This window comes from Ideonella aquatica (assembly GCF_018069755.1).
GTDB lineage: Bacteria > Pseudomonadota > Gammaproteobacteria > Burkholderiales > Burkholderiaceae_C > Ideonella > Ideonella aquatica.
Genome location: NZ_JAGQDE010000012.1, coordinates 1 through 111380 on the forward strand (window position 1 = coordinate 1; position 111380 = coordinate 111380).

Genomic DNA, 111380 nt, shown 5'->3' on the forward strand with positions numbered 1-111380 from the left:
GGTCCGACGGGGCCGGGCGGGCGCGCTGCCGGCGCGGCCGCGGCGGGCGGGGCGCGGCGCGGGTCAAGGCGGCCGATGACCAGGCGGCCCGGCGCGGCCTCGGCGTCCAGGCCGAAGGGCTGCAGCCGGCTGCGCAGGCCGTCGATCTCGGCCGGCGTCCAGCCGGCGCTGGCCAGCGTCAGGCTGCCGGGTTCGAACTTGATCGAGTCGGCCGGGCCGCGCGACGGCGGCCAGGCGGCGTCCACCGCCTGCAGCATCGGCTCCAGGTCGGTCTCGCCGGGGCGGCCGGCGCTGGCGCGCAGCAGCTCGATTTCCTTTTGCATCTGCACGCCGGGATCGATCACGGCGCGCACATGCGGGAAGCTGCCCTGCAGCAGCGAGGCCATCGCGGCCTTCTGACGGGTCAGCGCCTGGCGCTGCTGCCAGGCCCAGGCGTTCAGACCCAGCAGTTGCACGGCGACCAGGGCCACCAGGCCCCAGCGCACCGGACGCCAGGCGCGCTCGCTGCGGAAACGCCGCCAACCATCGCGCAGCAGGCGGCTGCCGCGGTGCTGGGGCGCCAGGTCGAACTGGCGCAGATTGCCGTCCCAGGCGACGGCGGCCAGGGTCAGATCGGTGGCCGAGCGGGCGGCCACGGTTTCGGCGTCGAGGTGGGCCAGCGGCTGGGCACTGTCGCCCGCGGCGCTCCAGCGCACCGAGGCGCCGGCGCTGCGGCCGGCCACCCAGGCACGGGCGCCGCCGCCATGCAGCGGCAGGCAGGCCAGGCCGTCGGGGTCGCGCCAGGCCAGGGTCTGGCCGCCCGGCTGGGCCGGGGCGTAGGCGTGGCCGGCCGGCTCGCCGTTGGGCGCCCAGGCCGGCACCACGCGGTCTACGGTGGCGCCGCCGGTTTCCAGCGCCGCCAACTGGCCGCGCAGCCAGCCGCGGTGGGTGACCGCCACCCAGCCGGGCTCACCGGCCTTCCAGCCGGGCGCCAGCGCCAGGTGCAGGTCGGCCTCGTCCTCGAGCAGTGATTCTTCGAGCAGGCCGGCCAGCGCCGCGCGCAGGCGGGCCGCCGGGGCCTTGGGGATGGGCAGGCGGTGCCAGGACAGCGCTTCAGGCGGCAGCACCGCCACCACACTGCCGGCACGCGGCAGCCGGGCCACGGGATCGCGTCCCTGGCGGGTGAGCTGCCGGGCATCGCTGGCCAGCACCCAGTCCCACTCGGGGTCGGCGCCGTCGGTGGGCGCCGACGCAGGGGCCTGCACGGACAGCCGGGGCGGGGCCGGCAAGAGGACGATCAGAATGGACATGGAGGGAATTCGGGGCCGCGAGGCGCAGGGTACGTCGGAGCGCAGCCCCGGGCCGCACCCTGACCAGCTTTGTACCGCATTATGGTGTCGCCCCGGTGGGTGGCATCGCTCGCACGGGGGACGGTCATGATTCTGGGGGGAGGGTCTCGCGGCGCATCACGACCACATCCTGGCCGCGCCGCATCACCAGGCTGCGTTCGCGCAGCACGAAGCTGTCATAGCGCAGCTCGCCCAGCACCTCGAAGTACTGCGAGTTGACGCCCAGCAGCTTGTCGGAGAGTTGCATGCGCTCAGGCAGCAGCTTCTTGGCGTCGGCCAGGGAGGCGAAGCCGCCGCTCAGGCGGGCCCGCAGCAGGCGCTCGGCGGTGGCGCGGTCCAGGCCCTCGACGGCGGCCATCAGCACCTCGGGCGGGGCGGTGTTGAGGTTGATCCTGCTGGACGCGGGCAAGATCGCGACAAAGGGCTCCAGCCGGCGGATGGTCTCACTGTCCAGGCCCAGCCAGGCCAGTTGCTCCATGCGCATCGGCGTCAGCGGCGAGCCGGGGGCGACGCGCTCGGAATCGTCGATCTGGTCCTCGGCCAGCGAGGCACCGTTCATGCCGTCGGCGATGCGCGTGGCCACCTCGCGCGGCAGGCCCAGGGTGTCGCACAGGCGCTGCATCAGCTGCAGCTGCAGGTCGGCGTCCTCTTTTTCGTCCTGCACCAGGTTGCGCAGGTTGTAGCGCGACTGGGCGTCGGTGATGCGGCCGGTCAGGAAGGCGTCCAGGCCGCTGCTGTCTGCGCTGTTGTTGCGGTCGGCCGCCAGGAACTCGGACAGGCGCACGTCCTGCAGCGGTGTGGCCCAGACCTCGTCGAGCGAGTCGATGTTGCGGTGCTTGGTGTCCTGCAGGTCGGTGCGCAGGATCAGCCGCGCCCAGTCGACGGCGCCCTGCACCAGCCAGCTGGCCTGGCTGCGCGCGCGCTCGGCGCCCTCGACCTCGATGGCCTGCCACTGTTGCCAGACCATGCCGGCGGTCAGCGTGGCCACCAGCGTGACGATCAGCATGGCCAGCAGCAGCGCGGCGCCGCGCTGGGTGGAGCGCAGGAGGGCACGTGTCATGGACGCAGCACGATGTCGCGGGTGAGCGGGCCGGGCGGCATCTGCAGCAGCAGGCGCACGCCGCGGGGCAGCAGTTCGCGGTCGAAGTCGGGCGGCGGGTCGTTGTCGCCCTGCTTGACGGGCGGCACCGGCGCGGTGTCACCGGTGGATTGGGCGTTGGACCAGTTGTTGTCGGTCAGGCGCCAGTAGTAGACCTGCCAACTGTCGACATCGCCCAGCATGCGCAGCGCGTCGCCGCTGATCGCGCTCCACTGCTGGCCGCGGATCCACCAGTCCTGCATGTCGCGCACCCGCGTCACCGGCGGCGAGGCCCAGCGCCACAGCTGGCGGTCCTGCAGCGTCCAGACCACGAACTGCAGGCCCTCGGGCGTGCGGCGCGTCAGGCGCAGCGCGGCGCCGTCAAAGCGCAGCGAGGGCGCCGCGGCGCTGTCCTGGATCTGGTTCAGGTCCTGCTCCCACTGGGCCAGCACATTGCTCAGACGCAGCACCTGCGCACTGGCCTGCTGCGCGCCCTCGCGGCTGCGCGCCAGCGCGTCGATGCCCTGCCAGGCCATCCCGGCCAGCACCGCCATGACGAACAGCGCCACCAGCACCTCGACCAGCGTGAATCCGCGCGATGAGCTGGACGGTGCCACGTCAGTACCTCGGGATGATCACTGACAGCCGCACCAGCGGCTGGCCCTGGTCGTCGGCCACGCCCAGGTCGACGATGCGAAAACTCGGGTTGAACGAGGCCCGCACCTGCTGCTTGAGCTGGAAGCGCCGGCCCATCAGCGTGCACTCGTCGTCGACCTGGCCGACGTCGGGGAACAGCTTGGTCAGGCGCATCGTCGACAGGCGGTTCTCGGCGCACCACTGCGCCATCATCACGTCGCCCAGGCGCTGCGAGTTGTCGAGCAGGGCACCCCCGGCGCGGCTGCCAGCGGCCAGCGCGATGGCGACGATGGCCACCGCCACCAGCACCTCAACCAGCGTGAAGCCGCGACTGCGCATGGCCTCAGCGCGCCGCCAGGGCGCCGCTCTCGAGCACGGCGAAGGGTGCCAGGCCGTCGGTGGCCAGCACCACCTGCCGGTCCTCCAGGCGCAGTGCCACACGCTGCGCGCCGATCACCGGCTCGGGACCCAGGCGCAGCAGCGGCGCGCCGATCACCTCGGCGCGGGTGCGCGCATCCAGCCACTGGGTGGGCAGGCCGGCGCGCTCGCCCAGGCCGGTGAACGCAAAGCCGTCGCCTTCCTCGCGCACCGGCAGCCAGTTCACCGGCTGCCCGGTGGCGCGCGAGCGGGCGCGGGCGGCCTCGAACAGCGCCGACAGGCGGGCCGCCTCTTCCTCGAGGCGGCTGGCATTGGCGTCGCGCAGCGCCAGCACCGCCACGCCCGTGGCCACCGCGATCAGCGCGACGACGATCATCAGCTCCAGCAGCGTGAAGCCGCTGGTGCTGCGGCGCTGCAGCCGGGGCGGCTTACTGCCAGGAGCCAATATCGGCGTCCTTGCCTTCGCCGCCGGGCTGGCCGTCGGCGCCCAGCGTGAAGACATCGATCTCGCCCTTCACGCCGGGGTTGGCGTACTGGTAGGGGCGGCCCCAGGGATCGGCCGGCAACTTCTCGACGTACTTCTTCCAGTTGGCCGGCGCCGGGCCGGCGGTGGGCCGCGCCACCAGGGCCTCCAGGCCCTGCTCGGCGGTGGGGTAGCGCTGGTTGTCAAGCTTGTACAGCTTGAGCGCCTGCATGAGGTTGCCGACGTCGGTGCGTGCCGCGGTGACACGGGCGTCATCGGCGCGGTCGAGGATGTTGGGCACCACCAGCGCGGCGAGCACACCGATGATGACCAGCACCACCATCAGCTCGATCAGGGTGAAACCGCGCTGGACCAGGCGGCGGGCGTTGAACAGGGGGTGCTTCATGGGCGGAGGGCTCGTGCTGCGGGATCGCTGGATGATAATCGTCGGATGCGGACGCGATTGTTAAGCCTTGCCGTCTGGGCGCTGGTGGCCCTGGCCGCCACGTTCTGGGGATTGAAGCTGGGCGCCGGCGGACCGGCCCTGCCCGCGCACGCCCAGGCGCCGGTGCGCGGCCTGCCCGGTGGCGGCGATCTGCACCGCCTGCTGGGCAGCAGCGCGGTGGCGGCGGCTGACGAGGAAGAAGACGAGGTTTCCGGCGACGACTCCATGCAACTGCTGGGCGTGGTGGCGCCGCGCGGTGCCGAGCATTCGCCGCAGGGCGTGGCACTGATCTCGGTGGGCGGTCAGCCGGCCAAGGCCTTCCGCACCGGCGCCGCGGTCACCGAGGACCTGGTGCTGCTGGCCGTGGGGCGGCGCACGGCGTCGCTGGGGCCGCGCGGCGGCCCGGCCGACACCGAATTGCGCCTGCCCGAGCCGGTGCGCAGCAGCGCGCCGGCGGTGGCCGGCGGCTTCCAGCCGCGGCCCATGCCGGGGCAGCCGGGCGCCGTGCTGCAGCCCGGTGGCGTGGTCCAGCCCGGCGCGGCCATCCGACCGATGGGTCAGCCGGCCGAGCCCGGGCGCGTGGCGCAACCCGGCCGCGCCCCGGGGGCCAATGGCACGGACGACGACGAAGACGAGGAGTGAGCGCGCCTCGCGGCCGGCCGGCTCAGCGCGCGCAGCGCGACGGCAGCGGCGGCACCCAGTCCCAGCCGTAAGGCCCGTCGCGCAGCTGCAGCGCCAACGCCGGTGTGCCGCGGCAGCTCCATTGCAGACGGGCTGCGGCGCCGTCAGCGCGCCAGCCCACGAAGGCCAGGCGGCCGCCCGGCGAAGCCTCCTGCCGCAGCAGCACGCGCCAGCGTGATTCCACCCGTCCCAGCAGCACCACCACCGGCTGACCCTCGGCCAGCGTGCCGGTGCTGATCAAGAGCCGACCGCCAGGCGCAGGCCAGGCGGGGCCGGGCAGGGTCAGCGGTGGCGCGCCCTCGCCGGCCAGTCGGTAGGCCGGGGGCTGAGCCGGCGCAAACTCGACCAGCAGCTGCAGGCCGCTGTCGCCCAGCGGGCCCAGCCAGCGGGTGCCCGGCGAGCGTGCCACCTCGATCGGCGGACTCAGCTGGAGCTGGCCCGATTCGCGGCGGGCCAGCTCGGCATGGGCTTGCAGCGCGCGGTGTTCCAGGCGTTCGGCGCAGTCGGGGGTGAGGGGATCGGCGCAGCCCTCCAGCAGCGGATGGCCTGCGGCCTGCAGTGCGGTGCTGAGGCTGGCGCTGAACAGAACGATCGCCACCGCCCGGCCCACGGCCGACCGCCAGCGCGCGGGGCGGCGGGTTGAGGAGCGGGGCAGGCGCAGCGTGGCCACCACACCATGGTAGGCCCAGCCTGGGCCGCCCGCCAGCGCCTGTGGCGCAGCGGCCTCAGCCGCGGCGCGGGCGTGCCACGCCGCTGTCCAGGCGCTTGCGCAGCACCGGGATCAGCGGCTGGGCCGCCTCGTAGCCGGCCTGGATCATCTCGCGGCGGGCGCCGAAGTCGCTGCTGGCGAACTGGGCGGTGTCCGGGCGAACCACCAGGTCGGCCTGCAGCGCTTCCTGGTCGGCCAGTGCCCGGCCCATGATCTCGAAGGACTGCAGGATCACCTCGTAGAGGCCGCTGAGCTCCTGGCGCCGCGGGCGCGCCGCCACGTCCACCGCCAGCACCAGCTCGGCGCCCAGTTGGCGCGCGGCGCGCACCGGCAACGGCGAGACCAGGCCGCCGTCGACCAGCTCGCGCCCCTGCACCATCGGCGGCACGAAGACCCCGGGGATGCTGCACGAGGCGCGCACGGCGTCGGCCACCGGCCCCTGGCGCAGCAGCACCAGCTCGCCGCTGCGCAGGTCGGTGGTGACCGCGGCGAAGCGGGTGCGCAGCTGCTCGATCTGGGCGCCGCGCAGGCGCTCGGCAACGATGCGCGCCAGCGCTTCGCCGGCCAGCATGCCGCGCCGGCCGGCGCTGGCGAAATCCGCCACATCGGCCTCGCGCACCTGCAGGGCGAAGGCCTCCATTTGCGCTGCGCTCCAGCCGGCGGCCAGGAAGGCGCCGACCAGCGCACCGGCGCTGGTGCCGACGACCAGATCGGCGGCGATGCCCGCCTGCTCCAGCGCGCGCGCCACGCCGATGTGGGCCAAGCCGCGCGCCGAGCCGCCCCCCAGGGCCAGGGCCAGCCGGGGCCGCGGCTGAGCGCTTGCCGGCAGCGCCAGCGCCAGCGCGCCCGCGCCCAGCAGCGCGCGTCGCGACGGGCTCATCGCGGCGCGGCGGCGTCTGCCGCCTGCACGCGGCCCTGCTCGATCAGGCCGCGCAAGCGCGCCCAGGCCGACTCGAAGGCGCCCGCAGGCTCGTTGGCGGTGAGTGTGGCGAGCTGTTCGCCCAGCACCACCAGCTCCACGCGGCGGTTCAGGCGCTTGCCGTCCTCGGTGCTGTTCGACGCCACCGGCCGGCGGAAAGAGAAACCTGCGGTGTCCAGGCGCGCGGCGGGCACGCCACGGCTGCTCAGCGCGTCGGCCACGGCGCGCGCACGCGCCAGCGAGAGCTGCTCGTTGAGGGGGGCGCTGCCATCGGTGTCGGTGTGGCCTTCCACGGCCACCCGCTTGTCGGTCTTGGTGAGCAGCAGCTGCGCCACGCGGTCCAGGAAGGGAGCGGCTTCGGCGGCCTGGAAGCTGGCTTGGCCCGACTCGAACAGCACGCTGCCGGGCAGCACGATCTGCACGCCGCGCTCGGTCTGGTCGACGGCCAGCACCGCGCCGCGATAGGGCGTGTCGGGCGCTGGGGCCGGTGCGGCCGGTGGCGTGGACTGGCAGGCGGTCAGCAGCAGGCAGGCGCTGAGCGCGGACAGGGCAGGGCGAAGACGCGGCATTCGGCAGGCAGACGGCAGCAATGGACAGCCGCACTCTAGGCAGCCGCGTGCCCGCCCGCGCCACCCAGACGGGGCGGCGCGGGCAGCCTGTCACGCAGGCGGCGGCCAGCGTCGGGGCGGGCCGACGCCCGTGCCGATTTGTGCACGGGCGGCGCCGGGCCGCCCAGGCCTCACTGGATGTCCAGGAAGATCGCAGTCACCGGGCCGGTATCGCCCTTGACGTTGGTGCCTTCAACCCACACCAGGTGGCGGCCCGGCGTCAGAGCGCCGGTCGGCAGGCTGACGTTGACGTTCTCGGTCTTGCCGTCAAAGGCACCATCGGTGGCGGCCATGGGCAGTGCGGTGGCACCTGGCGCCCAGGGCGGCACGTCGACGTAGGCCTTGGCCGAGGCGATCTTGGGCATGGCCTGCTTGCCGTTGGCGGTGCTGAGCCGCTTGGCGTCGATCTTCGCGCGCAGCGTGACCGGCGTGCCCGGTGTCACGTTGTTGGCGCTCAGGCTCAGCGACAGCGCATCCGGGCCGGAGGGCAGGATGTAGGGCGCGCGCACCACCTTGGCGGCGTACATCAGCGCGGCCAGGTTGCCCGCCTTGATGGCCGGGTAGCTGGCGCAGCTCTGGAAGAAGTTGTTGCCCATCTCGAAGGTGTAGGCCGCCACGCCCAGCTCGCCGTAGCTGACGCCGTCGGTGGTGCCGTCGGTGGGGTACAGGCCGATCGACTGGTCGGGGAAATGCCCATTGAGGTAGGCGAAGCGCCGACCCAGGGTCTGCAGGTCGTCGGCATTGCCGGTCCTGGTGGCCGTCGAGCCCCAGGGCCACAACACCAATTGACCGTAGCTGTGGATGTCGATGTGGATGCCGCTGGTGTCGCGCGGTGCGGCATCGCCCACAGCGGTCCCGCGGCGGTCGGGCCACAACGAGCGCACATAGGCCTGCATGGCCTGGGTCTCGGGCTCGGAGCCGGCCGACGGGCCACGGTAGGTCTCAGCGCAGGCATTGCTGCTGGACCCCTGACCGTTGGTGATGTTCCAGTTGAACGTGAAATTGCGGTTCAGGTCGGCGCCGCGGTTGTTGCTGTTGACACCGCAGTAGTTGCGGTTGGTGTTCTTGCGCCACAGCAGCCCGGTCTCGGCCTTCTTGCGACCGTCGGGGTTGGTGTGCAGCAGCAGGTGGACCTCATGGTGGTCGAGGATCCAGGTGGCCTCGGGGTCGGTGCCGTGGCCGTTGACCAGCTGCTGCGCCAGCGCCAGCGCAGTGGGCGCGGTGACGTACTCGCGGGCATGGATGGCCGAGTTGACGAACAGCTTGGGCTTGTCGCCGCCGATGGCCGAATTGGTCAGCTTCAGCACCTTGAGGTCATAGCCACCCAGGCCATTGGCCTTCTCCCAGCTTGAGCCGATCGCGATGTAGCTGGCCAGCGTGGGTCGGGCGGTGACCAGGGCCTGGGCGGCGGTCTGGGTCTCCTCGACGGTCTCGTAGCAGCTGTAGCCGGGGATGGACTCGGTGCCCACCTCCTGCGCGGCGCTTGTGCCCAGGATGCGCGGGCTGGCCTGGCGCGACAGCGCGTCGAGCTGGCGCTGGCGCAGCGCGGCGAAGTCGTCCGCCGGTTCGATGCGGCGCGCATGCGGGCGCAGCTTGGCCAGTTCCTCGTCGTCGAGCTGCATCACCAGCACGGCCTGCTTCCAGTGGCCGTCGACCACCGCCTCGTGCAGGCTGATCATGGCCTTGCGTGCAGTGGCGCTGTCGGCGAAGCTGACGCGGTAGTAGCGGGCGGTGGCGCGCTCTGCATCGGCCTCGGACTGCCACTGCGCGCGGCTGTCGGCGGAAATCGGGTGGGCGCCGGCCAGCAGGGGCAGCAGCAGCGCGGCGATCGCGGTCAGGGTTTGGCGCGACATCGGCAGTCTCCTTGATGGGAAGTGCGCGATGCTACGACGCGGCCTGCGCCGCGCCAGCCCCTAGGAGCGGCTCAGGCGAACAGCCCGCGGTGCTGCTCGCGCAGCAGGTTCTTCTGCACCTTGCCCATGGTGTTGCGCGGCAGCTCGGGCACCACGAAGACCTGCTTGGGCACCTTGAAGTTGGCGATCTTCGACTTCAGTTCGGCGACGATGGCGACACCATCCAGGCTCATGCCTGCTTTGGGCACCACCACCGCCACCACGCCCTCGCCGAAGTCGGGGTGCGGCACACCGATCACCGCGCTCTCGGCCACGCCGGGCATGTCGTTGATGAAGCCCTCGACCTCGGCCGGGTAAACGTTGTAACCGCCGGTGATGATCAGGTCCTTGCTGCGGCCGACGATGGTCACGTAGCCATCCGCATCGCGCTGGCCGACGTCGCCGGTCTTGAACCAGCCGTCGTCGGTGAACTCTTCCTTCGTCTTCTCGGGCATGCGCCAATAGCCGGCGAAGACGTTGGGACCATGCACCTGGATGCCGCCGATCTCTCCGGCCGGCAGGTCCTGGCCGGCATCGTCGCGGATGCGCAGGCCCACGCCCGGCAGCGGGAAGCCCACGGTGCCGCCACGGCGCTCGCCATCGGCCGGGTCGCAAGGGTTGGAGGTCAGCATGATGGTCTCGCTCATGCCGTAGCGCTCGAGGATGGTGTGGCCGGTGCGCTGCTGCCAGTCGGTGAAGGTCTCGATCAGCAGCGGCGCCGAGCCGCTGATGAACAGGCGCATGTTCCGGCAGGCCGCGCGGTCCAGACCGTTCTCGGCCAGCAGGCGCACATACAGCGTGGGCACGCCCATGAAGACGGTTGCCTCGGGCAGGCGCGCCAGCACCGCCTTGGGGTCGTACTTCGCCAACCAGATCATCTTGCTGCCGTTGAGCAATGCACCGTGCGAGGCGACGAACAGGCCGTGCACATGGAAGATCGGCAGCGCATGGATCAGCACGTCGCCCGCTTGCCAGCGCCAGTAGTGCTTGAGCACCTGGGCATTGCTGGCCAGGTTGCGGTGCGACAGCATCGCCCCCTTGCTGCGGCCGGTGGTGCCGCTGGTGTAGAGGATGGCCGCCAGCTCGTCACTCTCCTTGAAGGCGGGCGTGTGCTCGTCGGCCTGGAAGGCGGCGCGATCGAGCAGCGTGCCCGTGCGGTCCTCGTTCAGCGTGAAGACATGGGTGGTGCCGGCCGCAAAGGCGATGCGGCTGACCCAGGTGAAGTTCTTCTGCGTGGTGACGAACACCGCCGGCTCGGCGTTGCCGATGAAGTACTCGATCTCGGCCGCCTGGTAGGCGGTGTTGAGCGGCAGGTAGACATGGCCGGCGCGCAGCACCGCCAGGTACAGGATCAGCGCTTCGACGCTTTTCTCGGTTTGCACCGCCACACGGCTGGCCGGCGGCAGGTCCAGCGACTCCAGCAGGTTGGCGATGCGGGCACTGGCGCGGTCCAGGTCGCGCCAGCTGTAGTACAGCGGTGCGCCGGGGCCGTCGGCGGTCTCGATCGCGCAGGCGTCCAGATCGGCCGGGAAGTGCTGGCGCAGCGTGACGAAGAGGTTGTGGTTGAGCATGGGTCGTTGTCCTGGTCCGTCAGCGGAAGACCGCCGGGCGCTTCTCGTTGAAAGCCGCCAGCCCCTCGCGGTGTTCGTCAGACGGGGCGTAGGCGTAATGGGGTTCGCGCTCGGCGCGGTGGCTGGCCTGCTCGCGGTGGGCGAACTGGCGCAGCGCGCGCTTGTTCAGGCGCATCGCCTGCGGCGACAGGCGGGCGATCTGGCGCGCGCTGGCCAGGGCCTCGGCGGCCACCTCGGCATCCGGCACCACGCGGGTGAGCAGGCCGCGGCGCAAGGCCTCGTCGGCACCCAGCACGCGGGCTTCCAGCAGCAGCTCGCGCAGCACGGTCTCACCCACCACGCGGGCGACGATCTCGATCTCGGCCGGCGCCATCGGAAAGCCCAGCTTGGCGATCGGCACGCCGAAGCGGCTGCCCTGGCCAGCGATGCGCAGGTCGCAGCAGCAGGCGATCTCCAGACCGCCGCCGATGCAGGCGCCGTCGATCTGCGCCACCAGCGGCACCTCCAACGCCAGCAGGGCCCACAGCGCGGGCGCGACGATCTCCTCGTGGAAATGCGCCAGCGTGTCGGCCTGGAAGCGGAAGGCGGGGAATTCCTCGATGTCGCCACCGGCGACGAAAGTGCCGCCCTCGCCCTGCACGATCACCGCGCGCGCCGCGCTGGCCTGCAGCGCCTCGGCGTGGGCGCGCAGTTCGCGCCACATGGTGGTGTCCAGCGCGTTGAGCTTGCCGGGGTGGGCAATCGTCAGGCGGGCGATGCCGTGGGCATCGGCCGCGTCAAGTCGAACATGTCCGGTCATGCCGGCAAGTATCAGTCGAGTTTGGCCCCCGAGAGCTTGACCACCGAGCCCCAGCGCTTGATCTCGTCATTCACGAACTTGCCGAAATCGTCGCCCCACAGCGTGGGCAGGGTGCTGCCCAGGCCAGTCCAGGTGGCTTTCAGCTCGTCGGAGCCCAGGGCTTTCTTCAGCTCGGACTGCATCTGCTCGACGATCTCGCGCGGCGTGCCCTTGGGCGCCCACAGGCCGTACCAGGTGGCGACCTGGTAGGTGGGCACCGAGCCTTCGGCCGCGGTGGGAATGTCCGGGAAGCCCGGCGCGCGCTGTGCCGAAGCCACTGCCAGGGCCTTGATGCGGCCCGACTTGATGTGCGCCGCCGAGCTGCCCAGGCCGTCGAACATCAGGTCGACCTGGCCCGCCATCAGGTCCTGCAGCGCCGGGCCGGCGCCGCGGTAGGGGATATGGGTGATGAAGGTCTTGGTCTGCAGCTTGAACAGCTCGCCCGCCAGATGGTGCGACGTGCCATTGCCGGCCGAGCCGTAGTTCAACCGGCCAGGGTTGCGACGCAGGTAGTCCAGCAGACCGGGCAGATCGCGGGCCGTGACCTTCTGCGGATTGACCACGATGACCTGCGGAACGCTGGAGATCAGGCCCACGGGCACGAAATCGCGCTCCAGGTCGTACTCCAGCTTCGGGTACATGGCCGGGGCGATCGCATGGTGCACCGCGCCCATGAAGAAGGTGTAGCCGTCGGGGGTGGCCTTGGACGCCAGCGTGGCGCCCAGCGTGCCACCGGCGCCGCCCTTGTTGTCGATGATGAACTGCTTGCCCAGCTTGTGGCTCAGGTGGGCGGTCAGCGGCCTGGCGAAGGCGTCGGTGCCGCCACCGGCCGGGAAGGGCACGACGATGGTCACCGGCCGGGCGGGCCAGCTGCCCTGGGCACGGGCAGTGCCCGGCAGGCCGGCCAGCAGGGTCGAGCCGGCGGCTGCCGCCAGCAGGGCACGGCGATCGGTGTCGATCGGGGGCATGGAGTCTCCTGTCGTGTGGTTCTGGTCTGGATCCTAACGGCAGCCCGGGTGCGGCTTGCCGAGGCGTTTCCCCGAGCCGGGGGTGACTGGATATCAAACACGAGGTGTCTGAAATCGATACACTGGCTCGATGAGCCTGCCCGCCAGTCACCTGCCGCGCTCCGCCGAAGCGGTACTGGAGCTGGCCGCGCGCACGATGTTTGACACCCTGGCCCAGGCCGCCCAGGGCATGCTGGTGGTGGACCGGCGCCACCGCATCGTCTGGATCAGCGAGGGCTACAAGCGCTTCCTGCCGGCGCTGGGCTTCGAGCGCGAAGACCAGTTCGTCGGCAAGCGGGTCGAGGACGTGGTGCCCAACACCCTGCTGGCCCAGGTGATCGACACCGGCCAGCCGCTCCTGCTGGACCTGCTGACCAACAAGGCCGGCACCTTCCTGGTCAGCCGCCTGCCGCTGCGCGACGAGCTGGGCCAGGTGATCGGCGCGCTGGGTCTGGTGCTGCTGGACCACCCTGAAACCACCATGCAGCCGCTGATGACCAAGTTCAGCCGGCTCACCGAGGAGTTGGCCGACGCGCGCCGCCAACTGGCCGCCGAACAGGGCCGCCGACGCCGTGCCAAGCACACCATCGCCAGCTATGTGGGCGCCAGCCCGGCGGTGCTCGAGCTCAAGCGCCTGGCGCGCCGCGCCGCCGCCAGCGATGCCACCGTGCTGCTGCTGGGTGAGACCGGCACCGGCAAGGAACTGCTGGCCCAGGCGATCCACAACGCTGGCCCGCGCGTCGCGCGGCCCTTTGTGGGCGTCAACATCGCCGCCGTGCCGGACACGCTGCTGGAGGCTGAGTTCTTTGGCGTCGCGCCTGGCGCGTACACCGGCGCCGAGCGCAAGGGCCGGCCCGGCAAGTTCCAGCTGGCCGAGGGCGGCACCTTGTTCCTCGACGAGATCGGTGACATGCCGCTGCCGCTGCAGGCCAAGCTGCTGCGCGTGCTGCAGGAGCAGGAGGTGGAACCGCTGGGCAGCAACACCGTGGTGCCGCTGGATGTGCGCGTGATCGCCGCCACCAGCCGCGACCTGCCGGCGATGGTGGCCGCCGGCCAGTTCCGCGCTGACCTGTATTACCGCCTGCATGTGCTGCCGATCCGCGTGCCGGCGCTGCGCGAGCGCCTGGACGACCTGGACGCGCTGGCCGAGCACCTGCTGGACGACATTGCCCGCCGCGACGGCTTGCCGCCGCGCAGCCTGGCCGCCGACGCGCTCGACTGGCTGGCCCGCCATGACTGGCCGGGCAACATCCGCGAGCTGCGCAATCTGCTCGAGCAGGCCAGCCTGGTCAGCGACGAGCGCCTGCTGGGCGCGCGCCACCTGCGCCCGCTGCTGGCGATCGACGAATCACGACCGCTGCCCACTGTCCGGCGTCCGGACACGGCGCCCGAGGGCCTGACCCTCCCGGCTGCGGTGGCGGCGCTGGAGCAGCGTCTGATCACCGAGGCCCTGCAGGCCACCGGCGGCAACAAGCTGGCCGCGGCGCGGCGCCTGGGCATTGCCCGCGCCACGCTGTACGAGAAACTCGCCCACCTGAACCTTCCCCCCACCCGGAGCCCTTCATGACCATGACCGCCGTTCACCTGGTTGCCATCGCGGCGCTGCTGCAGTACTTCGTCTTCAGCAGCATCGTCGGCTGGGCACGTGGCCGCTACCGTGTGGCGGCGCCGGCCGTCACCGGCCACGAGGTCTTCGAGCGCCACTACCGCGTGCAGATGAACACGCTGGAGATGCTGGTGATGCTGTTGCCGGCGCTGTGGCTGGCCGGCTCGTTCTGGTCGCCCACCGCTGCCGTCATCGGGGGCCTGGTCTACCTGGTGGGCCGCGGCGTCTATGCCCTGAGCTATGTGCGCAACCCGGCCAGCCGCAGCGCCGGCTTCGCACTGAGCATCGGCCCGACGCTGACGCTGTTGATCGGCGCTGTGGTCGGTCTGCTGCGCGCCTGACCCGGGTTTGTCCTGTGCCCGGCGGGCACGGGCGTTGCAATCCTGTCTCCATCTCTTTCGGACACTGGAGACACGATGACCCTGCGTCGCCTCACCCTGGCCGCCGCCGCGCTGATCGCGCTGGGCGCCACTGCCTTGCCCGCTGCCGCGGCCGGCGAGATCCGCATCGCCCACATCCACAGCAAGACCGGCCCGCTCGAGGCCTACGGCAAGCAGACCGCGCTGGGCTTCAAGATGGGCCTGGAGTACGCCACCAACGGCACGATGCAGGTGGCCGGCAAGACCCTGGTGCTGATCGAAAAGGACGACCAGGGCAAGCCCGACCTGGGCAAGAGCCTGCTGGCCGCCGCCTATGGCGACGACAAGGCCGACATCGCGGTGGGCCCGACCTCGTCGGGCGTGGCGCTGGCGATGCTGCCGGTGGCCGCCGAGTACAAGAAGATCCTGCTGGTCGAGCCCGCGGTGGCCGACTCGATCACCGGCGACAAGTGGAACAAGTACATCTTCCGCACCGGCCGCAACAGCAGCCAGGATGCGATCAGCAACGCGGTGGCGCTGGACAAGCCCGGCACCGTGATCGCCACGCTGGCCCAGGACTACGCCTTCGGCCGCGACGGCGTCAAGGCCTTCAAGGACGCGATCAAGACCGCCAAGGTGGTGCATGAGGAATACCTGCCCACCAACACCACCGACTTCACCGCTGGTGCGCAGCGCCTGATCGACAAGCTCAAGGACCAGCCCGGGCGTAAGCTGATCTTCATCATCTGGGCGGGTGCCGGCAACCCGTTCAAGATCGCCGACCTGGACCTCAAGCGCCACGGCATTGAGATCGCCACCGGCGGCAACATCCTGCCGGCCATGGCGGCCTACAAGAACTTCCCCGGCATGGAAGGCGCCAGCTACTACTACTTCGGCATCCCGAAGAATCCGGTCAACGAGGCGATGGTGGCGCAGCACTACAAGCAGTTCAAGCAGCCGCCCGACTTCTTCACCGCCGGTGGCTTCAGCGCCGCGATGGCGGTGGTCACCGCGCTGAAGAAGACCAACGGCGACACCGCCACGCCCAAGCTGATCAGCACCATGGAGGGCATGAGCTTCGACACCCCCAAGGGCACGATGACCTTCCGCAAGGAAGACCACCAGGCCATGCAGAGCATGTACCACTTCAAGATCAAGGTGGACCCGGCCTTTGCCTGGGGCGTGCCCGAGCTGGTGCGCGAGATCAAGGCGTCCGAGATGGACGTGCCCATCCGCAACAAGCGCTGAGTTGCCGGTGATCCCTCGCCTTGCTGCCTGGCTGCTGGCCGGCGTGGCGCCGATCGCCGGCGCCGCGCTGCCGCCGCTGCCCGCGGGCATCGTCGATCCGGCGCTGGGGGCGTCGGTGTCGGGCATCTCCTCGGGCGGCTACATGGCGGTGCAGCTGCACTTTGCCCATGCCCAGACCTTCACGCAGGGCGTGGGCGTGGTGGCCGGCGGCCCACTGGGCTGCGCCGAGGGCGAGGTGGCCAAGGCGCTGGGCCGCTGCATGGCGCACGAGCAGCCGATCCCCGTGGACACGCTGGTACAGCGCGCGCGCAGCGCGGCGCAGCGGGGTGAGCTGGCGCCCACCGCACAGGTGGGCGCGGGCCGCGTCTACCTGTTTGGCGGCACGCGCGACGAGACCGTTCGCCCGGGTGTGATGGACGACCTGCGCGCCTTCTACCGCGCTTTCGTGCCTGCCGATCGCCTGCGCGAGCGCCGCGATGTCGCGGCCGGCCACAGCTTCGTCACCGAGGATTTCGGCCCGACCTGCGCGGCCGACTCGGCCAACTTCATGAACGACTGCGATGTCGACCTGGCCGGCGAGCTGCTGGGCCATCTGGTGGCAGGCGGCCAGGCGCGCCTGCCACGGCCGCGGGTGGACGGCACGCCGGCCGCCCAGGCCTTCGACCAGCGCGCCTTCGTCACCGGCCATGGCCTGGCCGCCGAGGGCCGCATCTTTGTGCCGGCCGATTGCAGCCGCGAGCGACCCTGCGGCCTGCATGTGGCGCTGCACGGCTGCCGCCAATCGGTGGGCGCGATCGGCAGCGACTTTGTCGACCACGCCGGCTTCAACCGCTGGGCCGCCAGCAACCGGCTGGTGGTGCTGTACCCGCAGACCGATCCCAGTTCACCCAACAACCCGCGTGGTTGCTGGGACTGGTGGGGCCATGACGACGCCCGTTACGCCACCCGCCAGGGCCCGCAGGTGCGCGCGGTGATGGCCATGGTGCGCCGGCTGCAGGGCGCGCCGGCCGATGCGCCGGTGGCGGCCTGCACCACCGCCAGCAACTGGACCCATTACTGGGCCGACCGCGCCAGCACCGATGGTTTTGGTGGCGTGCGCGCCATCGGCAGCGGCGAAAACCTGGGCTGGTGGTGGCAGACCACCACGCTGCGCGAATGGCCTGCCGGCCAGTTCCGCCGCGGGAGCTGCGACTGATGCTGGAAACCCGCGGCCTGACCATCCGCTTCGGCGGCCATGTGGCGGTGGACCACGTCAGCTGCGCCTTCGCGCCCGGCACGCTGACCGCCATCGTCGGCCCCAACGGCGCCGGCAAGACCACCTACTTCAACCTGATCAGCGGCCAACTGCCGGCCAGCGAAGGCCAGGTCCTGCTCGACGACATGGACATCAGCGGCCTGTCGGCGCCGCAGCGCACCCGCCGCGGCCTGGGCCGCGCCTTCCAGCTGACCCAGCTGTTTCCGGGCCTGAGCGTGCAGGAGAACGTGCGCCTGGCGGTGCAGGCCCGCCACGGCGGCGGCATGAACCTCTGGCAGGTCTGGCGCGACCGCCGCGACTGGCTGGAAGAAACCCGCGAGCTGCTGACCACGGTGCGCCTGTTCGATCGCCGCGACGCGCTGGCCGCCAGCCTGTCGCACGGCGACCAGCGCAAGCTCGAGGTGGCGCTGCTGATGGCGCTGGACCCGCGCGTCTACATGTTCGACGAACCCACGGCCGGCATGAGCCTGGACGAGGCGCCGGTGGTGCTGGACCTGATCCGCGCGCTGAAGGCGCGGCGCGACCGCGTGATCCTGCTGGTCGAGCACAAGATGGACGTGGTGCGCGAGCTGGCCGACCGCATCGTCGTGCTGCACCAGGGCGCGCTGGTGGCCGATGGCGAGCCGGCCGCGGTGATCGCCTCCGACGTGGTGCAGCAGGCCTACCTGGGCACCGCGGCGACGCAGGAGGCGGCATGACGGCCGTGCTGGAACTGCAGGGGGTGCACACCCACATCGGCGCGTACCACATCCTGCATGGTGTGGACCTGGCGGTGCCCGCGGGCGAGGTGACCATGCTGCTGGGCCGCAATGGCGCCGGCAAGACCACCACGCTGCGCACCATCATGGGCCTGTGGGCGGCCAGCGCCGGCAGCGTGCGCTTTCGGGGCCAGGCGATCGGCGGCCCGGACGCCAGCGCCACCACGCCCGACATCGCCCGCGCCGGCATCGCCTACGTGCCTGAGAGCATGGGCATCTTCAGCGACCTGACGGTGCGCGAGAACATGCTGCTGGCCGCCCGCGCCGCGCGCCGCGAGGAGCAGCTTGACCGGGCCCGTCTCGACTGGATCTTTGGTTTCTTCCCGGCGTTGCACAAGTTCTGGCTCTACCCGGCCGGCAAGCTCAGCGGCGGCCAGAAGCAGATGCTGGCGGTGGCCCGCGCCATCATCGAGCCGCGCGCGCTGCTGCTGATCGACGAGCCCAGCAAGGGCCTGGCGCCGGCCATCGTGCAGAACCTGGTGCAGTGCCTGGCCGAGTTGAAGCGCGAGCGCACCACCATCCTGCTGGTCGAGCAGAACGTGATGATGGCCCGCGCGCTGGGCGACCAGGTCGCGGTGATGGACGACGGCCGCGTGGTGCACACCGGCGGCATGGCCGAGCTGGCCGCCGACGCCGAGCTGCAACAGCGCCTGCTGGGCCTCTCACTCGGAGCGCACGCATGACGAGCCATCCGGCCGACGGCGCCGCCATCCCCAAGGCGCAGTTCGATGCCCGCCCGCTGTGGCTGCTGGCCGCGGTGATGGCCATCGGCTGGCCGCTGGTGGGCAGCGGCAGCACCTGGCTGACGCTCACCGTCGCCGGGCTGGCGATGGGGCTGATCGTCTTCATCATCGCCTCGGGCCTGACGCTGGTCTTCGGCCTGATGGACGTGCTGAACTTCGGCCACGGCGTGTTCATTGCGGTGGGCGCCTTCGTGGCCACCAGCGTGATGGGTGGCATGGCCGACTGGACCGGCTCGGCCTCGCTGGGCGCCAACCTGGTGGCGGTGGGCGCGGCCATGGTGGTGGCGATGGCCGTGGCCGGTGCGATCGGCCTGGCCTTCGAGCGGGTGATCGTGCGGCCCGTCTACGGCCAGCACCTCAAGCAGATTCTGATCACGATGGGCGGCATGATCATCGGCGAGGAGTTGATCAAGGTGATCTGGGGCCCGGCACAGATCCCGCTGCCGCTGCCTGAAGCCTTGCGCGGCGCCCTCCTGCTGGGTGACGCCGCGGTCGAGCGCTACCGGCTGCTGGCGGTGGTGATCGGGCTGGCGGTGTTCGTACTGCTGGCCTGGGTGCTGGGGCGCACCAAGCTGGGCCTGCTGATCCGCGCCGGCGTGCAGGACCGCGAGATGGTCGAGGCCCTGGGCTACCGCGTGCGCCACCTGTTCCTCGGCGTGTTCGTCGCCGGCTCGGCGCTGGCCGGTCTGGGCGGCGTGCTGTGGGGCCTGTACCAGCAGAGCGTGGTGCCGCAGATCGGTGCGCAGGTCAACACGCTGATCTTCATCGTCATCATCATCGGCGGCCTGGGCAGCACGCTGGGCAGCTTTGTCGGCGCGCTGCTGGTGGGCCTGGTGGCCAATTACCTGGGCTTTGTGGCGCCCAAGGCGGCGCTGTTTTCCAACATCGCGCTGATGATGGCCGTGCTGCTGTGGCGGCCGCAGGGCCTGTACCCGGTGGGAGGGCGCTGAGACCATGCTGATCGATCGCCTGCTGAGTGCCGATCCGCCGCGCAGCCGCCTGCTGGCCGTGCTGCTGCTGGCCACCGTGCTGGGTCTGGCCTGCGCGCCCTTCCTGTTCCCGGGCGCCAAGGCGCTGGGCGTGGCGGCCAAGATGCTGGTCTTCATCCTGCTCGTGGCCAGCTACGACCTGCTGCTGGGCTACACCGGCATCGTCAGCTTCGCCCACACCATGTTCTTCGGCATCGGTGCCTACGGCGTGGCGATCGGCGCCACCCGCCTGGGCGGCGAGGACGGCACCGGCTTCGGCGCACTGCTGATCGGCGTGGCGGGCGCGCTGGGCTTGTCGCTGGTGCTGGGGCTGCTGATCGGCCTGTTCAGCCTGCGCGTCAAGGCCATCTTCTTCGCCATGATCACGCTGGCGGTGGCGGCGGCCTTCCAGGGTCTGGCCTCGCAGCTGAGCGATGTCACCGGCGGCGAGGACGGCCTGAGCTTCTCGGTGCCCGAGGTGCTGACGCCGGCCTTCGAACCCTTCGTGGCCCCGGTGCTGGGCCGCGTGATCGATGGCCAGGTGTTCACCTACTACCTGATCTTCACGGTGGTGCTGATGGTCTTCCTGGCGCTGTTGCGGGCGGTCAATTCGCCCTTCGGCCGCGTGCTGCAGGCGATCCGCGAGAACGACTTCCGGGCCGAGGCGATCGGCTACCGCAGCGCGGTCTACCGCACCGGCTCGACCCTGTTGTCGGCGCTGGTGGCCACGCTGGCCGGCGCGCTGCTGGCGCTGTGGCTGCGCTACACCGGTCCGGACACCACGCTGAGCTTCGAGATCATGCTCGACGTGCTGCTGATCGTGGTGATCGGCGGCATGGGCACGATGTACGGCGCGGTGCTGGGCTCGGTGCTCTTCGTTTTCGCGCAGAACTACCTGCAAGAAGGTTTGCGCTGGATGGGCGGCGAAGGCGGCTGGCTGGCTGAGGTGCCGGTACTGGGCGCGCTGGTCTCGCCCGACCGCTGGCTGCTCTGGCTGGGCCTGGGCTTCGTGCTGTGCGTGTACCACTTCCCCACCGGCCTGGTGGGGCGTTTGCGGGCCCGGTCAACTCCCGGGCCTTCCCCAGCCGGCCATTGACCAGGTGGACCGGTTTCGATGACATCCCGTCGACACCACGAGGAGACAGCCGTGAACACACATCGACCGACCTGGCGGCCCCTGGCCGCAGCCACCCTGGTGGCCCTGATGGGCCCGGCGCTGGCCGAGGCCGCGAAGTCCAGTGAGCTCCAACCCAACCGCCTGCCTGGCGCGGTGCGCGGGCCGGTGATCGAAACCGTCTACGACGGCGTCAGCAACGACCTGCTGACCGCCGGCCTGGGCAAGACCGGTCTGATGGGCGGCACGCCCGCCTATGTCAACCCGGCCGCGCCCACCGCGGCCGAGCTGCGTCGCAACGCCATCTACGTCAACTACCGCGCGCTGGTCGACTACACCGCTGCTGGCGGGATGGGCGTGTTCTACGGCCCCAACATCGATGTCAATGGCCAGGACACGCTGGGCGAGGGCAAGGTGCCTGGCCGCGAATACATCGCCTGGTCCGACGACGGCAGCGGCCAGCGCAACGTGACGCTGATGGTGCAATTGCCCGACAGCTTCAACCCGGCGGCGCCGTGCATCGTCAGCGCCACCTCGTCGGGCTCGCGCGGCGTCTATGGCGCGATCGCCACCGCCGGTGAGTGGGGGCTGAAGCGCGGCTGCGCGGTGGCCTACACCGACAAGGGCACCGGCAACGGTCTGCACGACCTGATGAGCGGTGCGGTGATGGCCCGCGACGGCACGCTGCTCAACGCCGCCACCGCCGGCACCGAAGCGATCTTCCAGGCCCAGCTGACCGAGGAGCAGCGCGCTGCGTTCAATGCCGCCACGCCCAACCGCGTGGCCTACAAGCACGCGCATTCGCAGCGCAACCCCGAAAAGGACTGGGGCCGCCACACGCTGGACGCGATCCGGCTGGCCTTCTGGGCCATCAATGAACGCTTTGGTGCGCCCGACCCCAATCGGCCCAAGCATCACCTCGCCACGATCACGCCCGAGCAGACCCTGGTCATCGCCTCCAGCGTGTCCAATGGCGGCGGTGCCGCGCTGGCGGCGGCCGAGCAGGACCGAGACGGCCTGATCGACGGCGTGGCGGTGAGCGAGCCCAATGCCAGCCCGCAGGGCTCGCACCGGGTGAAGATCCAGCAGGGCGACCGCAGGATCCAGACCGTCGGCCGTCCGCTGGTCGACTACTTCACCTTCGCCAACGTCTACCAGCCTTGCGCGCTGCTGTCGGACCAGGCCGGGCTGTCGCTCAACGCGGCCTTCTGGCCCGCAGCCTTCACGACGATTGCGCAGAACCGCTGCGCAGCCCTGGCCAGCAAGGGCTTGCTGACCGGCGCCACGCTGGCCGAGCAGGCGAACGACGCGCTGGCGCGCATGCTGGCCTATGGCTGGCAGCCCGAGAGCAACTTCCTGCAGCAGTCGCACTTCCGTTTCGCCACCAACTCGATCGCCGTCACCTACGTCAATGCGGCGGGTGGCTTCAGTGTGCTGGACAACGTCTGCGGCTTCAGCATGGCCAACACTGACGCCAACGGCAGTCCGACGGCCCAGGTGCCGGTGGTACAGGCCGGCCTGTTTGCCAGCGGCAACGGCGTGCCGCCGACCAGCGGGGTCAACATCGTCTACAACCCCTCGGTGGGGGGCGCCAAGCTGGACTTCGTGGCCATCTCGCCGTCCACCAGCCAGTTCGACTTCGCGCTCGACGGCGCGCTGTGCCTGCGCTCGCTGGCTCTGGGCGTGGATGCTGTCACCGGTGCGCCGCTGCAAGGGGATCTGGCCCTGCAGTCGTACCGCGTGCGGGCCGGCGTCGACAGCGTGCGGCCCCTGGGTCGCCTGAAGGGCAAGCCCACGCTGATCGTGGCCGGGCGCAATGATGCCCTGCTGCCGGTCAACCACACCGCACGCGCCTACTACGTTGTCAGCCGAATCAAGGACGACGCCGACAACATCCGGCTGGTCGAGGTCACCAACGCCCAGCACTTCGACGGCTTCATCGCCTTCGGCGCGCTGATGGGCTACGACACCCGCTTCATTCCACTGCACGTCTACTTCAACCGCGCGATGGATGCGATGTGGGCGCACCTGAAGGACGGCGCTGCGCTGCCGCCCAGCCAGGTGGTGCGCACCGTGCCCCGGGGTGGCGTCAGCGGCGCCGCTCCGGCGCTGACGGCCGCCAACGTGCCGCCGATCGCCGACTCGCCGGCTCCGGGCGACCTCATCACCCAGCAGCGCAACCGCCTGTACGTGCCCGACTGACCGATCGGGAGCCGCGATGTCGCACACCTCGAACTACCTGCGCTGCCTGGAGCGCGAGCTCCACTACACCGAGTGGGGCGCGGGACAGCCCGAGACGGTGATCGCCTGGCACGGCCTGGCGCGTACCGGCAGGGACATGGACGACATCGCGGCCCATCTGTCCACGCGCTGGCGCGTGATCTGCCCGGACACCATCGGCCGCGGCCTCAGTCAGTGGAGCCCGGACCCGGGCGCCGAGTACTGCCTGGACTTCTATGTGCGCCTGGCCGAGTCGCTGCTGGACCAGCTGGGCGTGCGTGAATGCCTGTGGCTGGGCACCTCGATGGGCGGCGCGATCGGCCTGCGCGCCGCCGCCGGCCGACTGCGCGGGCGCATCCGGCGTCTGGTGCTGAACGACATGGGCCCGGAGATTGCCACATCGGCGGTAGAGCGCATCCGCACCTACGCCGGCAGCCCGGCCAGCTTTGCCACCGTGGGCGAACTGGAACAGTACTTCCGCAGCATCTACGCGCCCTACGGCTGGCTCAGCGACGCCCAGTGGCGCCGCCTGACCGAAACCAGCGTGCGCCGCCTGCCCGACGGCCGCGTGACGCCGCACTACGACCCGCAGATGGTGCGCCAGTTCATCGACCATCCCGCCGACTACGACCAGTGGCCGCAGTGGGACAGCCTGGACATCCCGGTGCTGTGCCTGCGCGGCGAACACTCCGACCTGCTGGAGGCGCCGGTGGCCGAGCAGATGCGTCTGCGCGGTCCGCGGGCCACCGTGGTGACCGTGCCTGGCTGCGGCCATGCGCCAGCGCTGAACACGCCGGCCCAGTTCGCGCTGGTGGAGGACTTCCTCGGCGGCGACTGATCGACGCGGGGCGTCACGCACGAGACCCTCCACAGGCGCGTCGGCGACCGCCTCGATGGTCGGCACCTGGTGCTTCAGGTCGAGCTGACCCTGGGCGCGCAGAGTGTGGTGTTGAATCTTGACGACTGTGTCGAGATCGCGTTCAAGGTGTTCAAAGCCTGTCCCTGAACCGGCCTTCAGGCCGCCGCTGGGCGCAGCGTGGTACCCGAGCGCGCTGCGGCCCCAGCCTCACGGAGCCGCCCCCTGGTCGGGCAAGCGGCGCAGCATCACCGCCTTCAGTTTGTCCTGCGCAATATTGACCGCGAGGCCCACCACATGGCCGGCGTCATTGATGGCGTGGACCGACACCAGCCGCCACTGGGCCTGCTGCGCCGCCGGCAGCAACTGCGCAAGCCAGCGCATCTTTCCGTCGCTGTACAGAAAGGGCCCGGCGTGATTGCCCGCCACCCGGTCGCCGACCACTTCGCCGGCCGCATTGATCCCATAGCCGTAGCTGCGTGCGCCGAGGTGGGTCTCCAGGTCGGTGGTCACGCCGTCGCGGTGGATGTAGGCATGATCCCAGCTCATGTGGCGCCCGGCCTGCGAATAGCCGGTGACCCAGCCCTGCCGATTGACAGCCAGGGCCCGCGTGTAGCGGCTGCCCGCCAGACCAAAGCTCTCCTTGAGCTCGCCGTCCTGCCACAGGGCCCCCAGCTGGACCTCCATCCCGTCGACGCTGCGGCTGTGATGACCAACCACTTGTCCGGCGTCGTTGATCGCCCAGGCCTCGCTGGGCAGGCCGGGCTGCGGCACTGGCAAGTCTGTCCATTGCCCGTCGCGCATCACGAACGCACGCGTGGCTTGACCGATCGTTGAGCGCGAGCCGGCCACCTCGCCCAGGCTGTTGACACCCCTGGCAACGGCATTCCCCGCGGGTGGCCGATACAGCGTGGTGACGCCACCCAGCGTGACGAAGACAGGAAAGTCGGTGCCATAGACATCCAGGTTGCCGGCCACATGGCCGGCATCGCTGATGGCTTCTGCCACGCCGCCGCGATAGGGCTGGTCGGTGCGCTGCACCAGGCGCTGCGCCCGGCCATCGATGAACCGCACCGGCTGCTGGTTGCGGTTGCTGCGCAGTACCGTGTAGCCCACCACCTTGTCGGTGTTGTTGATTGCAGTGGCTGAGCTCTGGTGGACCTCGCTGCTCGCCGCCAGGTCCACCAACTCGTAGCGCAGCGCCGCGGCGGCAGCGGCATTGACCACACCGGCCAGCGCCGCCATCACCGCCCAGCTCCACAGGTATCGTTTCATCGGGCCATCTCCCACGAGCACACCCTGTGCACCGTTGGGCACTGTGCTGCTGCCGGGGACGGCTGTGCATCCCTAGTCTGGCCCCCTTGCCCAAGGGGGGATCGTTGTCGCCCCGGTTGCGGCGCCACGGCCATCTCGCTAGGCTGGTCGCCTGTTTTGCCGGCCGCTGGAGTTCACCCATGTCTGTGCGTCCCCTTCGTCATCGTCATGGCCTTCGAGCCCTGGTCTGCGGTGCCGCTGCCTGGCTGGCCAGCGCCTGCTGGGCCTACCCGTTGAACCTGGACAACACCGTGATGCGGTCGGTGGTTCAGGAGCAGGTGCGAGGGGTTCGCCATGTGCTTGTTCACCTCGCGAAGGGGGCGACGCTGGATGAGCGCCACCTGGTCAAGAACGACACGGGCAAGGTGGATGCGCGCGTGCATGCCACGCTGTCCCAGGTTGGCGATGACAGCTACGTGTTGCAGCTGCAGTCGCAGGACCTGGGCTCGGCCGACCACTACCGTTTTCACGTCCGCCTGGATCTGCCCAAGGAGATCAGTTGCCGGTTTGGCTATTGGACCGTGGTCGATACCAATCTGCTGGCGGACGATCTGACCAGCGGTGCGAAGCCCGTGTATTGGTACACCCTCGATGACGAACTCCACGTGTCCTTCCACCGCGCGCAGCGCACCCCGATGCAGTTCACCGCGGGCCAGTTGCAGCTGTACTTCAGGGTCGTCGAGGCCTGCGTCTGAACCCGTCTGCTGCCCGATGGGGCGTGGCCGCGCTGGTGTTGGCCGCGCTGGGCTGCGGCCTGCTGTGGCGCCTGGATGACGCGCAGCGACGCGAGACCTTTGACACCCAAGCCCGCATCGCCCACCGTCTGCTGAGCCAGCATGCGCTGCAGATGGAGGCGGTGCTGGCCACGCTGACCCTGGTGGCCGCCGGCCCGGAGGGCGGCGACGCCGCGCGCCGCCTGCCGGCGCTGCTGCCCGCGGTGCGCAGCGTGCAGCAGCGCACCGACCCGCAGGCCTGGGCCGACGCGCGTTTGCAGGCGGCCGAGCTGCGTTCGCGCGAGAGTCACCGCGCGGTGCTGGTGCGGCTGGACCCTGCCGCGCCGCGCGCGCTGCTGCTGCGTGCGGGCCAGCCCAGCAGCTACGCGCTGGAGGTGGACCTGTCGCAGCCGCTGCGCGAGGCCGACTGGCCGGTGGCGCCGGGCTCGGCGGTGTCGGTGGCCCTGGTGCCGGCCGACCGGCCGCCGCTGCTGCTGCAGCCGGGCGCCTCGACAAGCACGGTGCTGGGCCGCTACGAGGCGCGCAAGCACCTGGCCGCTGACAGCCTGCCGGTGGACGTGGTGCTGCAGCAGCCCTGGGGCTGGGCGCAACTGCCCTGGCTGGCCTGGGCCCTGTGGACGTTGCTGTGCACCGCGACCACACTGCTGGTGCGTGCCGCCTGGCGCCAGCGCCAGGCTCGCCGCCGCGCCGAGGAGTGGCTGCGCCTGGGCCAGGTGGCGCGGCTGAACACGCTGGGCGAGCTGGCTGCGGGCATGGCCCATGAGCTGAACCAGCCGCTGACCGCGGTGCTGGCCAATACCCAGGCGGCCGGCCGGCTGCTCGATGAGCACCCGCCCGAGCTGGCCACCGCGCGCCAGGCGATGACCCAGGCCGCCGCCCAGGCGCGCCGCGCCAGCGAGGTGCTGTCCCGCTTGCGCCAGGCCCTGGCGCGGCCCGACGAGCCGCCGCCCAGCAGCAGCTTGCGCCTGGAGGCCGCGGCGCGCGCAGCACTGGATCTGCTGGACCCCGAGGCCCAGGCGCTGGGCGTGCGCCCGCAACTGCAGGTGGCCCCCAGCGCCGCCGCGGTGCGCGCCGATCCGGTGGCGGTGGAGCAGATCCTGCACAACCTGCTGCGCAACGCGCTGCAGGCCCTGGCGGCGGTGCCCACCAACGAGCGCCGGCTGACCGTGCAGGTCGAGGCCGATGCCCAGGCGGCGCACCTCAGCGTCATCGACAGCGGCGAAGGCCTGGCGCCCGAGGTGGCGGCGCGGCTGTTCCAGCCCTTTGTCAGCACCCGCGAAGGCGGACTGGGCCTGGGGCTGAGCCTGAGCGAGTCACTGGCCCAGGCGCAAGGCGGCGCGCTGACGCTGCAGCCGCTGGCCGAGCGCGGCGCCGCCTTTCGTCTCAGCCTGCCGCGAGCGCAGGCCACGTGATGCAGACACCCTTGATCCACCTCGTCGACGACGACGCCGCGGTGCGCGATGGCCTGGCGCTGCTGATCGGCACCGTGGGCCTGCGGGTGCAGACCTGGGACGACCCGCAGGCCTTCATCGCCGGCTTTGACCGCCAGGCCATCGGCGCCATCGTGCTGGACGTGCGCATGCCCGGCCTGGGCGGCATCGCGGTGCTGGAGCGCCTGCAGTCCGAGGGCGTGGACCAGCCGGTGGTGATGCTGACCGGCCATGGCACGGTGGCGCTGTGCCGTCGCGCCTTCAAGAGCGGTGCGGCCGAGTTCCTGGAGAAGCCGGTCGATGACGAGCTGCTGCTCGAGACGCTGCAGCAGGCCGTGCGCCAGCATGTGCGCTCGCGCGAGCGCCACACCGCTGATCGCGAGGCCCGTGCCCGCCACGCCCAGCTGTCGCAGCGCGAGCGGGAGGTGCTGGGCCTGATCGTCGAAGGTCTCACCAACAAGGAGATTGGCCGCGCGCTGGGCCTGTCGCCGCGCACCGTCGAGACCCACCGCGCCAACCTCTTCGCCAAGCTGGGCGCCGAATCGCTGGCGCAGCTGATCCGGCGCTATGCCCGGCTGGTCGAAGAGGGCGACGGCGCTGCGTAGTTCTACGGAGCGCCGCGCGTAGCCGGCCGAATGGTCGCCGGGGCCATGGATTCCTACAGTGAGCGCACGGTCAAACGATGGCCGCCACCTCAGGAGAATCCCATGCTGTTCACCCCCCGACTGACCCTGCTCGCCGTCGCGCTGTGCGCCACTGCCGCCCAGGCCGAACTGCGCACCGAAAAGGCCCTGCCGCTGGCACTGGCCAACCAGATCGCCGCGGCCGGCGTGGCCGCCTGCCAGGCCAATGGCTACGCGGTGACCGTCACCGTGGTCGACCGTGCCGGCGGCGTGCGCGCCGTGCAGCGCGCCGACAACGCTGGCGCCCACACGCTGGAAGCCAGCCGCGCCAAGGCCTGGACCTCGGCCTCGGCCAGGAACACCACGCTGGCGATGATGGAGAACGCGCAGAAGAACCCGGCGGCCGCCAACCTGGTGAACATCCCCGGCTTCCTGCTGCTGGGCGGCGGCGTGCCGATCAAGGCCGGCAATGAGGTGGTCGGTGCGGTGGGCATTGGCGGTGCGCCGGGCGGCCACCTGGATGAGCAGTGCGCGATGGCGGCGCTGGACCAGGTCAAGGCGCAGCTGCAGTGAAACGCCGCGCCTTTGGCCTGGGGCTGGCCGTGCTGGCGCTGACGGCGCGCGCCCAGACCGCCCCCACGCCCGCCGAGATCGGTCGCTACGGCAGCCTGCATGCCGCGGCGTGGCGGGGCGACCTGGCGCGCATCGACGCGCTGGCCGACCAGGTGCGCCTGAACCCGCGCGACGACCACGGCCGTACACCCGTGCACGTGGCCGCCTTCGCTGGCCAGCGCGAGGCCTTGCGCCGCCTGGCCCGACACGGCGCCGACCTGCAGCTGCTGGAACACGACCGCTACGACGCGGTGACCATCGCCGCCGTGGCCGACGACGAGGAGACCCTGCGCACCCTGCTGGCGCTGGGCGCGTCGGCGCGGCTGGTGACCAGCCGCTATGACGGCACCGCGTTGATCGCTGCCGCCCACCTGGGCCACGACGGCGTGGTGCGCCAGCTGATCGCTGCGGGCGCGCCGCTGGACCATGTCAACAACCTGCACTGGACCGCAATGATCGAGGCGGTGGTGCTGGGCGATGGCGGCGCGCGCCACCAGGCGGTGCTGCAGGCGCTGCTGGCGGCTGGCGCCAACCCCCGCCTGACCGACGGCCACGGCCGCACGCCGCTGCAACTGGCGCGTGAGCGCGGCTTCAGCGCGATGGTGGCGATGCTGGAAGGGCGCTGAGGCTCAGCGTTGGAAGCGGCCGTCCTCGGCGATGATCGACAGGTCCACATAGTCCAGGCCGCTGTGGTCGGCCTGGCTGAAGCCCAGCTCCAGCCCACCCAGGTCCAGGCGCTGCAGGCCGTTCAGGGCGTCGGCCAGGCTCTGCCGCGTGGGGATGCGACCGGCGCGGCGCAGGCCCTCGACCAGCACCTTGGCGGCGGCAAAGCCCTCCAACATCGCCGGTGTCAGGGTCAGTCCCTTGGCTTTGGCCAGTGCCTGGGCCTCCTTGACCATCGGCACGGCGATCGAGCGCTCGGATGGAAAGACCTGGCTGACGATCACGCCGCGCGCCTGCTCACCCAGCAGCTTGACGAAGCCGGCCGAGGCGTTGTTCGACAGCGTCACCATCTGCGCCCGAGAGCCGGCGGCTCGCAGCGCCTTCATCGCGTCGACCACCGCGGTGCCCGAGCCGATGAACATCACCGCCTGCGGCTCGGCCTTCACCAGGGCCGGGATCAGCGCCGAGAAGTCGGGCTTGCTGCGGTCATAGCGCTGATGGCTCACAGCGCTCAGGCCGGCGGCCTTCAGGCCCTTGAGCGCACCTTGCACCGCGTCCTCGCCAAAGCTGTCGTCCACCTGCACCAGGCCAATGCGGCGCACGCCGATCTGGGTGAGGTGGGTGATGGCGCGCTCGGCCTCGCGCTGGTAGGTGGCGCGCACATTGAACAGCCAGGGGTGCACCGGCTGGTGCAACACCATCGCGCCGGTGGAAGGTGCAATCAAGGGGATGCGCGCTTCGCTCAGCAGCGGCATCAAGGCCTGGGTGTGCGGCGTGCCGCGGTTCAGGAACAGCGCCAGCACGCCCTGGTCGATCAGCTGGCGCGCGTTGGCCACTGCCTGCGGCACCTCGAAGCGGTCGTCCAGGCTGATCAGCTCGATCGGCTGGCCCTGCACGCCGCCCTGGCGGTTCACCGCCTCGATCCAGAGCATCGCGCCCTGGCGGGTTTCGGCCACGGTGGCGGCCACCGCGCCGCTCAGGCCCACGGTCTGGCCGATCTTCCACTGCGCCTGTGCGCTGAGGCTGACGCTCAGCGCCAGCAGGGCCACCCCCGCGGCTGAACGCCACGCCTGGCGGACTCGTGCACCCATCGACTGCCTCATGCTCTCGTGGCCTTGTGGGCGGCCATTGTCGCGCGGGTGTCAGGGTCTTTGGCGTGGAGACTGCGTATCGGGTTGACCCTGAGCGGGCTCAGCGCACGCGCCAGCCACCGCGCAACTCGTAGCCGCCGCGGGCCGCCGGCTCCCAGCGCCGAGGCTCATAGTGCCAGCCGTGGCGCGGCGCTTCCCAGCGGCCGGGCACCCAGACATGGGCGCGGCCCGACCAGTTCCAGTACCCGCCAATCCAGACCGCGCCGGCATAGGGCAGTGCGGGCACCACCTCGTAGCGCGGCGGCGGCGGCGCCATCGGGGCCATCACGACCGGACCGGATTCATACACCGGTGGCGGGCCACCATAGGCCGGCCGGTGCGCCGGCACGACCACGCAGGCGGGCAGGGCCAGCAGGGCGAGCAGGCTCGACCCCACCATCAGGCGGCGCCCAAGGGCGCTGGAAAAGGACGTGTTCATCAGCTATCAACCCCTGAGCCGGCTCGCCGGATGACAGGGTTGCGCGTCGCGGGGCCCATGGGCCCGTCCCAAGTCAGTTCCGCGCGCGGTCACCGGCACCAGTTTCAGCGCACGCTCAATGCCGGTGGCAGCCGAGAGGCCCTGGGCAGCGATCTCACCAGCGTCATGGATCGCGTGGGCCTCCTAGATCTGCCACTGCCCTGGTTGTGCAGGTTCGACCAGATCATCCAGCATCATTGTTTGACCATCCTGGTACAGGAAGGCCCTCGGGACACTCGTCTCGAAGACCTTGCCGACGACGCGGCCCAAATTGTCCAGCCCGGTCACTTCAGTGTAGAGATCCGGGCCGAGCAGATCGGTCAGCACGCCATCGGCAACCACAAACGGACGGTACTTGCAACAGCCTCCTACCGAGTCGACATCGTGAACGCCCGCGATTTCGCCGCGATCACTGACGGCGCTTGCTCGCGACGAACGGTAGTCTTTGGTGCCCGGCACTGGTGTCGGAACGTTGTCTCGCCACACCAGGGCCTTGTCAGATGACCCGGCCTTGGAAGAATAGCCCACAACAATGCTGCCTTGGCGGTTGATGGCGCGGCCGACTGTGCAGGTATCGGCACGGTCATTCCAGGGCGTCAGCGTCGTCACCCACGTCCTGTCGGGCCGGCGCATGACGGTGATGACGGTCCTGTTGACTCCGCTGGAAGAGTCGACCGGGACCAGCAGGTGGCCCAGGTCGCTCCATCGGACGGGACTGCCGGCGGCGTAATGGGGTGCGTCGACCACCTCCATCGTGCCCTGCCGGTAGACGAAGGGTCTGTACGAGCCGTCCCGATTCATCCGCAGATAGCCGGCGATGTGGCCGTCGCTGTTGATGTCGGTGGAGTCGCCCTCATCGGCGTCGACCCCGGTCGCGGCGATCAGGTCGAGCGGCCTGCGCTGGCCGAAGAGCACGGGGCGTGCGGGTGGCTGGTACGGGCCGATGGGCCGCGGCATCGCTGAGCCGACCACCTCGCCCCGGGCGTTGATCGCCTGAGCGGTGCTCCAACCCTTGCTGAACAGACCACCCAGATCGTTCACCCGGTACACCGGCGCAGCCGCGGCGGCGCTGCTGACCAGCGCGGCCAGCAGGACGGCGGCCCAACGCCGTCGTCAGCCCCCCAGCTTGCCATCGCTTCGGCCCCGTCCCGATGGTGACCCTGATGTCGTGGGTGACAAAACAAGGGATGGGTGCGGTCATGGCCGGTGGCTACAGTGCGGGCCGGTATCGATGGATGTGTGGAGGGAATGCGATGCAAGGCTTTTTCGCGCGCTGCGCCCGCGGGGGGCTCGGCCTGGTGATGCTGCTGACCGGCGCCGCCGCGGTGGCCGATGCGATCGAGCTCGACCAAACCAGGATGCACACGGTGCTGCGCGACCAGGTCGGCGGCGCGCTGCAGAAGGTGGTCTACCGATCGAAAGGCCCCGTGCTGGACGAGCGGCACCTGCGGAGCAACATCGGCGACAAGCCAGACGGCCGGGTGCATTTCTCGCTGGAGAAGCTGGACGGTTCAGGTACCCCCAGGTACCTGCTGACCATGCAGTCGCTGGACACTGGCCGCGCCAACCACTTCCACGGCTACATCCATGTCGTGCTGGGCGACGCTGGCGGCAGTTGCTTCTACGAGCTTGGCTCGGAGCACGAAGTGCTGCGCAACGATCTGGCCGACACATCGAACTTCTCCTTCGATGTCTTCAGCAACTTCATCAAATTTCGGCTGGGCGAGGGCGTGCCCGGACGGTTCCAGTTCCTAGGTGGGCAGTTTCAGACCGTCATCAGCCTGAATGTGCTCTGCGGCTGACCTGGCCGCTCCCCGTTGTCCTGTGCCAGCGACGTCGCTTCCGGCATCCCGTACCAGACCACCTTGAGCGTGCGGGGCAGGGCGTCTGCCGAGCCCGGCGCGGGCGCCTCCGCCGCCCGAGCGTTTGTGCCAACATGCTGGGTCCAGCTTCACTCCAGACCCTTCCATGTCGTCCGGCCTGATCGAGATCCGCGGTGCCCGCCAGCACAACCTGAAGAATCTGGACCTGGACATCCGCACCGGTGAGCTGACGGTGGTCACCGGGCCCAGCGGCTCGGGCAAGTCCAGCCTGGTGTTCGACACGCTGTATGCCGAGGGTCAGCGGCGCTATGTCGAGACCTTCTCGGCCTACGCCCGCCAGTTCCTCGACCGCATGGACCGCCCGGCGGTGGACAAGGTCGACGGCGTGCCGCCGGCCATCGCCATCGACCAGACCAACCCGGTGCGCACCAGCCGCTCCACGGTCGGCACGATGACCGAGCTGAACGACCACCTGAAGCTGTTGTTCGCCCGCGCCGGCCAGCTGTTCGACCGCCAGACCGCGCTGCCGGTGCGGCACGACAACGCCGAGACCATCCATGCCGACCTGGCGACCCGCGCCGCGGCGGCGGGCGACCCGCGCCTAGTCATCACCTTTCCGGTGGAGCTGCCGGCCAACACCAGCGCCGAGGAGGTGGAGCAATGGCTGCTGGCCGGCGGCTTCTCGCGCGTGCAGGCCGAGCGGGTCAGCGGCGACAAGAAGCTGCTGGACGTCGTGGCTGATCGCTTCCGTTTCAGCAGCGCCGAGCGCGCCCGCGTGATGGAGGCCATCGAGCTGGGCCTGAAGCGCGGCCAGGGCCGGCTCAGCGTCTATGCGCTGGCTGACGAGGGCGAACCCACGCTGTGGAAGTACAGCACCGGCCTGCACTGCCCCGAGAGCGACCTGCGCTACGGCGATCCGCAGCCCGCGCTGTTCAGTTTCAACTCGGCCTACGGCGCCTGCGAGACCTGCCGCGGCTTCGGCCGCGTGATTGGCGTCGACTTCGGCCTGGTCATTCCCGACCACCGCAAGACCCTGCGCAACGGTGCGATCAAGCCGATGCAGACGCCGGCCTGGCAGGAGTGCCAGGACGACCTGGTCAAGTACGCGGGCGAGGCCGGCATCCCGCGTGACACCGCCTGGAGCCAGCTGACCGAGGCGCAGCGCCAGTGGGTGCTGGAGGGTTCGCCGAACTGGAGCGGCAACTGGAACAAGCAGTGGTACGGCGTGCGCCGCTTCTTCGAGTACCTCGAGAGCAAGGCCTACAAGATGCACATCCGCGTGCTCTTGTCCAAGTACCGCAGCTACACGCCGTGCACCGCCTGCGGTGGCGCGCGGCTGAAGCTGGAGTCGCTGCTGTGGCGCATCGGTGCGAAGGAGGATGCCGACGCGGTGCTGGCGCCCGCGCAGCGCATGCTGCCGCAGGGCGCGGCCTGGTCGCGCGCGCAACTGGAGGCGCTGCCGGGTCTGAACCTGCACGACCTGATGCTGCTGCCGATCGAGCGGCTGAAGCGCTTCTTCGATGGCATCCACCTTCCGGAAGGTTTTCTGGATGAGGCCCTGAAGCTGCTGCTGGATGAAATCCGCACCCGACTGCGCTACCTGTGCGACGTGGGCCTGGGCTACCTGACGCTGGACCGCCAGAGCCGCACGCTCAGCGGCGGCGAGGTGCAGCGCATCAACCTGACCACCGCGCTGGGCACCTCGCTGGTCAACACCCTGTTCGTGCTGGACGAGCCCAGCATCGGCCTGCATCCGCGCGACATGAACCGCATCGTGCAGGCCATGCAGCGCCTGCGCGATGCCGGCAACACGCTGGTGGTGGTCGAACACGACCCGGCGGTGATGCTGGCCGCCGACCGCCTGATCGACATGGGCCCGGGGCCGGGCGAGAAGGGCGGCCAGATCGTCTTTGACGGCAGCCCCGACGCCGCCCGCTCGGCCGACACGCTGACCGGCGCCTACCTGGGGGCGCGCAAGAGTGTGGGCATGGGCTTCAAGCGCTTTGTCGACGAGGCCACGCCGCGGCTGATCCTGGAAGGCGCGCGGCAGAACAACCTGAAGAACGTGACGGTCGAGTTCCCGCTGCAGCGGCTGACCGTGGTCACTGGCGTCTCGGGCTCGGGCAAGAGCACGCTCGTGCAGGACATCCTGGTGCCGGCGCTGATGCGCCACTTCGGCCAGGCCACCGATGCGCCGGGGGCGCATGAGCGGCTGCTGGGCGCCGACCACCTGGCCGATGCGGTCTTCGTCGACCAGAGCCCGATCGGCAAGACCGCGCGCTCCAACCCGGCCAGCTATGTGGGCGCGTTTGACGAGATCCGCAAGCTCTTCGCGGTGGCGCCGCTGGCGCAGGAGCGCCGCTACACCGCCGGCATGTTCAGCTTCAACGCGGGTGATGGGCGCTGCCCGGCCTGCGGTGGCTCGGGCTTCGAGCATGTCGAGATGCAGTTCCTGTCCGACGTCTACCTGCGCTGCCCCGACTGCGACGGCCGCCGCTACCGCGCCGAAATCCTGGAGGTGCTGATCACCCGCGGCGAGCGCCGCCTGAGCATCGCCGATGTGCTGGACCTGACCGTCAGCGAGGCGGTGCAGTGCTTCGCCAAGGACCGCGAGGTCCTGCGCACGCTGCAGCCCATCGTCGACGTCGGCCTGGACTATGTGCGCCTGGGCCAGCCGGTGCCCACGCTGTCGGGCGGCGAGGCGCAGCGGCTGAAGCTGGCCGGCTTCCTGGCCGAGGCGGCGGCCAGCCCGCGCCAGGCGGTGGCGAAGAAAGGCACGCTGTTCGTCTTCGACGAGCCTACCACCGGCCTGCACTTCGACGACATCGCCAAGCTGATGCGCGCGCTGCGCAAGCTGCTCGATGCCGGCCATTCGCTGCTGGTGATCGAGCACAACCTGGACGTGATCCGCGCTGCCGATTGGCTGATCGACCTGGGACCTGAGGGCGGCGACGCCGGTGGCCAATTGGTCGCCGCCGGCACGCCGGACGATCTGCGCGCCCACCCCAGCTCGCACACCGGCGCCGCGCTGCGCCAGTACGACGGGGCCCTCGGCGTGGCCGAGAAGAAATTGGAGTCTGACACCGATTTGGGGGGTGGGGCGTATCTGGGGCGGGCGGTGCGGGACGAGGCGATCCGCATCGTCAATGCGCGCGAGCACAACCTGAAGTCGCTGGATGTGGACATTCCGCGCGGCAAGTTCACCGTGGTCACCGGGGTGTCGGGCTCGGGCAAGAGCACGCTGGCGTTTGACATCCTGTTCAACGAGGGACAGCGGCGCTACCTGGAGTCGCTCAACGCCTATGCGCGCTCGATCGTGCAGCCGGCGGGGCGGCCGGAGGTGGATGCGGTGTGGGGCATTCCGCCCACCGTGGCGATCGAGCAGCGGCTCTCACGCGGCGGGCGCAAGTCCACCGTGGCCACCACCACCGAGGTCTGGCACTTCCTGCGCCTGCTGTGGGTCAAGCTGGGCCTGCAGCACTGCGTGCATGACGGCGCGCCGGTGCGGCCGCAAAGCGCCGAGAGCATTGCCGCACAGCTGCTGCGCGACCATGCCGGCCAGCACGTGGGCCTGCTGGCGCCGCTGGTGGTCCACCGCAAGGGCATCTACAACGACCTGGCCAAGTGGGCCAAGGCGCGCGGCCACAGCCACCTGCGGGTGGATGGCGAGTTCCTGCCCACCGACCCCTGGCCCAAGCTCGACCGCTTCAAGGAGCACACCATCGAGCTGCCGGTGGGCGACCTGGTGGTGTCGGCCGCCACCGAGCCCGAGCTGCGCGCGCTGCTGGCCGAGGCGCTGGAGGCCGGCAAGGGCGTGATGCACCTGCTGGCGCCGCTGGACGGCCTGGCCGAGCGGCTGGAGGCCGGCCAGCCCACCACCGGCTTGGGCGCGCTGAAGGTGTTCTCCACCAAGCGCGCCTGCCCGCAGTGCGGCACCAGCTACCCCGAACTCGACCCGCGCCTGTTCAGCTACAACAGCAAGCACGGCTGGTGCAGCACCTGCGTGGGCACCGGTTTGACGCTGACGCGCGAGCAGCGCCAGGCCTTCGACGATTCGGTGCGCAACGACGACGACAAGGGCCGCGAGCAGCGCTTTCCCAGCGACGAGCCCGAGGTGGAAGGCCTGGCCGGCGAGCCTTGCCTCGATTGCCACGGCGCGCGCCTGAACCCGGTGGCGCGCGGCGTCACCTTCGCTGAGCGCACGATCCACGACGTGGCGGCTGGCTCGGTGCGCGAGGCGCGTGCCTGGATCGACGGGCTCACCCTCACCGGCCGCGATGCCGGCATCGCCCGCGACGTCATCACCGAGATCCGCAGCCGCCTGGAATTCCTGGAAGAAGTGGGCCTGGGCTACCTGACGCTGGACCGTGCCGCGCCCACGCTCAGCGGGGGCGAGGCCCAGCGCATCCGCCTGGCCGCGCAGCTGGGCAGCCACCTGCAAGGCGTCTGCTATGTGCTGGACGAGCCGACGATCGGCCTGCACCCGCGCGACAACGGCATCCTGCTGGGGGCGCTGAAGAAATTGGGCGACGCCGGCAACACCCTGGTGGTGGTCGAGCATGACGAGGACACGATCCGCCGCGCCGACCATGTGATCGACATCGGCCCCGGCGCCGGCAAGCGCGGCGGCCGCCTGGTGGCGCAGGGCGCGCCGGCCGAGCTGGCCGCGCACCCTGATTCACTCACTGGCCGCTGCCTGGCCGCGCCACTGAAGCATCCGCTGCAAGCGCGCCGCCCGGTCGATGCTGGCACGCCAGCGATGGCGCTGCGCGGCGCCTCGCTGCACAACCTGCAGCAGGTGGACGTGGACGTGCCGCTGGGCCGCCTGGTGGCGGTGACCGGCGTCTCGGGCTCGGGCAAGAGCACGCTGGCGCGCGATGTGCTGCTGGCCAATGTGGCGGCGCTGGTGGCGGCCAAGGGCCGCAAGCCCGACGAGGCGGCGGCCTCCAGCGTGATGCTCAGCGGCTGTGCCAGCCTGTCGGGCTGGGGCAGCGTGGACCGCGTGCTGGAGGTCGACCAGACGCCGATCGGCAAGACGCCGCGCTCCTGCCCGGCCACCTACATCGGCTTCTGGGACAGCATCCGCAAGCTCTTCACCGAGACCCTGGAGGCCAAGGCGCGCGGCTACGCCGCCGGCCGCTTCTCGTTCAACACCGGCCAGGGCCGCTGCCCGGCCTGTGAAGGGCAGGGGATGCGCACCATCGAGATGAGCTTCCTGCCGGACGTGAAGGTGCCCTGCGACGTCTGCCACGGCCAGCGCTTCAACCCCGAGACCCTGGCGGTCACCTGGCGCGGCAAGAGCATCGGCGACGTGCTGCGCATGGAGGTGGACGAGGCGGTCGAGTTCTTCGCCAGCATGCCCGCCATCGCCCACCCGCTGCAGCTGCTGAAGGACGTGGGCCTGGGCTACCTGACACTGGGCCAGCCCAGTCCCACGCTCAGCGGCGGCGAGGCCCAGCGCATCAAATTGGTGACCGAACTCAGCAAGGTGCGGGACGACGTCACCCGCCGCGGCCAGAAGGCGCCGCACACGCTGTACGTGCTGGACGAGCCCACGGTGGGCCTGCACATGGCCGATGTCGAGAAGCTGATCCACGTGCTGCACCGCCTGGTGGGTGGCGGCCACAGCGTGGTGGTGATCGAGCACGACCTGGACGTGGTGGCCGAGGCCGACTGGGTGATCGACCTGGGCCCCGAGGGTGGCAGCGCCGGTGGGCGTGTGGTCTGCGCCGGTGCGCCGGAACGCCTGGTGTCGGCCGGTACCCACACCGGTCTGGCCCTGGCGCCCGTGCTGGCGCGATGATGTGGTGAAACCCGGCCGCGCAGGCACAATCAGTGCAACGCGTCCGCCACCATGACTGCCCGTCCCGCCAACCCACGCCGCCGTGTCTGTCTGGGGGCGGCACTGGCGGCGTTGGCGCCCTTGTCGGCTTGCCAACCCGGGCCGCGCGGCCCGCTGCGTCTGGGCTGTCACCCCTGGCCGGGTTATGAGCTGTTCTTTCTTTCGCGTGAACAAGGCACCTGGCCCACCGATGAGGTGCATCTGGTCGACATGCCCTCGGCCAGTTCCAGCCTGCGCGGCCTGGGCACCCAGTCGCTGGATGCCGCCGGCCTGACGCTGGACGAGGTGCTCAGCGCCCGCTCGCGCGGCATGGACCTGCGCGTGGTGGCGGTGCTGGATGTGTCGGTGGGCGCCGATGTGGTGCTGGCCCGCGCGGGCCTGGGTTCGGTGTCGGCGCTGGCCGGGCGGCGTGTCGGGGTGGAATCCTCGGCCGTCGGCGCGGTGATGCTGGATGCCATGCTGTCGCGCTCCGGCATGCGCAGCACCGATGTCCAGGTCGTGCCGCTGGCCGCTGACCAGCACGAGGCGGCCTGGCGCGATGGACGCGTGGACGCCCTGGTCACCTACGACCCGATGGCCGGCCGCTTGCTGGCCGAGGGCGCGCGGCCGCTGTTCAGCAGCGCCGAGGTACCGGGCACCATCGTCGATGTGCTGGCGGTGCGGTCCGAGGTGATGGCGTCACGGGCGACCCAGATCCGGGCCGCGTTGGCGGCCCACTTCGGCGCCTTGTCGGCCTTGCGCGAGTCGCCACAGCGGCTGATGTCTCCCATGGCTCGCCGGCTGGGCATGGCACCGGCCGAACTGGAGGCCAGCCTGGCGCGGCTGGAACTGCCCGGCGTGGCCGACAACCAGACCTGGCTGCGGCCCGGCGGTCGCCTGCAGGACAGCGCCGAGCGCCTGCGCCAGGTGATGCTGCGCGCCGGCCTGCTGGCGGCGCTGCCCGTCATCGAGTCACTGGGCAGTGCCGATTTCCTGCCTGCCGGGGTGGCCGCATGAGCAGGGCGTCGACCTCGCTGCGCTGGCGACTGGCGATGCTGCTGGGGGTGGTGATGCTGGTGGCGCTGGCAGCGCTGCAGTGGATGCACTACCGGCGCGACGCGGCCCAGCTGCAGACGGAGCTGCAACAGCGCGCCCGCCACCAGCTGACGCTGATCGCCGTGGCCGCCGAGCGCATGGCCGCGCTCGATCCGTCGCTGCTGCGCGAGGTGCTGGCCCACGCCTCGTCCGACACCATGGTGTCGCACGCCGCGGTGATCGGGCCGACCCTGCAGGTGGTGGCCTCCAGCCGCCCGAGCGACCTTGGCCTGGCCGCTGACCGCCTGCCGGACCTGCAGGCCCAGTGGTGGCAGGGCCTGCACAGCGGCAGCGCCTCGCGCGTGATCGAGCTGGACCAGCCACGCCGCGTGTTGCTGGTGCACGCCTTCGAGTGGCCGGCCGAGGCCGGCCAGCTGCGCACCGGCCGCCAGGGCCTGGTGCTGTTGCAGTACACGCTGGCCGAGCCGCTGCGCCAGCTGGGCGAGGACTCCTGGGAGCGCCTGGGCTGGCAGGCGGCGGTCTTTCTGCTGGCGTCGCTGGTGCTGTGGATCCTGGTCGAGGCCTGGGTGGCGCGGCCGCTGGCGGCCATGGGCCAGGCGGCCAAGGCGATCGGCGAGGGCGACCTGGGCCGCCGCCTGCCGCCGCAGCGCACGCTCGAGCTCTCACGCATGGCCGAGAGCATCAACCGCATGGCGGCCGACCTGGCGCTGCGTGTGCAGCAGGTGCAGACCAGCGAGCACCGGCTGCGCACGCTGATCGACGCGGCGCCCGAGGCCGTGCTGAGCGTGGCCGCCGACGGCCGCATCACGCAGTTCAATGCCGCGGCCGAGCGCCTCTTCGGCTGGTCTGCCGCCGAGATGCTGGGCCAGCCGCTGGACCGCCTGCTCCCGCCCGATGTGCGCCAGGGCCATGCGGCCCTGGTGGCACTGGGCACGCAGGACGGCGCGGGCGTGCGCACCATGGGTGCCGACCGCCGCGTGCGCGGCCTGTGCCGCGACGGCCGCTACATCGATCTGAACGTCTCGCTCTCGCGCGTCCAGGTGGACGGCATGTGGCACTCCACCGCGGTGATCCGTGACATCACCGAACGCCTGGCCGCCGAGGCCGAGCTCTCGCGCTACCGCCACCAGCTGGAAGACCTGGTGCAGGAGCGCACCCAGGCGCTGGAGCGCTCACGCGACGAGGCCGAGGCCGCCACCCGCTCGAAGAGCGAATTCCTGGCCAACATGAGCCATGAGATCCGCACGCCGATGAACGCCATCATCGGTCTGGCCTACCTGGCGCGGCGTGACGCCCAACCGCAGCAGGCCGCCCACCTCGACCGCATCGGCACCGCGGCGCGGCATCTGCTGGCCATCCTCAATGACATCCTCGACTTCTCCAAGATCGAGGCCGGCAAGCTCACGCTCGCCTCGCGCGATTTCGATGTCGATGACATGGTGGACCAGGCCAGCCAGCTGGTCTGCGAACGCGCCATGGCCAAGGGTGTGGAAGTGGTGCAGCGCCTCGATCCCACGCTGCCCAGCCACCTGCGCGGCGACGACCTGCGCCTGGGCCAGGTGCTGGTCAACCTGATCGGCAATGCGATCAAGTTCACCGAGCGCGGCCATGTGCGCGTGAACCTCTCGCGCCTGCAGTCGGCCGACGGCCGACCGCTGGTGCGCTTCGAGGTGCGCGACACCGGCATCGGCATGGACGACGCGCAGCAGCAGCGCGTCTTCCAACCCTTCGAGCAGGCCGACGGCTCCACCACTCGGCGCTTCGGCGGCACCGGGCTGGGCCTGTCGATCAGCCGCCGGCTGGTCGAGATGATGGGGGGTACGCTGCGCGTGGAAAGCCGCCCGGGCCAGGGCAGCCGCTTCTGGTTCGACCTGCCGCTGGAGCCGGCGCTGTCGCCGCAGCCCGGCCGCCGCGCGGTGGCCCGCTTCATGGGCACCCGGGCGCTGGTGGTGGACGACCTGGAAGATGCCCGCCTGGCCCTGGTCGAGATGCTCGAGATGCTGGGCCTGCGCGCCGATGCGGTGGCCGGCGGCGAGCAGGCCCTGAAGCGCCTGGCCTCGGCCGAGACCGAGGGCGACCCCTACGAGCTCTGCGTGCTGGACTGGCGCATGCCGGTGATGGACGGCGTCGAGACGGCGCGCCAGATCCGCGCGCTGCCGCTGCGCCAGCAGCCGGCCTTCCTGATGATCTCGGCCATGGGGGGGCAGGTGCCGCGCGATACCCTGGGCGCGGTGGGCTTCGCCGCGGTGCTGGTCAAGCCGGTCTCGCCGTCGCAGCTGCACGATGCGCTGACGCGCGCGCTGCGCCGAGACCAGCGCGAGGCCGTGGCGCCGCAGGATCCGCCCTGGCAGGCCAGTGCCCATGCGCGCGTGCTGCTGGTCGAGGACAACCCGCTCAACCGCGAGGTCAGCGCGCAGCTGCTCGAAACCCTGGGCCTGAACCCCGACCTGGCCCACGATGGCCAGATGGCGATCGAGCTGGCCAGCCAGGCCGCCTACGACCTGATCCTGATGGACGTGCAGATGCCCCAGGTCGACGGCCTGGAGGCCACGCGCCGCATCCGCCAGTTGCCGGGCCATGCGCGCACGCCGATCGTGGCGATGACCGCCAATGCCTTCCCCGAGGACCGCGAGCGCTGCCGTGTCGCCGGCATGGACGACTTCATCGCCAAGCCGGTCGAGCCCGAGGCCCTGGGTGCGCTGCTGCGCCGCTGGCTGCCCGCGCCGCCGCCGCCTGCCGCGGCACCCAGCGCCTGGCGCGGGCCCACCATTGAGGGTCTGGATCTGGACCTGGCCTTGCGCCGACTGGCTGGCCAGGGCGCGCTGCTGTCGCGCCTGCTTGAGGTCTATGCCGACCACCACGCCGACGACGGCACCCGCCTGCTGGCCGCCTGGCGCGAGGGCCGGCTGGACCTGCTGGGCCAGGACCTGCACAGCCTGCGCGGCGCGCTGGGCAACCTGGGCGCTGAAACGCTGATGGAGCAGATCGGTCGCCTCGAATCCGAGCTGGCGCGCGGCGTGCCGCCGCCCGAGCCCGAGATGCGCGCGCTGGCCACTGCGCTGGACGCGCTGGTGGGCCATATCCGCGCCGCGCTGGCGCAGCGCTGAGCAGCACGCCGGGCCAGGCGCGAGCCCGGTTCAGGCCCGGCCGGAGCGGCGGCTGCGCGGCTGCAGCCTGTCCAGCTCGGCCAGCTGCTGGCGCAGCAGCAGCAGCAGCGTGCGGGCGTGCTCGACCGGCAGGCTCAGCACCGTGGACGGCGATTCGTCGTCGCGCAGTTGGCGGGTCTGCACCAGCGCGTCCACGCTGACCTCAATCAAGCCGTGGGCGTGGCGCATGGCTTTGAGGCGCTGGATTTCGATGTCATAGGGTTTCACAGGGACAGACTCCGGGCGGCGAGGCCCGCATTGTCGGCTGCTTCAGCCGGCCACGACCGGGACCTTGACAGCGCGCTGAGAACGAAAGGCGCTCAGGGGCACGCGCGGCCGGCCCTGGGCGAGACCGATCTCGGCGTCGTCCAGGTAGCAGCCCGGGTCCTCGGCCCAGGGGTCGCCGGTCAGTTGCTGGGCGCGCACGCGGGTGTTGCCGCCGCAGATCGCCAGGTGCTGGCAGTCGGCGCAGCGGCCGCCCACCGGGCGGGGCTGCTGCTTCAGGCCGGCCATCAACGGGTCGGTGGTGTCGGGCCAGAGGGCGCTGAAGGGGCGCTGGCGCACATTGCCCAGCGGGTGGTGCCACCACATGGTGTCGGGGTGGACCTCGCCCAGGTTGTCGATGTTGGCCACGTGCAGGCCCGAGGCATTGCCGCCCCAGGCTTGCAGGCGCTGGCGCAGCGCGTCGCCGAAGCGCGCCGCCAGGTCAGGCCGGCGGCGCTGCAGCCACAGCAGCAGCCAGGGGCCGTCGGCGTCGTTGTTGCCGGTGACGTACTCCTCGTCCAGACCGCGCTGGGCGGCGTCCCAGGCGCGGTCGAACAAGGTGTCGAGTGCGGCGCGGGTGGCGGCGAACTGGGCGTCCTTGGCGCGGTGGAGGTTGCCCCGGCCGGCGTAGTTCAGGTGCGAGAAGTAGAACTTGGGCGCCCCTTCGGCGCGCATCAGGTCCAGCAGCGGCTCGAAGTCGTGTGCGTTGGGGGCGGTCAGCGTGTAGCGCAGACCCACCTTCACGCCGCGGGCGAGCAGGTGCCGCACGGCGGCCAGGCTGCGCTCGAAGGCGCCGTCCAGGCGGCGGAAGCGGTCATGCGTGGCGCGCAGGCCGTCCAGGCTGATGCCCACGTAGTGAAAGCCGGTGGCAGCGATGCGCTCGGCCAGCGGTTCGTCGATCAGCGTGCCGTTGGTCGACAGGCCGGTGTAAAAGCCCATGCCGATGGCGCGCTCGGCGATGGGGAACAGATCGGGCCGCAGCAGCGGCTCGCCGCCGCTGAGGATCAGCACCGGCACGCCGAAGGCCTTCAGGTCGTCCATCACGGTGAAGACCTCGCCGGTGTCCAGCTCACCCGCGTAGTCGTGGTCGGCCGACAGGGCGTAGCAGTGCTGGCAGGTCAGGTTGCAGCGGCGGATCAGGTTCCAGATGACCACCGGTCCGGGTGGCTCACCGCGGCGTCGGGTGCTTGGATACTGGCCACGGCGCTCAGCCTCGGCCAGCTCACGCAGGTAGTGGGAGACACGGAACATGGCTCAGTCCTTCAATCGCAGCCCGGTCTTCTTCAGGATGGCCGAGCTGTAGAGGATGTCGTGGGCGCGGCACGCGGGACCGAGCAGCGTTGCGATGCGGTCGGCCTGCTGCTGGACTTCGGCGCGGTGGCGGCCGTGCAGCATGGCGAACAGGTTGTAGGGCCAGGCGCTGCCGTGGCGCGGGCGGCGGTAGCAGTGGCTGACGCCCTCCAGCGTGGCCACCTGCTCGCCCAGCGCATCGACCTGCGCGTCGTCCACATCCCACACGCTCATGCCGTTGGCGGTGAAGCCCAGGCGGTAGTGGTTGGGGACGGCGCCGATGCGGCGCACCAGGCCCTCGGCCTGCATGGCGGCCAGGCGCTGGCGCACGGTCTCGCCGGGCACGCCCAGCATCGCGCCCAGGGCCTCGTAGGGGCGGCTGACCAAGGGCAGCCCGCCCTGGGTGGCGGCGATCAGCTCGCGGTCGAACTCAGTGAGGGGCATCGTGCAGCTCCGGCGCCAGCAGCGGCAGGCGCAACTCCACCCGGTACTCGCGCTCCTTGGGGAAGGCCATGACCGGCAGGCCGGCGGCGGCCTCGATGCGGGCGATCACCGCGGGCACCGCGTCCTCGGTCTCGGTGGCGATGACGAACCACATGTTCAGCGCATGGTCGCGGCGGTAGTTGTGCGCCACCTCGGGCAGCGCATTGACCCGGGCCGCCACCGCGTCGAAGCGTTCCTCGGGCACCGCCATCGCGGCCAGCACGAAGCGGCCGCCGGCGCGCTCGATCTGGAACAGCGGTCCGAAGCGGGTGAGCTCGCCGTGCGACAGCAGGTGGCGCAGGCGCTCGATCACGGTGTCTTCGGTCCAGCCCAGCTGGCGCGCCACCTCCAGGAAGGGGCGGTCACTGAGCGGAAAGCCGCCGTGCAGGTGGCTGATCAGGCGCAGCTCATCCGGCGTGGGCATGGTCGGTCTCCATCACGGGCAGGTCACGGAAGCGGCGGGCACCGGTCTGCTTGTAGCGCCGCCACGAGAACAGCACCTGCTGCGACAGGCCATCCAGGCCCGCGGCAGCGGTGGCGCTGGCGAGCACGGCGCGCACGCTGTCGCGATCGCGGCCATGCACCATGCCGTAGAGGTTGTAGGGCCAGCCGCCGGCGCGCTCGCGGCGGTAGCACAGCGTGATGCCGGGCTGCGCGGCCAGGCGCGGGCCCAGGACATCGACCTGGGTGTCGGGCACATCGAACACGGCCATCGCGTTGTGGGTGAATCCGAACTCGTGGTGCCGCACGATCAGCCCGAAGCGGCGCAGCGTGCCCTGGTCCAGCCAGCGCGCCAGCACCTGCAGCACGCGCTCGGTGCGCCAGCCCAGCGCCTGGGCCCAGGCGTTGAAGGGACGCTCGATCAGCGGCAGGCCGTCCTCGACCAGCGCGGCCAGGGCGCGATCATGATCGGCCACGGCGGGCGCGCGCAGGCGCCGCTCGCCTGGGGCGGTGCCGGCGGTGGAGCGGCGCAGGTCAAAGCCCAGGTCGATCCGGTAGGGGCGGCGCAGCGGCAGGCGCAGCGCGGGCAGGCTGGTGGCCGCCTCCAGGGCCTGCATGCTGCGCTCCACGGCCGCGGCGTCCACCCCGGTCATCACGAACCACAGGTTGTGGGCGTGCTCGCGGGCGTAGTTGTGGTTGACACCGGGGTGCGCCGACACGATGGCGGCCACTGCGTCCAGCCGTGCCTCGGGCACGGCCATCGCGGCCAGCAGCGCGGCGCCACCGGCGCTGGCGGCAAAGACGCCACCGACCCGGCTGAGCTGGCCTGCCTGCTGCGCACTGCGCAACTCGGCCAGCAGTGCCGGCACGCTGCAGCCATGCACCGTGGCCAGCGTGTCGAACGGGCGCTCGGTCAGCGGCAGGCCGCGCTGCCAGGCGTTGAGCAGGGAGAGTCGGTCCATTCAGAACCCCAGGCGCGCAGCGCGCGCAGTGAAGAAGATGCCGCTGGGGGCGTCCACCTCCAGCTGCGCCAGCGTCTGCAGGTGGCGGGTGTCGATGACGCTGACGCGGTTCGCATCGCGGCTGCTGATCCAGACGGCCTCGCCGCGCGGCGTGAACTCCATGTGCAGCACCGCCTGGCCGGGCTGGAGCGTGGCCACCACGCGCTGCGTGGGGGTGTCGATCACCTGCACGCGGTCGTAGTCGGGCACCGCGAAGTTCACCCACACCTGGCGGCCGTCGGGCCGGGCCATCACGAACACCGGCTGTCCGGCCACCGGGATGCGGCCCGCCTCCTGCCAGGTGGCGGTGTCGACCACCAGCACTTCGTGGCGGCCGATGGCCGGCAGGTAGGCGTGGCGGCCGGCCACGGCCCAGCCGCGCAGGTGCGGCATCTTGTAGACCGGCAGCGGCTGCTGACCGCGGCCGTAGCCGTTCAGGATGCGCTGCGCGCGCGGGGTGTCGGCCCACAGGTCGACCATCGCCAGGCCGTCCTCGCCGAACAGACCGGCGATGTAGTGGCGGCCATCGGGTGTGACCAGCGCGTCGTAGGGCTGGCGGCCGATGCCGGGCAGCCGGGTCGTCACCGGGTGCGCGGCGTCGCTGCAGTCGGTGATCCAGATCGCGTCGGCGTCGAACAGGCTGTAGGCGAAGCGTCGGCCCGGCAGGTCGACCAGGCCCACCACGCGCGAGCGCTGGCCCGGCGCGAACTCGGCCGGCACATCGGCCAGCAGCGCCAAGGTGCGGGCGTCGAAGACCTTGATGCCGCCGGGCGTGTAGTTCTGTGCGGCCACCAGCCTGCCGTCGGCACTGATCGCGCCACCGATCGAGTTACCGGCCTGCATCACGCGCTGCACGATGCGCTGGGTCAGCAGGTCGACCATCGTCAACCCGCCGTCGCGGCCGAAGACATAGGCCAGCCGGCCATCGCGCGAGAACACCACCGAGGCGTGCGACAGATCGCCCAGGCCGCCCACCTCGCCGATGATCCGGCGCTCGCTGGTGTCGATGAGGGACAGCGCACCACGCGCGCGCTGCACGATCACGCCGAGGTCGCCGCTGCCGCGCAGCGCGGGGGTGGCGCAGGCGGCCAGCAGGGGCAGCAGGCCAGCGGCCAGCAGGGTGTCACGGCGGCGCATCATCGCGGGGCCTTCGCTTCTTCAGGAAAACCGGCCGCCAGACGCTGGGCGATCCAGCGCGCCTCGGGCTCGCTGAGCATCGCCCGCCAGGGCGGCATCGGAGTGCCGGGACGACCGTGGACGATCGTCGCGACCATGGATTCAAGTGGCTTGTCGGCCAGCGCGGCGGGCGTGAGTGCCGGGCCCAGTCCGCCAGTCAGCCGCATGCCATGGCAGGCGCCGCAGTCCTGCCGCACCATGCGCACCAGCTGCTGCTGACGCTGCGGTGCGGGCTCGGCCGCCGCCGCCAAAGGCAGCAGCGCGAGCAGCAGGACGGCGGCGCGGCCCACGCTCAGCCCTTGAGGATCTGCTCGACGGCGGCCCTGAGGTCGGCGTCGTTGATCTTGTCGGGCCCGTTGGGCGACATCGGGATCGGCCCGAAGCTGCCGGCGCCGCCCTTGCGGACCTTGTCCATCAGCCGGGCCACCACGTCCTGACCCTTGTACTTGGCGGCGATGTCCTTGAAGGACGGGCCGACCAGCTTCTTGTCCTTGGCGTGGCAGGCCATGCAGCCGGCCTTGTTCAGCGCCTCGTCGGCGTTGGCCATGGCGCCGGTGGCGCCCACCGCCAGCGCGGCGGCGATCAGCAGGGTTCTCATGGTGTCCTCCGCGGCTCAGTAGATGTCGTGCTGGGTGTTGTTGACGTTGAAGTGGCCCGTTGGCGTGATCAGACGCGGGTCCTTGATCACGGCCTTGAGCTTCAGCGTCTTGTCGTCCACCACCACCAGCGCGCTTTGCTTGTTCTTGGCGCTCCACACCGAGAACCAGACCTCGTCGCCCGCCTTGTTGTACTCAGGCTGGACCACGCGCTTGGCGCCGTCATCCGTCAACCCGGCCCACTCGGCGATCGGCAGCACGGTGAAGCCCTTGGCCAGGTTCTTCACGTCGTACACCGCCACCGACTGCGACAGCTTGGGATCCGGGTTGAGCGGCGTGTCCACGTACAGGTGGGTCGACTTGGGGTGGCTCTTGATGAACAGCGAGCCGCCGCCCTGGCCCTTGACGGTCTCGACCACCTTCCAGGCCTGCTGGGGATGGCCCTTGGGGTCGGTGCCGATCAGCGAGATGGTCTCGTCGCCCAGGTGGCTGGTGGCCCAGACCGGCCCGAACTGCGGGTGCGTGAAGTTGGCACCACGACCCGGGTGCGGGATCTTGCCCACGTCGATCAGCGCCGAGAGCTTGCCTTCCTTCAGGTCGATGGCGGCGATCTTGTTGGATTGGTTGGCCGCCACCATGAAATACCGGTGCGTGCTGTCCAGGCCGCCGTCGTGCAGGAAGCGGGCGGTCTCGATCTCAGTGGTCTTCAGCGCCTTGAGGTCGGAGTAGTCGACCAGCAGCGTCTTGCCCGTCTCCTTGACGTTGACGACGAACTCGGGCTTGAAGTGGCTGGCCACGATCGAGGCCACGCGCGGCTCGGGGTGGTACTCCTGCTTGTCCACCGTCATGCCTCGGGTGCCGACGATCTTCAGCGGCTCCAGCGTGTCGCCCTTCATGATGGTGTACTGCGGCGGCCAGTAGCTGCCGGCAATCGCCAGCTTGTCCTCGAAGCCCTTGAACTTGCTGGTGTCCACCGAGCGGGCCTCCAGGCCCACGCGGATCTCGGCCACGTTGTCGGGCTTGGGCATCCACAGGTCGATCATGTTGATCTTGGCGTCGCGGCCGATCACGAACAGGTAGCGGCCCGAGGCCGACAGGCGGCTGATGTGCACCGCGTAGCCGGTCTTGACGATGTTGATGATCTGCTTGGTGTCGCCGTCGATCAGCGCCACCTCGCCGGTGTCGCGCAGCGTGGTGGAGAAGATGTTGGCGATGTTGTAGTCGTTCATCTTCTTCGTCGGCCGCTGCTCGGGCGGGACGATGAGCTTCCAGGACTTCTTCATGTCCTCCATGCTCCACTCGGGCGGCTGCGGAGGATCCTGCTGGATATAGCGCGCCATCAGGTCGACGGTCTTCTCGTCGAAGTCGCCGCTGGTCTGCCAGTTGGGCATGCCGGCGGGCGAGCCGTAGGCGATGAAGATCTTCAGGTAATCGGTGCCCTTGCCCAGCGTGATGTCCGGCGTCAGCGGCTTGCCGGTGGCGCCCTTGCGCAGCACGCCGTGGCAGCCGGCGCAGCGCTCGAAGTAGATCTGGCGGGCCTTGTCGAACTCGGCCTGCGTCATCTGCGGCGCTTTCGGGTTCGAGCTCTGGTACATCGGCTCGCTGGCCAGCGGCGAGCCGCCCGCCTGGTAGTTCATCTCGGGCTGGGTGACGGCCTTCTTGTCCTGCGCCAGGGCGCCGGTGGCCAGCAGCGTCGCGAGGGTCATCGCGGTGAGCCGGGCAATCGTCGGAGCGTTCATGGTGTGTCTTCGTTCCTCGAGGAGCAGCGCGTGGGTCGGCCCGTGCACGGTGCAGGGGGCGGGCTCGCCGGGCGGCTGTCCATCGTCGAAGCAGCGAGCGTGGGCATGGTCCCGCCGCCGGGTCGGGGGTGTCCTTGAACTGGTTCAAGGACGGCACCGACCACCGCTCGCGAAGATGCGTCCATGCCCAGAGACCTTGACCATCCACCGCGCCGCCCTGGCACGGTCACGCTGCTCGGCGCCGGTCCGGGCGATCCTGAACTGCTGACGGTGAAGGCCGTCAAGGCGCTGCAGTGCGCCCGCCTGGTGCTGTACGACCACCTGGTCGGCGACGAGGTGCTGGCCCTGCTGCCGCCGGGCTGCGAGCAGCACTATGTGGGCAAGGAGGCGGCGCGCCACGCCTTGCCGCAACGCGAGATCACCGCGCTGCTGGTGCGTCTGGCCCATGAGGGCCGCGATGTGCTGCGCCTCAAGGGCGGCGACGGCTACATCTTCGGCCGGGGTGGCGAGGAGGCCGAGGCGCTGGCCATTGCCGGCGTGCCCTTCCAGGTGATTCCGGGCCTGACGGCGGCGCAGGGCGCGGCCGCCACGGCGGGCATTCCGCTGACCCACCGCGACCACGGCCGCGCCCTGGTGCTGGCCACCGGCCATGGCCGTGAGGGCCAGCCGCTGGACCTGGACTGGTCGCTGCTGGCGCGGCCGCAGCAGACCAGCGTCATCTACATGGGCGTGGCCCATCTGCCGGCGATCTGCGCCGGCCTGGTGGCGCACGGCCTGTCGGCTGACACGCCCGCGGCGCTGGTCGAGCGCGCCACGCTGCCCGGCCAGCGCTGTGTGGAGGGCACGCTGGCCACGCTGCCGGCGCTGGCCGCTGACGCGGGCATTCAGCCCCCGGCGCTGATCTTTGTGGGTGAGGTGGTGCGGCTGCGGGCGCTGCTGGCACCGGCGATGGCCGTGGTGGCACCATCGGGGCTGTGATGCCCGAACGCCACCCTTGATGACCGATGCCCACGATGCCCCGGCCCTGGCCGAACTGTGTGACGCACTGATCCACAGCCGCCAGCACATCGGCCCCAAGCGCCTGGTCGCGCCGGGTCCGGACGAGGCCACGCTGCGCGTGCTGCTGGCGGCCGCGGCCGCGGCGCCCGATCACCAGCAGCTGCGGCCGTGGCGCTTCCATGTGCTGGGCCCGCAGGCGCGGGCGCGGCTGGGCGAGGCCTTTGCGCAGGCGCTGCGGGAGCGCGACCCCGTGGCCACTGAAAGCCAGCTTGCCGATGCGCGCGACAAGGCACTGCGCGGCCCGGTGCTGCTGCTGGCGGTGGCCGATCTGCGCGCCGACGAGCCCGGCGTGGCCGAGGCCGAACGACTGGTGTCACTGGGCGCAGCGATCCAGAACCTGCTGCTGGCCGCGCAGGCGCGCGGCTGGGGCAGCGGGCTGACCAGCGGCCGCGCAATGCGCTCGACCGCTCTGCGCCAGGCCTTCGGGCTGCGGGACGGCGAACACGCGGTGTGCTGCATCACGCTGGGCACCGTGAGCCGCGCCAAGGCGGCGCGGCTGCGGCCCACGGTGGACGAGATCGCGCGCTGGGATCCCTGATCAGTGCCTGTCGGCCTCGGCCGAAGGCGCCTCGTAGGGGCTGTGCAGGTCGACCACCTTCTTCGCCCGCTTGCGGGTGCGGATGTTGAGCATCTCCACGCCCAGCGAGAAGGCCATCGCGAAGTAGACATAGCCCTTGGGCACATGGTGGTCGAAGCCCTCGGCGATCAGCACCACGCCCACCACCACCAGGAAGGACAGCGCCAGCATCTTGATGGTGGGATGGTCCGAGACGAAGCGGCCGATCGGCGTGGCGAACAGCATCATCAGGCCCACCGAGGCGATCACCGCGGCGATCATGATGCGCACGTCGTCGACCATGCCCACGGCGGTGATGATCGAGTCCAGCGAGAACACCAGGTCGATCAGCATGATCTGCAGCAGCACCGCCGCAAAGGTGGTCTTGACGGCGGCGGCGGCGTGGCCTTCCTCGCCCTCGAGCGAGCCGTGGATCTCGGTGGTGCTTTTCCAGACCAGGAACAGGCCGCCCAGGATCAGGATCAGGTCGCGGCCGGAGATCGCCTGGCCCAGCACCGTGAACAGCGGCTGCACCAGGCCGACGATCCAGGCCAGCACCAGCAGCAGGCCGATGCGCATGAACATGGCCATGAACAGGCCCAGGCGGCGAGCAAACTCGCGCCGCTCGGGGGGCAGCTTGTCGACCAGGATCGAGATGAAGATGATGTTGTCGATGCCCAGCACCAGCTCCAGCGCAGTGAGGGTGGCGAAGGCGATCCAGGCTTCGGGGCTTGTCAGCAGTTCCATGCGGGTGGGTCCGTCGGTGGGGGGCGCGATGATAGGTGGCCGGGCTGCCGCCCTGCGGCCATCAGGGACAAGCCGGTCAGAGGGGCACCAGCGTGGCGCCCTCGCGCAGCACGCCGCCGCTGAGGATACGGTAGCTGTCCATGTCGAAGCCCGGCGCGCTGCGGTCCAGCGCGCGGGCGGCCGTCAGCGTGTCGGCGCTGCCCAGGTAGCACCAGTGGCGCAGCACATGCACCTGCTGCCAGCCGGTCTCGTCGCACTCGATCAGACCCACCGCGCCGGGGTGCGGCCACACCAGCAGGCGCAGCGCGGCCAGCGCGGCATGCAGGCGCGCGTCATGCTCGGCGGGCGCTTCGTGGCCGGCACAGACGCCGCCGCAGCGGGCGATGCGGGCACGAAAGCAGGCGCCGCTGCCGCGCCAGGGGCGCTCCAGGCCCAGGCGTTGCAGGCACAGGTGGTGCTCGTCGGCCAGCGAGCGCAGGGCCTGCTGGGCCGCGTGGCGGCTGGCGAACAGGCCGTGGAGGTGCGGCGTGGTGGCGAAGTCCACCCGCGTGGTGTCGACCAGTTCGGGGCGCTCGGCCCCGTCGACCAGACGCCAGGCGTGCAGGTGGCGCAGCCGGCGCAGGCGCTGGTTGTGCAGCGGCTGCAGCTGCTTGACCAGAGCGGCCTCCAGCAGCAGCGCGCCCACCTCGCCGGGCGTGCGGCGGTGCTCGATGAGCAGGCTCTGCGCCACCCAGCGCGCGCTGTCGGGATCGCGCAGGTGCGACAGCACGCGGCTGCGCAGGTGGATGCTCTTGCCGATGTACAGCGGCAGCGTGGCCGAGCGGCCCCAGAACAGGTAGACGCCGGGGGCCTCCGGCAAGGCCTCGGCCTGGGAACGCAGGGCGTCGGCCTGGGCCCGCGGGCCCTCAGCCACGGCGCGCGCGGCGCTTGAGCCAGCGCATCAGCGCGCCCAGCAGCGGCAGTTGCTCGTACAGCTCCTCGGCGGCGTCCCAGTAGTCGCGGTGCAGCGTCACGCGGCCCTCGGCGTCAAAGCGCAGGTGGGTGGCGCCACGGATGCGGCGTTCGGTGTGCTCACCGGGCAGCGTGAACAGGAAGTCCCAGGTCAGGAAGGCCTGCTCGCCGCCATCCACCCGCTCGGTCACCACGAAGCGCGGGCCCTGCAGGCGGCGGAACATGTGCTCGAACACCGCCTCGATCGCGGCAATGCCCTGCACCTCGTTGAACGGGTCCTTGAAGCGGGCGTCGGCGGCGTAGAGCTGCGGCAGCCGCGCCAGGTCGGCGGGCTGCAACTGCTCGTAGAACATGACCAGGTCGTCCAGCGGGCTCATGGGGGACTCAGCGGCGGGTCAGCCGGCGCACCAGCGGAAAGTACCAGGCGTAGGGCAGGCAGCGCAGCAGGTCCAGCCACCATGTGAAGCGGCGCGGGAAGTCGATCATGAAGCGCCCGCGCGCCCAGCCGGCCAGCATGGCCTGGGCGGCCTGTCCGGGCGTGATGACGGCCGGCATGCGGAAGTCGTTGACCGCGGTCATCGGGGTCTCGACGAAGCCGGGCGTCACCACGCTGATGCCCACGCCCAAGGGGGCCATTTCCAGGTGCAGCGCCTCGCCGAAGTGGGTGAGGGCGGCCTTGGTGGTGCCGTAGGCCAGTGCGTTGGGCAGGCCGCGGTGCCCGGCCACGCTGCTGACCAGGCTGAGGTGGCCATGGCCGCGGGCGCGCATCGGCCGCAGCACCGCCAGCGACAGCGCCACGGCGGCGTCCAGGTTGACGGCGCGGTGCTGTTCCCAGCCGCGCAGGCTCAGCTCCCTGGCCCCACCGGGCTCGTAGTGGCCGGCGCAGTAGCAGACCAGGTCGGGCGGGTGGGACGAGAACAGGCGCTCCACCGTGGCCGCCAGCGCGGTGGCGTCGGTCACGTCCAGCGCGATCGGCCGCAGGCCGGGGTGCTGGCGCCCCAGCGCCTGCAGCGCCTCCAGCCGGCGCGCCGACACCGTCACGCGCGCCCCGCGTTCATGCAGCGCGGCTGCCAGCGCGGCGCCGATGCCGCTGCTAGCGCCGACGATCCAGACGTGGCGATCGCGCCAGTCGGCCAAGGGAGGATTGAGGCTCATGGAGATCGGGTGAACGAGATCAGCACCTCGCCGAGTGTCACCCCCCATTTGCTCATCACCGCGCGGTTGAGCAGCACGCGCTCATCGACCAGCCACATCCAGTCGTCAAACTGCACCTCCCACTCGCGGCCGTCGATCGGCAGGCGCAGCGTGTAGCGCCAGTTCAGCGCGTTGCCGGCGGCCTCGCCGCTGGCCAGGCCCACCACGTCGTCGGCCTGGCCCTGCCAGCGGCCATTGCCCAGGTGCTTCAGGCGCCAGACGCGGCGCTGGGTGCTGCCGTCCGAGTAGCTGAAGCGCTCATCGAGCTCGCCTTCCTCGCCCTGCCAGCGGCCGTCGATCTGCACCGTGAAGCGCTTGACGACGCGGCCGAAGCGGTCCTGGAACACGCCGTGGGCCATCACGCGGCCGGCGAAGTACTGCTTCAGGTCCAGCAGTGGCCGCTCGTTGGCCAGGTCAGCGATCGACGGGCTGGCGCAGCCCGCCAGCTGGGTCAGCCCGGCTGCGGTGGCAGCCAGCATCAGGTGACGGCGTTTCATGCCAGATCCTCCGGGTGGGCGGCCCACTGCCGCCACAGCAGCAGCGCGGCCAGGGCCTTGAGCACACAGGGTAGCAGCGCGTAGACCGCGGCCAGCCAGGCCAGCGCGGCCGGGTCGCGCTGGCCCGGCTGGTAGCCCAGCGCGGCCAGCAGCGGCAGCACCGCGCCGGCCGCCAGGGCCAGGTTGAGCTTGGTGACCACCTGCCACCAGCCGACATAGGCGCCGTCGTGCTGGCCGCGGTCACCGGCGCGGCCGATCACGCCCGACAGCAGCGCGCCGGGCAGGGCCAGATCAGCGCCCAGCGCCGCCCCAGCGGCCAGGCACACGACCAGAAACCAGGGCGCGTCGCCGGCATCCAGCGCCGCCGCGCCGATAAAGGCCACGATCGACAAGCCCATGCCAGCCAGCCAGGCGCGCGCCAGGCCCCAGCGCGCCACGCCGCGCAGCCACAGCGGCAGCGCGGCGGCGGCGGCGCCGAAGTAGGCCGCCAGCAGCAGCCCCGGCCAGGGCGCGGCGGCCTGCAGCCGGTCTGCGATGTAGAACAGCACCAGCGTGGCCGGGATCGCGCTGGCGATGCCGTTGAGCGCGAACACCGCCAGCAGGCGGCGGAAGGCGGCCTGCTGCCAGGGGCGGCGCCAGTCGCCGGCATCGGTGGCGGCCACGTCGAGCGGGCGCGGTGCGCGGGTCCAGGCCAGCCAGCCCAGCGCCAGCAGCACGGCGCACAGCGCCAGCGAGGCACCGTAGCCGGCCAGCTCCGGTGTGACCGACGCGGCCAGCACGCCGGCCAGGCCCAGGCCCTCGCGCCAGGCGACGATGCGGCCGCGCTGCAGCGCATTGCCACCCAGCCGCGCGCCCCAGCCCTGGTGGGCGATGGCCAAGGCGCTGGCGCTGCCGCAGGCCAGCAGCAAGGTCAGGGCGGCGCCTGGCCACTGCAGCGCAGCGGGCCAGGGCGGAAAGAAGAGCAGCCACAGCGTGAGGGCCATCACCAGCGCGGCGCCCGCGCCAAAGGCCAGCACGTGGCCGGGCGAGCGCGCATGCAGGCGGTCGACCCAGCGGCCCAGCAGCGGATCGATCAGCGCATCGGCCAGGCGCGAGGCCAGCAGCAGCGTGCCCAGCGCGGCCAGCGGCCAGCCCAGGGTCTGCGCGTAGTGGTGCGGCAGGTGCACATACAGCGGCACGCTGGCAAAGGCCACCGGTGCGCCCAGCAGCCCGTAGCGCCAGCCGGCGCCGGCATCGGCCGCGGTGTTCATCCGGCCTCGGCGAAGGGGCCCAGCAGCGCGCGGCGCAAGGCGGGCTCGGAGGTGCGCGGCGACAGCCAGATGCCGAAGAACAGCTTCGAGAAGCGCGCATCGCGCAGCAGGCCCAGCGAGCGACCATCGCTGCGCAGGAACTCGGCGCCCTCGCCCGGCCGGTGCAGGCCGCTGAGCGATTCGCCGGCGCGCACATCGGGCAGCAGCGCATTGAGCTGGCTCTCCCAGCGCGCCGCCTGGGCGTCGTCGAAGCTCTCCTGGCGGCGCATCTCGGTCAGCGAGCGGCGGGCGATGTCGGCGCCGCTGAAGGCGCGCCGGTAGGCCAGCTCCAGCGCCAGCGGCCGGGCGGCAAAGTCGGCGGCCTTGAAGTCGGGCGCCACCCACAGCCGCGCCACATAGACCTCGAAGCCCCAGACCTTGAACAGCGATTCGCCGGCCGGCTGCAGGCCGGCCTGGCGCGCGCTGGGTTCGTGGCCGTGGGCGGCCAGCGGGGCCAGGGCAGCGGCCAGCAGCGTGCGGCGGCGCATGGCTCAGTCGTCGTGCGCCAGCGTGACGTGCAGCACGTCGATGTCGCCCTGGGTGAAGCCGGCCTCGCAGTAGGCGAGGTAGAACTCCCAGGTGCGCTGGAAGCGCTCGTCGAAGCCCAGGCCGGCGGCCTCGGCGCGCCTGGCCAGGAAGCGCTCGCGCCACAGCGCGCAGGTGCGGGCGTAGTCGGGGCCGAAGGCCATCGCGTCGACCACCTTCAGGCCGGCCGCAGCGGCTTCGCGGCGGATGGCTTCGGGGCTGGGCAGGCAGCCGCCGGGGAAGATGTACTGCTGGATGAAGTCGGTGCCCTGCAGGTAGCGCTCGAACAACTCGTCGCGGATCACGATGCTTTGCAGGCAGACCCGGCCGCCCGGCGCCAGCAGCTTCTTCAGGCTGCGGAAGTAGGTGGGCCACCATTCGCGGCCCACGGCCTCGATCATCTCGACCGAGCAGATCGCGTCGTACGGGCCGTCGGCAATGTCGCGGTAGTCCTGCAGACGCAGGTCGGCCTGCAGACCGGCCTTGGCCAGGCGCTCGCGTGCCCAGGCCAACTGCTCGGTGGACAGCGTCACGCCGGTGAGCTGCGCCCCGGCGCTGGCGGCCGCTTCGGCCAGCGCGCCCCAGCCGCAGCCGATCTCCAGCACGCGCGAGCCGGGCTGCACGCGGGCCTGCTGCAGCACGCGCTGGACCTTGGCGTGCTGGGCCTCGGGCAGCTTGCGCTGGGCGTCGCCGGCAAACCAGGCGGACGAATAGTTCATCGTCTCGTCCAGCCACAGGCGGTAGAAGTCGTTGCCCAGGTCGTAGTGGGCATGGATGTTCTTGCGGCTGTTGGCGCGGGTGTTGCGGCGCATCAGGTGGCGCAGGCGGTAGGCCAGCCGACCCCACCAGCGGCCGAAGATCGCCTCGTCGAGCACCGGCCGGTTGGCGGCCAGCACGCGCAGCAGCACGGGCAGATCGGGCGTGCTCCAGCGGCCGTCGATCCAGGCCTCGGCAAAGCCGATGTCGCCGGACTTCAGCGCGGCCGAGAACGGTGTCCAGTCATGCAGGTGCAACTGGGCGTGCAGCGGCGCGTCATGCGCGCCGAAGTGCTGCACCGCGCCGCCGGGCAACTGCAGCGTGAGCTGGCCGTGTTGCAGGCCGCCCAGCAGACGCAGCACGGTGCGGGCGGCGGCAGGGGTGTCGCCGGGCAGCGCCAGGGACAGCGGGGAGCGCAGGGTGCGGGTGTTCATCGGGGGCCTCTCGATGACAAGGGGTCAGCGGGTGACGAAGCGCGCCGGCGGCGCGGGCTTGGAGCGAAAACCAGTGCGCCGCCACCACAGGCCCAGGGCCTGCCAGTGGATGCGCCAGACGATGCCCAGCGTCAACATCGGGTGGCGCAGCCAGGCGCGGCGCAGTGCGGCGGGGGTGACGGCTTCGAGCGCGCCGCTCCAGCTGGTCTGCAGCAGCGCGCCGTGCGGGTCATCGTGGTCGACACGCACCACCACGCGCGGGGCCTCGCCCGGGCGCTGGGCGCGCAGCAGGCGGAAGCGGTAGCTGCCGGCCACATCGCAGAAGGGCGAGACATGGAAGACCTTGTCGGCGCGCAGCTCCTGGCCTTCGCGCGGGTCGTCCAGCAGGTAGCAATGGCGCTCGCCGAAGGTGTTGTTGACCTCGGCCACCACGGCGCGCAGCGTGCCGTCGGCGCGCTCGCACCACCAGAAGCTGACCGGCTTGAAGGTGTGGCCCAGCACGCGCGGGAAGCACTGCAGCCAGATCTCGCCGTCGGCGTCGGTGATGCCTTCGCTGCGCAGCAGCTCGTCCAGCCAGGCCAGCGCGCCGCCATCCTGCGGGCCGCGGCCGTCGCCGTGGTCGCGGTCCCAGAAGGCGATCGGCGCCCAGCGGTTGCGCGGCAGCGCACCGGGCTGCTGTTGCAGGCTGCGCATCGGCAGCATCAGGAAGGCGCTGGGGTAGGCAAAGGCATGCCGCTGCGGGCGCAGCCGCGTGTGCCGCACCTGGCCAAAGCCCAGCTGGGCGGTGTTCACGCGGCCTCCAGCGCGCGCGGCGGCTGCTCGGCGATGCGCAGCGCCAGCGCCTCGGCCACGCGCTGGCCGGCGGCCAGGCCGTCCTCATGGAAGCCGTAGCCGGCCCAGGCGCCGCAGAACCAGGTGTGGTGCTGGCCCTGCAGCGCGGGCAGGCGACGCTGGGCGTCGATCGCGGCCTGGTCGAACACCGGGTGGGCCACATCAAATTCGCCCAGCACATGCTGTGGGGCGATCGGCCGCAGCGGGTTCAGCGAGACCACCACCGGCTGCGCCCAGGGCAGCGGCTGCAGGCGGTTGATCAGGTAGTGCAGGCAGACCTCGCGCGTGCCCTGGCCGGCACTCTCAAAGTTCCACGCCGCCCAGGCGGCGGGGCGGCTGGGCAGCACCGAGGCGTCGGTGTGCAGCACGGCGCGGTTGGGCTGGGTGCGGATGGCGCCCAGCACCGAGCGCTCGAGCGTGTCGGCCTGCTCGCCCAGCAGCGCCAGCGCTTGCGGGGCGTGGGTGGCCAGCACCACCTCGTCGAAGGCCTCGCTGCCCTGGTCGGTGTGCACCCGCACGCCGCCGGGCAGGCGCTGGATCGCGCGCACGGGGGTGTTCAGGCGCGCATCGGTCAGGCCGGCGATGATGCGGCGCACGTACTCACGCGAGCCCCCCCGCACGGTGTACCACTGCGGCCGGTCGGCCACCTGCAGCAGGCCGTGGTTGTGGCAGAAGCGGATCATCGTGGCCACCGGGAAGCGCAGCATCTGGTCGGTGGGGCAGCTCCAGATGCAGGCCAGCATCGGCAGCAGGTAGTGCTCGCGCAGCGCGGCGCCGAAGCGGTGGCGGTCCAGGAAGTCCTGCAGCGGCTCCTGCAGCGCGGCCTCTTCGCCGCTGTCGGCCAGGCGGGTACACAGGTGGTTGAAGCGCAGCAGATCGCCCAACATGCCCCAGAAGCGCGGGCGCAGCAGGTTGCTGCGCTGGGCGAAGACGGTTGAAAGTGAGTGGCCGCTCCACTCCAGCGTGCCCTGCGCCGTGGGCGCCTGCACCGAGAAGGACATGTCCGACGGCGCGGTGGGCACGTCCAGCGTGTCGAACAGGCGCAGCAGGCGCGGGTAGGTGCGGTAGTTGAACACCAGGAAGCCGGTGTCCACGCCGTGGGTGAGTGGGCCCTGGGGCGCGGGCAGCGTCACGTCGACGGTGTGCGCGTGGCCACCAAAATGCGCGCCGGCCTCGTAGAGCGTCAGCTCGGCCTGGCCACGCAGCGCGTGGGCGACAGCGAGGCCGGAGATGCCGGAGCCGACGATGGCGATTCTCATGTGCAGACCTTCGAGGTGGAGGGGTAGACGGACCGGCCGGGCGCTGATTTGTCGTGGACAGTATCCAACAAATGACCGTTTTGTCCACGACAAAGTGGTCTTTCCCTTGTCGGTGTCGAGGTTTGGACTCGACAATGCGCTCATGCAGAGCCTTTCTGTCCAGGCGCGTGAACGCGCTGCCGCCCCACCGGGCCGGCGGCAGGAGCGGGCATGAGCGACGCCCGCCACGGCATTGCCGACATCGAGCGCGAGACCGGCCTGGGCAAGGACACGCTGCGCGTTTGGGAGCGTCGCTATGGCTTTCCCTCGCCCGAGCGCGACGCCCAGGGCGAGCGCCGCTATGACGACGGCCAGCTGCACCGCCTGCGCCTGATCCGCCGCCTGCTGGACGCCGGCCACCGGCCCGGCCAGGTCGTGCCGCTGCCCACCGAGGCGCTGGTGGCCCTGGGCAGCCAGGCGCCGGCCGGCCGCCGGCCGCGGGCGCGCCATGCCCAGACGGCGCAGGGCGTGTCCGGGCTGGATCCGCAGTGGCTGGCCCTGGTGCGCGAGCACCGTCTGGACGCGCTGCTGGCCGGCCTGCGCCAGCAGTGGTTGGCGCGCGGCCTGGTGGCCACGCTGGAAGAGGTGGTGGCGCCGCTGGCGGCGCAGGTGGGCGCGGCCTGGGCCCAGGGCGAGCTGTCGGTTTACCAGGAACACCTGTTCAGCGAGGCGGTGGAGGCTGCGCTGCGCGAGGCCACTGCCGCGCTTTCGCCCGGCACCGCGCCGCCACTGCGGCCGCCGCGCGTGCTGCTGACCACGCTGGCCGGCGAGCTGCACACGCTGGGCCTGCTGATGGCCCAGGCGGTGCTGGCGCTGGAGCGCTGCGACACCGTGATGCTGGGCCCCAACACCCCGGTCGACGAGATCGCTGCGGCTGCTGCGCGCCTGCAGGTGGACGCGGTGGGCCTGGGCACCAGCAGCCATGTGCTGCCGCGAACGCTGCGTGCCGACCTGGAACGCCTGCGCGCCGCGCTGCCGCCCGCGGTGGCGCTGTGGGTGGGCGGGCCGGCGCAGGCGGCGCTGGGGCGCACGCCACCCCCTGGCATCCAGTGGGTGGGCCGCGTCGGGGGGCTGCAGGCGCTGGTGGAGTCCTGGCGCGGCACCTGATCTGTCTCAAGCAAACAGCCGGCGGGCCGATGTATCACCGAGATACCCGCTCGTTAAGGCCGATGTCCAGCAGTCTTCAGCCCCACGTCCCTGCGTGCCAGCCCTGGCTGGCTTGGCTGTGGGCCGGCGCCCGCGGCGGTGCCAGTGTGACGATGCAGCGCAAGATCATCCAGGTCAACCTGGGCGCTGCCGGCGTGCTGCTGACGGTGCTGAGCTACTTCGTCTACTACCAGTGGAGCGGCAACTCGGCGCTGGTGCGCACGGGCTGGGCGCAACTGCCCTTCGGGCTGGCGTCGGTGCTGGTGTGGCGGCTCAACGCCCGCGGCCACGACGTCTGGGCGCGCTGGGCGGTCTTCGGTCTGGCGGTGGGGGGCACCTTGGCCGCCATCCTGGCCGGTCTGGGCTCGGCGCTGGGGGCGCAGGTCTACTTTCTGCTGTTCGCGGTGCTGACGCTGGCCTTCTTTCCCCTGACGCAGTGGCGCTCAGCGCTGCTGTTGTCCACCTTGAACGCGACGCTGTTCTTTGCCTTCGAGCGCTGGGGCTGGCCGGCGCACCCGGCGCTGTTCGAGCTGCCCGAGACCACGCGCCAGTGGCTGTCGTCCTCGCTGGTGGCCGGCTGCATCGCGGTGGCGATGGCCCTGACGGCGATCAGCGAATGGGCTGCCGACCTGAACGAGCAGCGCCTGCTGGAACTGGCCGGCACCGATGTGCTGACCGGCCTGCGCAACCGGCGCGCACTGCTGCAGTCCTTGGCGGGCGAGGTGGCGCTGGCCCGGCGCAGCCAGCGCCCGCTGTGCCTGGCGGTGCTGGACCTGGACCACTTCAAGAGCATCAATGACCAGCATGGCCACGCCGCGGGTGACCAGGTGCTGCGCGAGTTCTCGGCGCTGATGCGCAGCGAGCTGCGCGCCTACGACACCTGCGGCCGCCTGGGCGGCGAGGAGTTCGTGGTGCTGATGCCCGACACCGACCTGGCGCAGGCGCTGGCCAGCATCGACCGCCTGCGCGCCACACTGGCGCACAGGCCGCTGGCCTGGATCGATGAGTCGGTGGAGCTCACCGTCAGCGCCGGCGTGGCCAGTCTGGCCGACACCAGCGATGCCGACGGCGCCAGCCTGCTGCGCGCTGCCGATGAGGCGCTCTACCAGGCCAAGCGCGACGGCCGCAACCGGGTCAGAACCGCGTCGTGACCGCGCCGGTGACGCGGTAGCCGCTGTCCACCAGCGGCAGCCAGCGCCACTTGTCGAAAGTGGTGCAGGGGTGCGAGATGCCCAGGCCTACCAGGTCGCCCACGCGTGGCGCTGCCTCGGCTGCGCTGGCGTCGAAGCGCAGGTAGGCGTGCTGGTCGTTCAGACGGCTGATCTGCCAGTGCGCGGGCGCGGCCTGGGTGACGGCGTCGCCCACCCGGGCACGCCACAGCGGCAGCGGCAGGTCCATGTCGAAGGACACATCGCGCTTGCCGCAGCCCAGCAGCGCCAGCCCCGGCTCGGGTACCGATTGCACCGCGGCCAGCACCTCCAGCGCCGGTTGCAGCGTGGCCGTCTGGCGCAGCCGCAGGCCCAGACACTGCAGGTGGCGGTGGTAGTGCAACTGATCGTGCGTCAGGTAGCAGCCCGAGCGCAGCACGCCGCGCACCGGCACGCCCAGCTCAGGCTGCAGCCGCGCCGACACCAGATCGAACACCGAGGAGCCGCCGGCGCTCAGGATCAGCGGCTCGTCGCCGCTGTCAAAGGCCTGCTCGGCCAGCAGCGCACGGGCCAGCGCGTCCAGACGGTCCATCAGCGCGTTCACCGCCGGCACATCGATCGCGTCGTTGCAGGTGGCCAGCGCGCCCTCGTAGCACTCCAGGCCAGCCAGGCGCAGCGCCGGGCTGGCGGCGATGCGCTGTCCCAGCGCCAGCGCCTCGTCATGGCCGCGCGTGCCGGTGCGCTGGCCGGCCAGGCCCAGCTCCAGCAGCACGTCAAAGCGCCGCGCGGTGCCGCGCGCCGCCTGCCAGGCCTCGATCAGCGCCACCTGCGCGATTGAGTCCACCAGGAACCACAGGCGCAGCCCGGGGTCGCGATCGAGCAGTCCAGACAGCGTGTCCAGCTCGGCCGCCTGCACCACCTGGTTGGCGATGATGATCCGCGGCATGCCGTGCCGCGCCGCCTGTGCCGCCTGCCAGGCGGTGGCCACGCTCAGGCCCCAGGCGCCGGCCTCGCGCTGCAGCGCCCACAGCTCGGGCGACATGCTGGTCTTGCCATGCGGCGCCAGGCTCAGACCGCGCTCGGCGCAAAAGTCGCGCATCCAGGCCAGGTTGTGGCGCAGCGCGTCCTCGCGCAGCACCGCCAGCGGCAGCGCCAGGTCGCCGCGCAGCAGCTGCCAGCCCTGGGCGCCGATGGCCGACAGCGGCAGCGGCGGGTGCAGCGGCGGGAAGCCCTTGAAGTCGTGGTCGATCAGCATCGCCCGATCGTAGCGGTGCGCGGGCGATGCATGGCCCCGGCAGACGGCCTCGGTGAATCAGCCCGAGGCGTCGCCAGCCAGCGCCGTTGCGCGCAGCAGCGCCGTGTGCACGGCCGGCTGATCGGGCAGCAGATCGTGTGCCACCTGCAGCAGCGGCCGGGCCAGTGCCCCATCACCGCGCAGCAGCAGGGAACTGCCGCGGGCGAAGGCCTCCAGGGCGAAGGGGTCGGGCGACAGTGCCACCAGCCGGATATCGCTGCCCGGGCACAGCGCCGTGTGCACGCTGTGCGCCCAGCGCGTGCACAGCATGTCCCAGCGCGGCTCGCACATGCTGTCGGTGTGCAGCACCCGGCCATCGGCGGACACCAGTTGGCTGTGCAGCCCCAGCGCGCCGCTGTGCCGGACCAGACAGCCCTGCAGCACCCCGTCCAGGCCGAGCGATGCCGGTACCGGTTCGGCAGGCGCCAGTGGTGGGCCGGGACCGAACAGTGCCAGTCTCGGCTCGGCCTCGAGCATCTGGTGCAGCAGCGCCGGCAGGCCCAGGCTGAGCCACTGCAGGCTGTCATCGCCAGTCCGGTTCAGGCAGGGCATCAGACCCAGCCGCAGGCCGACCGGGTCGGGGCGGTGGGGCGCCCGTGGGGCCTGTGGCAGGCCTTCGCGCACCTCCCCCAGGAAACGGTAACCGACGCCGCGCACACTGCGAATCCAGGGCTGCGCGGGGTCCTCCTCGAGCGCCGCGCGCAGCTTGAGCACCGCCTGCGGCAGCACGCCCGGTGTGGTCACGCGCCCGGCCCACACCCTGCTCAGGATCTCCTGGCGGGTGACCACGCGGTGGTGTTGCTCGACCAGCAGCCGCAGCAACTCGAAGAGCTTGGGACTGAGCGCGACGAGCTGCTGCCGCCGCCGCAGTTCACGCTGCCACACATCCAGCTGAAAGGGTCCGAAATCGTACTGATGAGACATGCAGGCCGGAGCTTGAGCCGCCGGCACGGGCCGCAGCGGGCTGTCGCATCAATGCTGATGGAGAAGTGAGCCAAAAGTGATGCTCGGCTGCAGCGGTCGCGGGCCCAAGTTCCTAACATTCGGACACATCCCGTTCACCAATGGAGTACCCATGGCTGTCAGCCGATCGACCACCGACTACGACTTCAGATTCCGCACCCCGTTCGACATCGACGGCGATGCCCGCAATATCTGGCTCAGCAACGGCGACAACACCTTCTCGATCACTGGCAGCGCGGTCTCGATCAGCGCCGGCACCGGCAACGACCGCATCGTTGTGGGCGACAGCGTGGACCAGGTGCAGCTGGGCGAGGGCAACAACCAACTGGAGGTGGGGGCCACCAGCCCCGATGGCGTGGTGCGGGTGAGGGTGCTGGGCGGTGGCCAGGGCGATGACCGCGTGCTCATCCATGGTGATCTGGACAGCGCCAGCCTGGGCAACGGCCTGAACGATGTGGATGTCTCGGGCCACCTGGCCAGCCTCAGCACCGGGTCGGGCGACGACCGGGTGCGCGTGGGCGGCAACCTGGCCTCGGCCAGCCTGGGCGATGGTCGCAATGAAGTGTCCGTGGCCGGCAATCTGGCCAGCATCAGCACGGGCCATGGCGACGATCTGGTGGTGGTCCGCGGCCACCTGGCCTCGGCATCGCTGGGCTTTGGCAACAACCGTGTGCAGGTGGACGGTGACCTGGCCAGCCTGTCGACCGGGCATGGCAACGATCTGGTGAACGTCAAGGGCGATCTGGACTCGGCCTCGCTGGGCTTTGGCACCAACGACGTGACGGTGGGCGGCGATCTGGCCAGCATCTCGACCGGTCATGACCAGGACACGGTGCGGGTGGAGGGGGATCTGGACAGCGCCAGCCTGGGCGCCGGGACCAACTTTCTGCGTGTGGGCGGCGACCTGGCCAGTGTCTCCACCGGCTGGGACCAGGACAAGATCATCGTGTTCGGCGACCTGCGCTCGGCCAGCGTGGGCGATGGCCGCAACTGCGTCGAGGTGGGCGGCGACCTGGGCTCGTACTCGGGCGGCTCGGGCATCGACTCGCTGAATGTGCGCGGCGACGCCGGCTCGATCAGCTTCGGCTTTGGTGACAACGTGCTGCTGGTGGGCGGTGACGTGGGCAGCGTCTGCTTTGGTCACGACAACGACCGTGCCGTGGTCGATGGCAGCATCGGCTCGATCAACATGGGCTATGGCAACAACAGCCTGTACGTCGGCCAGAACATGGGCAACCTGTGCACCGGCGACGGCACGGATGTGGTCAGCGTGGCGCTCAACGTCAATGACGTGGTGCTCGCGGGCGGCAACGACCTGATGTTCATCGGCGGCAGCGCCAATGCGCTGAACCTGGGCTCGGGCGACGACCAGCTGCAGGTCAATGGGGCCGTGCGCTCGCTGGAGACGGCCGATGGCAATGATGTCGTGCTGCTGGGCCGCAATGCCGGCGTGGTCCATCTGGCGCAGGGCGATGACCAGATCACGCTGGGCAGCTTCGACAACGGCACGCTGGTCAATGGCAGCCTGGGCCATGACAGCCTGAGTCTGGTCGGCACGGCCGCCGATTACCGGGTCGACGCCCTGGCGCCCGACACCTGGCGCATCACCGACGCGGCGGGTCGCCAGATGACGGCCTACTCGATCGAGGAGGTGCACTTCACGCCCGCGCTGGGCAGCGTGGCACTGGACCTGAGTTTCATCACCGACGTGCGCAGCTTCCCCTGCTTCACCGGCCTGAACCCGCCGCCGGTGCCCTGATCGTTCGCCATCGCCTGGCGGGCAGGTATGCTTGCGGCTCATATTGACTGATCTGCCAGGAGCCTGCCATGCACGCTGTTCGACTGTGTCTCGCCGCCGCACTGCTGGGGGCCGTGGCGACCGCACCCGCCCGGGCCGAGAGCTTTGCTTCATCGGCCTCGTCGGCGGGCTCGGCTTCGCTGGGCAGCAGTTCCGACTCGGTGCAGGGCTCGAGCAACTCGTCCAGCCGTCCTGCGCAGGTGGCCCAGGGCGAGTACCGCATCATGCAGATTGCCGAGGCGGGTGATGCCGCCGGTCGGCTGCGGGTGAGCCTGCAGGCGATCGATGGCCACCCGGCGCAGGACTTTGCGCTGCTGCTGCCGCCGGCTGCGGCGCAGGCCGGCCAGCTGGCGGTGGGTGGCGTGGTCAGCGCCACCGATCGGCCCTATGGCACCGAGCTGCGCAGTGCGGCCACGCAGGCCGCCTTCTTCCTGGTGGTGGCCGACGACTGGCACGCCGAGTTGCAGACGCGCGCCCTCTGAGCCCCATGCCTTGGCGCCGCGCGCTGGCGGCGGCGGCGCTGGCGCTGCTGTGTGCGTCTGCGGTGCAGGCGCGCTGGCCCGCCTGGTGCAGCCAGCCGCTGCAACCCAACGCCACCCAGCACGACCGCCTGCTGCGCTTCGGGGCGGTGCTGCGCGAGCGGCTGCGGCAGTCGGGGGCGTCGGCGGTGCTGGTCTCGCGCTCGGGCACCAACCTGCACTGGCTGGGCCAGCGCTATTCGCATGCCGGTGTCGCGCTGCGCGACAACCCGCTGGCGCCCTGGGCGGTGCGCCAGCTGTACTTCGCCTGCGAGGAACAGCGCTCGCGGGTGTTTGACCAGGGCCTGCCGGGCTTTGTGCTGGACTTTGCCGATCCCGAAGAAGGCTATGTGTCCCTGCTGCTGCTGCCTCCCGAGGCGGCTGCGGCGCTGGCGCGCACAGCGCTGGACGAGGCCGCTGCGCTGAGCGTGCTGGAGCCGCGCTACAACGCGGCCAGCTATCCCTTCGACCTGAGCGACCAGAACTGCAACCAGTGGCTGCTGGAGCTGATGGCCCGCGCCTGGGGCGCGCCGCCGGGCCGGGCCGGCGCCCAGGCCTGGCTGGCCGCTGCTGGCTACCAGCCCGCGCGGATCGAGACCGGCGCGCTGCAGGGCCTGGCGCCCTTCATCCCCTGGGTGCGCAGCGCGGGTCAGCCGCGCGAGCCGCTGCAGCAGGGCCTGTGGCAGGTCAGCCTGCCCAGCTCGATCGAGGATTTCGTGCTGCAGCGCTACCCGCAGGCGCAACGCCTTGAGATCTGCCACAACGGTCGGCAGGTGGTGCTGCGCGAGAACGGGCCATCGATCGCCGACGGCTGCCGGCCGGCACCTGGCGATCAGCTGACGCCGCTGTAGGGCTCGAAGTGCAGCGCACTGAGCAGGCGCGGCAAGCGTGGCGCGCGCTGGCGGGCGTCGGGCCATGCGGCCAGCCAGGAGGCTTGTGCACCGGCCAGTTGCGCCCGGGCCTGCGCGTGCTGTTCGACGGCGCCTGAGATGTCGCCGTGCGCCTGCCGCAGGCGGGCCTGCAGCAGCCGGCCCAGGGGGTGCTGGTCGGCCCAGGGGCCCAGGCGCGAGAGCAGGTCCTGGGCCGGGTCCAGCCGGGCGTCCTCCAGATGCAGCCAGGCCAGGTCCAGCGCAGCCAGCGCTGGCTCATGGCCTCGATCGGGATGCCGGGACAGCTCGGCCAGGCAGGCCGCGGCCTCATCGCGGCGGTCGTCAGCCAGTGCGTCAGCGGCCGCCACATGCGCCAGCACGCCGCGCAGCTCGACATCGCGCGCCAGGCAGCGGTGGGCGCGCAAGGCGGCCTCCAGCGGCCGACGCAGTGTCTGCAGCCCGTGGCGCAGCGCCAACCGCAGCAGCGGCACGCTCCAGGCGCGCCAGACGGCAAAGCCGGGCCCGTTGGCAGCCTCGGCCTTGGCGTGGACCAGTGCCCAGGCCTGCTGGGCCGCGTCGACGTTGCCGCTGAGCAGGTGGACCATGCCCTGCACGCCGGCGCGGCCGCACTCGACCAGCGGATGCTGCAACTCGGGCTGCGCACCGTACAGCGCCAGCAGGCGCCGGGCGCGCGCCAGGTCCATGCGGTCCAACAGCGGGTAGGCGGCGGTGGTCAGCGCCGACCCCAGATAGGGCAGGAAGCCCTCGGTCTCGAGAGCGGCCATCGCCCGGTCGGCATGGTCCATGGCCGAGTCCAGGCAGCCCATCAGGCCTTCGGCCTCGACCAGGCTCAGCTCGGTGTGGATGGCCGAGCGCACATGCGGCACGCGCCGCTGCCAGATGTCCATGGCCTCTTCCAGGCGCTGGCGGGCCAGGGCCAGCTGGCCGCCCAGCAGATCGAACATCGACGCCCCGGTCAGTGACTGACCCAAGCGCTTGAGGTTGCCGCAGCGCCGGCACTGGCGGATGACCTCGTTGAACTCGAGCTCGGCCTCGGCCAGCTCACCGCTGCGGCCCTGCAGCACGGCGGCGTTCAGGCGCACCATCAGGGCCCAGTCCTGATCGCCCTGGCCCTGGCACTGGCTCAGTGCCAGCCGCAGTTGCTCGTGCACCCCGGCCGCCGCCCGGTCGCCGGCATGCTGGGTGTAGGCCAGGGCCAGGGCCAGGTGGGCTGGCGCCATCAGCGCTGGCCGGGCGCCCTGGCGCTGCAGCCAGGCCACCAGTTGCTCGCCGAACGGCACCGCCGACGGATCGTTCATCACGAACTTGGTGCGCAGCAGCTGCAGCTGCACGTCGGGCTGCTGCGGCTCCAGGTCGTGCACCACCTGCAGCAGCGGCCGGGCCTTGGCGTACTCGCCGCGCAGGAACAGCTCGCAGGCGCGGGCAAAGGCCTCGACCACGAAGGGGTCGGGCGAGATCGTCGTCAGGGCCGTTCCCGAGCCTGAGGTGAGCAGCTCCTGGACCGACTCCGCCCAGCGCATCGCCAGCGAGTGCCAGTGCGGGCCGCGCAGGCTGGTCACCGGCACCCGGCGGCCATCGCTGAAGACCAGATCGCCATGCAGCCACAACAGGCCGGATTGGCGGGTCAGGCGACCTTGCACCACCACGTCCAGGCCCAGCTCACGCAGCGCGCGCAGTGCCAGGTCATCGGCGGGCGCGGGTTCCTGGGCCGCGCGGGCGTAGTCGGCCATGGTGGCGCTGCCGATCAGCGACAGGCGGGTGTCGGCCTCCAGCATCTGCGCGGCCAGCGCGGGCAGACCCAGGCACAACCACTGCAGTGCCGGGTCGCCGGTGTAGTTCATGCACGGCAGCATGCCCACGCGCAGGCTGCCGCTGCGCGGAACCGGCGCGGCGCGCGGCGCCCGGGGTGCGCCGGCGGGGTCCAGTTCCTGCACCGGATGGACGAAGCGGTAGCCCACGCCGCGCGCGCTCTTGAACCACTCGGTCGGCGCACCACGCTCCAGCGCCCCGCGCAGCTTCAGCATGGCCTGCGGCAGCACGCCGGGCGAGGTCACCCGGCCTGCCCATACGCGCGCCAGGATCTCCTCGCGCGCCACCACGCGGTGGCGCTGTTCGACCAGCAGGTGCAGCAGGTCAAACAGGCGCGGCCCCAGCGCCACGGGCTGGCCGTCGTGGCGCAGTTCGCGCTGGGCGATGTCCAGTTCGAAGGGGCCGAAGGCGAAGCGCTGGACCGAGGGCATCTGGGCGTGATGGTGCGGGCGTGCTGGTGCGGGCGTGTTGGTGCGGGCGTGGGTGATCGACTGTCCGGCTGGGCCACCGTGTCTGGTGTGCGGGCCCCAACTATCGCATCACCTGCACGCGGCTGGCGCTGCCTGGGTCAATTGGCTACGATGGTCTGCAGCACTTTCACCCAGCAGACAGGAGTCGGCCATGAGACGCGTCACCGGCATCGGCGGCATTTTCTTCAAGGCCCGCGACCCGCAGGCCCTGGGGGCCTGGTACCGCACCCACCTGGGTCTGGCGGTTGATGATTGGGGGGGCGTGGCGTTCCGCTGGGCGGACGACAGCCCCGCCGGCTCGGGCACGACGATCTGGACCCCCTTCAAGCATGACACGCGCTACTTCGAGCCGAGCACCGCGGCCTTCATGGTGAACTTCCGCGTCGAGGACCTGCAGGGTCTGCTGGCCGCCTTGCGCGCCGATGGCTGCGAGGTGATGGACAAGGTCGAGGAGTCCGAATACGGCAAGTTCGGATGGGTCATGGATCCGGAGGGCAACAAGGTCGAGCTGTGGCAGCCCCCACCGGGGCAGTGAGGGTCAGGCCCCGTCAGACCTTGGGGACCTGGTGCCGGCGCGCCAGCGCCCGGCACCAGCGGGCGACCTGATCGCGCAGCGGCGCGGGCTCGATCACCTCGAGCTCGGGCACCAGGCCCATCACCAGGCGTGCGGCCTGCTCGATGTTCTCGATCGGCAGGCTCAGACGCCGCCAAACGGTGCCCGGTGCGGCCGGTGAGGCGCGCGCCACGGCCTGTGCCGCATAGTGGCCCAGCTCGGCCAGTCGCCGACAGCCCTCGGGCGAGGCCAGCAGCGTGGCGCGCAGCGGCCGCAGCTCGCGCTCGAAGCGCTCGATCGACGCCTGCCACCAGCGCTGCAGATCGAAGTCCGCGGGCCGCTGGAACACCTCGTCCAGCACCTCCAGCGCCTGGACCTGCATCACCTTGAGCGTCATCGTGCGCGCGCCGCAGGCCACCACGGCATACCACTGGCCGGCCTTGAGCACCAGGCCCAAGGGATCGGCGTGGTAGCGGCGTGGGCCCTTCCAGCTCAGGTACTCGATCCGCACCCGTCGAGCCTCCAGCACCGCGCGGGCCAGCGCCGGCAGCTGCGGCACCGCGTCGGGCGCGTGGTACCAGCCCAGCGGATCAACATGCAAGCAGGTCTGCAGCCGGCCGCTGAGCGTGGCCGTGTCGCCGGGCAGCGCGGCCAGCAGCTTGGCGCCGGCGCGACGGGCGGCGTCGCCCAGGCCCAGCTCGCGGGCGGCGGCGGGCAGGGTCAGCAGCGGCAGGGCGCGGGCCTCGTCGGCGTCCAGGCCGGTCAGCTGGGTGCGCCAGCCGGCGTGCAGCTGGAAACCGCCGCCCGGGCCGCGCTCGCCGTAGACCGGCACGCCGGCTGCTGACAGCGCCTCGATGTCGCGGTGGATGGTGCGCGGCGAGACCTCGAACTCGTCCGCCAGCTGCTCGGCCGTCAGCCGCTGGCGCAGCTGCAGCAGGATCAGGATCGACAACAGGCGGCTGGCGCGCATGGCCAGTCATCATGACATGAGCTGTCATGAATAGGCGTGCAGCATGGCGGACATACCACCCTCAGGAGCCTTGATGAGTACCGACGACCCCGACCGCCGCGAGCTGCTGCAGACCCTGGCGTCCATGGCTCTGGCCGGCGCTGCGCCCGCCGCATCGGCGGCCGCAGCGCCGCCCGAGCCCGTGCCTTTTCACCCCACCGAAGCCCCCGAGGCCGGGCCGGCGATGCTGCGGCCGCCGATGCGCCAGCGCAGCCCGGGACGGCCAGGACAGTTCAGCTTTCTGGATGGCCACTGGCGCATCCGCCAGCAGCGCCTGCGCGCCGGCCTGGGCTGGGATGGCTTCGAGGGCGAGGCCAGTTGCTTCAGCATCCTGGGTGGCCTGGCCTCGATCGAGGAGCTGCGCATCCCGGCGCGGCGTTTCTCGGGCATGGGCCTGCGGCTGCTGGACGTGCAGCAGTCGCAGTGGAGCGACTTCTGGGTCGGCGCGGCCAGCGGCGTGCTGGTGAGCCCCGGCCAGCCCGGCAGCTTCGAGGACGGCGCCGGGATCTTCGAGTACGAGGACCAGGACCAAGGCCGGCCGGTGATCTACCGCGGCGTATGGGACCGCATCACGCCGCGCAGCTGCCGCTGGCAGCAAGGCAGCTCGCACGACGGCGGGCGCAGCTGGGCGCTGAACTGGTCCATGGACTGGGAGCGGGTGGGCTGAGAGGCTGAGAGTCTTTCACTCATGCCCGCCCTGCACCTGAAAACGCCCCCGCTCGTCGTTGCAAATGCTCGCCATAGCCCGAGCTATGGCTGTGCTTTGCGCCTCGATCGGAGGCGTTTGCAGGCGCCTGTCGGGCACGATCGAAAAACGCTCAGCCTCTGAACCCTACGCGTCCTCGTCCGGCGCGTGCACCACCGTGACCGGCACGCCGGCGTGGTGCAGCAGCGCCTGGGCCACGCTGCCCAGTCGGCCGCTGTCGATCAGGCCGGGCTGGCCGGCACCGACGATCACGCCGTCGCAGTCTTCGGACTCGGCCAGATCGCGCAGCACCGTGGCCGGCTCGCCGTGCACCACGACCTCGGTGTAGGGCACGCCGGCGCCTTGCAGCATCTGGCCGGCGGCCTGCAGCGCATGGTGGCCGGCGCCCTCGCTGGCGCGGTCCAGCAGCGCGGGGTCAGGCGCCAGCACCACCTCGTACAGGTGCGGTGGCTCCTGGGCATTGGCCAGCACCACGGTGATCGACAGACCGGCCAGCTTCAGGCCGATCGCGTGGCGCACCGCGGCCAGGGCGGCCGGGCTGCCGTCGACGGGGAGCAGGTAGCGCATGGGATCTCCTGGCAGTGGGGATGAGACCATCGTAGCGCCTGGAACCGCTGAGCGGCGGTGCTAAGCTGATGCGCTGATCCAATGCAAACCTCAGGGAGACAGCATGCATCAACAGACAAGTGTGGCGGCGCCATGGAGCTGTCCTGTGCGTAGCGGCCGGCCGGCTTGGCTCGTCGCGGCCGCCCTGCTGGGGCTGGGTGGCTGTGCCGACGTCGACAAGAGCTTCGGCCAGCACCCGACCAGCCAGTCGGCGACGCTGTGTTCGCCGCTGCCCGCAGCCGAGGTCGAGGCGCGCCTGAGTGCCGCCTGGATGGCTTGCTACGACAAGTCGGTGGGTGGCCACATGATGCCCGCCGGTGGCGTGCTGCTGCAGACGGCGGTGGTGCGGCCGTTTCGCCTGGAACGGCAAGCCGACCGGCAGGGCGGCGTGTCGCTGGCCCTGGTGGAGCAGTATCGGCACGACCAGACACCGCGCCATCACCTCCATGCCGAGCTCGGCAGCAGCGCCAGTTGCGCCACCTCGGTGAGGGTGCGGGCCTACAACGAACCCTACCTGCGTGGCGTGGCGCGTACCGAGGAATGGCTGGCTCAGCCGCCCGGCTCGGCACGTCCCCGCTGTGACTGAGGGCGACGCGGGCAGTGCTAAGCTGGGCCGCTGATCGCGCTCAACCTGCCCTGACAAGAACCCTGGAGACACCCATGCCCGGCCTGCTGCCCGACATCGACCCCGACGGCCTGCTCGAATACTCGGTGGTCTACACCGACCGCGCCCTGAACCACATGTCGAAGAAGTTCCAGGGCGTGATGGGCGACATCTCGCGCACGCTCAAGGCCGTCTACGGCGCCGAGGCAGCGGTGGTCATCCCCGGCAGCGGCAGCTTCGGCATGGAAGCGGTGGCGCGCCAGTTTGCCACCGGCCAGAAGGTGCTGGTCCTGCGCAACGGCTGGTTCAGCTTCCGCTGGACGCAGATCCTGGACATGGGCGCCATCCCGTCCGAGCAGCGCGTGCTCAAGGCCCGCCCGGTGGGCCCCGGCGCGCAGCAGCCCTGGGCGCCGGCCTCGCTGGAGGAAGTGCGCGCCGCGATCGCCGACCAGCAGCCGGCAGTGGTCTTCGCGCCGCATGTGGAAACCGCCAGCGGCATGATCCTGCCCGACGACTACCTGAAGGCCGTGGCCGACGCGGTGCACGCGGTGGGCGGCATCTTCGTGCTCGACTGCATTGCCAGCGGCACCGTGTGGGTGGACATGGCGGCGCTGGGCATCGACGTGCTGGTCAGCGCGCCGCAGAAAGGCTGGAGCGCCGAGCCCGGCTGTGCACTGGTGATGCTGGGCGAGCGCGGCCTCAAGCGCCTGGACGAGACCACCAGCACCAGCTTTGCCGCCGACCTGAAAAAGTGGCACCAGATCATGCAGGCCTTCCTGGCCGGCGGTCATGCGTACCACACGACCATGCCCACCGGCGCGCTGACGCGCCTGCGTGATGCGATGGCCGAGATGGAGCAGCGTGGGTTTGCGGTGCTTAAGGAGCAGCAGTGGGCGCTGGGCCGCGCGGTGCGCGCGATGCTGGAAGGCCGCGGCATCCGGCCGGTGGCCGCGCCCGGCTACCAGGCGCCCGGCGTGGTGGTCAGCTATACCGAGGACCCCGGCATCCAGAACGGCAGCAAGTTCATCGCCCAGGGCCTGCAGACGGCCGCCGGCGTGCCGCTGCAATGCGACGAGGGCGCCGACTTCAAGACCTTCCGACTGGGCCTGTTCGGCCTGGACAAGCTGGCGAATGTGGAGCGCAGCGTGGCCTCGCTGGCCGGCGCGTTGGACCGCATCGGCTGAGCATGCAGCGCCTGACGATCTCGGTCGACGACGAACTGGCCGAGGCCTTCGAGGCGGTGATCCGCGAGCGCGGCTACGCCAACCGCAGCGAAGCCTTCCGCGACCTGCTGCGCACCGAGCTGGGTCGCACCCATCAGGCGGCGCACCCGGATGGCCCCTGCATCGCCACGCTCAGCTACGTCTACAACCACCACCAGCGCCAGCTGGCGGCACGCCTGACCGACCTGCAGCACGAGCACCACGAGCTGACCGTGTCCACCACGCATGCCCACCTGGACCACGAGCACTGCGTGGAGGTGGTGATCCTGCGTGGCCCGGCGCACGCTGTGCAGGCTTTCGCCGATGCGGTGATCGCGCAACCCGGCGTCAGCCACGGCCAGCTGCACCTGGTGCCGATGGTCGAGCAACACGGCCACGGCCACGCCCATCTGGTGCCGGCCAGCGGGCCTCTGCGCCGCTGATCAGGCCCTGACCGCGCTGGTGTCCAGATCGGCAGCCTGCTGACCGGGGGTTCTCCCCAGGGTTCATGGCTGCATCCGAGGCGGCGATGCGTGCGTACATGCTTGGCACGCAACTTGTATGAAGATGCTGAGAATCTTCATACTCTCACCCCATGCACGACCTGCCCACTGACTGGACCGCGCTGTGTGCGCTGGTCTTCCTGCTCGGGATGCGCCACGGCTTTGATGCCGACCACCTGGCCACCATCGACGGTCTGACGCGCCTGAACCGGCGCCGCGGCGCTGCCTTTGCGGGCGGCTGTGGCGCGCTGTTCTCGCTGGGCCATGGCGCGGTGGTGCTGCTGATCGCCGCGCTGGTGGGCTCGGCCAGCGCCCAGTGGGTGCCGCCCGAGTGGGTGGATGGCTTTGGCAGCGCGGTGTCGATCGTCTTTCTGCTGGGCCTGGGCGTGGTCAATCTGCGAGCGGTGCTGGCGGCGGCGCCGGGCGAGCTGGTGGCGCCGGTGGGCCTGAAGGGCCGCTGGCTGGGCCGGCTGGCGCAGGCGCGCAGCCCGCTGGGCGTGGCCGGCGTGGGTGCGCTGTTCGCGCTGTCCTTTGACACCCTCAGCCAGTCGGCGCTGTTTGCCGCCACCGCCACGCAGTTCGGCGGCGTGGGCCGGGCGCTGGTGCTCGGCGGCCTGTTTGTGCTGGGCATGCTGGTGACTGACGGCCTGAACGGCTGGTGGATCGCGCGGCTGATCGCCCGTGCCGACCAGATCGCCGTGGTCGCCTCGCGGGTGATGGGCGCGGCCGTGGCAGGCGTGAGCCTGCTGGTGGCCGCGCTGGGCATCGCCCGCTGGACCTCGCCGGCCTTCGAGGCCTGGACCGAGGGCCGTGAACTGGCCTTCGGCACCACGGTGCTGGCGGTGATCGCGCTGGGCTACGGCCTGGCCTTGTGGCTGGCGCGCCGCACGCGCCCAATGACCCACCCCTGATACGGAGACACCCCATGCAGACGCTGCGCTTGAACGCGCTGGCGGGGACGGCCATTGCCGTTTGCGCCGGCCTGACCCACGCCGAAGACGCCCCGCAGACCGTCGAGGTCAGTGGCCGCCACTATGACAACGCGGTGGGCAGCAGCGAGGCCGCCTCGCAGGGCGTGATCCGCGCCGAGCTGCTGAAGAGCCGGCCGGCGCTGCGCCCGGGTGAAGTGCTCGAGTTCGTGCCCGGCGTCATCGTCACCCAGCACTCGGGCGACGGCAAGGCCAACCAGTATTTCCTGCGCGGCTTCAACCTGGACCATGGCACCGACTTCGCCACCACCGTGGCCGGCCTGCCGGTCAACATGCCCACCCACGGCCATGGCCAGGGCTATTCGGACCTGAACTTCCTGATCCCAGAGCTGGTGGACCGCATCACCTACCGCAAGGGGCCGACCTTCGCGACACACGGTGATTTCGCGTCGGCCGGCGCCGCCGACATCGCCTACCGCACGCGGCTGGATGCGCCCTTCGTGCAGCTCACCTTGGGCGAGAACGGCTACCGCCGCGCGGTGGGCGGCGGCTCGACCGAGCTGGCCCCCGACACCGCGCTGCTCGGCGTCGTCGAGTGGATGGGCAACGACGGCCCCTGGACCGTGCCGGAAAACCTGCAGCGCCGCAATGGCGTGCTCACGCTCAGCCAGGGCTCGCGGACCCGGGGCTGGTCGGCCAGCGCCATGGCCTACGACGCCCGCTGGACCAGCACCGACCAGGTGCCGCAGCGCCTGATCGACGCCGGCACCTACCTGGGCCAGCCCTTCGGCCGTTTCGACTCGCTGGACGCCAGCGACGGCGGCAGCACCTCACGCGCCAGCCTGTCGGGCGAATGGCACCGCGCCGACGACGCCGGCGAGGCCCGCGTCTCGGCCTACGCGATGCGCTACCGCCTGAAGCTGTTCTCCAACTTCACCTACGCGCTGGAGCGCCCGGCCACCGGCGACCAGTTCTCGCAGCAGGATGCGCGCAGCGTCTACGGCCTGCAGGCCGCGCAGGCCTGGCAGATCAGTGACGCGCTGCGCACCGAGCTGGGCGCCCAGCTGCGCCACGACCGCATCCGCGTCGGCCTGTTCGACACCCAGGCGCGCCGCATCCTGGCCACCACCCGCGAGGACGAGGTGGTGCAAACCCAGGCGGCGCTGTACGCCCAGGCCGCGTGGCAGGCCACGCCCTGGCTCAAGGCCATCGCCGGCCTGCGTGCCGACAGCGCGCGCTTCCAGGTCGACAGCCTCAAGGGCGACGCCATAGCCGCCGCCAACACGGGCCGCGCCAACGACCGCCAGCTCTCGCCCAAGCTGAGCCTGGTGCTGGGGCCCTGGGCGAAGACCGAGTTTTTCATCAACGCCGGCCGCGGCCTGCACAGCAACGACGCGCGCGGCACCACCGCGCACCGCGACCCCAAGACGGGCGAAGCGGTCGATCCGGTGCCCGGCCTGGTGCCGCAGCGCGGCTGGGAGCTGGGCCTGCGCACCGAGGCCGTGCCGGGGCTGCAGAGCTCGCTGGCGCTGTGGCAGCTGCGCTCGGCCTCTGAGCTGGTCTATGTGGGTGACGCTGGCGCCACCGAGGCCAGCGGCGCCAGCACGCGCCGCGGCATCGAATTCAACAACCGCTGGACGCCCAGCCGCCACTGGCTGATCGACGCCGACCTGGCCTGGACCCATGCCCGCTTCGACAACGGCGAGCGCATCCCCAACGCGGTGGACCATGTGGCCTCGGTGGCGGCCACGATGAAAGACTACGGGCCCTGGTCGGCCAGCCTGCAGTGGCGCTACCTGGGCAGCGGTGCGCTTATCGAGGACAACAGCCAACGCACACGGCCCTCGTCGACACTGAACCTGCGCGCCTCGCGCGACCTGCGCGACTGGCTGGGCCGCCCGGCCACGTTGACACTGGATGTCTTCAACCTCACCAACCGCCAGGTGGACGACATCCAGTACTGGTACGAGTCGCAGTTGTCCGGTGAAGCCGCGCCGGTGGACGACCGCATCGTTCACCCGGCGGAGCCGCGCAGCCTGCGGCTGACGCTGGCGATGCGTTTCTGATCAACCCAGCGCGTTGGCCGCCTGGACCGCGGCCGCGCAGGCGTCAGGGCAGCGCCTGCACTCGGCGTGGTGATCCACCTGCGGCGTGCAGGCCTGGATGCAGACCTGCCCGGCCGCCACCAGATGTCCTGGCCAGCGTCTGGCATTGCATCGGGAGGGCCTTCTTCAGTGCTGCGAGCCGCCTGGGCCGCGTGGTTGCTGCACCCAGGCGCGCACCTCGCATTCTCCCGCCTGTTCAAAGCGCAACAGCAGGGCGAAGCGCTGGCCGTTCAGCAGCGGCGCCTTCAGTCCTTGCAGGAGCAGCCGCCACTCGCCGTCATGGCGCAGGCTCAACTCGATGCCGGGCGGCAGCTCGATCGCCGGCACCGTCAGGCCATGGCGCTGCAGCAGCACCGAAGCGGCCACTGGCGTGCTTGCGCCGAGCAGGCGATCGGGCCGGACACCGCGGTTGCTGAGCTTGCGCAGATGGGCCTGGCCCTGGTCCTGGCCAGGCGCGCTGGGCAGCGCATAGGCGTGGTCGATCAGCAGATCGCCGACGCGGGTGTCATGGGCTCGAGCGGAGCCGGTCGTCAGGCCATTCAAGCCGGTCAGGCCAGGAATCAGCAGCAGGTGTCGACGTCGCATGGACGCATCATGACAGGCGGCACGAGTTTCGTTGGTCCGTCGTCCCATCCCACGCCAGCTCGGCCGTAGCGACTGGACCCTTGCAGCCATCGTGGTGAGGTGGCGGGCAGAACGAGGTCTGGCGGGCAGCGATGCGGGTGCCGGCCCTGCGCATCCAGGCGCACCAGGCCATCGAGACGTGGTAGGCGCTGGCGCGCCGCGGGGCTCAGCCGGCCACCGCGTGCTCGCCCTGGGTGACCACCGGAGCGACCTGTAGCCGCGCTTCGGGCTGATCAAACGGCTGCATCAGCACGGTGCGGGGTGCGGATCGCGGCAGCGTCGTCGCCTGCCCGGGCGCCGCAGGCGTTCACGGCGGTTCTCTGGTCAGGGTCAAGTGCGTCGGGGTCTCCTGGTTCACAGGCCGATCTGGCCTCAGCGGCCATGAAAGGGGCCACCGAGGCTGTGTCGCAGCGCGGCCGACACGACCCGCGCGTTGAAGTCGCGCACCTGCGCCTCGCCGACGGTGGTGGGCCACGCGCCGAGGGCGTCAATGGACGGCGTCTCGAGCAGAGGGGCTTCTGATTGACCTTCGGCGCGGCCGCGTCGCTGTCCGATCGGCACGATTGCGCCGTATCAAGACTCATACCCCACCAGGCTTCTACAGTCGCGCCATGTCATCGCGCCGAGCCCTCCTGCGTCGCCGGGTCTGGACCGTCTGGTCTGCGGCTTTGGCCTGGGCCGTGCTGCCCACGCTCATGGCGCTGGCCGGTCTGGCGCCGACGCCCGGTGTCGCCATGGCCCTGGGCGAAGTCTGCAGCGTGGCGGGGACCGCCGCGCCGAGCGACGACCCTGCGCCGGCGCAGGCACACGGTGCATCCTGCCTGCTGTGCGTACTGAGCGTGCCGATGCTGGGCACGCCGACCGAGCCGCGGTCGGTGCCGTTCCTGGTGGCGAGCGTGGCACCGGACCGCCCATCCGCCAAGGATGTCTGGGCGCCACAGCCGCCACCCCGCCGCGCCTGCCCGCAAGGCCCACCCGCACACGCTTGACGCGCTCTACGTGAGCGTGGCGCTGCCTGGCGCTGCTGCCGGGCCGCTGTTGGAGCGCGCCGTGCGCGCGCTGCCTGGGACCCCTGCCGTGTGGAGGCCTTCGTGCCCACCCTTTCCCCGTCCATCCGCCGCGCCGGCGTGGCCGCGGCCCTGCTGCTGGCTGCACTGGCCGCTGCGGCCATCGCCTGGTTCCGCCCGGCGCCAGCACCCGCGCTGGGCGCGATTGACCTGAGCGACGCCCGCTACGCGCAGGACTTCCGCCTGCAGGATCCGCAGGGCGAGTGGCGCACGCTGGCCGACTACCGCGGCCGGGTGGTGATGCTGTTCTTCGGCTTCACGCAGTGCCCCGATGTCTGCCCGGCGGCGATGGCCAAGGCCGTCCAGGCGCGCCAGCAACTGGGGGCGCAGGCCGACCAGGTGCAGCTGGTCTTTGTCAGCCTGGATCCGGAGCGCGACAGCGGTCCGATCCTGCGCGCCTTTGCCGACGCCTTCGGCGAAGGCATCACGCCGCTGCGCGGCGACGTCGACCTGACACGCCGCACCGCGGAGGCCTTCAAGGTCTTCTACCGCAAGGTGCCGCTGGCCGGCAGCTACACGCTGGACCACAGCGTCATGGTCTATCTCTACGACCGCCAGGGCCGCGTGCGCCGCGCCCTGCCGCCCACCCTCGATGCCGCCGGCCAGGCGGCCGAGTTGCGCACGGTTTTGTCTCTGTCCTGATCGTCCCCACTCAACAAGGAGCACACCATGAACGACCTGCCCTTCAACCGCCGCCTGTGGATCACCGGTACCGCGCTGGGCGCACTTGGCCTGTCCGGCTGCGCCACCACCCAGCAGCCCGACGCCGCCGCCCCCGGCCTGGCGCCCACCGACTGGACCGACCAGTTCGGCCTGGTCAACACCCTGCGCAAGGACACCGCGCCGCTGGACAACGAACTGGCCAAGTACCCGCGCTGCCGCTACTGCGGCATGGAGCGCGCCAAGTTCAGCCACACCAGGCACTTGCTGGTCTACGCCGACGACAGCGTCGAGGGCACCTGCTCGATCCACTGCGCGGCGATCAGCCTGTCGCTGAACATGGACCGCGGCCCCAAGGCCATCTATTGCGGCGACGCCGGCAGCCCCGAGAAGATCAAGCCGCTGGTGCTGGCCGACCGCGCTCACTATGTGCTGGACCCCAGCAAGCCGGGCACCATGACCAAGGCCAGCAAGTGGGCCTACGCCGATCGCGCCGCCGCCGACAAGGCCGCCAGCGGCGAGGCCGCGGCCAAGGCCGGCGCCAAGGTGGTGGGCTTTGACGACGCGTTGACCAGCGCCTACCTGGGCATGGCCGCCGACACCGTGATGCTGCGCCAGCGCCGTGGCGAGATGCGCCGCAAGATGACCGCGCAGAAGGCGGGCTAAGCCGATGTGCCGCGCCGATGACGCGCCACCGGGCGCCACGCTGCGCCCGCTGCACCGCCGTGACTGGCTGCGCGGCCTGCTGGCCCTGGCGGCCGGTGGCGCCGCGCAGGGCAAGCCGGTCCAGCTGCCGATGCCCGGCCCGCGCGACACCTGTCCGGTCTGCGGCATGTTCGTCGCGCCCTACCGGATGTGGGTGGCCACGGTGCTGTGGCGCGATGGCCGGGCGGTGCACTTCGATGGCGCCAAGGACTTCTTCAAGTACCTGGCCGAGCTGGCGAAGTACGAGCCCAAGCGCCAGCGCGGCGACATCGTCGCGATGGCGGTGACCGATTACTACGCCACCGCCCGCATCGACGCGCGCGAGGCCTGGTACGTCATCGGTTCCGACGTGCTGGGGCCGATGGGGCATGAGTTGGTGCCGCACGACACCGAGGCCGACGCCAAGGAGTTCATGGCCGACCATAAGGGCAAGCGCGTGCTGCGTTTCTCGGACGCCACGCTGGCGCTGGCCTTGGCCCTGGACGACGGGAAGTTCCTGTGAAGCCACCCACGGACCGTGTGCGCCGCGCAGGCGCCGTGGCACTGGGCCTGGCCGGCGCGGCGCTGGCAGCGGTGCTGCACGCGGCCTGGCTGCAGCACCAGGCCCCATCGCGCGAAGCCCGCACCCGCGCGCTGGTGCAGGCCCTGCAACTGACCGACCCGGCCTGGTTCACCGAGGCGCGTGCTACGCGCCACTTCAGCCAGGCCGATGGGCACACCGCCTTCCAGGACGGCCCGGGCCTGCCCGATCACTTCCCGTCGGCGGTGTGGCTGCCGCCGCCAGGAGCCCGCTGAATGAGCCCCTGGTGGCACCGCCAGCGCGGTCTGCTGGAGCACGCGCTGGCCTCGATGTCGCGCCACCGTGCCAAGAACGTCGGCGTGGGGCTGGTGCATACCGTGCTGGTGGCGGCGCTGGCCTCGGTGATGTGGCTGACCACCGCGCTGCGCCACGAGGCCGAGCACGCATTGGCCGCGGCGCCCGAGGTGGTCGTCCAGGGCCTGCAAATGGGCCGCCATGCGCTGAGCAGCGCGGCCGATCTTGAGGCCCTGCGCGGCATCCGTGGCGTGCAGCGCGTGCAGGGGCGGCTGTGGGGCTACCTGTACGACACCTCCACCGCGGCCACCTACACGCTGCAGGTGCCGGCCGATGAGGCCGCGGCGCTGATGCCCGCGCCGGGCGAGGCCCTGGTGGGCGAGGGCGTGGCCCGGCTGCGCCGTCTGCAGACCGGTGGCCGGCTCTACCTGGTCGCGCCCTCGGGCGAGTTCCTCAACCTGCGCGTGCGGTCGGTGCTGGACCCGGCCAGTGCCGGCTTCAGCAGCGACCTGGTGCTGCTGAACGAGACCGACTTCCGCCGCTTCTTCCGCCTGCCCGCCGATGTCTACACCGACCTGAGCCTGTCGGTGCGCAACCCCAAGGAGGTGCCCAAGGTGGCCGAGAAGGCCGGCCTGGCGCTGCGCAGCCACCGGGTGATCACCCGCGAGGACCTGCTGCGCAGCTACCAGCACCTGTTCAGCTGGCGCGAGGGCCTGCTGCTGGCGCTGGGCGCCGCCGCGCTGCTGGCCTTTGCCATCCTGGCCTTTGACAAGGCCAGCGGCCTGTCGGCCGCCGAGCGCCACGAGATCGGCGTGCTCAAGGCCTTGGGCTGGGACACGCGCGACATCCTGCACTGGAAGCTCTGGGAGGCCGGCGTGGTGGCCGGCAGCGCCCTGGTGCTGGGCAGCCTGCTGGCCTATGCGCATGTGTTCGTGCTGGGCGCGCCGCTGCTGCGGCCGGTGCTGCAGGGCTGGTCGGTGCTGTTTCCGCGGGCCGACTGGGTGCCGGTGATCGACGGCCTGCAGTGGGCCACGCTGGCGATGCTGGCGGTGCTGCCTTACCTGGCGGCGATCGTCTGGCCGGTGTGGCGAACCGCGGCGGCCGACCCCGACGAGGTGCTGCGATGAGCCAGCCCTTCATCGAGCTGGACGGCGTGGTCAAGCGCTTCCATGAGGGCGAGCCCGGTGAGTTCACCGCGCTGCACGGCATCACGCTGCAGTTGGCGCGTGCTCAGGTGCATGTGCTGGCCGGCCCCAGTGGCTCGGGCAAGTCCACACTGCTGTCGCTGATCGGCGGTGTGGCGCGGCCCAGCGAGGGCCGGGTGCGGCTGGACGGCGCGCCTCTGTCGGGCCTGCCCGAGCACCACCTGGCGGCGCTGCGCCGCGAGCGCATCGGCTTCATCTTCCAGCGCTACCACCTGGTGCCCGGCCTGACCGCGCTGGAGAACGTGCGCCTGCCCGGCGTGCCGCTGGGCTGGCCGCGCGAGCGGCTGCAGGCGCGCGCGCTGCAGGTGCTGGCCGAGCTGGGCGTGGCGCCGCGCGCGCATGAGCGGGTGGAGCGCCTGTCGGGCGGCGAGATGCAGCGCGTGGCCATCGCCCGCGCGCTGCTGACCCAGCCGCCGCTGCTGATCGCCGACGAACCCACCGCGCACCTGGATGCCGCGCTGGGGCGTCAGTTCCTGGACACCGTCGCCACGCTGAAGGCGCGCGGCCACACCTGGGTCATCGCCAGCCACGACCCGCGCGTGATCGGTGCGCCGGTGGTGGACCGCGTCATCCACCTGGCCGACGGCCGGCTGCGGGGCGAGGACGCGCCATGCTGATGCAGGCCCCGGTGATGGCGCTGCTGGCCGTGGCCTGGCTGGGTGCGCTGACGCTGCTGTGGGCCGGGGCCTTTGGCCTGCAGCTGCTGCGGCACTGGAACCCCGCCTCGGGTGCGCCACGCCAACTGTTGCTCGAGCGCCAGACCGAGCTGGTGGCCACGCTGGTGGGGCAGCTGCTGGCCTGGCAGGGCGCGGCGCTGCTGCTGATGGTGGTCAACGCCGACCGCACCGCGCCGCTGCTGGTGGGCGCGATGTGCGCCTTCGGCAGCTTCAATGCCAGCGTCTGGGGCTTTCCGGCGCTGTACGCCAAGCTGAGCCTGTTCTTTGCCGCCGGCGCCTGGCTGGCGCTGCAGCGTGCCGACCGCGCCGCGCCCGACTGGCCGCTGACGCGCCGCAGCTACCGCTTGCTGCTGGCCGTGCTGCTGCCGCTGGCGCTGGCCGACGCGGCGCTGTCCACGCTGTACTTCACCGACCTGCAGCCCGACACGCTGACCGCCTGCTGCGGCAGCAGCTTCCACCCCGAGCACGTCGGCCTGGCCGCCGAGGCCTCGGCCGTGGCGCCGGCCACCGCGCTGTGGGCGCTGGCCATCGGCCTGGTGGTGGTGCTGGCCTGGGGCGCACTGGCCAGCCGCGTGGCGGCGCTAGCGCCCGCCTACGGCCTGGCCAGCCTGGGCTTCCTGGGCCTGGGCCTGCTGGCGGTGGTGGCGGCGATCTCGCCCTATGTGTACGAGTCGCCGCACCACCACTGCCCGTTCTGCGTGCTCAAGCGCGAGTACGACCACGTCGGCTTCGTGCTGTACCTGCCGCTGTTCATCGGCGCCAGCGCCGGCCTGGCCAGCGGGCTGCTGAGCTGGCGCCCGCCGGCGCACCTGGATGCGCCGCTGCAGCGCCAGACGCGGCGGCTGCGCGCGGTGTCGATGGCGAGCTTCGCGCTGTTCGCGCTGGTGGGCGCCGGGCTGGTGGTGAGGTCCGGCCTCAGGCTGTGAGGGGACTCACTCGCCCTCCACCGCCGGCAGCTCGCCCAGCAGCGCAATCACCTCATCCAGCGTGGCGTAGAAGCGCTCGGTGAACTCGGGGCCGATGTGGTCCTCGATGCGCTGGTAGATGGCCTCGATCTGCGGCGCCAGTTCGGCCGCCAGCGCGCGCGCCTTGGGCGTGAGCGTGACGGTGACGCGGCGCGCGTCCTGCGCCTGGCGCTCGCGGGTGAGCAGGCCCAGGTCGTCCATGCGCGCCAGCATGCCGGTGGTGGCGGGGCTGGAGAAGCGGCACACCGCGCCGATCTCGCGCGGCTCCATCGGCCCGCGCTCCAGCAGCGCGCGGATGATGCGCCACTGCTGCTCTGTCACGCCATGGGCGTTGAGGATGGGCCGGAACTGGCCGATCACGCCTTCGCGCGCATGCAGCAGCAGCAGCGGCAGGTTGCGGTGGCGGAACCCCACCGCCCGCGCCGCCTGCTCCGGTTTGGCTCGGGCTTGGCCCTTGGTTGACATGCTCATATCTTAGCGAATACATTGCTCATGTGTGAGTGAATTAAGCCTGCTGCCACCGCCATGCCCCTGACCCCCATGCCATCCTCCTTCGCCGTAGCGCCCTGGCGGCTGACCGGCGTCGTCTATGGCGCGCTGGTCAACCATGCGCCGCAACTGGCCGCGCTGGGCCAGGCCGTGCACGCCGCGCCCTACAAGGCGCCGCCGGCTCACCCGGTGCTGCAGGTCCGGCCGCGCAACACGCTGTGCGGGCCGGGCTCGGTGGTGGCGGTGCCGGCGGCGGTGGAGGTGGGGGCCTCGCTGGGCGTCGTCATCGGCCGCACGGCTTGCCGGGTGTCGGTGGACGATGCGCCGGGCGTGATCGCCGGCTACGCGGTGGTGGCCGAGCTGGGCCTGCCGCCCGACAACCACTATCGCCCCACAGTGCGCCTGAAGGCGCGCGACGGCTTCACCGTCATCGGTCCGGTGGTGGCCGCCAGCGAGATTGACGACCCCGATGCGCTGGCGGTGCAGGTGCTGATCGGTGGCCAGACAGCGCACCAGGGCCACACCGGCGATCGCGTGCGCGGTGTGGCCGAGCTGATCGCCGCGGTGACCGAGTTCATGACGCTGCAGCCCGGCGATGTGCTGCTGCTGGGCGCCGACACGCCCGCGCCGCAGGCGCGCGCCGGGGACGCGGTGGCGGTGGCGATCGAGGAGCTGGGCACCCTGTCCTTCTCATTGTGCGAGGAGCAGGCTGCGCCCGCCGTGCCGAACGATCCCCCCGCGGTGGATGGCACCGATCTGCCGCCGCGCGGCCCGGTGGCCCGCGTGGCCTATGCGGGCGCCGTGCACACCGCCCGCCCGCACCCGCAGGGCCTGCAACTGACCGATGGCCGCGTCCTGCGCGAGGACCAGGTGCAGTGGTTGCCGCCCCTCGCGGTGGGCACCATCCTGGCGCTGGGCCTGAACTACGCCGACCACCTGAAGGAGCTCAGCAAGGAGCTCACCGTCACGGCCAAGGACGAGCCGCTGGTCTTCCTGAAGGGCCCAGGCGCACTGGTGGGCCACCGCGGCGTCACGCGCCGCCCGGCCGGCGTGCAGTTCATGCACTACGAGTGCGAGTTGGCGGTGGTGATCGGCCGCACGGCGCGCCACGTGTCCGCCAAGGACGCCATGGCCCATGTGGCCGGCTACACCGTCTGCAACGACTACGCGATCCGCGACTATCTGGAGAACTGGTACCGCCCCAACCTGCGCGTCAAGAACCGCGATGGCGCCACTGCGCTGGGTCCGTGGTTCGTGCCCGTGGCCGATGTGCCTGATCCCCATGCATTGGCGCTGCGCACCCGCGTCAACGGCCAGACCGTGCAGCAGGGTACGACGGCGAACATGGTCAACACCATTCCGGCGCTGATCGAGTATCTCAGCAGTTTCATGACGCTGCAGGCGGGCGACGTCATCCTCACCGGCACGCCCGAGGGCGTGGTCAACGTCAACGAGGGCGACGAGGTCGTCTGCGAGATCGACGGCATCGGCCGTCTGGTCAACACGATCGTCGGCGACGGCGTGTTCGGCCGCTGACACACACGAGAGATCATTCATGCGCATTGACCACCTGATCAACGGCCGTCCCGTGGCCGGCAGCCAGTACTTCGAGACCGTCAACCCCGCCACCCAGGCTGTGCTGGCCGAGGTGGCCGCCGGTGGTGCCGCCGAGGTGGACGCTGCGGTGCAGGCCGCCAAGGCGGCGTTCCCGGCCTGGGCCGGGCTGCCTGCGCCGGAGCGCGCCAGGAAGATCCGCGCACTGGGTGACCTGATCACGAAGCATGTGCCCGAGCTGGCGCAGACCGAGACGAAGGACACCGGCCAGAGCATCAGCCAGACCGGCAAGCAGCTGGTGCCACGCGCCGCCGACAACTTCCACTACTTCGCCGAGATGTGTGTGCGCGTGGATGGCCACACCTACCCCACGCCCACGCACCTGAACTACACGCTGTTCCACCCGGTGGGCGTGTGCGCGCTGATCAGCCCCTGGAACGTGCCCTTCATGACCGCCACCTGGAAAGTGGCGCCCTGCCTGGCCTTTGGCAACACCGCGGTGTTGAAGATGAGCGAGCTGTCGCCGATGACCGCCGCCCGCCTGGGTGAGCTGGCACTGGAGGCCGGCATCCCGGCGGGCGTGCTGAACATCGTGCACGGCTATGGCCGGGACGCCGGCGAGCCGCTGTGCGCCCACCCCGATGTGCGGGCGATCAGCTTCACTGGCTCCACCGCCACCGGCAACCGCATCGTGCAGGCGGCGGGCCTGAAGAAGTTCAGCATGGAACTGGGCGGCAAGAGCCCGTTCGTCATCTTTGCCGACGCTGACCTGGACCGCGCGCTGGACGCCGCGGTGTTCATGATCTTCAGCAACAACGGTGAGCGCTGCACCGCGGGCAGCCGCATCCTGGTGCAACAGAGCATCTACGCGGACTTCGCCGCGAAGTTCGCCGAGCGCGCGAAGCGCATCACCGTGGGCGACCCGCTCGACGAGCAGACCATCATCGGCCCGATGATCTCCCCCGGCCACCTGGCCAAGGTGCGCCACTACATCGAGCTGGGCCCGAAGGAGGGCGCCACACTGCTGTGCGGCGGCCTGGAGGCGCCGGAGCTGCCGGCCCATCTGGCCCAAGGCAACTTCGTCAGGCCGACGGTGTTTGCCGACGTCGACAACCGCATGAAGATCGCCCAGGATGAGATCTTCGGCCCGGTCGCCTGCCTGATCCCGTTCGAGGACGAGGCCGAGGCCATCCGCATCGCCAACGACACGGCCTACGGCCTGTCCAGCTATGTCTGGACCGAGAACCTGGGCAAGGCGCACCGCGTGGCCGCCGCCATCGAGGCGGGCATGTGCTTCGTCAACAGCCAGAACGTGCGCGACCTGCGCCAGCCCTTTGGCGGCACCAAGGCCAGCGGCACCGGCCGGGAGGGGGGCACCTGGAGCTACGAGGTCTTCCTGGAGCCCAAGAACATCGCCGTGTCGATGGGCTCGCACCACATTCCGCACTGGGGAGTCTGACCATGGGACGATTGGCTTTGGTGGGCAAGATCACCCACGTCCCGTCGATGTACCTGTCCGAGCTGGACGGCCCGCGCCAGGGCACGCGCCAGGACGCGATCGACGGCCACATCGAGATCGGCCGGCGCTGCCGCGAGCTGGGCGTGGATACCATCGTGGTGTTCGACACCCACTGGCTGGTCAACGCCAACTACCACCTGAACTGCGCGCCGCATTTCCAGGGCACCTACACCAGCAACGAGCTGCCGCACTTCATCAAGAACCTGCCCTTCGCGTGCCCCGGCAACCCCGAGCTGGGGCGGCTGATGGCGCAGGTGGCCACCGAGATGGGCGTCGAGACCCTGGCCCACGCCGAGACCACGCTGGACCCCGAGTACGGCACCCTGGTGCCGATGCGCTACATGAACGCCGACCAGCACTTCAAGGTGATCTCGGTGTCGGCGCTGTGCACGGTGCACTACCTCAATGATTCGGCGCGCCTGGGCTGGGCGCTGCGCCAGGCGGTGGAGCAGCACTACGACGGCACCGTGGCCTTTCTGGCCAGCGGATCCTTGAGCCACCGCTTCGCGCAGAACGGCCTGGCGCCCGAGTACGCGTTCAAGATCTGGAGTCCCTTCCTGGAGCAGCTGGACCGCCGCGTGGTCGAGATGTGGCAGCGGGGCCAGTGGGCCGACTTCTGCGCCATGCTGCCCGAGTACGCCAGCAAGGGCCACGGCGAGGGGTTCATGCACGACACCGCGATGATGCTGGGCGCACTGGGCTGGAGCGAGTACGCCGGCCCCGCCGAGATCATCACGCCTTACTTTGGCGCCAGCGGCACCGGCCAGATCAATGCGCTGTTCCCGGTCACACCGGTCAGCGGCCGAGCGATCCCGGCGGCCCAGGCCTCATCGGCCGAGGGGTACACCGCCATCTCGACCCGTCTGTGAAGGACGCGCGATGCCGCACCTGGTGATCCTCTACACGCCCGACCTGGACCGCCCACTGGACCAGGGCGGCAGCGACATGACGGCGCTGTGCCGCGCGCTGGCCGACACCATGCTGGCCGCACGCGATGAAGCCGGTTCGGCGGTCTTCCCCCCGGGCGGCGTGCGCGTGCTGGCCTACCCGGCCGCGCACAGCGCGGTGGCCGACGGCCGCGGCGACTACGGCTTCGTCTACCTGAACCTGCGCATGGGCCGCGGCCGCAGCGCCGCGGTGCATGCGGCGGTGGGTCAGGCGCTGGAGGCCACCGCCAAGAACCACTTCGCGCCGCTGCTGGCGACGCGGCCGATTGGCGTGACGCTGCAGATCGACGAAGGCCCCGAGGTCTTTGACGCCAAGAACAGCTCGCTGCACCCCTTGTTCCGCAAGCCCTGACCCATGCTCGACGACACCACCATCGCCCAGCTCGCCGCCGAGCTGCACACCTCCGAGCAGACCCGCGTGCCGGTCGAGCACTTCAGCAAGCGCTTCCCCGGCATGACGATCGAGGACGGCTACCGCGTCAGCCGCGCCTGGGTGGCAGCGCAGATCGCCGGTGGCGCGCGCGTGATCGGCCACAAGATCGGCCTGACCAGCCGCGCGATGCAGATCAGCAGCCAGATCACCGAGCCCGACTACGGCACGCTGCTGGACCACATGCTCTACCGCTGCGAGGGCGAGGCGGTGCTCGACATTCCGCTGAACCGCTTCATCGCCCCGCGCGTGGAGGTGGAGCTGGCCTTCATCCTGAAGTCGCCGCTGCGCGGGCCCGACGTGACGGTGGAGCAGGTGCTGGACGCCACAGAGTTCATCACCCCGGCGATCGAGATCATCGATGCCCGCATCGAACAGTTCGACCGCCACACCAAGGCCATGCGCAAGGTCTTCGACACGATCAGCGACAACGCCGCCAATGCCGGCATCGTGCTGGGCGGCCAGCGGGTCGGCCCACGCGCGGTGGACCGTGCCTGGTGCGGCGCCATCCTGCGCCAGAACGGCGTGGTCGAAGAGACTGGGCTGGCCGCCGGCGTGCAGGGCGATCCGGCCATCGGCATCGCCTGGCTGGCCAACAAGCTGGCGCCCTGGGGCGAGACGCTGCAGCCCGGCCACATCGTGCTGGCGGGCTCGTTCACGCGGCCGGTGGCGGCCAAGGCGGGCGATGTCTTCCAGGCCGACTACGGCCCGCTGGGCGTCCTGAACTTCCGTTTCGTCTGAGGGGCAGACCGATGACTGCATTCACCCGCCCGGCTCGCTACAGTCCAACCGAATGGGACGCCCGCGTCCAACTGGCCGCCTGCTACCGCATCTTTGCCCACCTGGGCTGGTCGGAGCTGATCTACAACCACATCTCGCTGCGTGTTCCTGACGAGGACGGTCACTTCCTCATCAACCCCTTCGGCCTGCACTACACCGAGGTCACGGCCAGCAACCTGGTGAAGGTGGACATCGACGGAAACATCGTCGGCCACAGCGACTGGCCGATCAACCCGGCCGGCTTCACCTTCCACGGCGCGATCCACGCCACGCTGCCCGACGCGCACTGCGTGATGCATGTGCACACCACGCCGACGATGGCGGTGTGCTGCCTGCAGGACGGGCTGTCCTTCACCAACTTCTATGCGGCGCAGCTGTACGGCCAGGTGGCGTACCACGACTTCGAGGGCATCACCGTGCACCGCGAGGAAGGTGCGCGCATCCTGGCCTCCAGTCAGGGCAAGCCGGTGCTGCTACTGCGCAACCACGGCCCGGTGGTGATCGGCCGCTCGCTGGCGCAGGCCTTCAACCTGATGTGGCTGGTGCAGCGCGCCTGCGAGGTGCAGATGGCCTCGCAGCCGATGGGGACGCTGCAGCCGATCAGCGAGGCCGCGCTGCAGGCCTGCGTGCGAGACTCGCTGAACTTCAACCCGAACTTCGGGGCTGGTGAGGACTCGTTTGCCGCCATGCAGCGGCTGATCGACCGCATCGACCCCGGCTACCGCGCATGAGTGTTCCGCTGCACAAGGTCTGCGTCGTCGGTGTCGGCGCCATTGGGGGCGTGTTCGCGGCCTGGCTGGGCTCGCGGCTGCCGACCGGACAGATCGCGCTGAGCGCGCTGGCACGCGGCCAGACGCTGCGCACGCTGCAGGCCGATGGGCTGTGCTGGGTCGACGGCGATGGCGGCGAGCAGCGCATCACCCTGGCTGCCAGCGATGACGCGACCGCGCTGGGCCCGCAGGACCTGGTGATCGTCTCCGTCAAGGGTCCGGCGATGCCGGCGGTGGCCGAGCAGATCCGCCCGCTGCTGGCCGCCCACACGGTGGTGCTGGTGGCGATGAACGGCGTGCCCTGGTGGTTCTTCGACGGCCTGGGCGGCGAGTGTGCGGGTCTGCAACTCCAGGCCGTGGACCCGGGCGGCCGCACCGCCGCCGCGCTGCCCACCGCGCAGGTGCTGGGCTGCGTGGTCCATGTCAGCGCCGCGGCGCCGCGGCCCGGGCGCATCGAGCGCATCAAGAACAACCAGCTGATCATCGGTGAGCCGGCAGGCGGCCTCAGCCCTCGCGTGCAGGCGGTGGCCGCGCTGCTGGAGTCGGCCGGCTTCGCGGTCAAGCAGGCCGAGCGCATCCAGCAGGAGATCTGGTTCAAGCTGTGGGGCAACATGACGATGAACCCGGTCTCGGCGCTGACCGGCGCACCCTGTGACCGCATCCTCGATGACCCGCTGGTGCGTGGCTTCTGCAGCGCCGTGATGACCGAGGCCCAGGCGATCGGCGCGCGCATCGGCTGCGGCATCGACCAGGTGCCTGATGACCGCCACGCGATCACCCGCAGCCTGGGCTCATTCAAGACCTCGATGCTGCAGGACGTGGAAGCCGGTCGCGCGATCGAACTGGACGCGTTGGTGGGCGCGGTGCGCGAGATCGGCCAGCACCTGGGCCTCGCCACACCGAACATTGACGCGCTGCTGGGCCTGACCCGGCTGATGGCCCGCGAACGCGGCCTGTACCCCAAGGACGCCGCATGATGCAGATCCCCGCCAACCACTTCCGCCACGCGCTGCGCGAGGGCCGCGCCCAGATCGGTTGCTGGGTCGGTTTTGCCGATCCCAACGTCGCCGAGGCGCTGGCCACTTGCGGCTACGACTGGCTGTTGCTTGATGGCGAGCACGCGCCGAACGATCCGCGCACCGTGCTGGCCCAGCTGCGCGCGATGGCGCCTTACCCCACGCAGGCCATCGTGCGGCCGGTGATCGGCGATGTGGCGCTGATCAAGCAGTACCTGGACGTGGGCGCGCAGACGCTGCTGGTGCCGATGGTCGATACGCCCGAGCAGGCGGCGCTGCTGGTACGGGCCATGCGCTACCCGCCCGAGGGCATCCGCGGCATGGGCGCGGCGCTGGCGCGGGCCTCGCGCTGGAACCAGGTCGAGCAGTACGTGCACAAGGCCAACGACGAGATGTGCCTGCTGGTGCAGGCCGAGACGGTGCAGGCGGTGCAGCACCTGGCGGCCATCGCTGCGGTGGACGGCGTCGACGGCGTGTTCTTCGGTCCGGCCGACCTGTCGGCCAGCATGGGCTACCGCGGCCAGCCGGGACACCCGGATGTGCAGAAGGTGATCCTGGACGGCATCGCCACCGTGCGTGCTGCCGGCAAGGCGCCAGGCATCCTGGCCACCGACCCGGCGCTGGCGCAGCAGTACCTGGACGCCGGAGCGCTGTTCGTGGCCGTCGGCCTGGACACGGCGATGCTGGTCAAGGCCGCCAGCGACATGGCGCGGCGCTTCCGGACAGCGCCAACACCGCCTGTCGGTGGCGGCGGCTACTGATCAGACGGTCATGCCGCCCGACACTTCCAGCACCGCGCCGTTGACATAGCTGGCCTCGTCGCTGGCCAGGAAGGCATAGGCGTTGGCGATCTCGTCGGCGTGGCCCAGGCGCTTGAGGGGCACCTGCTCGCGCATGTGGTCGAGCACCTTGTCAGGCATGCTGGCCAGGATGGGCGTCTCGATGAAGCCCGGCGCCACCGCGTTGACGCGCACGCCCTTGGGGCCCAGCTCGCGACTCCAGGTCTTGGTGAAACCGATCACGCCGAACTTGCTGGCGGCGTAGTTGGTCTGGCCGAAGTTGCCATAGATGCCCACCACGCTGGAGGCGTTCAGGATCACGCCGGCGCGCTGGTCCACCATGGTGTCCACCACCGCCTGCGCGCAGTGGAAGACGCCGCGCAGGTTGACGTCGATCACCGCGTCGAACTGCGCCAGCGTCATCTTCTGCAGCCGCGCGTCCTGGGTGATGCCGGCGTTGTTGACCAGCACGTCGATGCGGCCGAACTGGGCCTTCACCGCGGCCACCATCGCATCGACCTGGGCGCGGTCGGTGACGTTGACCACGAAGCCGGCGGCCTGCGCGCCCAGACGGCGGCATTCGGCCACCGCCTCATCCACCGCGGCGGCCTTCATGTCGCAGACGATGACGGTGGCACCCTCGCGGGCGAACTTCAGCGCGGTGGCCAGGCCAATGCCCTGGGCGGCGCCGGTGATGATGCTGACCTTGTCCTTCAAACGCATGGTGGGTGAGTTCTTCTTCAGAGGTTCAGGAAACGGGTGAGCTGGGGCAGGTCCTGGTCGTAGTCGGACAGCGCGTGGTCGCTGCCCTCCAGCAGGCGGATGGGGCAGCCGGTGTAGCGGGCGTGCATCTCGCGCCAGTCCAGCACCTCGTCGCCCTGGGCGATGACGACGAAATAGCGCTCGGGACGGGTGATGGCCGACGGGGCGATCGCGCGCAGCTCGTCCATGTGCTCCAGCCGCACCTCCACCACCTGCGTGGGGTCGTGCCAGGCGGGCTGCTCGCCCAGGTACTTCACCAGGTCGCGCGCCGGATCGACCGCGGGGTTGAGCAGCACGGCGCGGCAGCCGGTGCGCTCGGCCACCGCGGTGGCGTAGAAGCCGCCCAGTGAGCTGCCGATCACCGCCATGCGCTGCCACGGCCAGTCGGCGATGCCGTCCATGATCAGCTGCATCGCTGCAGCGGGCGAGCCGGGCAGCTGCGGGCACCACCAGTGCAGGTCGGGCCGGTTCGCCTGCACCCAGGCGTGGGTCATGCGCGCCTTGGTCGACAGCGGCGAGGACCTGAAACCGTGCAGGTAGAGGATGTGGCTGATCGGCGGCACGTCGGCGGGCCTCAGGCCTTGGCGGCCAGCGCGGCCAGCAGCTTGGCGTGGATGCCGCCGAAGCCGCCATTGCTCATGCACAGCACCTGGTCGCCCGGGCGCGCGGCCTTGACGATGGCCGCCACCATCTTGTCGATCGAGTCCAGCACCACGGCCTGATCGCCCATCGGCGCCAGCGCCTCGGCGGCGTCCCAGCCCAGATTGCCGCTGTGGCAGAAGGACAGGTCGGCCTCCTCCAGCGCCCAGGGCAGCTGGGCCTTCATCGTGCCCAGTTTCATGGTGTTGCTGCGCGGCTCGAAGGCGGCCAGGATGCGCGCCGCCCCTACTTTGCGGCGCAGGCCGTTGACGGTGGTGCGGATCGCGGTGGGGTGGTGGGCGAAGTCGTCGTAGACGGTGACGCCGCCGGCCTCGCCGCGCTTTTCCAGACGGCGCTTGACGTTCTGGAACGTGGCCAGGCCGGCGGCGGCCACCTCGGGCGCCACGCCCACATGCTCGGCCGCGGCGATCGTGGCCAGGGCATTGAGCTGGTTGTGCTCGCCCAGCAGCGCCCAGTCGACGCGGGCCACCTTCATGGCGCCGCGCAGCACGTCAAAGGCATGGGGCTCGCCGCGGGCGCGCAGTGCGCCAGGCTCTTCCTTCATCGGGCCGAAGCGCACCACCTCGCTCCAACAGCCGCGCGCCAGCACGCGCTGCAGGGATTCTTCACGGGCGTTCACCACCAGCCGGCCGCTGGCCGGCACGGTGCGCACCAGGTGGTGGAACTGGGTTTCGATCGCGGCCAGGTCGGCAAAGATGTCGGCGTGGTCGAACTCCAGGTTGTTCAGCACCGCGGTGCGCGGCCGGTAGTGCACGAACTTGCTGCGCTTGTCGAAGAAGGCGGTGTCGTACTCGTCGGCCTCGATGACAAAGTACCGGCCGCCGCCCAGCCGCGCGCTGATGCCGAAGTTCTGCGGCACACCGCCGACCAGGAAGCCCGGCTGCAGCCCGGCATACTCCAGCACCCAGGCCAGCATCGAGGTGGTGGTGGTCTTGCCGTGGGTGCCGGCCACCGCCAGCACATGGCGGCCCTGCAGCACGTTCTCCGCCAGCCACTGCGGGCCGCTGGTGTAGGCGGCGCCCGCATCCAGGATGGCCTCCATCAGTGGGTTGCCGCGGGTGACCACATTGCCCACCACGAAGACATCGGGCTTGAGCGCCATCTGTTCGGCGCCGAAGCCCTCGATCAGGTCGATGCCGAGTGCGCGCAACTGGTCGCTCATCGGCGGGTAGACGTTGGCGTCGCAGCCGGTCACGGTGTGGCCGGCTTCGCGCGCCAGCGCGGCGATACCGCCCATGAAGGTGCCGCAGATGCCGAGGATGTGGATGTGCATGGGGGAGGGCGCGCCGCAGCGGGGCGCGCGCAGGTCAGACGGAGAGAGTTTGCATGCCGGCCCAGTCCTCGCCGGGGGCGAGTCGGGCGGGTTGGCGGATCAGCGCGGCTTCGACGCACAGCATGTGGCGCCAGTCCTCGTCGGGCATGTCGGACAGCTGCTGCACGCCGTCGTCGCCGGGGTTCCAGACCACCACGTCCTCGAAGCCGTCCATGGCCACGCGCACGCGCCGGCCCAGCTCGCGCAGCACCAGGGGCTGGGCGGCGCCATGGTAGATGCGGTCGATCGCACCGACAAAGGTCAGCACATCACCCCACTGCTGGCCATCGGCCTTCAGCAGGAAGTCCTCATAGGCGCAGCCCTGCAGGCCCTCGAGCTGGGCGCGCAGCAGCTCGTTGCAGCGCAGGTAGGTGTGCAGGGCGGCGGTGAACTCGAACGCGGTCTCGCCGGTGTTGGTCACGGCCAGCTCGATCTCCAGCGTGTTGCCACCCACCACGACCGTCAGCTCGGCCTCGAAGCCCTGCTTCCAGTGCACGCGGGTGGCGATGTCGTCGGTGAAACGCAGCACGCCGATCGCCGCGCCCGCGCGGCGCACCGACTCCACCGCCTGCCAGGCGCGGGTGCGCACCAGGCCATGGCGCGGCAGCGGGCCGCGCTCGTTGAACTGCGGGAAGATCACCGGCACACCGCCGCGCACCGAGGCGCCCAGGCCGTACTTCGCGGTGGGCGACAGGTAGAGCTGCTCCTCGCCACCGGCCGGGATCCACGACACCAGGTGGGCGCCATGCAGCAGCACCGTGGCCTGCGCACCATCGGGCGCGCGCAAATGCAGCGCGGGCTGGCCTTGGAAGTCGCTCAGCGTGACGGGGGTGTCGCTCATGCGGCCTTCAGCACCTCGGCAGCCGCCGCCACCGTGGCAGCGATGTCGGCGTCGGTGTGCGCGGCGCTGACGAAGCCGGCCTCGTACAGCGCCGGGGCCAGGTAGACGCCTCGATCGAGCATGCCGTGGAAGAAGCGGTTGAAGCGCTCCTTGTCGGTGGCCATCACCACGTTGTAGTTCTGCGGCAGCGCGTCGGTGAAGAAGAAGCCGAACATGCCGCCTTCGCTGTCGCCCACGAAGGGCACGCCAGCATCCTTGGCGGCCTGGGTCAGGCCGGCCACCAGGGCCTGGGTCTTCGCGCCCAGGGCCTCGTAGAAGCCGGGCTTGGCAATCTCTTTCAGCGTGGCCAGGCCGCAGGCGGTGGCCACCGGGTTGCCGCTGAGCGTGCCGGCCTGGTAGACCGGGCCCAGCGGCGCCAGCTGCTGCATGATCTTCCGGGTGGTGCCGAAGGCGGCCAGCGGCATGCCGCCGCCGATGACCTTGCCGAACACACTGATGTCGGGCCGGAAGCCGGGGATGAGCTTGGCGTAGACGCTTTGCGCCGAACCCAGCGCGACGCGGAAGCCCGTCATCACCTCGTCGAACACGAACAGCGCGCCATGCTGGTCGCACAGCTCGCGGATGCGCTGGACGAAGGGCACCTGGGCGCGCACGAAGTTCATGTTGCCGGCGATCGGCTCGATCATCACGCAGGCGATCTCGTGCCCCTGGGTGCGGAAGGTCTCTTCGATCTGCGCCAGGTTGTTGTACTCCAGCACCAGCGTGTGCTGCACCACCTCGGCCGGCACGCCGGCGCTGGTGGGGTGGCCGAAGGTGGCCAGGCCCGAGCCGGCCTTCACCAGCAGCGCGTCGGCGTGGCCGTGGTAGCAGCCCTCGAACTTGATGATCTTGCTGCGGCCGGTGGCGCCGCGCGCCAGGCGGATCGCGCTCATGCCGGCCTCGGTGCCCGAGCTGACCAGGCGCACCTGCTCGATGCTGGGCACGTGGCGGATGATCTCCTCGGCCAGTTCCACCTCGCGCTCGGTGGGCGCGCCGAAGCTGAAGCCGTCGCGTGCGGCCTGCATCACCGCCTCGAGCACGGCCGGGTGGCCATGGCCCAGGATCATCGGGCCCCAGGAGCCGATGTAATCGATGTAACGCTTGCCTTCAGCGTCCCACATGTAGGGCCCTTCAGCGCGGGCGATGAAGCGCGGCGTGCCGCCGACGGCGCGGAAGGCGCGCACCGGCGAGTTGACGCCACCGGGGATGGACTGCTGCGCGCGGTCGAACAGCTGGGCATTAGTGGACACGGCGCGAGCCTCCGGGCGGGAACGGTTGATCGGGGTTGTTGAAATCGTCGGGCCCGGCGGCCCCGGGCTCCTCGCCCTCTTCGCCTTCCGGGGGCAAGGCCCAGAAGAAGCGGTCAGGGACGACATGGCCCATGCCGGGGCGGAAACCCGCGTCCAGGCTCTGGTCCAGGAACTGCAAGGCCTCGCCGGTGGCGGCCTGCACCTCGGAGCCCACCGCCAGCAGCGCCGCCATCGACGCCGACAAGGTGTCGCCCGCACCGACGAAGGACACCTCAAACAGCTCGAACTTCTCGCCGGTGAGCGCGCCCTGGGCCGAGGCCAGCACGTTGTCGATGAACTGCGGCTGGCCCTTGGCGGCCGGCAGCAGGATGCCGGTGACCAGCACGAAGCGGGTGCCGTGCTCGGCGGCGGCCACCGCCAGCTCGCGCGCCGACGGCGGGCGCTCGTTGTCCCACTCGGGCAGCAGGAAGTCGGTCAGGGTCTGGTGGCTGCCCACCAGCACCTCGGTGGCAGGCAGGATCAGCTCGCGCAGCGCATCCAGGTAGCTCTGGCGCTGGTCCTCATCGTCCATCCACGACAGGTTGGGCAGGTAGGAGACCAGCGGCAGCTCGGCGTAGTCAGAGAGGATCTCGGCCACCGCGCTGACGTTCTCGGCGCTGCCCAGGAAGCCCACCTTGAAGCCCGAGACGCTGGCGTCCTCCAGCAGGTGGCGGGCCTGCTCGACGATGGCGTCGCCATCGATCGGGTGCTGGTCGAAGATCTCGGCGGTGTCGCGCACCAGCAGCGTGGCCACCACCGGCAGCGCATGCGCGCCCATCGCGGCCATGGTGGCGACGTCGCCGCCCACGCCGCCGGCGCCGGTGGCGTCGTTGGCGTTGAAGCACATCACGCAGGCGGGTGGGGGCGACTCGGCCAGGGGGTCGACGGCCGCGGGGGCCTCGTCGGGAGAGTGTTCGGTGGTCATCGGGCCGGTCGCTTGAAAACGACGAAAAAGCTTGAGCTATGTTGTGTATGTGCCGACGAACCCTTGCTTTTTCCGCAAGCGTCGTCGCTATACTCCGCACGATTGTAGTGAGTGACTCCACCACCGTGAGCGAAACCAGAACCTGGATGTGCCTGATCTGCGGCTGGATCTATGACGAAGCCGCTGGTGACCCGGAGCACGGCATCGCTGCCGGCACGGCCTGGGCCGACGTCCCGATGAACTGGACCTGCCCAGAGTGCGGCGCTCGCAAGGAAGATTTCGAGATGGTCCAGATCTGAACGGTCAGCTGACCGAAGGATCCGGGCCGTACCACGGCGGCACCGATCGCCACATGTCGTTAGGGGGCGCGAGGTGAGTGAAGTGCAGACGAGCGGGCCCGCGTCAGGCACGCCTCGGGTGCTGGTCATCGATGACAGCAACACCATCCGTCGCAGTGCGGAGATCTTCCTGCGCCAGGGCGGCTACGAGGTGCTGCTGGCCGAGGACGGCTTCGAGGCGCTGGCCAAGGTCAACGACACCGAGCCCGACCTGATCTTCTGCGACATCCTGATGCCGCGCCTGGATGGCTACCAGACCTGCGCGATCATCAAGCGCAACCCCCGTTTCTCGGCCGTGCCGGTCGTCATGCTGTCCTCGCGGGACGGCGTGTTCGACAAGGCGCGCGGCCGCATGGTCGGCTCGGACGAGTACCTGACCAAGCCCTTCACCAAGGAGCAGCTGCTGCGCGCCGTCGCGCAGTTCTGCCCGCAGCCGGGGTAAACAACGATGTCGTGGGACGATACGCAGCAATTCGAAGACACCCAAGCGGCCGAGACCTGGCCGAGGACACCGCCCATGGCCATCCAGCACATTCTTCTGGTGGACGACTCGAAGACCGAGTTGCACTACCTCTCCGACCTGCTCACCAAGCGTGGCTTCACCGTGGCCACCGCCGAAGGCGGGGATGAGGCCATGCGCCGCCTGCACGAACAGCGCCCCGACCTGATCCTGATGGACGTGGTGATGCCCGGCACCAACGGCTTCCAGCTCACCCGCACCATCACCCGCGACCCGCGCTACTCGGGCATCCCGGTGATCATGTGCACCAGCAAGGGCCAGGACACCGACCGCGTCTGGGGCATGCGCCAGGGCGCGCGCGACTACATCGTCAAGCCGGTCGACCCGAACGACCTGATGGCCAAGATCGAGGCCCTGGGCTGATCGCCAGTCATGGCCAAGAAGGACGCGCTGAAGGAACTCCAGGTCCGGCTGGCCGAGCGCCTGCAGGCGGTCCGTGACCAGCCGCGCGAGGCGGGTTGGCTGGCGGTCGAGGTGGCCGGTGTCGGCGTGCTGCTGCCGCTGGGCCAGGCCGGCGAGATCCACAACGCGCGGCAGCTGACGGTGGTGCCGCATGCGCGCCCGTGGCTGGTGGGTGTGGCCAACCTGCGTGGCCAGCTGCAGGCGGTGGTGGACCTGGCCCGCTTCCTGGGCCTGCGCGAGGCCTCGCAGGCGCCCGTCGGCGCCCAGCTGGTGGCGCTCAATCCCAACCTGCGGCTGAATTGCGCGCTGCGCGTGGACCGGCTGCTGGGCCTGCGCGATGCCGCGCGGATGCAGCTGCAGGCGGCCTCCGGCGAGCCGCAGCCGGCCTTCGCCGGAGCCCGCTGGCGCGATGATCAGGGCCGCCTGTGGCAGGCCCTGGACCTGGCGGCCCTGGCCGCCGACGCGAGATTCCTGGACGTGGCCGAGGCCCAAGCAACATGACAAGCGCCGGCCGCACCGGCGCGTTTTTCCCGAGGATCCGATGAGTCTGTTCGACCAGCTGAAGAACCGATGGCCCCGCCGTTCAGACGCCGCTGCGGCGGACGCCCAGGCGTCGCCGCGTGACACCGCCAGCGACTCGGACGTCGAGGCCCTGCTCAGCGAAATCGATCAGCGCCTGGCCGCGCAGTCGCAGGCGCAGCCGCTGGGCGCTGAGCCGGCGTCCAGCGCCGCCGCGCCCCTGGAAGCCCTGCCGTCGCGTCTGGCCGAGAACCAGGACGGCCCCGCCACCCAGGCCGCCTTGCCGCTCATCGGCCACCAGTCGGCGGCGCAGCAGCAGCGCGTGCTGTTCACGCTGATTGGCGTGGGCGCGGCGGTGTTTGCGCTGACGGCGGTGCTGGCGCTGGGGGCCTCGGGCCGCCAGGCCAAGCAGCTGGGCACCACCGGTCAGGTGCTGATGCAGTCGCAGCGGCTGGCCAAGTCGGTGTCGCAGGCGCTGGTGGGCGCCGCCTCGGCCTTCCCTGAGGTGCGCGAGAGCTCGCAGGTGCTGGCCGCTGGCGTGCGCGGCCTGGCCAACGGCAACGACGTGGTCGAGTCGGTGGACGGCGCCGCGGCCGAGGGCGTGTCCGAGCTGCTGCCGCTGGTGGACCGCGCCGAAAAGAACGCCACCGTGGTGCTGGGCCAGCAGGCCACACTGACCCAGGTGGGCCAGGCGCTGCGCACGATCAACCGCCAGTCGTCGGACATGCTGGAGCTGGCCGAGACCGTGTCTTCGCTGAAGTTGCAGGCCAACGCCACGCCGGCCGAGCTGTCGGGCGTGGGCCAGCTGGTGATGCTGACGCAGCGCATCGGCAAGTCGGCCAACGAGTTCCTCACGCTGGAGGGCGTCAGCCCCGAGGCGGTGTTCCTGCTGGGCAAGGACCTGAACACCTTCCGCGAGATCGCCGACGGCCTGCTCAAGGGCAGTGTCGACCTGCGCCTGCCCGGCACCAAGGACGCCGCCACCCGCGAGCGCCTGGAGCAATTGATCGCGCAGTACGAACAGACCCGTACGCAGGCCAGCTCGATCCTGGGCAACCTGCAGGGCCTGGTGTCGGCGCGCGAGGCGCAGTCGGCCATCGTCGGCGACTCCGAGAAGCTGCGCACCGGCCTGGAAGCCGTGCAGTCGGCGCTGGAATCGCAGGGCGGCCTGCGCGGGCTGCACGTGTTCCTGCTGGTGGTGTCGCTGCTGGCCATGCTGGCCGGTGGTGTCGGCATCCTGCGCTTGTATGTGCGCGAGCAGGCGCAGCGCGCGGTGCAGGCCGAGCAGCAGCGTCTGGCGGCCGAGGAGCAGGAGCGCGAGGCCAAGCGCGTCAACGACGCCAACCAGGCCGCCATCTTGCGGCTGATGAACGAGCTGCAGTCGGTGGCCGAGGGCGACCTGACCCAGCAGGCCACCGTGACCGAGGACATCACCGGCGCGATCGCCGACTCGGTGAACTACACGGTGGAGGAGCTGCGCAACCTGGTGGCCCAGGTGCAGGGCACGACCGAGCGGGTGGCGCAGACCACGCAGCAGGTCGAGTCCACCTCGACCGAGCTGCTGGCGGCCTCGTCCGAGCAGCTGCGCGAGATCCGCGAGACCGGCGAGTCGGTGTTGCAGATGGCGGCGCGCATCAACCAGGTGTCGGCCGAAGCGCAGCAGACGGTGGACGTGGCGCGCCAGTCGCTGGAGGCCGCGCTCAACGGTCGCCAGGCGGTGCAGGACACGATCGGCGGCATGAACGCGATCCGCGAGCAGATCCAGGAAACCTCCAAGCGCATCAAGCGCCTGGGCGAGTCGTCGCAGGAGATCGGCGAAATCACCGAGCTGATCTCGGACATCACCGAGCAGACCAACGTGCTGGCGCTCAACGCCGCCATCCAGGCGGCCTCGGCCGGTGAAGCCGGGCGCGGCTTCTCGGTGGTGGCCGAGGAAGTGCAGCGGCTGGCCGAGCGCTCGGCCGACGCGACGCGCCAGATCGCGGCGCTGGTCAAGACGATTCAGACCGACACCCAGGACGCGGTGGCGGCCATGGAACACTCGACGCAGGGCGTGGTGCGTGGCGCCTCGCTGTCCGACGCCGCCGGCTCGGCGCTGGCCGACATCGACCGCGTGACGCGCGAACTCTCTAGCCTGATCGGCCGCATCTCCGAACAAGCGCGCCGCGAAGCCGAAAGCGCCAACGTGGTGGCGGTCAACATCCAGCACATCTTCGCGGTGACCGAGCAGACCGGTGAGGGCACGCGCTCCACCGCCCAGATGGTGCATGAGCTCTCGCGCAGCGCGCGCGAGCTGCGCCAGTCGGTCGACCGCTTCAAGATCGCCTGACGAGCGCGCCGCATGCACGACCCGGCCCTGACCCCGGACGCCCCGCCCGCCGACGGCGACCTGACCGCGCTGGCCTGGGTGCTGGACGAGCTGCGGCGCAGCCTGGACACCACGCACAAGGCCCTGCGCCGGCTGCTGCGCGACCAGGACCTGCGCCATGGCAACCCAGGCGAGGGCCTGGTGGTCACGCCCGCGCTGCAGCAGGCGCGCAGCCTGGTGCACCAGGGCTGCGGCGTGCTGGCGATGATCGGCCAGCCGGTCGCGGCCACCTGCCTGTCGGCCAGCGAGCAACTGCTGCAGCGCCTGGGGGCCGAGGGCTCGGCCCTGCAGGCCGACCAGGTGGCGGCGCTGGAGCGCCTGTCCTTTGCGCTGCTCGATTACCTGGGGCGCCGACTCAACGGTCAGGACGTGTCCTCGTTGGCGCTGTTCCCGGCCTACCGCACGGTCATGACCATGGCCGGCGCCGAGCGCATCCACCCGGCCGACCTGTGGCAGGCACCGGGCGCCGAGCGCTTGTCCGAGCTGGCCGCCGACGCCGCACCGCTGCTGGCCGACGATCCGCGCGTGGGCGCCGCCATCGAAGGCTCGCTGCTGCCGGCGATGCGCGGCCAGGTCGATGCCCAGGCGCGGCTGAGCCGCATCTTCGCCGGCATGGCCAGCGGCGCGCCCGACGCCAGCCATGCCGTGCTGTGGCGTCTGGCCAGTGCCTTCTACGAGGCCCAGGCCTGGCGCCTGCTGAGCCCGGACGTGCATGTGCAGCGCCTGGGTTCGCGCCTGCTGTCGCAGCTGCGGGCCAGTGCCAAGGGCGCCGACATCGTGCCGCAGCGGCTGCTGCAGGACCTCAGCTTCTTCTGCGCCCGTGCGCGCTCCGGCGGGCCAGATGCCGCGCCGCGCCTGGCCGCCGTGCGCCAGCGCCTGGCGTTGCCGGCGCTGGACCGGGTCGACTACGACGACAGCCCGCTGGGCCGCTTCGACCCGGCGCTGGTGCCGCAGGCGCGTCGGCGCTTTGGCGCCTTCAAGGACATCTGGGCCGTGGCCGCCTCGGGCGATGATGGCGTGCTGCCCGCCTGCAGCGAGCAGGTGGCGCTGGTGGCTGAATCGGTGCGCCAGCTCTACCCCAGCGGCGACGCGTTGGCGCGGGCCCTGGTCGACGCCGTGCAGCACTGCGCCGGCGCGCAAAAGGCCCCGGGCACCGAGCTGTCGATGGAGATGGCCACCGCGCTGCTGTGCCTGGACGCCTCGCTCGACGACCTCGGCCAGGCCGACCTGGGCCAGCGCATCCAGCGCCTCTCGCAGCGCCTGCAGGGCCTGCTGAGCGGGCAGGGCGCCGAGCCGATCGAGCCCTGGATGGAGGCGCTCTACCGCGAAGTCTCCGACCGCCAGACCATGGGCAGCGTGGTGCAGGAACTGCGCGCCGCGCTGGCCGAGGTCGAGCAGCAGCTCGACCGCTACCACCGCCACCCGCAGGAGCGCGAGCTGCTGATCCCGGTGCCCGCCCAGCTGGCCACGATGCGCGGAGTGCTGGGCGTGCTGGGCCTGGGTCCGGCCTCGCAGGCCGTGCAGCGCATGCGCCAGGACGTGGACCAGTTGCTGGCCGGCGACGAGTCCGGCGATGCCGCCGCGCGCCTGGCCGACAACCTGGGCGTGATGTCCTTCCTGATCGACCTGCTGGGCGTGCAGCCGCAGCTGGCGCGCACGCTGTTCCGCTTTGACGCTGACACCGGCCGTTTCAGTGCGGTGATGGGTCGCACCCACGCCAGCAGCGCGCCCGCCGCGGTGGCCGCCGAGCCGGCGCTGCGCGAGCGCGCCCAGGCCCTGGCCGGCGACCTCGACCAGCAGGCGATCAGCCCGGCCGACCTGGCGCACCGGCTGGAGCTGCTGTCGCACCACGCCGCGGCCGCCGAAGACCCGGCGCTGGCCCAGGCCACCGCCCAGGCCCGTGAGGCATTGCAGCAGGCCGAGTCGGCCGAAGCGGCGCGCGCCGACGTGGCGCAGGCTCTGCAGGCGCTGCGTGACGAGCCAAACGCGTCCGCTGCCAGCGTGCCGCCGCCGGTCGCCGTCGATGACGACGAGGACATGCGGGCGGTCTTTTTCGAAGAGGCCGACGAGGTGGCCGCGCAGGCCCGCGAGGCGCTGCAGGCGCTGTCCCAGCGGCCGGCCGACCTGGAGGCCATGACCACCGTTCGGCGGGCCTTTCACACGCTCAAGGGCAGCTCGCGCATGGTCCAGCTGCCCGCCTTCGGCGAGGCCGCCTGGGCCTGTGAGCGCCTGTACAACACCCGGCTGGCGCAGGCCGAGGCGACGGTCGATGCCGAGCTGCGCCAGTTCACTGCCGAGGCGCTGGACGCCTTCCAGGCCTGGACCGGCGCGCTGCGCACGCTGGGCCACGATGGCCCGCACGACGGCCGGGCGCTGATTGCCCGTGCTGATGCCTTGCGCGACCAGCCTGCGGCCCCACCCAGCGAGGTGCCAGCGGCCCCAGCGGCGCTGCCGCCCGAGCCGGTGGTCGACGCCCTGGTCGAGCTGCCCGAGGACCTGGAGGTGGTGGAGCCTGCACCGCCGCCCGACGGCTTCGACCAGCCAACCGAGCCGATGCCGCTGCCCGAGCTGCCGCCGATGCCGGGTCTGGATCTGGATCTGACGCTGGACCTGGACCTCAGCGAGGCCGCAGCGGCCGACCTGACCGAGCCGACCGAGCCGACCGAGCCGACCGAGCCGCCCCCGGCGCCCCCGGCGCCAGACGCCGAGGCGATCGATTTCGAGCTGGACCTGGACGCGCTGGACACCCGCCCGGAAACCGCCACCGCCCCGGTGGCTGCACCGGTGCTGACCCTGGTGCACGATGCCAGCCGGCACGCCCCGGCATCCGAGCCCGAGCCCGATCCGGATGCCTTCAAGCAGGTCGGCGCGCTGCGCGTGCCGATCGCACTGTTCAACATCTACCTCAACGAGGCCGACGAGCAGTCACGCCGCCTGTCCACCGATCTGGCGGAATGGCAGCACGAACTGGAGCGGCCGGTCAGCGACACCGCGGTGGCGCTGGCACATTCGCTGGCCGGTAACTCGGCCACCGTGGGCTACCACGAGCTCTCGGCGCTGGCGCGCCGGCTGGAACATCAGCTGGAGCACGCCCAGCAACGCGGCCAGGGCCATCCGGCCGAGGCCCTGCTGTTCCTGGATGTGGCCGAGGAAATCCGCCGCCTGCTGCACCAGTTCGCCGCCGGCTTCCTGAAGCCGGTACCGGCCGAGTTGCTGGCGCGGCTGGACGCCCACGAGCAGCAGGCCGGCGCCGAGCGCCTGCACCCCGCGTCCGAGCCCGACGACGCAACGCCCAGCGGCGCGATGGGCTTCGAGGACACGGCGCTGGGCGCGGTCCAGTTCACGCCGCTGACCTCGGTCCGCAGCCCCGAGCCGCCCGCCCCGCCCGTGGCGACGACCAGCCTGGCCCATGCGCCGGCGCTGTCGGTGGCGGATGTCGACGCGGTGGATGCCCTCGATGACGAGCTCTTCGAGATCTTCGTCGACGAGGCCCGCGAACTGCTGCCGCGTCTGGCCGAGCAGGTCCGCCAGTGGGACGCCGAGCCCACCGAGCCCGGCCGCGGCATCGCCGCGATGCGCTCGCTGCACACGCTCAAGGGCGGTGCCCGCCTGGCTGGCGCGATGCGCCTGGGCGAGATGGCCCACCGGCTGGAGACCGCGGTCGAGCCGCTGACCGCGCGCGGCGTGCCCGACGCCGCCGCCTTTGCCCAGTTGCACGCCAGCGTCGACGCGCTGGCCGAGGAACTGCAGCGCCTGCTGGACCGCCCGGCGGCCGACGCGGCCAGCCGGCCGATGACGCTGGACGAGGCCGCGGATCAGCCCATGCCGGCACCGCCGGCCCTGGCCACACGGCCGCCCGAGGTGTCCGAGGCAGCCGCTGAAGCGCCCCCGGTTGCGGCGCTGCCCGAGCTGCCCGAGGCGCCGACGGTCGTTGAGACCCCCCTGTGGGGCGAGGACCAGCCGCGCATCGACTGGAGCGCCTTCGCCCAGCCGGTCGCTTCGCCCGCCTGGGCCGCGGTGGCCGACGCCGCGCCTGCCGGCCAGGCCCAGGTGCGCGTGCGCGCCGGCCTGCTGGACCGCCTGGTCAGCCATGCCGGCGAGGTGGGCACGGCGCGCGCACGCATCGACACCGAGGTGGGCCAGATGCGCGGCCAGCTGCGCGAGCTGACCGACAACCTTGAGCGCCTGCGCCGCCAGCTGCGTGACCTGGACCTGCAGGCCGAGACCCAGATGACCTCGCGCATGGAGGCCGCGCGGCAGTCCAACCAGGCTTTCGACCCGCTGGAGATGGACCGTTTCACCCGCGTGCAGGAGCTGACCCGCATGCTGACCGAGTCGGTCGGTGACGTGGGCACCGTGCAGCGCGGCCTGCAACAGTCGCTGCAGACGGCCGAAGACCAGCTGGCCGCGCAGTCGCGCATGATTCGCGAGCTGCAGGACGACCTGCTGCGTGCCCGCATGGTGGAGTTCGACACCGTCTCCGACCGCCTCTACCGCGTGGTGCGGCAGGCGGCCAAGGAGACCGGCAAGCAGGTCCGCCTGGACTTGTCGGGCGGCAGCGCCGAACTGGACCGCAGTGTGCTGGACCGCATGACGCCGGCCTTCGAACACCTGCTGCGCAATGCCGTGGTTCATGGCATCGAGCCGCCCGGCCTGCGCGAGGCCACCGGCAAGCCCGCCACCGGGGCCATCGAGGTGGCGGTGCGGCCCTCAGGCAACGAGGTGCGCATCGAGGTGCGCGATGACGGCGCCGGGCTGGATCTGGCCCGCATCGCCGAGCGCGCCCGTGCTGCCGGCCTGCTGGGCGCCGAGGACCGGCCCACCGAGACCGAGCTGGCGCAGCTGATCTTCCGCCCCGGCTTCACCACCGCGGACGAGGTGACCGAACTGGCCGGCCGCGGCATCGGCATGGACGTGGTGCGCTCCGAGGTGACCGCCATGGGCGGCCGCGTCGAGACCTCGTCGGCCACCGGTCAGGGCACGTCGTTCCGGCTGATCCTGCCGCTGACCACCGCCGTCACCCAGGTGGTGCCGCTGGACGTGGGTGGCCAGGTGGTGGCGGTGCCGTCCATCCTGGTCGAGCAGGTGCGGCGCATCACGCCGGCCGAGCTGGAAGCGGCCTATGCCAGCGGCGTGCTGGCCCACAACGGCCGTGACCTGCCCTTCTTCTGGCTGGGCGCGCTGCTGCAACTGGCCGAGCGCGGCCAGATCGAGGGCCGCACCGCCCAGGTGCTGGTGATCCGTTCGGCCGCGCAACGGGTGGTGGTGCATGTGCGCGACATCCAGGGCAACCAGGAAGTGGTGGTCAAGAACCTCGGCCCGCAGCTGGCGCGCCTGCCCGGCCTGGCCGGCATGTCGCTGCTGCCCAGCGGCCAGACGGTGCTGATCTACAACCCGGTGGCGCTGGCGGCGGTCTATGGCGATCAGGCCCGTGCCCGCCTGGCCCAGGTGTCCACCGCGGCGCCGCAGCACAGCCCCGAGGCCGACACCCACGCTGAACCCTCAGCGCCGCTGGTGCTGGTGGTCGACGACTCGCTGACGGTTCGCCGGGTCACCCAGCGCCTGTTGCTGCGCGAGGGCTACCGCGTGGCGCTGGCGCGCGACGGCCTGGAGGCGCTGGAGATGCTGGCCGCCGAGCGGCCGGCGCTGATGCTCAGCGACATCGAGATGCCCCGCATGGACGGCTTCGACCTGGTGCGCAACGTGCGTGCCGAGCCGCGCTGGGCCGATCTGCCGGTGGTGATGATCACCTCGCGCATCGCCCAGAAACACCGCGACCATGCACGGGAATTGGGCGTGGACCATTATCTCGGCAAGCCTTACGATGAGGACACCCTGCTGGCGCTGGTGCGCCAGTCCGTGCAGGCGCCTGCCTGAACGCCCATGTCCGGTCTGATCGAGCAACTCACCCAGCTGACAGCGCTGCGCAACCGCGAGGAGATGGACCTGTGCCTGGCACAGGCCATCCGCCTGCGGCTGGCCGCCGACGAGGTGCGCGTCGCCCGCCTGCTGGGCGATCCGGGTGATGAGCGCTGGCTGGTCGGCGCCCAGGTGGGCCCGGCGGAAGAAGCGACCTGCGCCGACCCGTCCTGGGTCGAGCTGCGCGACCTGCCGACCCTGGACGATCAGCCCACCTGGCGCGACTGCATGCGCGCCGCCGAGCCGCCGCCGGCCACCGCCAGCCTGACCCTGCTGCCGCTGCGCGGCAGCGCCGGCGTGCTGGGCGTGGTTGAGGCGCGCACCAGCGCCCTGCCCGATGACACTGCCCTGGCCGATGTGCGCGGCCTGCTGGACATCTACCGCAACCTGGTCAGCCTGCTCGACTACACCGAGTGCGACACCCTGACCGGGCTGCTCAACCGCAAGAGCTTTGACGACACCTTCTACCGGGCCTCGGCGCTGCCGCTGAGCCAGATGGGCGACGAGCCCGAGCGGCGTCTGGTGCGCGAGCAGCGCTACTGGCTGGGCGTGATCGACATTGACCACTTCAAGCAGGTCAACGACCAGCACGGCCACCTGATCGGTGACGAGGTGCTGCTGCTGCTGTCGCGGGTGATGCGCCAGAGCTTTCGCGCGTTGGACAAGCTCTACCGCTTTGGCGGCGAGGAGTTCGTGGTGCTGCTGCGCTGCCCGGGCGAGGAAGAAGCCATGGCCGCGTTGCAGCGCTTTCGTGCCCAGGTCGAGGGCTTCGTGTTCCCGCGGGTGCAGCACGTCACCGTGAGCGTGGGCTACACCGATGTGCGCTCCGGCGACACGCCGCCCGCGGCGGTCGAGCGCGCCGACATGGCGGTCTACTACGCCAAGCGCCACGGCCGCAACCAGGTCCGCTCGCATGCCGCGCTGGTGCGCGAGGGCGAGCTCAGCGACCTGGTGCAGACCAGCGACGTCGAGTTCTTCTGAACAGGCCCTAGCCCTTGGCGCCGCGCGCCACCGCAAAGCGCGCCAGCGTGCGCTGCCGCGCCTCGTCGTGGTTGACCACCGGCTCCGGGTAGTCCACGCCCAGGCGCAGCCCGGCCTCGGCCAGCTCCAGCGGCTTGGCCAGCCAGGGTGCGTGGATGGCGCGCGCTGACAGGCCGGCGAGCTGGGGCAGGTAGCGGCGGATGAACTTGCCCTCGGGGTCGAACTTCTCGCTCTGGCTGACCGGGTTGAAGATGCGGAAATAGGGCTGGGCGTCGCAGCCGGTGCTGGCGGCCCATTGCCAGCCGCCGTTGTTGGCGGCCAGGTCGAAGTCGTTCAGGTGCAGCGCGAACCAGGCTTCGCCGCGGCGCCAGTCGATGCCCAGGTCCTTGGTCAGGAAGCTGGCGGTGACCATGCGCAGCCGGTTGTGCATGTAGCCGGTGCGGGCCAGCTGCAGCATCGCGGCATCGACCAGTGGGTAGCCGGTGCGGCCCTCGCACCAGGCGGCGAACAGTGCCTCGGCGTGCTTGCCGTGTTCCCACTGGATCGCGTCGTACTCGGGCCGGAAGGCATGGCCCACCACGCGCGGGTGGTGGTGCAGGATCTGGTGGTAGAAATCGCGCCAGATCAGCTCGGACAGCCACACCTCGGCCCCGCGCGAGCCGCCCTGCATCCGGTGCCAGGCCTCACGCGCCAGCCGCCGCACCGACAGCGTGCCGAAGCGCAGGTGGGTGCTCAGGTAGCTGGGGCCCTTGATGGCTGGAAAGTCGCGCGCACGGTCGTAGCGGTCGATCCGCCCCAGGAAATCGGCCAGCAGCTCGGCGCCACCGGCGCTGCCGGCGGGCAGGTGGGGCTCATCGGCGGGTGGCGGCTCGAAGCCGATCTCGGCCAACGTGGGCACGCCGGGCTGGCCCAGCGCCGCGGGCCAGGGCGCCAGCGCCGATGCGTGGTGGGCCACCGGCCAGGCCTTGACATAGAACTCGGTCAGCTGGCGCAGCCAGGCGTTCTTGTAGGGCGTGAAGACGCTGTACGAGGTGCCGCTGCCGGTCAGCACCTCGCTGCGCTCGAAGACCACATGGTCCTTCATCGTGTGCAGCGCCACCCCCCGCTCGGCCAGGCGGCCGCGCACCTGGGCGTCGCGGGCCAGCGCGTCGGGCTCGTCGTCGTGGCTGGCATAGACCGCCTGCACGCCCAGTTGGCTGGCCAGCTGCGGGATCTGCGCCCGCGCGTCGCCATGGCGCACGATCAGGTGCACGCGCTCCACGCCATGGCTGCGGCCCAGCGCCTGCAACTGGCTGTCCAGGTCGACCAGGCTGGCGCGGATGAAGGCCACGCGGCGGTCGCGGCGGGGCAGGGCGTCCAGGATGGCGGTGTCGAAGATGAAGACGCCGTGCACCTGCCGGGCGGCGCGGCAGGCGGCGTAGAGCGCGGCGTGGTCGTCGGCGCGCAAATCGCGCCGGAACCAGACCAGCGCATGGTCCAGTGCCTTGTCCATGGCGCCGAGTGTCGCCCGGATCGGCCGGCCCTGGCAGGCGCCGTGAAATAGAATGGCGGGCATGGCCTCGGACGGCATCAACCTCACCCACCAGTTCCTGATCGCCATGCCGGGCATGCTGG

The 111380-nt window shown here is 71.1% G+C and carries 108 protein-coding genes and 1 pseudogene (1 of these 109 running past the window's edge); 59 read left to right on the forward strand and 50 right to left on the reverse strand.

Annotated elements, in window-relative coordinates; genetic code table 11:
- The 6 genes from gspL to gspG all read right to left on the reverse strand — a co-directional run.
- On the reverse strand, positions 1–1289 hold a 1289-nt coding region (gene gspL / locus KAK06_RS13960; protein ID WP_210802735.1), incomplete at its 3' end, for a type II secretion system protein GspL.
- Between the two features lie 124 nt (positions 1290–1413).
- A complete protein-coding gene (gspK, locus tag KAK06_RS13965) occupies positions 1414–2388 on the reverse strand; it encodes a type II secretion system minor pseudopilin GspK (protein ID WP_210802736.1) in 975 nt (324 codons plus the stop codon).
- Complete coding sequence (locus KAK06_RS13970; protein WP_210802737.1) at positions 2385–3023, reverse strand: PulJ/GspJ family protein; 639 nt, start codon at positions 3021–3023, stop codon at positions 2385–2387. The genes gspK and KAK06_RS13970 overlap by 4 nt, the downstream gene beginning before the upstream one ends.
- Position 3024: 1 nt before the next feature.
- Positions 3025–3381 (reverse strand): type II secretion system minor pseudopilin GspI, encoded by a 357-nt coding sequence (gene gspI / locus KAK06_RS13975; RefSeq protein WP_210802738.1) that lies wholly within the window; start codon positions 3379–3381, stop codon positions 3025–3027.
- Between the two features lie 4 nt (positions 3382–3385).
- Positions 3386–3865 carry a pilus assembly FimT family protein gene (locus tag KAK06_RS13980; protein ID WP_247652867.1) on the reverse strand — a complete coding sequence of 160 codons (480 nt, stop codon included), beginning with the start codon at positions 3863–3865 and terminating at the stop codon, positions 3386–3388.
- Positions 3849–4289 carry a type II secretion system major pseudopilin GspG gene (gene gspG / locus KAK06_RS13985; RefSeq protein ID WP_210802740.1) on the reverse strand — a complete coding sequence of 147 codons (441 nt, stop codon included), beginning with the start codon at positions 4287–4289 and terminating at the stop codon, positions 3849–3851. Before gspG ends, KAK06_RS13980 begins: the two co-directional genes overlap by 17 nt.
- A 57-nt stretch (positions 4290–4346) precedes the next feature.
- On the opposite strand from gspG, the gene KAK06_RS13990 reads away from it, so the two are divergent.
- Positions 4347–4970: a hypothetical protein gene (locus tag KAK06_RS13990; RefSeq protein WP_210802741.1), complete on the forward strand. Its 624-nt coding sequence runs from the start codon at positions 4347–4349 to the stop codon at positions 4968–4970.
- Between the two features lie 22 nt (positions 4971–4992).
- Here KAK06_RS13990 and KAK06_RS13995 read toward each other — a convergent pair whose 3' ends face one another.
- The 7 genes from KAK06_RS13995 to KAK06_RS14025 form a co-directional block, all read right to left on the reverse strand.
- Positions 4993–5679 (reverse strand): hypothetical protein, encoded by a 687-nt coding sequence (locus KAK06_RS13995; RefSeq protein ID WP_210802742.1) that lies wholly within the window; start codon positions 5677–5679, stop codon positions 4993–4995.
- Between the two features lie 55 nt (positions 5680–5734).
- Positions 5735–6598, reverse strand: a complete 864-nt coding sequence (locus KAK06_RS14000; protein WP_210802743.1) for a patatin-like phospholipase family protein — start codon at positions 6596–6598, stop codon at positions 5735–5737.
- On the reverse strand, positions 6595–7206 hold the full coding sequence (locus tag KAK06_RS14005) for an OmpA family protein (protein WP_210802744.1): 612 nt from the start codon (positions 7204–7206) through the stop codon (positions 6595–6597). Before KAK06_RS14005 ends, KAK06_RS14000 begins: the two co-directional genes overlap by 4 nt.
- 170 nt (positions 7207–7376) lie before the next feature.
- Entirely contained in the window at positions 7377–9098 is a 1722-nt protein-coding gene (locus KAK06_RS14010) for a M14 family zinc carboxypeptidase (RefSeq protein WP_210802745.1), read from the reverse strand.
- Positions 9099–9169: 71 nt separating this feature from the next.
- Positions 9170–10708 (reverse strand): malonate--CoA ligase, encoded by a 1539-nt coding sequence (locus KAK06_RS14015; RefSeq protein ID WP_210802746.1) that lies wholly within the window; start codon positions 10706–10708, stop codon positions 9170–9172.
- 19 nt (positions 10709–10727) lie between these two features.
- The gene (locus tag KAK06_RS14020; RefSeq protein ID WP_210802747.1) at positions 10728–11507 is read right to left on the reverse strand and encodes an enoyl-CoA hydratase/isomerase family protein; all 780 of its coding nucleotides are present in this window, start codon (positions 11505–11507) and stop codon (positions 10728–10730) included.
- Between the two features lie 11 nt (positions 11508–11518).
- A complete protein-coding gene (locus tag KAK06_RS14025) occupies positions 11519–12514 on the reverse strand; it encodes a Bug family tripartite tricarboxylate transporter substrate binding protein (RefSeq protein ID WP_210802748.1) in 996 nt (331 codons plus the stop codon).
- A 130-nt stretch (positions 12515–12644) separates the two neighbouring features.
- Here KAK06_RS14025 and KAK06_RS14030 point away from each other — a divergent pair, with 130 nt between their 5' ends.
- The 10 genes from KAK06_RS14030 (at position 12645) to KAK06_RS14075 (ending at position 23662) form a co-directional block, all read left to right on the forward strand.
- Complete coding sequence (locus KAK06_RS14030) at positions 12645–14120, forward strand: sigma-54 interaction domain-containing protein (RefSeq protein ID WP_210802749.1); 1476 nt, start codon at positions 12645–12647, stop codon at positions 14118–14120.
- Positions 14117–14500 carry an MAPEG family protein gene (locus KAK06_RS14035; RefSeq protein ID WP_247652868.1) on the forward strand — a complete coding sequence of 128 codons (384 nt, stop codon included), beginning with the start codon at positions 14117–14119 and terminating at the stop codon, positions 14498–14500. Before KAK06_RS14030 ends, KAK06_RS14035 begins: the two co-directional genes overlap by 4 nt.
- A 75-nt stretch (positions 14501–14575) precedes the next feature.
- Entirely contained in the window at positions 14576–15766 is a 1191-nt protein-coding gene (locus KAK06_RS14040; RefSeq protein WP_210802750.1) for a substrate-binding domain-containing protein, read from the forward strand.
- Between the two features lie 7 nt (positions 15767–15773).
- Positions 15774–16961, forward strand: a complete 1188-nt coding sequence (locus KAK06_RS14045; protein WP_210802751.1) for an extracellular catalytic domain type 2 short-chain-length polyhydroxyalkanoate depolymerase — start codon at positions 15774–15776, stop codon at positions 16959–16961.
- Positions 16961–17719 (forward strand): ABC transporter ATP-binding protein, encoded by a 759-nt coding sequence (locus KAK06_RS14050; protein WP_210802752.1) that lies wholly within the window; start codon positions 16961–16963, stop codon positions 17717–17719. Before KAK06_RS14045 ends, KAK06_RS14050 begins: the two co-directional genes overlap by 1 nt.
- A complete protein-coding gene (locus tag KAK06_RS14055; RefSeq protein ID WP_210802753.1) occupies positions 17716–18462 on the forward strand; it encodes an ABC transporter ATP-binding protein in 747 nt (248 codons plus the stop codon). The genes KAK06_RS14050 and KAK06_RS14055 overlap by 4 nt, the downstream gene beginning before the upstream one ends.
- Complete coding sequence (locus KAK06_RS14060) at positions 18459–19472, forward strand: branched-chain amino acid ABC transporter permease (protein ID WP_210802754.1); 1014 nt, start codon at positions 18459–18461, stop codon at positions 19470–19472. The genes KAK06_RS14055 and KAK06_RS14060 overlap by 4 nt, the downstream gene beginning before the upstream one ends.
- 7 nt (positions 19473–19479) lie before the next feature.
- A complete protein-coding gene (locus KAK06_RS14065; protein WP_210802882.1) occupies positions 19480–20586 on the forward strand; it encodes a branched-chain amino acid ABC transporter permease in 1107 nt (368 codons plus the stop codon).
- An 18-nt stretch (positions 20587–20604) separates the two neighbouring features.
- Positions 20605–22806 (forward strand): D-(-)-3-hydroxybutyrate oligomer hydrolase, encoded by a 2202-nt coding sequence (locus KAK06_RS14070; protein ID WP_375140894.1) that lies wholly within the window; start codon positions 20605–20607, stop codon positions 22804–22806.
- Between the two features lie 16 nt (positions 22807–22822).
- Complete coding sequence (locus tag KAK06_RS14075; RefSeq protein WP_210802755.1) at positions 22823–23662, forward strand: alpha/beta fold hydrolase; 840 nt, start codon at positions 22823–22825, stop codon at positions 23660–23662.
- Between the two features lie 228 nt (positions 23663–23890).
- Here KAK06_RS14075 and KAK06_RS14080 read toward each other — a convergent pair whose 3' ends face one another.
- Positions 23891–24925, reverse strand: a complete 1035-nt coding sequence (locus tag KAK06_RS14080) for a hypothetical protein (protein WP_210802756.1) — start codon at positions 24923–24925, stop codon at positions 23891–23893.
- 209 nt (positions 24926–25134) lie between these two features.
- Between KAK06_RS14080 and KAK06_RS14085 the strand changes: the two genes are divergently transcribed.
- The 5 genes from KAK06_RS14085 to KAK06_RS14105 all read left to right on the forward strand — a co-directional run bounded on the left by KAK06_RS14085 (position 25135) and on the right by KAK06_RS14105 (position 29019).
- Entirely contained in the window at positions 25135–25689 is a 555-nt protein-coding gene (locus KAK06_RS14085) for a hypothetical protein (RefSeq protein WP_210802757.1), read from the forward strand.
- 23 nt (positions 25690–25712) lie between these two features.
- On the forward strand, positions 25713–27140 hold the full coding sequence (locus KAK06_RS14090; RefSeq protein WP_310741094.1) for a sensor histidine kinase: 1428 nt from the start codon (positions 25713–25715) through the stop codon (positions 27138–27140).
- Positions 27140–27763 carry a response regulator transcription factor gene (locus KAK06_RS14095; protein WP_210802758.1) on the forward strand — a complete coding sequence of 208 codons (624 nt, stop codon included), beginning with the start codon at positions 27140–27142 and terminating at the stop codon, positions 27761–27763. The genes KAK06_RS14090 and KAK06_RS14095 overlap by 1 nt, the downstream gene beginning before the upstream one ends.
- A 102-nt stretch (positions 27764–27865) precedes the next feature.
- On the forward strand, positions 27866–28354 hold the full coding sequence (locus KAK06_RS14100) for a GlcG/HbpS family heme-binding protein (protein WP_247652869.1): 489 nt from the start codon (positions 27866–27868) through the stop codon (positions 28352–28354).
- Positions 28351–29019, forward strand: coding sequence for an ankyrin repeat domain-containing protein (locus tag KAK06_RS14105; protein ID WP_210802760.1), 669 nt, complete (start codon positions 28351–28353; stop codon positions 29017–29019). The genes KAK06_RS14100 and KAK06_RS14105 overlap by 4 nt, the downstream gene beginning before the upstream one ends.
- Before the next feature lie 3 nt (positions 29020–29022).
- Here KAK06_RS14105 and KAK06_RS14110 read toward each other — a convergent pair whose 3' ends face one another.
- From KAK06_RS14110 to KAK06_RS14120, 3 genes are all read right to left on the reverse strand, one after another.
- Positions 29023–30147: an ABC transporter substrate-binding protein gene (locus KAK06_RS14110; RefSeq protein WP_210802761.1), complete on the reverse strand. Its 1125-nt coding sequence runs from the start codon at positions 30145–30147 to the stop codon at positions 29023–29025.
- A 100-nt stretch (positions 30148–30247) separates the two neighbouring features.
- Complete coding sequence (locus KAK06_RS14115; protein ID WP_247652870.1) at positions 30248–30625, reverse strand: hypothetical protein; 378 nt, start codon at positions 30623–30625, stop codon at positions 30248–30250.
- A gap of 183 nt (positions 30626–30808) precedes the next feature.
- The gene (locus tag KAK06_RS14120; protein WP_210802762.1) at positions 30809–31705 is read right to left on the reverse strand and encodes a hypothetical protein; all 897 of its coding nucleotides are present in this window, start codon (positions 31703–31705) and stop codon (positions 30809–30811) included.
- A 212-nt stretch (positions 31706–31917) separates the two neighbouring features.
- Here KAK06_RS14120 and KAK06_RS14125 point away from each other — a divergent pair, with 212 nt between their 5' ends.
- The 4 genes from KAK06_RS14125 (at position 31918) to KAK06_RS14140 (ending at position 42471) form a co-directional block, all read left to right on the forward strand.
- Positions 31918–32466 carry a hypothetical protein gene (locus tag KAK06_RS14125; RefSeq protein WP_210802763.1) on the forward strand — a complete coding sequence of 183 codons (549 nt, stop codon included), beginning with the start codon at positions 31918–31920 and terminating at the stop codon, positions 32464–32466.
- A 166-nt stretch (positions 32467–32632) separates the two neighbouring features.
- Entirely contained in the window at positions 32633–38290 is a 5658-nt protein-coding gene (gene uvrA / locus KAK06_RS14130; RefSeq protein WP_210802764.1) for an excinuclease ABC subunit UvrA, read from the forward strand.
- Positions 38291–38341: 51 nt separating this feature from the next.
- Positions 38342–39325 (forward strand): ABC transporter substrate-binding protein, encoded by a 984-nt coding sequence (locus KAK06_RS14135; protein ID WP_210802765.1) that lies wholly within the window; start codon positions 38342–38344, stop codon positions 39323–39325.
- Positions 39322–42471 carry a hybrid sensor histidine kinase/response regulator gene (locus tag KAK06_RS14140; protein WP_210802766.1) on the forward strand — a complete coding sequence of 1050 codons (3150 nt, stop codon included), beginning with the start codon at positions 39322–39324 and terminating at the stop codon, positions 42469–42471. The genes KAK06_RS14135 and KAK06_RS14140 overlap by 4 nt, the downstream gene beginning before the upstream one ends.
- A 30-nt stretch (positions 42472–42501) precedes the next feature.
- Here the strand turns inward: KAK06_RS14140 and KAK06_RS14145 are convergent, their stop codons facing one another.
- Genes KAK06_RS14145 through KAK06_RS14185 form a run of 9 tightly spaced genes read right to left on the reverse strand, consistent with a single transcriptional unit; the run spans position 42502 to position 49500 of the window.
- Complete coding sequence (locus KAK06_RS14145; protein WP_210802767.1) at positions 42502–42738, reverse strand: hypothetical protein; 237 nt, start codon at positions 42736–42738, stop codon at positions 42502–42504.
- A gap of 42 nt (positions 42739–42780) precedes the next feature.
- Positions 42781–44025: a heme d1 biosynthesis radical SAM protein NirJ gene (nirJ, locus tag KAK06_RS14150; protein WP_210802768.1), complete on the reverse strand. Its 1245-nt coding sequence runs from the start codon at positions 44023–44025 to the stop codon at positions 42781–42783.
- A 3-nt stretch (positions 44026–44028) separates the two neighbouring features.
- Positions 44029–44508: a siroheme decarboxylase subunit beta gene (gene ahbB, locus KAK06_RS14155; protein ID WP_210802769.1), complete on the reverse strand. Its 480-nt coding sequence runs from the start codon at positions 44506–44508 to the stop codon at positions 44029–44031.
- Entirely contained in the window at positions 44495–44971 is a 477-nt protein-coding gene (locus KAK06_RS14160) for an Lrp/AsnC family transcriptional regulator (RefSeq protein WP_210802770.1), read from the reverse strand. Before KAK06_RS14160 ends, ahbB (KAK06_RS14155) begins: the two co-directional genes overlap by 14 nt.
- Positions 44955–45950, reverse strand: a complete 996-nt coding sequence (ahbB, locus tag KAK06_RS14165) for a siroheme decarboxylase subunit beta (protein WP_210802771.1) — start codon at positions 45948–45950, stop codon at positions 44955–44957. Before ahbB (KAK06_RS14165) ends, KAK06_RS14160 begins: the two co-directional genes overlap by 17 nt.
- The gene (locus tag KAK06_RS14170) at positions 45951–47126 is read right to left on the reverse strand and encodes a cytochrome D1 domain-containing protein (RefSeq protein WP_210802886.1); all 1176 of its coding nucleotides are present in this window, start codon (positions 47124–47126) and stop codon (positions 45951–45953) included.
- The gene (locus KAK06_RS14175; protein ID WP_310741095.1) at positions 47126–47455 is read right to left on the reverse strand and encodes a c-type cytochrome; all 330 of its coding nucleotides are present in this window, start codon (positions 47453–47455) and stop codon (positions 47126–47128) included. The genes KAK06_RS14170 and KAK06_RS14175 overlap by 1 nt, the downstream gene beginning before the upstream one ends.
- Positions 47456–47457: 2 nt before the next feature.
- Positions 47458–47763 (reverse strand): c-type cytochrome, encoded by a 306-nt coding sequence (locus tag KAK06_RS14180; RefSeq protein WP_210802772.1) that lies wholly within the window; start codon positions 47761–47763, stop codon positions 47458–47460.
- Between the two features lie 15 nt (positions 47764–47778).
- Positions 47779–49500: a cytochrome D1 domain-containing protein gene (locus KAK06_RS14185; protein WP_210802773.1), complete on the reverse strand. Its 1722-nt coding sequence runs from the start codon at positions 49498–49500 to the stop codon at positions 47779–47781.
- A gap of 183 nt (positions 49501–49683) precedes the next feature.
- Between KAK06_RS14185 and cobA the strand changes: the two genes are divergently transcribed.
- On the forward strand, positions 49684–50478 hold the full coding sequence (gene cobA / locus KAK06_RS14190; RefSeq protein WP_210802774.1) for a uroporphyrinogen-III C-methyltransferase: 795 nt from the start codon (positions 49684–49686) through the stop codon (positions 50476–50478).
- A 19-nt stretch (positions 50479–50497) separates the two neighbouring features.
- Positions 50498–51097: a nitroreductase family protein gene (locus KAK06_RS14195; protein ID WP_210802775.1), complete on the forward strand. Its 600-nt coding sequence runs from the start codon at positions 50498–50500 to the stop codon at positions 51095–51097.
- Here the strand turns inward: KAK06_RS14195 and KAK06_RS14200 are convergent, their stop codons facing one another.
- The 10 genes from KAK06_RS14200 to KAK06_RS14245 all read right to left on the reverse strand — a co-directional run bounded on the left by KAK06_RS14200 (position 51098) and on the right by KAK06_RS14245 (position 59598).
- Positions 51098–51862, reverse strand: a complete 765-nt coding sequence (locus KAK06_RS14200; protein WP_210802776.1) for a TerC family protein — start codon at positions 51860–51862, stop codon at positions 51098–51100. It abuts the gene before it with no gap.
- Between the two features lie 76 nt (positions 51863–51938).
- Positions 51939–52775 carry an endonuclease gene (locus KAK06_RS14205; protein WP_210802777.1) on the reverse strand — a complete coding sequence of 279 codons (837 nt, stop codon included), beginning with the start codon at positions 52773–52775 and terminating at the stop codon, positions 51939–51941.
- A complete protein-coding gene (locus KAK06_RS14210; protein ID WP_210802778.1) occupies positions 52768–53190 on the reverse strand; it encodes a nuclear transport factor 2 family protein in 423 nt (140 codons plus the stop codon). Before KAK06_RS14210 ends, KAK06_RS14205 begins: the two co-directional genes overlap by 8 nt.
- Positions 53191–53197: 7 nt before the next feature.
- Positions 53198–53968 (reverse strand): SDR family NAD(P)-dependent oxidoreductase, encoded by a 771-nt coding sequence (locus tag KAK06_RS14215; RefSeq protein WP_210802779.1) that lies wholly within the window; start codon positions 53966–53968, stop codon positions 53198–53200.
- Positions 53965–54504, reverse strand: a complete 540-nt coding sequence (locus KAK06_RS14220; protein ID WP_210802780.1) for a DUF3833 domain-containing protein — start codon at positions 54502–54504, stop codon at positions 53965–53967. Before KAK06_RS14220 ends, KAK06_RS14215 begins: the two co-directional genes overlap by 4 nt.
- Positions 54501–55754: an MFS transporter gene (locus tag KAK06_RS14225; RefSeq protein ID WP_210802781.1), complete on the reverse strand. Its 1254-nt coding sequence runs from the start codon at positions 55752–55754 to the stop codon at positions 54501–54503. The genes KAK06_RS14220 and KAK06_RS14225 overlap by 4 nt, the downstream gene beginning before the upstream one ends.
- A complete protein-coding gene (locus KAK06_RS14230) occupies positions 55751–56281 on the reverse strand; it encodes a chalcone isomerase family protein (RefSeq protein ID WP_210802782.1) in 531 nt (176 codons plus the stop codon). The genes KAK06_RS14225 and KAK06_RS14230 overlap by 4 nt, the downstream gene beginning before the upstream one ends.
- Positions 56282–56284: 3 nt before the next feature.
- Positions 56285–57508, reverse strand: a complete 1224-nt coding sequence (locus tag KAK06_RS14235) for an SAM-dependent methyltransferase (RefSeq protein WP_210802783.1) — start codon at positions 57506–57508, stop codon at positions 56285–56287.
- Between the two features lie 24 nt (positions 57509–57532).
- Entirely contained in the window at positions 57533–58300 is a 768-nt protein-coding gene (locus KAK06_RS14240) for a DUF1365 domain-containing protein (RefSeq protein WP_210802784.1), read from the reverse strand.
- Positions 58297–59598, reverse strand: a complete 1302-nt coding sequence (locus KAK06_RS14245; protein ID WP_210802785.1) for an NAD(P)/FAD-dependent oxidoreductase — start codon at positions 59596–59598, stop codon at positions 58297–58299. The genes KAK06_RS14240 and KAK06_RS14245 overlap by 4 nt, the downstream gene beginning before the upstream one ends.
- A 210-nt stretch (positions 59599–59808) precedes the next feature.
- On the opposite strand from KAK06_RS14245, the gene KAK06_RS14250 reads away from it, so the two are divergent.
- Complete coding sequence (locus KAK06_RS14250; protein WP_210802786.1) at positions 59809–60744, forward strand: MerR family transcriptional regulator; 936 nt, start codon at positions 59809–59811, stop codon at positions 60742–60744.
- Between the two features lie 152 nt (positions 60745–60896).
- Entirely contained in the window at positions 60897–61934 is a 1038-nt protein-coding gene (locus KAK06_RS14255) for a GGDEF domain-containing protein (RefSeq protein WP_210802787.1), read from the forward strand.
- Here the strand turns inward: KAK06_RS14255 and KAK06_RS14260 are convergent.
- A complete protein-coding gene (locus tag KAK06_RS14260; protein ID WP_210802788.1) occupies positions 61918–63186 on the reverse strand; it encodes an alanine racemase in 1269 nt (422 codons plus the stop codon). The two genes, KAK06_RS14255 and KAK06_RS14260, sit on opposite strands and share 17 nt — an antisense overlap.
- A 57-nt stretch (positions 63187–63243) precedes the next feature.
- Positions 63244–64149, reverse strand: a complete 906-nt coding sequence (locus KAK06_RS14265; protein WP_210802789.1) for a winged helix-turn-helix domain-containing protein — start codon at positions 64147–64149, stop codon at positions 63244–63246.
- A gap of 151 nt (positions 64150–64300) precedes the next feature.
- Here KAK06_RS14265 and KAK06_RS14270 point away from each other — a divergent pair, with 151 nt between their 5' ends.
- From KAK06_RS14270 to KAK06_RS14280, 3 genes are all read left to right on the forward strand, one after another.
- Positions 64301–65947, forward strand: coding sequence for a hypothetical protein (locus KAK06_RS14270; RefSeq protein ID WP_210802790.1), 1647 nt, complete (start codon positions 64301–64303; stop codon positions 65945–65947).
- Between the two features lie 68 nt (positions 65948–66015).
- Positions 66016–66468: a hypothetical protein gene (locus KAK06_RS14275; RefSeq protein WP_210802791.1), complete on the forward strand. Its 453-nt coding sequence runs from the start codon at positions 66016–66018 to the stop codon at positions 66466–66468.
- Positions 66469–66473: 5 nt separating this feature from the next.
- Positions 66474–67355 carry a DUF2145 domain-containing protein gene (locus KAK06_RS14280; protein WP_210802792.1) on the forward strand — a complete coding sequence of 294 codons (882 nt, stop codon included), beginning with the start codon at positions 66474–66476 and terminating at the stop codon, positions 67353–67355.
- On the opposite strand, the gene KAK06_RS14285 is transcribed toward KAK06_RS14280, so the two are convergent.
- Complete coding sequence (locus tag KAK06_RS14285) at positions 67337–69634, reverse strand: winged helix-turn-helix domain-containing protein (RefSeq protein WP_210802793.1); 2298 nt, start codon at positions 69632–69634, stop codon at positions 67337–67339. The genes KAK06_RS14280 and KAK06_RS14285 overlap by 19 nt on opposite strands.
- Before the next feature lie 190 nt (positions 69635–69824).
- On the opposite strand from KAK06_RS14285, the gene KAK06_RS14290 reads away from it, so the two are divergent.
- Positions 69825–70208, forward strand: coding sequence for a VOC family protein (locus KAK06_RS14290; protein ID WP_210802794.1), 384 nt, complete (start codon positions 69825–69827; stop codon positions 70206–70208).
- A gap of 13 nt (positions 70209–70221) precedes the next feature.
- On the opposite strand, the gene KAK06_RS14295 is transcribed toward KAK06_RS14290, so the two are convergent.
- Positions 70222–71196 carry a helix-turn-helix transcriptional regulator gene (locus KAK06_RS14295; RefSeq protein WP_210802795.1) on the reverse strand — a complete coding sequence of 325 codons (975 nt, stop codon included), beginning with the start codon at positions 71194–71196 and terminating at the stop codon, positions 70222–70224.
- Positions 71197–71269: 73 nt separating this feature from the next.
- Here KAK06_RS14295 and KAK06_RS14300 point away from each other — a divergent pair, with 73 nt between their 5' ends.
- Positions 71270–71902, forward strand: a complete 633-nt coding sequence (locus KAK06_RS14300; RefSeq protein WP_210802796.1) for a hypothetical protein — start codon at positions 71270–71272, stop codon at positions 71900–71902.
- Between the two features lie 165 nt (positions 71903–72067).
- Here KAK06_RS14300 and KAK06_RS14305 read toward each other — a convergent pair whose 3' ends face one another.
- On the reverse strand, positions 72068–72508 hold the full coding sequence (locus tag KAK06_RS14305) for a universal stress protein (RefSeq protein ID WP_210802797.1): 441 nt from the start codon (positions 72506–72508) through the stop codon (positions 72068–72070).
- A gap of 145 nt (positions 72509–72653) precedes the next feature.
- Here KAK06_RS14305 and KAK06_RS14310 point away from each other — a divergent pair, with 145 nt between their 5' ends.
- The 5 genes from KAK06_RS14310 (at position 72654) to KAK06_RS14330 (ending at position 77851) form a co-directional block, all read left to right on the forward strand.
- Entirely contained in the window at positions 72654–73133 is a 480-nt protein-coding gene (locus KAK06_RS14310; RefSeq protein WP_210802798.1) for a hypothetical protein, read from the forward strand.
- A 74-nt stretch (positions 73134–73207) separates the two neighbouring features.
- Positions 73208–74335: an aminotransferase class V-fold PLP-dependent enzyme gene (locus tag KAK06_RS14315; protein WP_210802799.1), complete on the forward strand. Its 1128-nt coding sequence runs from the start codon at positions 73208–73210 to the stop codon at positions 74333–74335.
- Between the two features lie 2 nt (positions 74336–74337).
- Complete coding sequence (nikR, locus tag KAK06_RS14320) at positions 74338–74796, forward strand: nickel-responsive transcriptional regulator NikR (RefSeq protein WP_210802800.1); 459 nt, start codon at positions 74338–74340, stop codon at positions 74794–74796.
- Positions 74797–74948: 152 nt separating this feature from the next.
- On the forward strand, positions 74949–75767 hold the full coding sequence (locus tag KAK06_RS14325) for a HoxN/HupN/NixA family nickel/cobalt transporter (protein ID WP_210802801.1): 819 nt from the start codon (positions 74949–74951) through the stop codon (positions 75765–75767).
- Positions 75768–75781: 14 nt separating this feature from the next.
- Entirely contained in the window at positions 75782–77851 is a 2070-nt protein-coding gene (locus KAK06_RS14330) for a TonB-dependent receptor (RefSeq protein ID WP_210802802.1), read from the forward strand.
- A 165-nt stretch (positions 77852–78016) separates the two neighbouring features.
- Here the strand turns inward: KAK06_RS14330 and KAK06_RS14335 are convergent, their stop codons facing one another.
- Entirely contained in the window at positions 78017–78475 is a 459-nt protein-coding gene (locus KAK06_RS14335; protein WP_210802803.1) for a copper chaperone PCu(A)C, read from the reverse strand.
- A gap of 650 nt (positions 78476–79125) precedes the next feature.
- Between KAK06_RS14335 and KAK06_RS14340 the strand changes: the two genes are divergently transcribed.
- The 8 genes from KAK06_RS14340 to KAK06_RS14375 all read left to right on the forward strand — a co-directional run bounded on the left by KAK06_RS14340 (position 79126) and on the right by KAK06_RS14375 (position 84568).
- Entirely contained in the window at positions 79126–79503 is a 378-nt protein-coding gene (locus KAK06_RS14340; RefSeq protein ID WP_210802804.1) for a hypothetical protein, read from the forward strand.
- A 102-nt stretch (positions 79504–79605) separates the two neighbouring features.
- On the forward strand, positions 79606–80223 hold the full coding sequence (locus KAK06_RS14345) for an SCO family protein (protein ID WP_210802805.1): 618 nt from the start codon (positions 79606–79608) through the stop codon (positions 80221–80223).
- Between the two features lie 27 nt (positions 80224–80250).
- A complete protein-coding gene (locus KAK06_RS14350) occupies positions 80251–80907 on the forward strand; it encodes a nitrous oxide reductase accessory protein NosL (RefSeq protein WP_210802806.1) in 657 nt (218 codons plus the stop codon).
- Positions 80908–80911: 4 nt separating this feature from the next.
- Positions 80912–81448 (forward strand): nitrous oxide reductase accessory protein NosL, encoded by a 537-nt coding sequence (locus KAK06_RS14355; RefSeq protein ID WP_210802807.1) that lies wholly within the window; start codon positions 80912–80914, stop codon positions 81446–81448.
- Positions 81445–81741: a hypothetical protein gene (locus KAK06_RS14360; RefSeq protein ID WP_210802808.1), complete on the forward strand. Its 297-nt coding sequence runs from the start codon at positions 81445–81447 to the stop codon at positions 81739–81741. Before KAK06_RS14355 ends, KAK06_RS14360 begins: the two co-directional genes overlap by 4 nt.
- Entirely contained in the window at positions 81742–82887 is a 1146-nt protein-coding gene (locus KAK06_RS14365) for an ABC transporter permease (protein ID WP_210802809.1), read from the forward strand.
- Positions 82884–83582 (forward strand): ABC transporter ATP-binding protein, encoded by a 699-nt coding sequence (locus tag KAK06_RS14370; protein WP_210802810.1) that lies wholly within the window; start codon positions 82884–82886, stop codon positions 83580–83582. The genes KAK06_RS14365 and KAK06_RS14370 overlap by 4 nt, the downstream gene beginning before the upstream one ends.
- A complete protein-coding gene (locus KAK06_RS14375; protein ID WP_210802811.1) occupies positions 83576–84568 on the forward strand; it encodes a hypothetical protein in 993 nt (330 codons plus the stop codon). The genes KAK06_RS14370 and KAK06_RS14375 overlap by 7 nt, the downstream gene beginning before the upstream one ends.
- 6 nt (positions 84569–84574) lie before the next feature.
- Here the strand turns inward: KAK06_RS14375 and hpaR are convergent, their stop codons facing one another.
- A complete protein-coding gene (hpaR, locus tag KAK06_RS14380; protein WP_210802812.1) occupies positions 84575–85072 on the reverse strand; it encodes a homoprotocatechuate degradation operon regulator HpaR in 498 nt (165 codons plus the stop codon).
- A 75-nt stretch (positions 85073–85147) separates the two neighbouring features.
- Between hpaR and KAK06_RS14385 the strand changes: the two are divergent.
- The 9 genes and pseudogenes from KAK06_RS14385 to hpaI all read left to right on the forward strand — a co-directional run.
- A pseudogene (locus KAK06_RS14385) lies at positions 85148–85771 on the forward strand (fumarylacetoacetate hydrolase family protein); the annotation flags it as partial.
- A 99-nt stretch (positions 85772–85870) separates the two neighbouring features.
- Positions 85871–86632, forward strand: coding sequence for a fumarylacetoacetate hydrolase family protein (locus KAK06_RS14390; RefSeq protein ID WP_210802888.1), 762 nt, complete (start codon positions 85871–85873; stop codon positions 86630–86632).
- A gap of 19 nt (positions 86633–86651) precedes the next feature.
- Positions 86652–88109, forward strand: coding sequence for a 5-carboxymethyl-2-hydroxymuconate semialdehyde dehydrogenase (gene hpaE / locus KAK06_RS14395; RefSeq protein WP_210802813.1), 1458 nt, complete (start codon positions 86652–86654; stop codon positions 88107–88109).
- A gap of 2 nt (positions 88110–88111) precedes the next feature.
- The gene (gene hpaD / locus KAK06_RS14400) at positions 88112–89038 is read left to right on the forward strand and encodes a 3,4-dihydroxyphenylacetate 2,3-dioxygenase (protein WP_210802814.1); all 927 of its coding nucleotides are present in this window, start codon (positions 88112–88114) and stop codon (positions 89036–89038) included.
- 10 nt (positions 89039–89048) lie between these two features.
- On the forward strand, positions 89049–89468 hold the full coding sequence (locus KAK06_RS14405; RefSeq protein ID WP_210802815.1) for a 5-carboxymethyl-2-hydroxymuconate Delta-isomerase: 420 nt from the start codon (positions 89049–89051) through the stop codon (positions 89466–89468).
- Between the two features lie 3 nt (positions 89469–89471).
- Positions 89472–90287 (forward strand): 2-oxo-hept-4-ene-1,7-dioate hydratase, encoded by an 816-nt coding sequence (hpaH, locus tag KAK06_RS14410; RefSeq protein ID WP_210802816.1) that lies wholly within the window; start codon positions 89472–89474, stop codon positions 90285–90287.
- 11 nt (positions 90288–90298) lie between these two features.
- Positions 90299–91057 (forward strand): class II aldolase/adducin family protein, encoded by a 759-nt coding sequence (locus KAK06_RS14415; protein ID WP_210802817.1) that lies wholly within the window; start codon positions 90299–90301, stop codon positions 91055–91057.
- 8 nt (positions 91058–91065) lie between these two features.
- Complete coding sequence (locus KAK06_RS14420) at positions 91066–92073, forward strand: 2-dehydropantoate 2-reductase (RefSeq protein WP_210802889.1); 1008 nt, start codon at positions 91066–91068, stop codon at positions 92071–92073.
- Positions 92073–92873, forward strand: a complete 801-nt coding sequence (hpaI, locus tag KAK06_RS14425) for a 4-hydroxy-2-oxoheptanedioate aldolase (RefSeq protein WP_210802890.1) — start codon at positions 92073–92075, stop codon at positions 92871–92873. Before KAK06_RS14420 ends, hpaI begins: the two co-directional genes overlap by 1 nt.
- On the opposite strand, the gene fabG is transcribed toward hpaI, so the two are convergent.
- From fabG to thiD, 6 genes are read right to left on the reverse strand one after another with little or no spacing between them, the layout of a single operon-like run.
- A complete protein-coding gene (fabG, locus tag KAK06_RS14430; RefSeq protein WP_210802818.1) occupies positions 92874–93614 on the reverse strand; it encodes a 3-oxoacyl-[acyl-carrier-protein] reductase in 741 nt (246 codons plus the stop codon). It abuts the gene before it with no gap.
- Between the two features lie 17 nt (positions 93615–93631).
- Complete coding sequence (locus KAK06_RS14435) at positions 93632–94216, reverse strand: YqiA/YcfP family alpha/beta fold hydrolase (protein WP_210802819.1); 585 nt, start codon at positions 94214–94216, stop codon at positions 93632–93634.
- Positions 94217–94227: 11 nt separating this feature from the next.
- Positions 94228–95586, reverse strand: coding sequence for a UDP-N-acetylmuramate:L-alanyl-gamma-D-glutamyl-meso-diaminopimelate ligase (gene mpl / locus KAK06_RS14440; RefSeq protein WP_210802820.1), 1359 nt, complete (start codon positions 95584–95586; stop codon positions 94228–94230).
- A 34-nt stretch (positions 95587–95620) separates the two neighbouring features.
- Positions 95621–96466, reverse strand: coding sequence for a D-hexose-6-phosphate mutarotase (locus tag KAK06_RS14445; protein WP_210802821.1), 846 nt, complete (start codon positions 96464–96466; stop codon positions 95621–95623).
- Positions 96463–97755, reverse strand: a complete 1293-nt coding sequence (gene hemL, locus KAK06_RS14450; protein ID WP_210802895.1) for a glutamate-1-semialdehyde 2,1-aminomutase — start codon at positions 97753–97755, stop codon at positions 96463–96465. The genes KAK06_RS14445 and hemL overlap by 4 nt, the downstream gene beginning before the upstream one ends.
- The gene (thiD, locus tag KAK06_RS14455; protein WP_375140895.1) at positions 97745–98719 is read right to left on the reverse strand and encodes a bifunctional hydroxymethylpyrimidine kinase/phosphomethylpyrimidine kinase; all 975 of its coding nucleotides are present in this window, start codon (positions 98717–98719) and stop codon (positions 97745–97747) included. The genes hemL and thiD overlap by 11 nt, the downstream gene beginning before the upstream one ends.
- Before the next feature lie 146 nt (positions 98720–98865).
- On the opposite strand from thiD, the gene KAK06_RS14460 reads away from it, so the two are divergent.
- The 7 genes from KAK06_RS14460 (at position 98866) to KAK06_RS14490 (ending at position 109766) form a co-directional block, all read left to right on the forward strand.
- Positions 98866–99018, forward strand: a complete 153-nt coding sequence (locus tag KAK06_RS14460; protein ID WP_210802892.1) for a rubredoxin — start codon at positions 98866–98868, stop codon at positions 99016–99018.
- 82 nt (positions 99019–99100) lie between these two features.
- Entirely contained in the window at positions 99101–99499 is a 399-nt protein-coding gene (locus tag KAK06_RS14465; protein ID WP_210802822.1) for a response regulator, read from the forward strand.
- Positions 99500–99574: 75 nt separating this feature from the next.
- Entirely contained in the window at positions 99575–99940 is a 366-nt protein-coding gene (locus KAK06_RS14470; protein ID WP_210802823.1) for a response regulator, read from the forward strand.
- 9 nt (positions 99941–99949) lie between these two features.
- Entirely contained in the window at positions 99950–100480 is a 531-nt protein-coding gene (locus tag KAK06_RS14475; RefSeq protein ID WP_210802824.1) for a chemotaxis protein CheW, read from the forward strand.
- Positions 100481–100520: 40 nt separating this feature from the next.
- The gene (locus tag KAK06_RS14480; RefSeq protein WP_210802825.1) at positions 100521–102827 is read left to right on the forward strand and encodes a methyl-accepting chemotaxis protein; all 2307 of its coding nucleotides are present in this window, start codon (positions 100521–100523) and stop codon (positions 102825–102827) included.
- 12 nt (positions 102828–102839) lie between these two features.
- Entirely contained in the window at positions 102840–108743 is a 5904-nt protein-coding gene (locus KAK06_RS14485; protein WP_210802826.1) for an Hpt domain-containing protein, read from the forward strand.
- Between the two features lie 6 nt (positions 108744–108749).
- Positions 108750–109766 (forward strand): GGDEF domain-containing protein, encoded by a 1017-nt coding sequence (locus KAK06_RS14490; protein ID WP_210802827.1) that lies wholly within the window; start codon positions 108750–108752, stop codon positions 109764–109766.
- A 7-nt stretch (positions 109767–109773) separates the two neighbouring features.
- Here the strand turns inward: KAK06_RS14490 and KAK06_RS14495 are convergent, their stop codons facing one another.
- Positions 109774–111258, reverse strand: coding sequence for a cryptochrome/photolyase family protein (locus KAK06_RS14495; RefSeq protein ID WP_210802828.1), 1485 nt, complete (start codon positions 111256–111258; stop codon positions 109774–109776).
- 61 nt (positions 111259–111319) lie between these two features.
- Here KAK06_RS14495 and KAK06_RS14500 point away from each other — a divergent pair, with 61 nt between their 5' ends.
- Positions 111320–111380, forward strand: the 5' portion of a protein-coding gene (locus KAK06_RS14500; protein WP_210802829.1) for a YqgE/AlgH family protein. The gene runs 518 nt beyond the window's last position; only the first 61 of its 579 coding nucleotides appear in the window; its start codon is at positions 111320–111322; the stop codon falls past the right edge of the window.

Excerpts from the sequence above, each read along its gene's own strand:
- KAK06_RS14305 (WP_210802797.1), bottom strand. The coding sequence starts at position 72,508 with ATGCGCTACCTGCTCCCCGTCGACGGCAGCCCGGCCGCCCTGGCCGCG.
- fabG (WP_210802818.1), bottom strand. The coding sequence starts at position 93,614 with ATGCGTTTGAAGGACAAGGTCAGCATCATCACCGGCGCCGCCCAGGGC.
- KAK06_RS14070 (WP_375140894.1), top strand. The coding sequence starts at position 20,605 with ATGACATCCCGTCGACACCACGAGGAGACAGCCGTGAACACACATCGA.
- KAK06_RS14445 (WP_210802821.1), bottom strand. The coding sequence starts at position 96,466 with ATGAGCGACACCCCCGTCACGCTGAGCGACTTCCAAGGCCAGCCCGCG.
- hpaI (WP_210802890.1), top strand. The coding sequence starts at position 92,073 with ATGCAGATCCCCGCCAACCACTTCCGCCACGCGCTGCGCGAGGGCCGC.
- ahbB (WP_210802769.1), bottom strand. The coding sequence starts at position 44,508 with ATGCCCCTCACTGAGTTCGACCGCGAGCTGATCGCCGCCACCCAGGGC.
- KAK06_RS14035 (WP_247652868.1), top strand. The coding sequence starts at position 14,117 with ATGACCATGACCGCCGTTCACCTGGTTGCCATCGCGGCGCTGCTGCAG.
- KAK06_RS14030 (WP_210802749.1), top strand. The coding sequence starts at position 12,645 with ATGAGCCTGCCCGCCAGTCACCTGCCGCGCTCCGCCGAAGCGGTACTG.
- KAK06_RS14460 (WP_210802892.1), top strand. The coding sequence starts at position 98,866 with ATGTGCCTGATCTGCGGCTGGATCTATGACGAAGCCGCTGGTGACCCG.
- KAK06_RS14210 (WP_210802778.1), bottom strand. The coding sequence starts at position 53,190 with ATGAGCCCGCTGGACGACCTGGTCATGTTCTACGAGCAGTTGCAGCCC.
- KAK06_RS14330 (WP_210802802.1), top strand. The coding sequence starts at position 75,782 with ATGCAGACGCTGCGCTTGAACGCGCTGGCGGGGACGGCCATTGCCGTT.
- KAK06_RS14315 (WP_210802799.1), top strand. The coding sequence starts at position 73,208 with ATGCCCGGCCTGCTGCCCGACATCGACCCCGACGGCCTGCTCGAATAC.
- KAK06_RS14265 (WP_210802789.1), bottom strand. The coding sequence starts at position 64,149 with ATGTCTCATCAGTACGATTTCGGACCCTTTCAGCTGGATGTGTGGCAG.
- gspG (WP_210802740.1), bottom strand. The coding sequence starts at position 4,289 with ATGAAGCACCCCCTGTTCAACGCCCGCCGCCTGGTCCAGCGCGGTTTC.
- nikR (WP_210802800.1), top strand. The coding sequence starts at position 74,338 with ATGCAGCGCCTGACGATCTCGGTCGACGACGAACTGGCCGAGGCCTTC.
- KAK06_RS14015 (WP_210802746.1), bottom strand. The coding sequence starts at position 10,708 with ATGCTCAACCACAACCTCTTCGTCACGCTGCGCCAGCACTTCCCGGCC.
- KAK06_RS14215 (WP_210802779.1), bottom strand. The coding sequence starts at position 53,968 with ATGAGCCTCAATCCTCCCTTGGCCGACTGGCGCGATCGCCACGTCTGG.
- KAK06_RS14260 (WP_210802788.1), bottom strand. The coding sequence starts at position 63,186 with ATGCTGATCGACCACGACTTCAAGGGCTTCCCGCCGCTGCACCCGCCG.
- KAK06_RS14365 (WP_210802809.1), top strand. The coding sequence starts at position 81,742 with ATGAGCCCCTGGTGGCACCGCCAGCGCGGTCTGCTGGAGCACGCGCTG.
- KAK06_RS14490 (WP_210802827.1), top strand. The coding sequence starts at position 108,750 with ATGTCCGGTCTGATCGAGCAACTCACCCAGCTGACAGCGCTGCGCAAC.
- KAK06_RS14275 (WP_210802791.1), top strand. The coding sequence starts at position 66,016 with ATGCACGCTGTTCGACTGTGTCTCGCCGCCGCACTGCTGGGGGCCGTG.
- KAK06_RS14485 (WP_210802826.1), top strand. The coding sequence starts at position 102,840 with ATGCACGACCCGGCCCTGACCCCGGACGCCCCGCCCGCCGACGGCGAC.
- KAK06_RS14375 (WP_210802811.1), top strand. The coding sequence starts at position 83,576 with ATGCTGATGCAGGCCCCGGTGATGGCGCTGCTGGCCGTGGCCTGGCTG.
- KAK06_RS14025 (WP_210802748.1), bottom strand. The coding sequence starts at position 12,514 with ATGCCCCCGATCGACACCGATCGCCGTGCCCTGCTGGCGGCAGCCGCC.
- KAK06_RS14225 (WP_210802781.1), bottom strand. The coding sequence starts at position 55,754 with ATGAACACCGCGGCCGATGCCGGCGCCGGCTGGCGCTACGGGCTGCTG.
- KAK06_RS14280 (WP_210802792.1), top strand. The coding sequence starts at position 66,474 with ATGCCTTGGCGCCGCGCGCTGGCGGCGGCGGCGCTGGCGCTGCTGTGT.
- hpaH (WP_210802816.1), top strand. The coding sequence starts at position 89,472 with ATGCTCGACGACACCACCATCGCCCAGCTCGCCGCCGAGCTGCACACC.
- KAK06_RS14060 (WP_210802754.1), top strand. The coding sequence starts at position 18,459 with ATGACGAGCCATCCGGCCGACGGCGCCGCCATCCCCAAGGCGCAGTTC.
- KAK06_RS14405 (WP_210802815.1), top strand. The coding sequence starts at position 89,049 with ATGCCGCACCTGGTGATCCTCTACACGCCCGACCTGGACCGCCCACTG.
- KAK06_RS14295 (WP_210802795.1), bottom strand. The coding sequence starts at position 71,196 with ATGCGCGCCAGCCGCCTGTTGTCGATCCTGATCCTGCTGCAGCTGCGC.
- KAK06_RS14140 (WP_210802766.1), top strand. The coding sequence starts at position 39,322 with ATGAGCAGGGCGTCGACCTCGCTGCGCTGGCGACTGGCGATGCTGCTG.
- KAK06_RS14075 (WP_210802755.1), top strand. The coding sequence starts at position 22,823 with ATGTCGCACACCTCGAACTACCTGCGCTGCCTGGAGCGCGAGCTCCAC.
- KAK06_RS14245 (WP_210802785.1), bottom strand. The coding sequence starts at position 59,598 with ATGAGAATCGCCATCGTCGGCTCCGGCATCTCCGGCCTCGCTGTCGCC.
- KAK06_RS14480 (WP_210802825.1), top strand. The coding sequence starts at position 100,521 with ATGAGTCTGTTCGACCAGCTGAAGAACCGATGGCCCCGCCGTTCAGAC.
- KAK06_RS14370 (WP_210802810.1), top strand. The coding sequence starts at position 82,884 with ATGAGCCAGCCCTTCATCGAGCTGGACGGCGTGGTCAAGCGCTTCCAT.
- mpl (WP_210802820.1), bottom strand. The coding sequence starts at position 95,586 with ATGCACATCCACATCCTCGGCATCTGCGGCACCTTCATGGGCGGTATC.
- KAK06_RS14350 (WP_210802806.1), top strand. The coding sequence starts at position 80,251 with ATGAACGACCTGCCCTTCAACCGCCGCCTGTGGATCACCGGTACCGCG.
- KAK06_RS14180 (WP_210802772.1), bottom strand. The coding sequence starts at position 47,763 with ATGAGAACCCTGCTGATCGCCGCCGCGCTGGCGGTGGGCGCCACCGGC.
- nirJ (WP_210802768.1), bottom strand. The coding sequence starts at position 44,025 with ATGTTCCGTGTCTCCCACTACCTGCGTGAGCTGGCCGAGGCTGAGCGC.
- KAK06_RS14220 (WP_210802780.1), bottom strand. The coding sequence starts at position 54,504 with ATGAAACGCCGTCACCTGATGCTGGCTGCCACCGCAGCCGGGCTGACC.
- ahbB (WP_210802771.1), bottom strand. The coding sequence starts at position 45,950 with ATGGACCGACTCTCCCTGCTCAACGCCTGGCAGCGCGGCCTGCCGCTG.
- KAK06_RS14200 (WP_210802776.1), bottom strand. The coding sequence starts at position 51,862 with ATGGAACTGCTGACAAGCCCCGAAGCCTGGATCGCCTTCGCCACCCTC.
- KAK06_RS14300 (WP_210802796.1), top strand. The coding sequence starts at position 71,270 with ATGAGTACCGACGACCCCGACCGCCGCGAGCTGCTGCAGACCCTGGCG.
- KAK06_RS14495 (WP_210802828.1), bottom strand. The coding sequence starts at position 111,258 with ATGGACAAGGCACTGGACCATGCGCTGGTCTGGTTCCGGCGCGATTTG.
- KAK06_RS14110 (WP_210802761.1), bottom strand. The coding sequence starts at position 30,147 with ATGGGTGCACGAGTCCGCCAGGCGTGGCGTTCAGCCGCGGGGGTGGCC.
- KAK06_RS14085 (WP_210802757.1), top strand. The coding sequence starts at position 25,135 with ATGTCTGTGCGTCCCCTTCGTCATCGTCATGGCCTTCGAGCCCTGGTC.
- KAK06_RS14335 (WP_210802803.1), bottom strand. The coding sequence starts at position 78,475 with ATGCGACGTCGACACCTGCTGCTGATTCCTGGCCTGACCGGCTTGAAT.
- KAK06_RS14040 (WP_210802750.1), top strand. The coding sequence starts at position 14,576 with ATGACCCTGCGTCGCCTCACCCTGGCCGCCGCCGCGCTGATCGCGCTG.
- KAK06_RS14475 (WP_210802824.1), top strand. The coding sequence starts at position 99,950 with ATGGCCAAGAAGGACGCGCTGAAGGAACTCCAGGTCCGGCTGGCCGAG.
- KAK06_RS14230 (WP_210802782.1), bottom strand. The coding sequence starts at position 56,281 with ATGCGCCGCCGCACGCTGCTGGCCGCTGCCCTGGCCCCGCTGGCCGCC.
- hpaR (WP_210802812.1), bottom strand. The coding sequence starts at position 85,072 with ATGTCAACCAAGGGCCAAGCCCGAGCCAAACCGGAGCAGGCGGCGCGG.
- cobA (WP_210802774.1), top strand. The coding sequence starts at position 49,684 with ATGCCCAGAGACCTTGACCATCCACCGCGCCGCCCTGGCACGGTCACG.
- KAK06_RS14235 (WP_210802783.1), bottom strand. The coding sequence starts at position 57,508 with ATGAACACCCGCACCCTGCGCTCCCCGCTGTCCCTGGCGCTGCCCGGC.
- hpaD (WP_210802814.1), top strand. The coding sequence starts at position 88,112 with ATGGGACGATTGGCTTTGGTGGGCAAGATCACCCACGTCCCGTCGATG.
- KAK06_RS14095 (WP_210802758.1), top strand. The coding sequence starts at position 27,140 with ATGCAGACACCCTTGATCCACCTCGTCGACGACGACGCCGCGGTGCGC.
- KAK06_RS14020 (WP_210802747.1), bottom strand. The coding sequence starts at position 11,507 with ATGACCGGACATGTTCGACTTGACGCGGCCGATGCCCACGGCATCGCC.
- KAK06_RS14050 (WP_210802752.1), top strand. The coding sequence starts at position 16,961 with ATGCTGGAAACCCGCGGCCTGACCATCCGCTTCGGCGGCCATGTGGCG.
- KAK06_RS14415 (WP_210802817.1), top strand. The coding sequence starts at position 90,299 with ATGACTGCATTCACCCGCCCGGCTCGCTACAGTCCAACCGAATGGGAC.
- KAK06_RS14115 (WP_247652870.1), bottom strand. The coding sequence starts at position 30,625 with ATGAACACGTCCTTTTCCAGCGCCCTTGGGCGCCGCCTGATGGTGGGG.
- KAK06_RS14055 (WP_210802753.1), top strand. The coding sequence starts at position 17,716 with ATGACGGCCGTGCTGGAACTGCAGGGGGTGCACACCCACATCGGCGCG.
- KAK06_RS14270 (WP_210802790.1), top strand. The coding sequence starts at position 64,301 with ATGGCTGTCAGCCGATCGACCACCGACTACGACTTCAGATTCCGCACC.
- hpaE (WP_210802813.1), top strand. The coding sequence starts at position 86,652 with ATGCGCATTGACCACCTGATCAACGGCCGTCCCGTGGCCGGCAGCCAG.
- KAK06_RS14185 (WP_210802773.1), bottom strand. The coding sequence starts at position 49,500 with ATGAACGCTCCGACGATTGCCCGGCTCACCGCGATGACCCTCGCGACG.
- KAK06_RS14010 (WP_210802745.1), bottom strand. The coding sequence starts at position 9,098 with ATGTCGCGCCAAACCCTGACCGCGATCGCCGCGCTGCTGCTGCCCCTG.
- uvrA (WP_210802764.1), top strand. The coding sequence starts at position 32,633 with ATGTCGTCCGGCCTGATCGAGATCCGCGGTGCCCGCCAGCACAACCTG.
- KAK06_RS14135 (WP_210802765.1), top strand. The coding sequence starts at position 38,342 with ATGACTGCCCGTCCCGCCAACCCACGCCGCCGTGTCTGTCTGGGGGCG.
- KAK06_RS14290 (WP_210802794.1), top strand. The coding sequence starts at position 69,825 with ATGAGACGCGTCACCGGCATCGGCGGCATTTTCTTCAAGGCCCGCGAC.
- gspK (WP_210802736.1), bottom strand. The coding sequence starts at position 2,388 with ATGACACGTGCCCTCCTGCGCTCCACCCAGCGCGGCGCCGCGCTGCTG.
- KAK06_RS14195 (WP_210802775.1), top strand. The coding sequence starts at position 50,498 with ATGACCGATGCCCACGATGCCCCGGCCCTGGCCGAACTGTGTGACGCA.
- thiD (WP_375140895.1), bottom strand. The coding sequence starts at position 98,719 with ATGACCACCGAACACTCTCCCGACGAGGCCCCCGCGGCCGTCGACCCC.
- KAK06_RS14160 (WP_210802770.1), bottom strand. The coding sequence starts at position 44,971 with ATGCCCACGCCGGATGAGCTGCGCCTGATCAGCCACCTGCACGGCGGC.
- KAK06_RS14005 (WP_210802744.1), bottom strand. The coding sequence starts at position 7,206 with ATGCCGCGTCTTCGCCCTGCCCTGTCCGCGCTCAGCGCCTGCCTGCTG.
- KAK06_RS14340 (WP_210802804.1), top strand. The coding sequence starts at position 79,126 with ATGTCATCGCGCCGAGCCCTCCTGCGTCGCCGGGTCTGGACCGTCTGG.
- KAK06_RS14325 (WP_210802801.1), top strand. The coding sequence starts at position 74,949 with ATGCACGACCTGCCCACTGACTGGACCGCGCTGTGTGCGCTGGTCTTC.
- KAK06_RS14000 (WP_210802743.1), bottom strand. The coding sequence starts at position 6,598 with ATGAGCCCGTCGCGACGCGCGCTGCTGGGCGCGGGCGCGCTGGCGCTG.
- KAK06_RS14285 (WP_210802793.1), bottom strand. The coding sequence starts at position 69,634 with ATGCCCTCGGTCCAGCGCTTCGCCTTCGGCCCCTTCGAACTGGACATC.
- KAK06_RS14250 (WP_210802786.1), top strand. The coding sequence starts at position 59,809 with ATGAGCGACGCCCGCCACGGCATTGCCGACATCGAGCGCGAGACCGGC.
- KAK06_RS14170 (WP_210802886.1), bottom strand. The coding sequence starts at position 47,126 with ATGCGCCGCCGTGACACCCTGCTGGCCGCTGGCCTGCTGCCCCTGCTG.
- KAK06_RS14355 (WP_210802807.1), top strand. The coding sequence starts at position 80,912 with ATGTGCCGCGCCGATGACGCGCCACCGGGCGCCACGCTGCGCCCGCTG.
- KAK06_RS14125 (WP_210802763.1), top strand. The coding sequence starts at position 31,918 with ATGCAAGGCTTTTTCGCGCGCTGCGCCCGCGGGGGGCTCGGCCTGGTG.
- KAK06_RS14100 (WP_247652869.1), top strand. The coding sequence starts at position 27,866 with ATGCTGTTCACCCCCCGACTGACCCTGCTCGCCGTCGCGCTGTGCGCC.
- gspI (WP_210802738.1), bottom strand. The coding sequence starts at position 3,381 with ATGCGCAGTCGCGGCTTCACGCTGGTTGAGGTGCTGGTGGCGGTGGCC.
- KAK06_RS14470 (WP_210802823.1), top strand. The coding sequence starts at position 99,575 with ATGGCCATCCAGCACATTCTTCTGGTGGACGACTCGAAGACCGAGTTG.
- KAK06_RS14080 (WP_210802756.1), bottom strand. The coding sequence starts at position 24,925 with ATGGCGGCGCTGGCCGGTGTGGTCAATGCCGCTGCCGCCGCGGCGCTG.
- KAK06_RS14255 (WP_210802787.1), top strand. The coding sequence starts at position 60,897 with ATGCAGCGCAAGATCATCCAGGTCAACCTGGGCGCTGCCGGCGTGCTG.